Source organism: Nocardioides carbamazepini (assembly GCF_024614185.1).
Classification (GTDB): Bacteria; Actinomycetota; Actinomycetes; order Propionibacteriales; family Nocardioidaceae; genus Nocardioides; species Nocardioides carbamazepini.
On the sequence record NZ_JAHTLF010000025.1, the window covers coordinates 115,343 to 229,971 of the forward strand.

A 114,629-nucleotide genomic window follows, 5' to 3' on the forward strand; every position below is an offset into this window, starting at 1 on the left:
GGGATCTTCTGGCCGCGCCGCCCCGAGGTGGGGGAGCCGGCGCTCTCGGAGGGCCGTTCCTTCTGGCGTCGTGTCGGCGACGCCGTGGCGCGCCGGCCGGTCCTCTCCGCGTCCGCGGGACTGGTGGTGCTGGCCGTGATGGCGAGCGGCATCCTCGGCATCCGGAGCGGGCTCTCGGAGGCGGACCAGTTCATCGACACGCCCGAGTCGATCGTCGCCGCCCAGCGGCTGGCGGAGTCGTTCCCGGCAGGGAGCGCCGACCCTGCCGTCGTGCTCACCCGCGACGACGTCGCCGCCGTCGTCCGGGCGGCGGAGGCGGCCGACGGCGTCGACGCGGTGCGACCGGTCGGGGAGCACGACGGTCGGACCCGGGTCGACGTCGTACTGGCCCACGCGCCCGGTACGCCGGAGGCGCGGGCCGACGTCGCCTCGCTCCGCGCCGCCCTGGCGGACCTCCCGGACACGCTGGTGGGTGGCACCGACGCCGAGGACGTCGACACGGACGCCGCCACCGGTGACGACCGCGCGCTGCTGCTGCCGCTCATCCTGGTCGTGGTCCTGCTGGCGCTGGGCCTGCTCCTGCGCTCGGTGGTCGCGCCGGTCGTGCTGGTGCTCACCGTGGTCGCCACCTACCTGGCCGCCCTCGGTGCCGGATGGCTGCTGAGCAGCGGCCTGTTCGGATTCGACCGGCTCGACGTCGGCGTACCGCTCCAGGCGTTCCTGTTCCTGGTCGCGCTCGGCGTCGACTACAACATCTTCCTCGTCGCCCGGGCGGCCGAGGAGGCCCGCCGGCACGGCGCCCGCGAGGGCATGTTGCGCGCCCTGGCCTCGACGGGCGGCGTCATCACCAGCGCCGGCATCCTGCTCGCCGCCGTGTTCGCGGTCCTCGGCGTCCTCCCGCTCGTGGTCCTCGCCCAGCTCGGCATCGTGATCTGTGTCGGCGTGCTGCTCGACACCCTGCTGGTCCGCACCGTCCTCGTCCCGGCCGTCGCGATCCGGATGGGCGACCGGTTCTGGTGGCCACGCCGCGTCGACGCGGCGCGGGCTGGCGGGCACTCGGCCTGAACGACGAGACCCCCGCCGGTGTCCGGCGGGGGTCTCGGTGCTGGTGGGCAGGGGCGGGGTCGAACCGCCGACCTATCACTTTTCAGGCGATCGCTCGTACCAACTGAGCTACCTGCCCAAGCAGTCGCCCACCTTACCGGAGGGTGTGCCGACGTACGAAAGCGGCGGGGACATCGGGACGATCCAGGCCCCCGCCCGCGGTCGCGATGAGCGGGCGCGCCCCGCCGGGCACTATGCTGGCGCCCGCCACGGAGGACCTGTCCGCCGTGGCGGGCCCCCATCGTCTAGCGGCCTAGGACACCGCCCTTTCACGGCGGGTACGCCGGTTCGAATCCGGTTGGGGGTGCGCTCGCCGGCCGAGGTAGCTCCCGATTGGGACTCCCGACGGTCGATGGGTTAGAGTTCCATCCGCTTCACCACGCGAGAGCAACGTGAGCGAATGGCCCTGTAGCGCAGTTGGTTAGCGCGCCGCCCTGTCACGGCGGAGGTCGCGAGTTCGAGTCTCGTCAGGGTCGCCAGCAGTCCGGACCGCAAGGTCCGGGCTTCTTGCTTTTTCCGGGCCGCCGCTCAGGTACCGCCTTCTGCCGGCACATCGACCTACCATCATTGGTATGACCGCGGAGCGCGACGAGCTGATCCACCTGATCGAGGGCCTGCCCGACGATCAGGTCGTGGTCGTGCTCGAAGACGTGCGTCGGTTGACCACGACGAAACCCATGGGTGAGTGGCCACCGAGGTTCTTCGGCATCGGCGCATCCACGGACGGCCGCACCGACAACGCACGTCGGGCTGAGGAGATCCTTGCCGAGGGATTCGGCGCTCGCCGGTCGTGATCATCTGCGACACGGGCCCGATCTTCGCGGCGGCCGATCGCCAGGACGCCGACCATCACGCTTGTGTCGAGCTCTTCACCGGTCTACGGCTGGCAGGCAGGCGTCTGCTGTTGCCGCAGACCGTCTTGGCCGAGGTGGGTTACCTGCTCGAGGCCAAGGTGGGGACGTTCGCAGAGGTCGCCTTCCTCGAGTCAGTGGCAGACGGGAGTTTCGAGCTCGTGGATCTCACGCGATCGGATGCCGCTCGCATCGCCGAGTTGGTGGCGCGGTAGACGACCTCCCTCTCGGAACCACCGACGCCTCGGTCATCGCACTCGCCGAGCGCCTGGGTGTGGCCGACATTGCGACGCTGGACCATCGGCACTTCCGTGTCGTACGACCCAGACACGTGGACGTGTTCACGCTCCTGCCGGAGCTACATCCCTGAGACCAGTCGGTCCCCCCGGGGCCGCTGAGTCGACTCAGTCCCGCGATGGCTGCCCGCGTCGGACCGCCCAGAACGACGCGCGCCTGGATGAATCAGACCAGAGGATCCTCGGACAGGACCGGTGGGGCGGGCACTCGGATCAGCCACTAGCTCTCCTCTAGTTGTTGGAGCTCTACGGACGCTGAGTCGCCGGCCGCGGCGAGGCCGTCCACGATGCGGCGGTATCGCGCGATGGTGGGGCCAGTCACGGCACCGGACGCTCTTAGCTCCCCCAGCCAGTTGGTCACGAACCAGGCGCGGTTCGCGAACGTGCTGAACCTTCCGTCAAGTACGGTCTCCAGCCAGAGAAGTCCGGTTGTTGCCTGCCAATGGGTCGTGGCCGTCCGTGCGAACCCGGCCACGGCTTCGGCGCATTTCGGCTCGCCTTTTCCGATTGCCATCCATCGGTCGATCACGCCCTCGAAGGCGTCGGGCAGTGCCCACGAGTCTCTGCAGCTAGTCAGAGTTGCATCAGGGTCCAGGTCTTCGGACTTGATCTGCGGTACCGGAAGCAGTGCCGAAATGGCGTAGTCGTACCACGAGGTGGAGTCGTCGATGAGGCTCGCGCCTGCGTCGATCTCGTCGATAACCGTAGCCATCGCTGGCGGCCAGAAATCAGCCAGCAAGGGGCGCAGTTGGTCGTCGTAGCTAAACACCGTTGCGAAGCTGTGCAGGAACGAATGAAGGGCGTGTGCGTTCGACGCGAACAGGCTGAGGTGGGTGTCGAGCGCCTCTCTGTCGCCATCCGCCGCCAACTGGATGAACAGGCGGGCGATGAGTTCATGGTGGCGTTCGCCCAGGTGGTCGTAGTTCTCGCGCCAGGCGTGATCGAGACCTCGCAGGTGAGCGTCCCAAAGGGGGCCAGCGAGGAGTTCAGCGCGAGTAGCTGTGCATAGGGACGATAGTGCCGCGTAGTTGCAGACCACCGGCATCCGGAGACGGTTCACCAGAATCTCGTCGCTTGGGACGGCCAGCAACGTCTCTTCGAAGGGACCTTCGAGACGCAGGTGTTGCCGGCGCTGGGTTTCGTAGTCCCACGGCCCCAGCCGGACCGTCGCAATGCAGGCCTGGATGGCCTCCCAGAGTGGTTCGTGTCGCGTGCAAGCAGTCCCCTCGCTGATCTCGCAGTTTGCTTCCCAAACGGGCGCTGTCCCGTTCGCGAAGGCGGTGCGAACCTCGTCGTAAACGCTCGTTGCCAATGAGATCAGGGCTCGGTGAAGGCGTGCGGCGTCCACGCTCAGCGAGTCAAAGACTGGCAGGAGTAGAAGCGGCACCGCGATGGCCGCGGCGCGGTCCGAGCCCATGGAAAAGAGACTTGAGGCTCTGCTGAACCCGTCTATCCATGGCTCTTCAGCGGCAGTGAGCACGAGGTCGACGGCCCACTCCAAGTCCGTCTGTTCCAACGTCGCGAGCCCGAAAGCGTGCGCGCGCAATCCAGCGGCCGCGACAGCCACAACGGGATTCTCGTGCCGGTCGAGCATCGCCGACGAACTCTCATCCATGAGCTGTCGAGCCTCGGCAATGTCCGCAGCGATCGAGTCGACCGGCCATGCCTCAGGCGTCTCGTTCTTCAACGCGTACGCGACCTGCAGCCGCATGAACGCCTGCGTCGCGCTGATCTGGGCATTGCCTGGCGCCAGCACAGCTTCGAGCTCTGCCGGACGCTCGAACTGGATAATGACGCTGCCGTCGACGACGGAGGCCTCGTAGTTCTCGGCGCTGAACTCAGCAGCCCAACTGCCGATCATCGCTAGGTACTGCTTCGGTCCTTCTCTCGTTAGAGCCGCTTCGGCGGGGTCTGGCTCCGGCGCAGCCTGCTCGTCGTCGACGTTCCGTTGGGCCGACTCCAGTAGCCGTGAACCCACTGCTTCAAGTTGGTTGAGACGTCCATGATCGCCTGCCGCGCGCGCGTTGACGACCATCCAGCCGACCGTCTCGTGCGGCGAATGCCGGCGCTTGTCTCGGCCAACCAGCGTGTCGGCGTCGCGGTCGCGAACGGTGAACGCACCTTCAGTTGTTACGCGCCCAATCTCCAGGTGCCAGACGTCCACGTCGGCGAGAAACGGGTCGAGGAGGTCGCCTACTTCGTCGAGGTGGCGGGTCAGGAACCCGTGGAGCAGGCCAGGGATCGCGAGATTGTGGCAGTCCTCCAGCAGGAGGTCGACGATGTTGTCCAAGGGGATCCCAGCGTCCTTGTGCAAGTAGTCGATGAAGCGTTCGAGCGCAAGAAGAGCGCTCATGCACGCGTAGGGGCCGACAGTGGTGCCGCGGTACCAACTCCAGACGTGGGAGTCGCCGACGTAGTGCCGCGGCCCGCTCTTGGCAGTCAGGTGCAGCGACGCGCCCGGATAGCTGCTCCAGTCCACGTCGGCGGTCAGGGTCTGGGTCTCGTCGGTGACGCGATAGAACGCTGCCTGGTTGAGCATGCGGTTGATGAAAGCGATGGCCTTCAGCGGCGTTAGGTTCAGCAGTCTGAAGAACGGTCCGTAGTACCAGGCGGCGCTGGGTGGGCCGAACCCGAACTTGTTGCCGTGTTGGAAGTCGCGGATCCCGTCGTCGAGGTGTCTGCGGCCTCTCAGACCGGCCCACCCGAGTTCACTGTCTTCAGGGTCGGGTCGCTCGATGTAGTAGGCCTCGCTGAGTTCGAGGAGAAGCTCCGGGTCGATTGACGCTAACGCGAGCACCGAGGCCGGCGACTCGGGGATCTCATGAAGCGAGCTCGGCCGCTCCCGCGCGACTTTGCGCAGCCACGAGGCAGCGGCGTCGTTGAGATCTTCGCCCAGCGCGGCTAGAGCTTGGATTGCGAACTCGTCATACAGCGGCCGGTCCTGCCCAAGGATCGTTTCACGCACACGCTGACGGAGGGCGTCGGGCCCTGAGCTGGCGTGAGCCATGCCCCGTAGCCATGCAAGGACTAGTTCCTGGACACGTTCTTGCTGAGAGTCGCGCATGCCGGCCCGTGTACGGCCAAGGTCCCTACCTTCGCAGAAGGCAACCTCAACAATGGGTGCCAGCGCGAACCGGTCACCGAACACGCCGACATACCGCGATGCGGCAAGGCGCAACAGCGCATCGAGACCTTCGCCTTCCTGGAGTACGTCCCAGAGCTCGCTGATCGCCTCGCGTGCATCGCCGACAGCCAGGAGGGCTTCGACTGGGACCTCGGTCCATCGGACCCCCTCGCCGGCAGCTATGGCGTTGAACTCCTCGGCGAGCTCGTCCCAGATCTGGCGGCGCGTTCTGTGTCCCGGGTTCGCCAGACGAGCCTCGCACGCCAATCTGACTGCTCGAATCGTCCAGCGGGGAGCCGCGTTATCGGTGAGCGGCGCCCATCCGACTGACAGGAATAGCCTGCATAGCGCGAAGTCGCGGTACAGGTCTGTCGAGAAGTCAGGCCCTTGAGACAGAGCCGGGTTGGCGTCGGAACGGAAGACCCCGTCGGAACGCAGCTCCCTGACGGCGCCGGTGGTAGGAGCTGTCTCTTGCGACCCGAGACGGCGCCGAGCGACCGTTAGGGCTGCGTCTTCGCGCTCTTCCGGCGGCGCAGACCCCGATTGTTGTGACCCATCACGGAGCACAAGTCCGTTCCAAACGGCGACGTAGACGTCTGCCTCACAGAGGAGCTGATCGGGCTCGATGGGCCGGCCGGAACGTAGCAAGGCGTCGATCAGGCCGGGGCGTCCCAGCAACCAGTTGGATCTGGCGTCTTCGTTGACTCGCGTCAGTCCGGGTATGCGTTCGGCGAGGAACCTTCGTTCTTCCTGGGTGAGTTCCTGGACTACATGGGTCTGCAGTTTGTGCGCCGGATCAACCGCAGTGGCCGCGCGGTGCAGGACGGTCTCAACGAACTTCGCCCCATCGGACCGCGTCACGGCCACGACGCCGATGTATTGCTTCATTGCCGACGCAGCCAGTTCGGCGAAGAGCGACTCTTGGCCCTCCAAGACTGCTTCGCACCCGTCGATCACGAGCAGACGCATTATGGCGGTCGGCGCGCCGGCGAAGAGCTCCGTCACACTTACGCCGCCGAGTTGGCCCTCGAACTCGAGAACAGTGCCGCGAACGTCTCGGAGATTCATGCACGCGACGAACGCTCCGTCAGCGCGCAACAGGTCGCCGACTGCGACCGAGAGCGCAGACTTACCGACGTCTGGCTCGCCCGTCACCACAAGCGCCCCGCCCGCCTCCGCGCAGGACTCCATCGACCGTCGAAGCGCTTCGCCAGCAGCTTTGCGCTGAAGGTGAATCGACTCGTTCCCATCAGAAATGGTCGACCGGGACTGCCGCCGCAGGAGGTCACTGAGTCGTTCGACAGTCGCCCAGGCGCGTTCGTGAGGCCCAAAGCTCTTCAACGGAAGGGTCGCAAGGCGACGGCGCAACATCGCGCCTGTCGCCTGCGCACCAGCCGGGGCGTACTCGTCGGCGAGTTCAGCAAGGCTGTGCAGAACAATCTCCGCCGTTGCCGACGACCCATCGACGACGGCCTGCTGTAGGACGGCAACAGCAGACGACCGGTCAGCTGTGTCGGTTCCTTCAAGCCTCAAGGACCGAACAGACAGGCTCGACAGCAGTTTCCAAACAAGGTCGTCTACATCGAGGCCGGCTAGCTCGATACCCCCCTCCGCAGCAGAAACGACCAGATTCTTCAGGTGCACAAGGCGTTTTCGCGTCGGAGCGTTGGTCGCCCTGGGCCGATGCACCGCGGCGTCGAAAGCGGTGGCATCGGAAACTGACCGGGCGATGACCGAGAGAGTCGCTACCTGGCCAAAGGCTTGCCTCGACCCGGCTACCGCCAGGACCACGGCCCATCGCCCGGCCGAGACTTCGTCCCAGTGCTCGGTGACAACCTTCAGGAAGGCACGGATTAGCGGAACGGACGCCGTGTCGCTGGAGTTGAGGGCTGGATCGCGACGAACTCCGATGGAGGCTCGATGAACGGCTCCGTCGGGCGCCGTCCCCTCGAGAACGATGTCGTCGACTGCACTGAGGTCGCTCGCCTGAAGACGCACCCTTGTTAGTGCGATGTTGTCGCCGATCTCCCCGCAGGGCGCTCCCACAAGTAGGCGTGCGAGCAGGGTCGCGGCGTAGCGGTGCTCCAGGACGACGCCTCCGCCGCCCGTGGAGTAGGAACTCGCCGCACCTTCTGTCGTCATGCCTGAAGGATATTTGCCGCCAGGGACAAAGGGCAGGTAGCCAGCGATTGGGTCCTTGAGAAGGCCCGAAGCGACGGCCGCATATGCGGTTTCGTGAGAACAGGCTCCGCTGTTTGGGACCGGCCCGGAAACCTGACAAGCCCGCGTTTTAACGCCGCGTTCGGTCGCCGAGTTGCAGCGTCGATGGCGCGACGTCTGGTTGCATGCGGGCGATCGACTCTTTGGATCGGCTGGAGCTTCGTGCGGCAGGCCGTGGACCGAGGTGGGCTGCGTTCGGCCGAAAGGCGGCTGGGTGCCCCGGGCACAATGGCGTCGTGCCCGTCGAGATGAGCCCCGAGGACTTCGATGCCCTCGTCGACCGTGCCCTCGACGAGATCCCCGAGGAGCTGGCCGGCCTCGTGCACAACGTGGTCGTGCTCGTCGAGGACGAGCCGCCGGAGGGGGAGCCCGGCGACCTCCTCGGCCTGTACGACGGGGTGGCGCTCACCGAGCGCGGCGGAGGCCTGCTGCCGCAGCTGCCCGACCGGATCTTCCTGTTTCGGGGTCCGTTGCTGGACATGTGCCACGACGAGGAGGAACTCGCCGAGGAGGTCCGGATCACGGTGGTCCACGAGGTCGCCCACCACTTCGGGATCGACGACGCCCGCCTCCACGACCTCGGCTACGCCTGACCCCCGGCCACCCAGAACCCCGCCGCGCACGCAGCCAGCCCGAGCAGGATCGTGACGACGGCGTAGGCCGCCCCGCGGCGTGGCCCCAGGTCGCGCGCCTGCACCGCGAGCGAGGAGTAGGTCGACAGGCCGCCGCAGAAGCCCGTCCCGACCAGGGCGAGGGTGAAGCCGTCGACGGACCAGCCGACGCAGGCACCCAGCACCAGGCTCGCCAGCGTGTTCGCGGTGAGCGTGCCGCGGTGCCAGCCACCGTCGAGACGGCGGCCGAGGGCGTAGCGCAGGGGAGCGCCGACCGCGGCGCCGAGCGCGACGAGGAGGACGCTCATGGGGCGCTCACAGCTCGTCCTCCTCCGGCAGCGAGGGCGCGAGCAGGCCGACCAGGCTCACCGCGACCAGGCAGGCGGCGAGGGTGCCGGCGACGTAGGCGAGCGCGAGCCCGGCGCGGCCGTCGGCGAGGAGTGCCCGCGCCTGCTCGGAGGTGGCGGAGAAGGTCGTGTACCCGCCGAGCACGCCGGGACCCAGCGCCGCGGCCCAGGTCGGCGAGCGGCGGGCGAGGGGGAGGAGCAGCAGGGCGGCGAGCAGGGCCGACCCCGAGACGTTGACCGCGAACGTCGTCCACGGGAAGCCACGACCGTCGGCGACCAGCTCGGTCGCGGCGTACCGGGCCACCGCACCCACGGCGCCGCCCGCGGCCACGGCCAGGAGCAGCCGTGGAGGCGGGCCAGGCGTCATGCCTGCAGGCTAGGGCGTGCTCCGGAGCCGTTGCCGCTGCCCTGCCACGCGACCGGCGGCGCGCCCACGGCCTGCCGGCGGAACTCGCCGAGGAACCAGATCTGGAAGGACCGCTGCTCGGGGGTGCGCGGCGCCGTCAGCAGTCGCTGGGCGCGGGAGAACTCGTCGGCCGCGTCGAGGAGGTCGATCAGGCCGCCGATCTGCCGAGCGGCCTCCCGGGGCATCCGCAGGCGCAGGTCGATCGACTCCCGCCCGTCGGCGTACGCCTTGTCGACCTGCTCGCGACCCATGTTGGCGCGCAGCGGCCGCTCCAGGGCGTCGAAGTGCTCGGAGAGCACCTTGGCCAGGGGGTAGTCGTCCTCGTGGGCGAGGGCGAGCAGCCGGATCTCGCGACGCAGGTCGCGGTAGTGGCGCTGGAACCGGCCGAAGGCCCCGATCGGGACCCCGTTGATCTGGACGCCGACCTCGCCCACCCGGGTGTGGTCGGCCTGGAGGGACGGCATGCTGTGGGTCTGCTGGTACGGCGCGCCCTCGGTCTCGGACAGCTCGGGCGACGGCTCGAACCACACCGCCTTGCCGTCCTCGTCGATCTCGGCACCCCACGCGACCGAGGCCCGCGAGACGATGTCGAGGCCGCGGCCGACGGTCGTCAGCGTGGCCAGCTGCTCCTCGTCGAGGGAGTCGAACGCGTCGAGGTCGAAGGCGTCGATGTCGAAGCCGCCCGCCTGGGTCGACGGCTGCGGGGGGATGACGGAGGCGTCGTGCACCTCGAAGCGGGGGTGCTCGGTGGTGCCGTGCACCTGGAGCCGGATGGGGGAGGTGCCGTGCAGGACGGCGTTCGTGACCAGCTCGGACACGGCGAGCTCGGCGCAGTCGGCCAGGTCCGCGCGGCCCAGCTGAACGCAGGTCTGGACCACCCAGCGTCGTGCATCGTGCACGATCCGCGGCCCGGGGGCCAGGTCCAGTGTCTGCCGGTGCTGCACGGAGGAACCTTCCGGGGTCTCGTCCGGTCGATGGGGGTGGCGATCCCGGGTCCGATACCCCGCCCGGGTTGCCACTAAACCAACCGCCTCGATGATATTTGATCACGGGCCGCCCGGTGTGTGACCAACCAGACCTTGACGTCGGATTGGGGGTCGTGCGGCGGAGGCGGAAGAATGGGCGGCAAGGACGTCATCGTGTCGTCGACAGAGGTGCCCAGGAGGAAGCCATGGCAGCAGGCGATACTCAGCCCGACCTGACCGACCGCATCATCGTCCCCCGCTCCGACCGTCATCAGGTCGTCGTCATCGGCTCCGGCTTCGGTGGCCTCTTCGGCACCAAGCAGCTGCGCAAGGCCGACGTCGACGTGACCATGATCGCGAAGACCACGCACCACCTCTTCCAGCCCCTGCTCTACCAGGTGGCGACCGGCATCCTCTCCGAGGGCGAGATCGCCCCGCCGACCCGCGAGGTGCTCGCCAACCAGAAGAACGCCCAGGTCCTGCTCGGCGAGGTCACCACCATCGACCTGGAGCAGCGCCAGGTCACCTCCCACGTCCTGGGCCGCGAGATCGTGACGCCGTACGACTCCCTCATCGTGGCCGCCGGCGCGGGCCAGTCGTACTTCGGCAACGACCACTTCGCCGAGTTCGCCCCCGGCATGAAGAGCGTCGACGACGCCCTGGAGCTGCGCGGCCGGATCTTCGGCGCCTTCGAGATGGCCGAGCTCGGCGCCTCGCGCGGCGAGAACGTCGACCACCTGCTCACCTTCGTCGTCGTGGGCGCCGGTCCCACCGGGGTGGAGATGGCCGGCCAGATCGCCGAGCTCGCCCACCGCACGCTGACCCGCGACTTCCGGGCGATCAGCTCCCGCGAGGCGCGCGTCATCCTGGTCGACGCGGCGCCCCAGGTGCTGCCGCCGTTCGGCGCCAAGCTCGGCCGGTGGACCCAGGAGAAGCTGGAGCGGCTCGGCGTCGAGGTCATGCTCGGCGCGTTGGTGTCGCAGGTCGACGAGCGCGGCCTGACCGTGAAGTACAAGGACGGCAGCGAGAAGCGGATCGAGGCGGTCGCCAAGGTCTGGGCCGCCGGGGTCCAGGCGAACCCGCTCGGCAAGCAGCTCTCCGCCCAGACCGGCGCCCCGCTCGACCGTGCCGGCCGGATCTCGGTCAACCCCGACCTCACCCTCCCGGGCTACCCCGAGGTGTTCGTCGTCGGCGACATGATCTCGCTCGACAACCTCCCCGGCGTCGCGCAGGTCGCGATCCAGGGGGCGAAGTACGCCGCCAAGGAGATCGAGGGTCGCATCGACGGCAAGCCCGCGCAGCCGCCGTTCAAGTACTTCGACAAGGGCTCGATGGCCATCATCAGCCGCTTCCGCGCGGTCGCGATGGTCGGCAAGCTCCGGATCACCGGCATCCTCGCCTGGCTGATGTGGCTGGTGGTGCACCTCTTCTACCTCACCGGGTTCAAGAACCGCGTGACCGCGGTCCTGCGCTGGGCGGTCTCGTTCCTCGGCCGTGGCCGCTCGGAGCGGACGTCGACGGAACAGCAGATCTTCGCTCGGGTGGCGCTCCAGCGTCTCGCCCGCGGTGCGACGGACCTGGTCTCCCAGCCCGGCGAGCACGACGAGGCGCAGCGTCGTGCCGAGCTCGAAGCCCAGGCGGCCGAGGAGGCCCGCCTGAGCGACGAGAACAAGCGCGGCGTGAAGGTCCCTGGCTGAGCCCACGGGTGAGTGTCCGGAGCGGTCACGACAGCCGCTCCCGGATGTGCCGGGGCAGGATGAAGACCCCCTCGGCCTCGGCGGTGACGCCGTCCGGCCCGATCAGGTGTGCCCGGGCCCAGGTCTTGATGCCGTCCTCGCGGTCGATCCACGCCTCGGCGCGCAGGTCGCCGAGCGGGGTGCCCCGCCGGTAGACGATCGTCAGGGTCCCGGTCATCCCCGGCCGGCCCGCCGCACCGACGGCGTGGCCGAGGATCTGGTCGAGGATGAGCGACACCACGCCGCCGTGGACCAGCCCGGGCGGCCCCTCGTACGCCGGGCCGCACCGGAACTCCGTCGCGGCCCGGCCGGTGGCGTCGCTGGCGACCTCCAGCGGCGGTGCGATCGGGTTGCGCAGCCCGATGACCGGGTTGCCCCAGGGGCGGCGCCGCCCACCGGTGAGGTGCTCCTCGCCGAGGGTCCGAGCACGGCGCACCTTCCGCAGCCGGGCCACCGCCGCCTCGACGTCCGCCTGCGCGGCGCGGACCTCGTCCTCGTCGACGTCGGACATCACGCACAGGTCGACCAGCTCCCGCGTGGCCTCGGCGAGCGGACGCCAGGTGGCCGCCTGCCGCTCGATCTCGGCCGCCGGCGTCTCGTCGGAGTCGGGGAGGTGCCAGTTCATGTCCGCCAGAGTAGAACACGTTCTCGTTTCGGAGGCGAGGAAACCCGGTTGACCCGCGGTGATGGGATGGGCACATGACCGCGCTCGTCGCCCCCGACCTCTCCCGCTGGCAGCCCTGGGCCGCGATGGTCGAGGACTTCGGCGGCCCGGACGAGATGCACGGATCGGGCTACTGGCATCTCGACGGCGACCCGGTGCCCACCCGCACCGGCTGCGCCGCGTTCGTCACCATGACCGAGGCGACATCGACCGCCGACCTCGACGGAACCCGGGTCCCCTCGACGTACTTCTGGATCGCGGCCCAGGACGGTGCGCCCGGCGACGACCTGGTCGGGTTCCTGCACCTGCGGCACACGCTCAACGAGTGGCTGTTCGAGCAGGGGGGTCACATCGGGTACTCCGTGCGGCCCGCCGCGCGCCGCCGGGGGCACGCCTCGCGTGCGCTCGCGCTCGGCGTCAGCGCGGCGGCCCGGCTCGGGATCGACCGGGTGCTGGTCACCTGCGACGTGGGCAACGACGCCTCCCGGCGCACCATCGAGGCCGGTGGCGGGCGGTTCGAGGACGAGCGCCAGGGCAAGCTGCGCTTCTGGATCCCCTGCGACGGTCCTACGGCCGGTTGACCGGGGACTGGTCGACGGGGTCCTCCAGCTCCTGGGCCGGCGCCGGAGCGGGCGCGGGCCGCAACCCGGGGCGCAGCCGGTAGAGCACGGTCGTGAACCAGTGGGGGTCGACCATCGAGCGGGTGATCACCACGAGAGGAAGGCCCTCCCGCTCGATCAGCACCGTCCACCGCCGGTCGCTGGGCTCGCCCACGATCGCGATCGGGGTGTACGAGCTGGCCACGTCGACCACCTCGGTCTGCCCGTTGCGCCTGATGCTCAGCTGGCCGCGCCGGATGGCGAGCTCGGTGGTCGTGCCGCCGGCGCGCACCGCCCAGACGACCAGCAGCAGGAAGCCCAGGATGCCGGCCGCCCCGATGGTGGCGGACGTCGGCTCCCGCGCCGCGGCGTACGACGCCACGCCGGTCGCGACGAGGACGGCGAGCAGCACCCAGGAGAGACTGCGCCGGATCCCGCCGCGGGCCGGGAACTGCGCGTCGGTGCTGGCATTGAGCGCGGTCAGGTTGTCCTCGGGCTCGGTCCACCGGCCGCGCCGGACCTCGGGCTCGCTGGGCACCTGCGGCGGAGGGGCGGGGCGCTTCGGGGTGGACGGCTCCGGCGCGGCCGGTGCCGGAGCCGGCGCAGGTGCCGGTGCGGCCGCCCGCGACGTCGTCGGCTGCTTCGGCAGGTCGGCACGCAACGCCTCGACCACGGACCGGCCGACGTCGGTGCTGTCGAGGCCACCCGCCTGGGCGATCCGGGCCGGCGGCTCCGGCGGCGCCTCGACGCCGAGCGCCTCGAGGACCGAGCGGCCGGCCGACGTGGAGTCGACGCGGGGGCCCGCCGCCGGCGGGGAGGCCGCCCTGCGCGGCGCGGGGTCGGTGGTGAGGCCGCCGCTCCCGCGGGGTGCGCCGACCACCCGGGCGTCCCGGGCATAGGTGGCACGCTTGTTCAGCCAGGCACGGATGCTCTCCGTGTCCGGCCCGAACTCGTCATTGCTCCCCACGAGCGAGTCCCTCCCTGTCCCTCTCCCGGCGCTCAGGCTACTCCGCGCCGGTCCCACCCGTCGTCGGTTCGGTGGTCCTCCCGGATGGTCCCCAGGGACCAGGGGCGCCTGGCTCCCACCGCCCGGGCGGTAGATTGAGAGCGATTCCCAGTCCGATGGCAGTGTCCCCAGGAGGTTCGGTGTCCGACACCCGCCCCGCCGCGCTCCGGCCGACCCGGCAGCGCCGGGCGATCACCGATGCCCTGGCCCAGGCAGCCGACTTCCAGAGCGCGCAGGAGATCCACGACAGCCTGCGGCGTACCGGCGACAAGGTCGGCCTCGCCACCGTCTACCGGACCCTCCAGGCCATGGCCGAGGTCGGCGACGTCGACGTCCGCCACAACCCCGCCGGCGAGGCGACCTACCGTCGCTGCAGCGACTCGCACCACCACCATCTCGTCTGCCGCTCGTGCGGCCGCACGGTCGAGATCACCGGCTCCGCCGTGGAGAGGTGGGCGCAGGCGATTGCCGACGAGCACGGGTTCACCGAGGTCAGTCACATGGTGGAGCTCGTGGGTCTGTGCGCGGAGTGCGCCCAGCGCAAGGAGTAGGCCGTGCGGGGCTCGAACCCGCGACACTCGGATTAAAAGTCCGGTGCTCTACCAACTGAGCTAACGGCCCGGACTGAGCCTATCGAGCGCGCGCGGCGGCCCGCCGGGCGGCCGGGCGGCGGCCTGCCGGATCCGGGCGCCACCCACCGACCGGAATTGTCGTGGATCGACCGTGGGGACGACAGATTCGGTAGGTGCGTGGCATCGACGGACGGGTTTTCCGGAGCGTCACACGCGTGTTGCAGAACCTTCATGGTCGAACCGAATTTCGTGGCGGAGGAGAGGTTCCGCAGTCGGCCGAGATTGGTAGTGTCGACTTCGCAGCGACTGCAGTTCTCGAAGGTGAACGCCTGCGGAGTCTGTGGCCGACGGCGTATCTGGTTTGTGGTGTCGCCATCACGGTCGGAGCGACGTGTCATCCAGCCGCTGCGGGCCGTCGAGGTGGCGGCTCTCGCCCCGATACGAGGAGTAACGAGCAACATGGCTCAGGGCACCGTCAAGTGGTTCAGCGCCGAGAAGGGCTTCGGCTTCATCGAGCAGGAGGGTGGCGGCGACGACGTCTTCGTCCACTACTCGGCGATCCAGTCCCAGGGCTACAAGTCCCTGGAGGACAACCAGAAGGTCGAGTTCGACGTCACCCAGGGCCCCAAGGGCCCGCAGGCCGAGAACGTCCGTCCTCTCTGACCCGTTCCGAGAAGACCCCGTCTCCGTGGGGCCCCGCCGACCGGCGGGGCCCCCCGGCGGGTTTTTCGGCCACCGAACTTTTCCAGAACTTTTGGGTTTGTCAGCGTCGAGACGGGGGATCATGGTCTCGGAAGACCGCGCTGGACTCGGCTCGAGGAGGGGAAGGATGGCCGATCAGTTCGACGTCACCCTCGAGGACGGCGAGCTCCTCACGGAGGTCGAGCTGACCACCAACCTGATCATCGCCGCCAGCGCCAGCGACGACCGCCTCTCGGTCGAGGAGATCGACCGGATCCTCGGCGTCGCGCGCTGATCTTGTCGGCGCGAGCGTGTCGCAGATCGTGCTCGCCGCCCGGGACCTCGCAAGCTCGGCCCCACGGGCGTCGCACGATGCGGCTCCGCCGCCGTGCGACACGCTGCCGCGCTGGGCTTGTCGGCGCGGGCGTGTCGTCGATTGTGCTCGCCGCCCGGGGCCTCGCACGCTCGGCCCCACGGGCGTCGCACGATGCGGCTCCGCCGCCGTGCGACACGCTGCCGCGCGGGCTCCTTCTGCGCGAGGGGGTCGCAGATCGTGCTCGCCGCCCGGGGCCTCGCAAGCACGCGCTGTCAGCAGGTCGCGAACAGCACCGGACCGTGGCTGAGGTCGGAGACCACGTAGGTCCCCTCGACGGGGGTCATCGCCATCGTCAGGACCCGGCCCGAGGCCACCACCTCGCCGAGCTCGAACCGCTCCGGGAAGGTGCCGCCCTGACCGGGAGCGGGTCCGGCGGCGAGCTTCGAGCGGCTGTCGGCGTCCGCACGGGCCTGGTCGTCGGTCTCGAACGCCATCGCCACCCGTACGCCGCCGCCGGGCTGGGCCGCGATGGCGAACCCGGTCACCGGGTGGACGCCGCCGGCCTGCTCGACCAGCTCGCTCGCCCGGGTCCGGTCGGCCGGGTCGGCATCGGTCATCGCGAGCGACGAGCATGCCTGGTCGCCGGTCGCGACGGAGGCGCTCAGCGCCGGCCCGACGGCATCGACGACGTCACGCACGCCGTCCTCGTGGTCACCGCGCGCCAGGTCACCGCGCCGCTCGAGGAAGTCGGGGTCGTCGCTCCCGGCCAGGACCCCGGCGTCCTCGTCGATCACGAGCGCGGCGAGCTCGGGGGTGACCGGTCCGCCGAGTCCCTCGAGCAGGTCGACCCCGCCGCGCCATACGCCGTCGGCCTCGTCGGGCTCCGCGAAGCCGATCGAGCGCAGCCGGTCCCGCAGGCCGGCCACGTCGAAGTCCTCCGGCAGGCCCATCAGCACCAGCGCGCCGTCCGTGCCCTGGGTGAACAGCTCCCAGTCGAGGGTGGCGGGGGAGAAGCCGATCTCGTCCTGGATCGTCGGCGCCGACGCGTCCAGCGCCGTGGTCGATGACAGGTCGCGGTCGAAGGCGTCCTGCAGGAAGGCGCCGACGTCGTCGCCCGTGGAGGAGGACGACAGGTCGGCGTCCAGCTCGGCACGGACACCGGCCCAGTCGGTCCAGCTGAACCGTGAGGCCGAGGTCGGCGCGAGTCGGAGCGCCGCGGCGAACCGGGAGCGGTCGTCGGAGCGCAGCCGCCAGACCACGACGACGGCCGCCGACACGACGAGCGCCGCGGCGACGAGGAGCACGATCCAGCGGCGACGCATGTCCGTACCTTAGAGGTGGCGCCCGCAGGTGGCGTCTGCTCCGCGCGGCACGACGACGAGGCGTGGAATCACGAGGACACGCGTCGTTCGCGAGGCGGTGTCACTCGCTCGTGGCGAGAGCCGGCGAGCTCGGCTCGGTGCGGACGACCGATCCTCTCCGGCCGCGGGCCGGATGTGGCCGAGGCCGCGTTGTTCGCGACCGCCCGCATGCGGTCTCGACGCGTCAGGTCCGCAGCGGCCGCATGAAGAAGCACTACAGTCTGTGTCCGCACGCAATGAGAGTGTTCTAGAAAGTGGAGTGAGATGAAGGCTCGTTCGATCGTCTTCGACCTTTTCGGCGACTACCTGCGGTACCGAGGCGAGGAGGTGCGACTGCGCACCCTGGTCGGCCTGCTGGCGCACTTCGACGTCACCGAGAGCACCACCCGCGTGGTCATGGGGCGCCTCCGCAAGGAGGGGTGGTTCGAGGCGCGGACGATCGGGCGGGAGACGGCGTATGCGTTGACGGCGGAGAGTCGGGCGACGCTGGATGAGGGCCGGGCGCGGATCTTCGGGCGCAATGTGGAGCCGTGGGACGGGACGTGGCACATGGCGATCTACACGGTGCCGGAGTCGTCGCGGGAGCTCCGGGACACGTTGCGCAAGCAGCTGACGTGGCTGGGGTACGGGCCGTTGGCGAGCTCGACGTGGATCAGCTCGCGGGACCAGGAGAGTCATGTCCTGGAGCGGTTCGGGGATGACAAGGAGCTGCAGCTCGACTTCTTCACGTGCCAGTCCGGGAGCAGGGTGCGGGACCGGGAGCTGGTCGAGAGGTGCTGGGACCTGGAAGGGCTGGGGCGGGACTACGCCGACTTCCTCGCCCGGCACCGCACGACGGCCGCGGCCCTGCGCGCCGAACCGCTGAGCCCCGAGGCGGCGCTGGTGGCGCGGACGCGGTTGATCCACGAGTACCGCAAGTTCCCCTTCCGCGACCCCGACCTGCCGGGCGAGCTGTTGCCGGCGAGCTGGCCGGGAGCGGCGGCGTACGACCTCTTCATGGAGCTGCACGGGTCGTTGGGGGCGGGGGCGGAGGAGGCCGTCGACGCCACGATCTCGAGTACAACGAAGTAGCGCCGACCGTGGCCGGGGCGTGACCCGGATCACCGGAATCTCTTGCACCGGCAACGACAACGTAATACGCTCCTGCCACGACCGTCACTCACTCGTTGCGAATTGGAGATTGATCGTGGCTCTGGATCATGGAAATGCGGTGCCCGGCAGGTCGGTTCGGGCACGCCGGAAGCAGAGCGCGATCGGGGCGCTCGCTGGTCTGTGCACGATGGCCCTGCTGGCCGCGTGCGGGAGCAGCGGCGACGGCAAGGACAGCGGCGCGGGCGCCGATGCGGAGACGCTGACGAAGGCAGAGAGCCTCGTGGCGGCGGCCAAGGAGGGCGTGGTCAGCGCGGCGTCGGCCAAGGACCCGCTCGAGGTCATCACCGGGGTCTCGGACGCGCTGATCAAGACGTCCGACCCGGACCAGCCGAGCCTCTACAGCGTCGCGGCGTGCGAGGACCCCTGCGGGTACGTCGCCGAGAACGCCGGACAGCTCGCCAAGGACGTCGACGGCGCGAGCGTCACCTCGAAGGTCGGGCTCGACGGGCTGGCGTGGCAGCAGCTCATCACCAGCGCGGTCAACACCGACCCGGCGGCCATCATCATGCCGGGCGTCCCGGACGTGTCGGTGCTGGCCGAGATCGACAAGGCGCGCCAGGCCGACGTCAAGACCGTCGGGGTCGCCGTCGAGCAGAAGGCCCCCGAGGGCAAGGGGTACGACGCCTACGTCTCGGTCCGTCAGGACATCGGCTACCCCTTCATGCTGACGACCGCGCTGGCCGACTCCGGCGGCAAGGCCGACGTCGCGCTGTTCCTCCCCGGCGGTGACTCGAACATCCTCGGCTACGCCGAGGAGGCCGAGCGCCAGTTCAAGGAGCAGTGCCCGACCTGCAAGCTCATCATCAAGGTGACCGCGTTCGAGGACCTCGTCGACCCGACGGCGCTCGACCAGCTCACCACGTCGGTGCTCAACGCCAACCCGGACATCGACTACATGGCGTTCGCCGACGACTACTACCCGTTCTCGGTGGTCACCCAGGCGGCCAAGCGGCTCAACCGCGACGTCACGCTGATCTCGCAGGACGGCTCCACGCCGGGTCTGCAGGCGGTCAAGGCCGGTGACCTCAAGTACAACGTCGGGATGCCGCTCGACTGGATCGCCTACGCCTCCTACGACCAGGTACGACGGCTCCTCGCAGGCGAGCCCGCGCTCCCGGCCAACGGTTGGGGCGGCGGTCTGCACCTGTGGACCAAGGACAACCTGCCCTCCGACGTGTCGGACCAGACCGAGGCGACCAAGATCTGGCGCGACCTCATCCCGTACCCGGCGGCGTACGACGAGGTCTGGGGACCGTGACCTCCGACCCGGCCATCGATGCGCGCGACGTCGTACGCGTCTACGGCGCCACCACGGCGCTGGCCGGCGCCGACTTCAGCGTGCGGCGCGGCGAGATCCACGGGCTCCTCGGCGAGAACGGGGCCGGGAAGTCCACGCTGGTGCGGATCCTGTCGGGCATCGAGGCCCGGGACCGTGGGCAGGTTCGGATCCTCGGGACCGACCTCCCCCGGCACACCTCGCCGCGGGACGTGATGGACGCCGGAGCGGCGTTCATCCACCAGGACCTCGGCCTGGTCGAGGACATGTCGGTCGCGGAGAACATCGCGCTCGGGACGACGTACGTCACCACCCGCCGGCCGATCAGCTATGCACAGGTCCGCCGGCAGGCCGAGGACGCGCTGCGCGAGCTGGGCGTCGAGAACCCGGACGTGGACGTCATGGTCGGCCGGCTGCCGCTGGCCTCCCGGACGCTGGTCGCCATCGCGCGGGCCCTCGCGGGCCGCGCGCGGGTGCTCGTCCTCGACGAGCCGACCGCGGCCATGCAGGGCGGCGAGGTCGACACCCTGTTCCGGCACCTGCGGGCACTGGCCGACGCGGGAGTCGCGTGCGTGCTGATCTCGCACCGGATGGACGAGATCATGCGCCTGTGCGACCGGGTCACCGTGTTCCGCAACGGCGCCGACGTCGGCACCCGCGAGATGGGTCGTACCGACCGCGCCGAGTTGGTCTCCCTGATCATCGGTACGCCGGAGGCCGGTGCGCCCCCGCCCGAGACCGTCCCGGCGGACACCCGGTCCGCCGAGCCGGTCCTGACCCTGCGCGGGCTGAGTGGTGACGGCGTCGGCCCGATCGACCTCGACATCCGTCCCGGCGAGGTCACCGTGATCACCGGGCTGGCGGACTCGGGCCACCTCGCGGTGCCGAGCCTGGTGCTCGGCCTCGAGCCGATCGCCGGAGGGCGGATGACGCTCAGCGGCCGGCCGTTCGCGCCGCGCGGGATCAGCGACTGCCGGGCGGCGGGGATCGGCTACGTCCCACCCGACCGGCTGGCCGACGGCGTCGCCACCGGCCTGACGATCATGGAGAACCTGTACCTCAACCCGGCGCGGCCGTGGTGGAAGCCCGCCTCCATTGCCCGGGCCCGGCGTCAGTGTGCCGAGGACCTGAAGAGGTTCCGGGTGCATCCACCCGAGCCGATGCGTTCGATCGCGACGCTGAGCGGCGGCAACCAGCAGAAGGTGCTCCTCGGGCGGGCGCTGGTCGACGACCCCCGGGTCTTCATCTGCTGCGAGCCGACCGCCGGCATCGACGTCGGCGCCAAGCGGCAGATCCACGGGCTGCTGCGCTCGGTGTGCCGCTCGACCGGCATGGCGGTGGTCCTGGTGACCTCCGACTTCGAGGAGGCCGCGGACGTCGGCGACCGCGCCTACGTCCTCAACCGCGGGCGCCTGGTCGCCCAGCTGAGCAAGCACGAACTGTCGACGGCCGCAGTGACGGCCAAGTCCTTCGGATAGGTGAGCGAAACGTGTCCCATCAAGGCCCCACGCCCGTGTCCGTGCGTGAGCACGCCGGCGCGGATCCCGCGCCCGAGGTTGTCGTGACGACGTCCGCCCGGCGTCCCGGTCGGGAGAACCGGCAGCAGCTGTCGAACTTCCTGTGGAAGTACTCGGTGCCGATCCTGTTCCTGGTGATCCTGATCGGGGCGTCGCTGCTGCGGCCCGAGACCTTCGCGACGTATACGAACATCACGGCGGTGCTCAGCATCCAGGCGCTGGTGCTCATCATCGCGCTCGCCGGCATGCTGGAGATGCTCACCGGTGAGTTCGACCTGTCGCTCGCCAACAACACCGCACTGGTGGCGGCGCTGACCATCGGGCTCCAGGTGAAGCAGGACCTCTCCTGGCCGTTGGCGATCGGCCTCGCGCTCCTGGCCAGCATCGCGGTCGGGGCGTTGAACGCCTTCCTGGTCGTGGTGATGAAGGTGTCCTCCTTCGTCGCCACGCTCGGCACGTACACGCTGCTCTCGGGCGTGTGGATCTGGTACCTGGGCAACCAGGCGATCGTCCCCGAGGAGCCGCTGCCGACGGGCTTCACGAACCTGGGCCGGCACACGATCCTCGGGCTCACGGTCCCCTTCTGGGTCGCGATCGGGCTGGCGATCGTGATCTTCGCGGTGCTCAAGTGGCTCCCGCTCGGTCGCCGGATCCACGCGGTCGGCGCCAACCGGCGTGCGGCCGAGCTGGCCGGCGTACGGCCCCGGCACATCGTCGCGGGCACCCTCGTCGTGGCGGCGCTCATCGCGGGCATCGCCGGTGTCCTCCTCGCCGCGCAGTACGGCGGGGCCTCGCCCGGTGCCGGCTCGGCGCTGATCTTCCCGGCCTTCGCGGGCGTCTTCCTCGGCGCGACCACGATCGACCCCGGCCGGTTCAACGTCCTGGGCACGGTGCTGGCGGTCTACACGCTGGCGTTCATGGTCGCCGGCCTGCAGCAGCTCGGCGGGATCTGGAGCGAGGCGTGGGTGACCCCGACCTTCAACGGCCTGACCGTGATCGTCGCGGTGTCGCTGTCCGCGTGGGCGTTCTCCTTCCGCGAGAAGCGCGCGGGCAAGGACTCGCTGGCGCGGCTGAGCACCGAGGGAGAGGATGAGCGATGAGCACCGACTGGAAGGACGGGATCCCGGCGGCGATCCTGCAGCTGGGCCGCGGCTACGAGGCGTTGCTCCACGCCAACCGCTCGTTGCCCCGCACGGGCTACGCCGACCCCGACTACGCGCCCCGGCTGGAGGTCATCGACGCCGCGCTGCTCCTGCTGCTGCGCGCCCGTTGGCAGTACAACCGCGCCACCGGTGAGAACGCCGAGCGCTCGATCCGCACCTTCGCCGCTGCCGACGTCGAGGCCGCGCGCGTCGACGCCGAGGCGGCCACCGAGCTCGCCTCCGCCGTCGCCGGCACCACCGGAAGCGTCCCCACCGCCGTGCTCGACCGGGCCCGGGCGATCGCGGGCGAGCTGTGCAGCAACGGCACCGAGATCGGCTGGTTCGGGGACGTCCCGATCGTGCCGTCGATCGCGCCGGTCGTCGTCCTCGAGGGCTCCTCGCGCGCGATGGGCCGGCAGTACGCCACCCAGTCGCTGGAGATCTTCGGCCCCTTCGTCTTCGAGACGCTCGCGCAGCGCCCGATGCCTGACGACGTCGTCGAGGTGCTCGGGGGCTGGGCCGAGCAGCTGGAGCGGCACGCGCCCGAGATCCTGGAGTTCGCCCGCGGCATCGCCGAGGGCGTGACCGCGAGCGGCATGCCGATGAGCGACTGGCAGGCGATCTCGCTGGTCACCGACGTCAGCCCGCCCGCGACCGAGCCGCTCCCGATCGGCGTCCTGGACGCCGAGGGCGGCGGCATGATGGGCGCCTACTTCGGCACCTTCCTCGAGAGCGAGCTCGCCAGCCAGACCGAGGGTCCGTGCAGCGGTGCGGCCGCGTGGGGCAGCGCGACGGTCGACGGCCGGGCGCACTTCGCGTCGTCCACCGACCACGACTGCGACTTCCAGGTCACCATCGTCGCCTTCCCCGACGACGGGCACGCGTTCATCCACACGCCGTTCTCGGTCAACGGCTCGATCGCCGGCGTCGGCCGCTTCGGCCTGGCCGGGCACCCGGCGTTCAACGCGGCGGGGGTGGCCTACGTCCACCATGGTGGCGGCAACAGCTGCACCGAGCCGCGCGACACCTGGGGGTACGGCGTCACGCGCGGCGCCGCCGTCATGCACGTCATGAGGTACGCCGACTCCGCCGAGCAGGCGATCGAGATGGACCTCGCGCTGCCCGTCGGCAATGCCGGCCGCCTGCTCGGCAGCGGCGGCGGCTTCTACCTCGACGACCGCTCCGCGGGCGTGATCGAGGACCGCACCCCGGGAGCCGCGGTGGTCCGCACCCAGTCGGCGACGCTCACGGGGGAGCGCCACGACTTCCTCTACGCGACCAACAACCTGCAGAGCCCCGAGCACAGCGCCGACGTGTTCTGCGCGCCCGAGGGCGGCTACGACTACGGCGTCGAGACGGGTTGGTACACCGACCGGCCCGGCCTGCCCGAGGACGTCGGCGGCGGCGCCTCGACCCGTCAGCTCTGGGCGAGCTCGTCGGCCCCGCGCAACCGTGAGCTGCACCGACGGCTCGTCGCCGGTGCCGGCAAGCTCGACGCGGCGTCGCTGCGCGACCTCTTCAGCGTGCCCGGCGGGGACGGCGCGTCGACGACGCCGCCCGAGGCACCGGTGGGTCATCGCGGCAACGCGTTCGTCGCGTTCGGCACGCCGTCGCTGGGCCGCTACAGCGGCGCGGTCGGGATGCTGGCGCCGCGCTGGACCGGCTCCAACTTCGGCCACGGCTTCTACTACCACGGCGAGACCGGCACGCACTGGGACCTCGACCTCGGGCCCGACCCGGCAGCCGTCCTCGACGCGGCCCGGACGACGGCCGAGCGGGACGTCGAGCGCGCGGCCCGGTTGCTGGACGAGGCCCGTGACCGGGTCGACGCCGCCAGCCTCGGGCGGCTGCTCGACGTGGCGCGCTCCGCGCTGGCCGATGCCGCCGAGGGCCTCGACGCCGAGGCGCCCGCGATCGACGTGATCGCCCGCTCCTGCCGCGGGTTCACCCGGGCGCAGGTCCGGGCCCGCCAGGTCCTCGCGGCCGTGGCGAACCCGGAGGCGTCGTGACCGGCGGGCCGACTCCCGCCCCGGCGCTCATCGAGGGCGCCTTCGTCTGCACCGCCGACGCCGAGCACCGGGTCCTCCCGCACGCCTCGGTGCTGGTGGTCGACGGCCGGATCGCCGCGCTCGGCAGTGCCGGCGACGTCGCGCCGGCCGTGGCCGCGCTCCCCGATGAGCAGCGTGGCCGCCTGGCGCGGGTGGACGCCCGCGGCGCGATGGTGCTGCCCGGCTTCGTGAACCCGCACTTCCACGACGTGTTCGTCGACCGGGCGCGGCAGCTCCTGGCCGACGGCGGGTACGGCGACCCGCAGCCCGGCGTCTTCAGCCAGGGTGGCCACGTCACCGTGCTCTCCCAGGTGTTCGACGGCCTGCGCGGTCTCGTCGACCACCTGCGTCCCGACGAGGCCGAGGCGATCGCCCGCTACTCGCTGTGGACCCAGCTCCGCTGCGGGATCACCACCGTCGGTGAGGTCGGCTCGCTCAACCGGCCCGAGGCGACGACGGGCGCGCTGCGCTTCCTCGGCATGCGCGGTGCGGTCAACGGCTGGATCTCCGACGGCTACTGCGATCCCGCGACCGGCGCGTTCCAGCGCACCCGCAGCGTCGCCGACATCGTCGCGGAGCTCGACGAGGTGGCCACGGCCTGCGCGGCCCAGCCCGGCGACCAGGTCCGGTTCCTGGCCTCGGCGATCTACAGCCTCAACATGTCCGACGAGCTGGGCGCGGCGATGGCCGACCTCGTACGCCGCCACGACGCGCGGTTCGCGACCCACGTCGCCGCGATGGCCAACGAGTCGGCCGCGAGCGTCGCGGCGTTCGGCCGCTCGTCGGTACGCCGGTTCCACGACCTCGGGCTGCTCGACGACCGGCTGCTCGCCGTGCACTGCGCCTTCACCGATGCCGACGAGGAGCGGCTCGTCCGCGAGCACGGCGTCCACGTGTGCATGGCGCCGGCCAAGTACGGCACCACCGGCGAGAACACGATGAGCGGCAACGGCGGCCAGTTCCTGCGCTTCAAGCGGGCCGGCGTCAACCTGTCGGTGTCGACCGACGGCGAGGCGGCTGCCGTGGCCGGCCAGATCGAGGCCATGCGGATGGCCTGGCTCCCGCAGAACGAGCTCGCCGCCGACGACACCGCGGTGCTGCCGACCGAGGCGCTCGCGATGGGCACCCGCAACGCCGCCGCCGGCCTCGGCTGGGACGCCGAGATCGGCTCGCTCGAGGTGGGCAAGCAGGCCGACCTGGTGCTCGCGCCGATCGACGACTGGCGCTACCTGATGGTCAGCCGTCCGCTCGACGCCTTCCTCCAGATGGCGAGCTACACCGACGTCCGCTCGGTGATGGTCGGCGGGCAGTGGGTGATCCGCGACGGTCGGACCCTCGCCGCCGACGAGCGCGACCTCGAGGCGGCCGCCGTCGAGGCGACCCTCGCCGTGGTCGGGCGGATCGACGGCAACGCGGCCGAGCTGCGCGCCGCCTACGACCGCCGCTACGGCCACCGCGCGCGCGACTGACCGGTCGCGGCCCTTGCGGCGGCGTCCGGCATACCCGGGCATCCCCTTGCATCGATTTCCCAGATCCAGACAACACGAAAGCCCTGCTGGGCAGATGAAAACAGGTGAGTGAAGAGATGACCGACACGGCAGACGTCCTGTTCGTCAACGGCGCGGTGGGCGGTCCGGCGGACCCCCAGCCGCCGGGCACTGCGGTCGCGGTCCAGGGGGAGCGGATCCTCGCGGTCGGCCCCGAGGACCGGGTCCGCGAGCTGCGCGGGAGCCGCACGGAGGTCGTCGACCTCCGGGGCGCCACGCTGCTGCCAGGCTTCCAGGACGCCCACGTGCACCCGATCGCCGCCGGCGTCGAGTACGCCGTGCGCTGCAACCTGCGCGACAGCACATCGGTCAGCGGCTACGAGGACAGCACTGTGGCCGGCTACCAGGACCTCGTCCGCGCATACGCCGACCGGCACCCCTACCGCCCGTGGATCCTCGGCGGCGGCTGGTCGCTCGACGTGTTCCCAGGAGGCGTCGCGACCGCCGCGATGCTCGACGCCGTCGTCCCCGACCGGCCCGTCTACCTCCCCGCCCGCGACGGGCACAGCGCCTGGGTCAACAGCCGGGCGCTGGAGCTGGCCGGCGTCACCGCCGCCACCCCCGACCCGTACGACGGCCGCATCGAGCGCGATGCCGACGGCAACCCGAGCGGCCTGCTCAGCGACGGCGCGATGGAGCTGGTGCGCCGGCTGGTCCCGCTCATCACCGAGGACGAGCTCGACGAGGGCCTGCGCTACGCCCAGGACCACCTGCAGTCGCTGGGCATCACGGCCTGGCAGGACGCCCAGGTCCTCATCGCGCCCGGCGCCGACGGCCAGAGCACGCTGGAGGCCTACCGGCGCGCGGTCGAGAACGGCACGCTGACCACCCGCGTGATCGGCGGTCTGTGGTGGGACCGCAGCCGCGGCATCGAGCAGGTCGCCGACATCGTCGCGGCCCGCGACGCCTACTGGTCGCCGCTGTTCCAGCCGCGGGTCGTCAAGATCATGCTCGACGGGATGATCGAGTTCATGACGGCCTCGATGCTGAAGCCGTACTGCGGGCACCCGACCGTGCGGCCCGACTCGTTCATCTCGCCCGACCTGATGCGGGAGATCGGGATCGCGCTCGGTCGTGAGGGCTTCTCGCTGCACATCCACGCCGTCGGCGACCTGGCGGTGCGCGACGCGCTCGACGCGATCGCCGCGACCCAGAGCGCCGATGGCAACCGCGGCTACCGGCACCAGGTGGCCCACCTCGACATCGTCGAGCCCGCCGACATCGCCCGCTTCGGCGAGATCGGAGCGCTCGCCAACGTGCAGATGGTCTGGGCCTGCCACGAGCCGCAGCTCGACGAGCAGAAGGCGCCGCTCCTCGGTGACGAGCGGTTCGCCTGGAGCTTCCCGTTCGGCGACCTCGTCAACGCCGGCGCCCGGCTCGCGGCCGGCAGCGACTGGCCGGTCAGCAGCGCCAACCCGATGGACGCGATCCACGTCGCGGTCAACCGGACCCACCCGGGCCTCGGGGGACCGGCCTTCCTGCCGGAGCAGGCGATCAGCCTCGCGGAGGCCGTCACGTCGTACACGTCGGGGAGTGCGTGGGCCAACCACCTCGACGACACCGGCAAGATCCGGACCGGCTACCTGGCCGACCTGGTCACCCTCGACCGCGACCTGACGACGGTCCGGCACGAGGAGCTGTCCGCGGTGCAGGTGACGAGCACCTACGTCGGCGGCTCCCGCGTCTACGAGGCGAGCTGATGGCGCCGGTGACCACCGCTGGCCGGCGCGAGGTCGTCGCGCAGCAGTTCCCGATCACGCACGACCGCTCGTACTTCGACGTCGCCACCTACGGACCGATGCCGGTCGCCGGCATCGAGGCGCAGACCGCGTTCCTGAAGGAGGTCGCGTCGGGCGGCCACGGTCCGGGCGTCGGGCACTGGTGGACCGGTGTCGACCTGATGCGCGCCAAGGTCGGCGGGCTGATCAACGCCCGCCCGGGCGACATCTGCTTCCTCAAGAGCACCAGCGAGGGGCTGGGCCTCCCGGTCCTCGGCCTGGACTGGGCGCCCGGCGACGAGGTGATCACCTACGACTACGAGTTCCTCAGCGTGGTCGAGCCGTTGCGCGGGCTGCGCGACCAGGGCGTGAACGTCCGGTTCGTCGAGGACCGCGGCCGCCTCCGGTACGACGTCGAGGACGTCGCCGCGCTGATCGGCCCGCGCACCCGGGCGATCTTCCTGAGCCTGGTCAACTTCAGCACCGGCTTCCGCGCGCCGATCGAGGAGATCTCCCGGCTGTGCCGCGAGCGTGGCATCTGGCTGGTCGTGGACGCCGTCCAGGCGATCGGCGTCCTGCAGGTCGACGTCGAGGCGCTCGGGGCGGACCTGGTGTCGGCGCACGGCTACAAGGCGCTGTGCGCCGGCTACGGGATCTCGCTGTGCTACGTCTCCCCGCGGCTCCAGGAGGCGCTGACCGTCCCGGTCCCGGGGTGGAAGTCGATCGAGGACGTCATGGAGCTCAAGGACCTCACCCGCGGCCCGGACGACGTCCTGCGGCTCGCCCACGGCGCCCGCAGGTTCGAGTCCGGCGTGCCCAACCTCGGGGGGATGTACGCGATGGGCGCCAGCATCGACCTCTTCACCGACCTCGGGATCGCGGCGATCGAGGAGCACGTGCTGGCGGTGAGCGCCCGCGTCGCCGCGACGGTGGCGGAGCACGGCTACCGCGTGGCCAGCTCGACCACCGAGGGCGAGCGCTCCGGCATCGTGGCCTTCGAGTGCCCCGGCGACGACCCGGCGCGCGTCGTCGCCGCCCTGGCCGACGCGCGCGTGCACGCCGCCGTGCGCGAGGGCCGGGTCCGGTGCGCGGCCCACGTCCTCGTCGACGACGCGGACGTCGCGCGCCTCGACGACGCCCTGACCCGGATGGAGCGTGCGGCATGAGGCACAACCCTGTCTACGCGCTCACCGATCGGGCTGCCGTGCGGCAGCTCGTCGCGGAGCATCCGTTCGTGACGATCGTCAGCGCGACCTCGCGCGGGCTCGTCGCCTCGCACTACCCGGTCATCCTCGACGGGAGTGCGGCCGGAGGCGACGAGGAGATCGTGCTGCTCGGCCACGTCGGCCGGCCCGACGAGGAGCTGCACGAGCTCGGCGAGCACGAGGTGCTCGTCGTCGTCCACGGGGCGCAGGGCTACGTCTCGCCGAGCTGGTACGACCGCTCGGAGCCGGAGGTGCCGACCTGGAACTTCACGGTCGCCCACCTGCACGGCCGTCCGGAGATCCTCAGCGCCGAGGAGAACTACGCCGTGCTCGGCCGCTTCGTCGACCACTTCGAGGCCGGTCTCGCCCACCCGCGGCCGCTGGAGGGCACGCCCGAGGACGCCGCGCTCGCGCGCGAGATCCACCGCGGCACCGTCGGCTTCCGGATCCGGGTGACCCGGGTCGAGGCCAAGCGCAAGCTCAGCCAGGACAAGCCCGACGCGACCGTCGCGAACGTCATCGACGAGCTGGGCGCCGGCGGGCGCCACACCAACCCGTCGCTCGCCGCGGACATGCGCGCCCACGTCCAGGAGCAGCGATGACCGCGCTGGCGCACGGCGCGCGGGAGGTCGCCGCGCTGCGGGACATCGCCGACCGGGTGCGCTGGGTCGCCACCTCGATCGTCGACGCGGCCAACCGCGGCCGGCCCAACGAGTCGGGCGTCAAGGTCGGCGGCCACCAGGCGTCGAGCGCGTCGATGGTCGAGATCATGGTGTCGCTGTGGTTCTCCGAGCTGACCGCGCTCGACCGGGTCTCGGTCAAGCCACACGCCTCACCGGTGCTGCACGCGATCAACTACCTGCTCGGGGACCTCGACGCGGCGTACCTGACGACGCTGCGGGACAAGGGCGGCCTGCAGTCGTACCCCAGCCGGATCAAGGACCCGGGCACCGTCGACTTCTCGACCGGCTCGGTCGGCATCGGCGCGACGGCGGCGCTGTGGGCCGCGATGGCGCACCGCTATGCGCGCTCGCACTTCGCGACGACGCCCGCGGCGGGCCGGTTCGTCAGCCTGCTGGGTGACGCCGAGCTCGACGAGGGCGCGATCTGGGAGGCCGTGGCCGACCCGGCGGTGGCCGGGCTCGGCGAGCTGCTGTGGATCGTCGACCTCAACCGGCAGTCGCTGGACCGGGTCGTGCCCGACGTCCAGATCGACCGGCTGACGGGCATGTTCGCGGCGGCCGGATGGCAGGTGGTCGCCCTCAAGTGGGGGCGGGCGATCACCGAGCTCTTCGCACGGCCCGGGGGCGCCGAGCTGCGCCGGCGCCTGGAGGACATGCCCAACGAGGAGTACCAGCGGCTGCTGCGGGCCGACGCGAGCGAGACCGCCGACCGGATCGCCGGCCCGCAGGGGAGCGCCGAGCTGCGGGCGCTGCTCGCGTCGTTGTCGAGCGCCGATCTCGCCGCGGCGGTGCGCGACCTCGGGGGGCACGACATCGGGCTGCTGCTCGACACCTACCGGAACCTCGACCCGACCCGGCCGACGGTGGTCTTCGCCTACACGGTCAAGGGCCGCGGCCTGCCGACCGAGGGGCATCCCAACAACCACTCGGCGCTGCTCACGGGCGACCAGATGCTCGAGCTGGCCCGGGCCTGCGGTGCCGACCTGGACGACCCGTGGGCGCCGCTGCCCGTGGACTCGGCGGCCGCGCGGGTCTGCGCGGAGCGCCGGGACGTCATGGCCCGCCCGCCGGTGCCACGGCGCCGGTCGGACGCCGTACCGGTCCGGTTGGGGCGTGCGCACCGGGCGCCGATCTCGACGCAGGCCGCGCTCGGCCGGTTCCTGGGGGACCTCGCCCGGTCGGTGCCGCACATCGCCGAGCGGGTCGTCACGTGCAGCCCGGACGTCGCGTCGTCGACCAACCTCGGCGGCTGGATCAACAAGACCGGCGTGTGGTCGGTCGAGGACCGGCCGGACTGGTTCGCCGACGACGCCGAGCGGGTGCTCAAGTGGTCGGAGGTGACCCACGGCCAGCACATCGAGCTCGGCATCGCCGAGGTCAACCTGGTCTGCCTGCTCGGCGAGCTCGGCGCGACCTGGTCGCGCTGGGGGGAGCGGCTGATCCCGATCGCCACGCTCTACGACCCGTTCGTGCCGCGTGCGCTGGAGCCCTGGTCCTACGGCATCTACGCCGGCGGGCAGTCGATCATCGTCGGCACGCCCTCCGGCGTGACGCTGGCGCCCGAGGGCGGCGCCCACCAGTCGATCACCACCCCGTCGATCGGGCTGGAGCAGCCGGGGTGCATCGCATGGGAGCCGGCCTTCGCGCAGGACCTGGAGTGGTGCCTGCTCGCCGCGATGGACAAGGTCGGCGTCGAGGGCGGTACGTCGTCGTACTTCCGGCTGTCGACGCGGCCGATCGACCAGGCGCTCGCCGCGGTTCCCGAGGACGCGCTGCTGGTCGAGCGGCGCCGCAAGCAGGCCGTCGCCGGCGGCTACCGGCTCACCGACCACGAGCCGGGCACCGAGCAGGTCACGCTGGTCGGCGTCGGCGCGATCATGCCCGAGGTGCTCGCCGCCGCGGACGTCCTGGCGACCCAGGGCGTGCGGGCCGGCGTGGTCTGCCTGACCAGCCCCGACCTGGTGTTCCGCTCGTTCCACCAGCGCGGCCGGGTCGGCTCCGCGTCGGGAGACGACATCGCCGGTGCGCTGTTCCCGCCCGCGTCGGCGGCGCCCCTCGTGACGGTGCTCGACGGGCACCCGCACACGCTGTCCTTCCTGGCCGGCCTGCGGGGCGACCCGATCCGGTGCCTCGGGGTGTCGGACTTCGGTCAGTCCAGCAACCTCGCGGACGCCTATGCCCTGCACGGCATCGACCCGGGCTCGATCGTCAACGCCGCGCTCACGCTGGTCGGGCGATGAGACGGGGTTATGAAACAATCGGTTGACGTCCGTGATAGAACTGTTGGATGATTTGAGCACGCGAACCGAGGAGATCTGATGGCACTGCGCGTCGCCGTGATCGGCGGGGGCCCCGGCGGGCTCTTCCTGGCCAGCCAGCTGATGGCGGCCGACAAGGGTGCCGAGGTGACCGTCCTCGAACGGCACCAGCCCGACGACGCCTTCGGGTTCGGTGTCGTCTTCTCGGATGCGACGCTCGGCGCGATCTTCGAGGCCGACCCGGTCGTCCGGCAGGCGCTGGCCGACCACGGCCACCACTGGGACCCGGTCGAGGTCTGGCTCAAGGGTGAGCGCCGCTCGTTCGCGGGCAACGGCATGGCCGCGGTCCACCGCAAGAAGCTGCTGTCGGTGCTCCACGAGCGGGCCCGGGCGGCCGGCGTCGACCTGCGCTTCGGCGAGGACGTCGACGCGGAGCGCCTCGCCCGCCTCCGCGACGAGTACGACGTCGTGGTCGGCGCCGACGGCGCCAACTCCCTCGTCCGCGGGCTCCTCGGCGAGCAGGTCCTCGGGCACCACGTGGCCGAGGCGAGCGCCAAGTTCATCTGGTTCGGCACCCGGCACCTGTTCGACGGCCTCACCTTCGTCCACCAGCAGTCGGCGCACGGCAACTTCGCCGCCCACGCCTACCCGATCAGCGAGGACGTCAGCACCTTCATCGTCGAGACCGACGAGGCCTCGTGGCGCGCGGCCGGGCTCGACGAGTTCGACGTCACCCAGCCGGCCGGGCCGTCCGACGAGAAGACCCGTCGCTACCTGACCGACCTCTTCGAGGCCGACCTCGCCGGGGCCGAGATCCTCGCCAACAACTCCCGGTGGACCTCGTTCCGCACCCGCTCCACCGAGCGCTGGTACGACGGCAACGTCGTCCTGCTCGGCGACGCCGTGCACACCGCCCACTTCTCGGTGGGCTCGGGCACCAAGATGGCGATGGAGGACGGCATCGCGCTGGCCCGCGCGCTGGCGGCCGGCCATCCCGACCTCACGACGGCCTTCGCGGCGTACCAGGCCGAGCGGCAGCCGGACGTAGCCCGGATCCAGTCCGCGGCCCGGGGCGGGCTCGGCTGGTGGGAGCGCTTCGGCGAGTACTACGACGCCTTCGAGCCGACCCGGTTCGGCTTCCACTTCTTCTCGCGCTCGATCAACATCGACCGGATCGAGCGGCGCGATCCCGTGCTGGTCAAGGAGGTCCGCGACGCCTGGGTGGCCGCACACGGCAGCCCAGCCCTGGAGACGCCGCTCGTCTGCGGCTCGATGCGCACCTCCGGCCGGGTCCTCGGCTGGGACGGCACGGACCTGTACGACGGCGCCGTCCGGCTGCCGGGGGCCGCGGCGGTGGTCGTCGTCGTGGACGGCACCGACGGCTACGACAAGGTCTTCCGCAGCGAGGCGCTGCGCCTGCGCACCGGTACGCCGACGGTCGTCGTCCTCCGCGAGGGCGACCGGCTCGACGCCGAGACGCTGGTCCTGTCCGGTCGCGCCGACGCCGTGGCGGAGGTCCGATGAGCGCGCCCGGCTCGCTGGCGGCGCTGCTCGACCCGCGCGCCATCGCGGTGGTGGGCGCCTCGGACAAGCCGAACAAGCTCGGCCAGGCGATGATGCAGTCGCTCCGCGGCTACGCCGGCGCGGTCGTCGGCATCAACCCGGCGGGCAGCCGGGACATGTTCCCCGACCTCGCCGCCGCCCTCCGGGTCCACCCGGCCCTGGACCTCGCGGTCCTGTGCGTGCCGGCGCCCGCCGTCCCCGGCGCGCTGCGGGAGTGCGGTGCCTCGGGCGTCGCGGCCGCGGTGGTCTGCGCGGGAGGCTTCGCCGAGATCGGCGCGGCCGGGCAGGCCGTGCACGACGACCTGGTGGCCGCTGTCGCCGAGACCGGCGTGCGGCTGCTCGGGCCCAACACCTCGGGCTTCTTCCGGCCCGGCGCGCGGTTGTTCGCGAGCTTCGTGCCCGGGGTCGGCGAGCTCGGCTCGGGCTCGGTCGGCATCGTCGCGGCCAGCGGCGGCGTCAACCACGCGCTCGCCTTCCAGCTCGACCGGATCGGCGCCGGCGTGAGCACGGGCGTCGGTCTGGGAGCCGCGATCGACGTGACCGCGGTCGACGTCCTGCACCACCTGGCCGACGACCCCCAGACCCGCGCGGTGGCGCTGCACCTCGAGTCCGTCCCCGACGGGCCCGGCCTCCTCGCTGCCGTACGACGGGTGGTCGAGGTCAAGCCCGTCGTCGCGCTGGTCGTGGGCCAGAACGACATCAGCGAGTTCGCCCAGTCCCACACGGGATCGCTGGCGACGGCCTGGAGCACCACGCGCGCGCTGTTGCGCGAGGCCGGCGCGGTCGTGGTGGACTCGGAGATCGAGCTCGTCAACGCCGCCTCGGCGCTGACGGCCGTCCGGGCCGCGCCGCGGCCAAGGGCAGGGGTCGGCCTGGTGACCGGCCAGGCCGGACCGGGGCTGATCATCGCCGACGAGCTGAGCACCCGCGGGGTCGACGTGCCGCGCGTCGCGCCGGCGACCAAGCAGCGGCTCACCGAGCTGCTGCCGCCACTGACCTTCCTGGACAACCCCGTCGACACCGGCCGTCCTGGCCCGACCTTCGCCGACGTGCTCGCCACGGTGGGCGGGGACGAGAACGTCGACGTGCTGGGTGTTTACTCGATCGTCGAGCCGGTGGTCTCGCTGCCCGACGCCCTGGCCACGGCGGCGCTGACGATCCCGGTCGTGGTGGCCGTCGACGGGCACGGGCGCGCCGTCGAGGACGTGCGCACGGCCGCCGCCGGACAGGTGCCCGTGCTGGTCGGGCCGACCGCGCTGGCGCAGGGCCTGCACGCGATCACCGTCGACGCGCACGCTCGCAGCATGCGGAGTGCCGCGCCGGCGCAGACCGCCGGGCCACGCCTCCACGACGCCGCCGCGTGGGCGGGGAGCGCGTGGTCGGAGGCGCGGGCCAAGGACCTGCTCGACGCGCTCGGCGTACGGACGCCGCGGCGCGCGGTCTGCACCGACCTGGCCGAGGCGCGGGCGGCGCTCGAGAAGCTCGGTCCCTCGGTCGCGGTCAAGGTCCTCGACCCGGCGGTGCTCCACAAGTCGGACATCGGCGGTGTCCACCTCGGCGTGGCGAGCGACGCCGACCTCGGTACGGCGATCGCCGCGCTCGAGCGGATCGGCGCGCCCGCGTTCCTGGTCGAGGAGATGGCACCCGACGGCGTCGACCTGCTCCTGGGCGTCCGGATCGACCCGGTGTTCGGCCCGATCGCCGTCCTCGGTGTCGGCGGCATCGCGACCGAGCTGTGGGACGACACCGCGATCTGCTCCCTCCCGGCGCCGCCCCACGTGGTGCGCGCGCTCCCGGGACAGCTGCGTGCCGAGCCCCTGGTCGACGGTTACCGCGGCGGACCCGCACTCGACCGCGACGAGCTGGTGCGGGTGGTCGGCGCCCTCGCCGAGGCGTTGCTCTCGGATGCCGGGATCCAGGAGATCGAGATCAACCCCCTGCGCGTCGGTAGCGACGGGCTGGTGGCGCTGGACGCGGTGGTCGTCGCAGCGCGAGCCGAGCAGCGAGCAGAGGAGAAGGTGGAATGAGTGTGCACGCCGAGCCGATCGCCGCGACGTCGCAGGGCGTGGTGCCGTGGCCCGAGGACGTCGCCGAGCGCTACCGCGCCGAGGGACTGTGGGCCGGCCTGCACCTCTTCGAGATCTTCGCGCGGGCCGCGGCCGAGCGGCCCGACGCCGTCGCCCTGGTCGACGGCGACGTCCGGCTGACCTATGCCGAGGTGCTCGCCCGCGCCGATGCCGGCGCCCGCCGGCTCCGCGATGCCGGCCTCGCGGCCGACGACCGGATCATCGTCCAGCTCCCGAACACCTGGCAGTTCGTCGTCCTCACGCTCGCCTGCCTGCGCGCGGGCATCGTCCCGGTCTTCGCGCTGCCCGCCCACCGGGCGCTCGAGCTGACCTCCCTCGCGCAGGTCGCCCAGGCCCGCGCCCTCGTCGTCCCGAGCGTGCTGCGGGGGTTCGACCACCGCGAGCTCGCAGACACCGTCCGCGCCGACGTGCCGAGCCTCGTCGTCACGCTCGTGCTCGGCGACGCGCGCAGCACGGACCTCGACGTGGACGCCGTCGTCGCCCCCGGTCCTGAGCGGCTGGCCGAGCCGCCGGCACCGTCGGGCGCGGTCGCGCTGTTCCTGTTGTCGGGCGGCACCACCGGGCTGCCGAAGCTCATCGCCCGCACCCACGACGACTACGCCTACAACGCCCGTCAGTGCGGCGTGATCACCGGTCTCGACGCGTCGACGGTCTACCTGGTCACGTTGCCGGCCGGGCACAACTTCCCGCTCGCCTGCCCGGGCATCCTCGGCACCCTCTTCGTGGGCGGCCGGGTCGTGATGCTGGCGAGCCCGGAGCCTTCGCGGGCGCTGGAGGTCATCGCCGCCGAGGGCGTCACCGTGACCGCAGCGGTGCCCGCCGTCGCCCAGCGCTGGGTCGACCACGCCGCCGAGCACGGCCTCACCGCCGCGCCGCTGCAGGTGCTTCAGGTCGGCGGCTCGCGGATGCCCGACGAGGCGGCCCGCAAGGTCACCGCCGTGCTCGGCTGCACGCTGCAGCAGGTCTTCGGCATGGCTGAGGGACTGATCAACATGACCCGCCTCGACGATCCGGTCGAGGTGATCACCGGCACCCAGGGCCGGCCGATCTCCGCGGCCGACGAGATCCGGGTCGTCGACGAGGAAGGGGCCGATGTGCCCGCCGGTGAGAAGGGGCTCATCCTCACGCGGGGGCCCTACACGCCGCGCGGCTACTACCGGAGCCCCGAGGCGAACGCGCGTGCGTTCGTCGACGGCTGGTACGGCTCCGGCGACGTCGTCGAGCTCCGCGCCGACGGCAACCTCGTCGTCCACGGCCGGGCCCACGACCTGATCAACCGCGGGGGCGAGAAGATCTCGGCCGAGGAGGTCGAGAGCCTCGCCTACCGCGTCGCCGACGTCGAGCTGGCCGCGGCGGTGGCGATGCCGGACCCGCTCCTCGGTCAGCGGCTGTGCCTCTATGTCCAGGTCCGGCCCGGTGCGACGGTGGTGTTGGACGACGTCCGCGCCGCCATGACCGCTGCCGGTATCGCCGCCTTCAAGCTTCCTGAGCGCCTCGTCGTCATCGATGAGATCCCGACCACCAAGGTCGGCAAGACCGACAAGCGCGCCCTGCGCGACGACATCGCCCGCAGGCTGTCCCTGGAGGAGCCCGCCTGACTGGGGCCGAGCTCCTGCCCCCGCCCAGTGGTGCCGGCGACCTCGTCCCGGTCGCCCGCGACGGCGAACACCAGCGCGGACAGCATGCCGGAACACGTGCTGGTGCGGATCGGACCTGAAGCCGTCTGCCGTTGCGGAGTCCTCCGTGGCCCCGCACGTCCGAGTGCATCGAAAAAGTAGATCTAAATCGCCAAAAACATCTGTTGGACAGGCGCATCTCCTGTTGCCGAAGATCCCCAGTGTGCGAGCGTCGCGCAGCGGAGAGTGGCCTGCTCAACGGCAGGCAGTGGAGGCAGAGATGGTGGATGAAGCGGTTGAGGTCGTGGTGGTCGGGGCGGGCCAGGCCGGCATCGCGATGAGCGAGCACCTGGGACGGCACGGCGTATCCCATGTCGTGCTGGAGAGGCACGGGATCGCCGAGCGCTGGCGACGCGAGCGATGGGACTCCCTGGTCGCGAACGGGCCGTCCTGGCACGACCGCTTCCCCGGCCTCTCCTTCGCCGAGGTGGCCGACCTCGACGGGGCTGCCTTCGCGACGAAGGACCAGGTCGCCGACTACTTCGCCGCGTACGCCCGCAAGATCGAGGCGCCGGTCCGGACCGGCGTCGAGGTCACCTCGGTTCGCAGGAACGCGCGGCGCGCAGGCTTCCGCGTCGAGACGTCGCAGGGATCGATCGACGCCCGGTTCGTGGTCGCGGCGACGGGGCCGTTCCAGGTGCCTGTCATGCCCCGGGTCGTGCCCGACGACGCGGTCGCCCTGCAGCTCCACTCGAGCTCGTACCGCAACCCGTCGCAGCTGCCCGAGGGCGCGGTACTGGTCGTCGGAGCGGGATCGTCCGGTGCCCAGATCGCCGATGAGCTGCGCCGAGCCGGTCGGACGGTCTACCTGTCCGTCGGACCGCACGACCGTCCGCCCCGCTCCTACCGGGACCGCGACTTCTGCTGGTGGCTGGGCGTGTTGGGGCAGTGGGATCTCGCGGCGCCGACGGCTGGAGCCGAGCACGTGACGATCGCCGTGAGCGGGGCCCGGGCGGGTCACACGGTGGACTTCCGCGACCTGGAAGCGAACGGGGTGCACCTGGTGGGGCGCACGACCGCGTTCGAGGAGGGCAGGCTCCGCTTCGCGGACGACCTCGGGAAGAGCATCGCCGCTGGTGACGCGTCCTATCTCGCACTGCTCGAGGCTGCTGACGCCTACGTCGACCGCAATGGGATCGATCTCCCTGAGGAGGCCCGAGCGTGGGTCCTGGGGCCCTACCCCAGCGCCGTCGTGGACCCACTGCTCGAGCTCGACCTCGACGAGCAGGGCGTCGCCTCGATCGTCTGGGCGACCGGCTTTCGGACCGACTACGGCTGGCTCCAGGTGGACGCGTTCGATGCTGCCGGCGAGCCGGCCCATCACCGCGGGGTCTCGACGGAGCCCGGCGTCTACTTCGTCGGACTGCCCTGGCTGTCTCGGCGGGCCTCGAGCTTCATCTGGGGTGTGTGGCACGACGCCCGCTACATCGCGGATCAGATCGCCATCCAGCGTGGCTATCTCGCACACGGATCACCCCAGTAGCGCGTCACTGGCCTGGCTCAGGCGAGCGCCCCCAGTGCAAGTGCATCGGCCCGGGCGATCCCAAAGCCCCACGGCATCGGCACTGCCGATGGCCAACTAGGCTTCGTGCATCCCATGACCGCGGCGAGGCGGAGGATCGACATGGCGGGGACCTACACGCTGAGGCAGCTCGAGTACTTCGTCGCGGTCGCCGAGGCGGGCAGTGTGACCGCGGCGGCGCAGCAGATCCATCTCTCGCAGTCGGCGCTCTCGACGGCGCTGGCCGAGCTCGAGCGCGCCCTCGACGTCCAGCTCCTGCTGCGCCACCACGCCCGCGGCGTCTCGCTGACGCCCGCGGGGGAGCAGCTGCTCACCGGGAGCCGCCGCCTCCTGCGGGAGGCGGCCGAGCTCGCCGACGAGGCCCGCGGACTGGGCAAGGACGTGACAGGCACCTTCCACCTCGCCTGCTTCGGCGTCCTGGCGCCGTACGTCCTGCCCGAGGTGCTCGCCGCCGTCGCGGCCCGGCTGCCGATGCTCGAGGTGACCACGAGCGAGGTCGACCTGGCCGAGCTCGTCGAGGGGATCGGCAACGGCCGGTTCGAGCTGGCGATCGGCTACGACCTCACGTCCGACCCGCGCCTGGAGACCACGCGCCTGTACTCCCTGCGCCCCTACGTCCTCCTGCCGCGCACCCACCGGCTCGCCGGCCGGAAGCGGATCAAGCTGGCGGACCTGGCCGACGATCCTCTGGCGCTGCTGGACCTGCCCTACAGCCGGGAGTACTTCGCCGGCCTGTTCCAGGCCGTCGGGCTGCACCCCACGATCCGCTATCGATCGACCAGCACCGAGACCTGCCGCGCCCTGGTCGCCCGTGGCCTCGCGTACACGGTCCTCAACGCGCGCCCGCGCGACGACGGCAGTCTCGACCACCAGGCGGTGGTTCCGGTGGCGATCTCCCATGAGGCGGCGTCGCTCGACGTGGTGCTGATCAAGGCCGCCGGAGTGCGCCCCACCCGGCGCATGTCGGCCGTGCGCGAGATCGTCGACGACCTGGTTGCCACTGGATCGATTGCATCGATGTTCGGCGACAATTAGATCTGTTCGACAGTGGGTCGTGCCCTCCCTACGCTTCTGGACAGCGGGGTGACCGACGGGGCCGGCCACGCTGTCGCCAGAACTGCGCAGCCGGGCGGCTGCGCGCCGACACCGGCTCCCGGAGGAGGCGCAGCCCGTGGTCCAGCAGACAACGGCCGGCCGGTACGACGTCCTGTTCGAGCCGGTCGCGATCGGACCGCTCACGACGAGGAACCGCTTCTACCAGGTGCCCCACTGCAACGGCATGGGCTACCGCGATCCCAGTGCCCAGGCCGCGATGCGGCGGGTGAAGGCCGAGGGCGGCTGGGGCGTCGTCTGCACCGAGCAGGTCGAGATCCACCCGACCTCCGACATCGCGCCCTTCATCGAGCTGCGCATCTGGGACGACCAGGACCTGCCCGCGCTGGCCCGCATCGTCGAGGCGATCCACGCCGGCGGCTCGCTGGCCGGCATCGAGCTCGCGCACAACGGCCTCAACGCCCCGAACCTCTACAGCCGTGAGGCCCCGATCGGGCCCGCGCACCTGCCGGTCGCCACCTTCACCGCCGACCCGGTCCAGGCCCGGGCGATGTCGAAGGCGGACATCGCGGACCTGCGGCGGTGGCACCGCAACGCCGTACGCCGATCGATCGACACCGGGTACGACATCGTCTACGTGTACGCCGGGCACGCCCTCGGCGGCATCCACCACTTCCTGTCGCCGCGCTACAACCAGCGCACCGACGAGTACGGCGGCAGCGCCCGGAACCGGATGCGGCTGCTGCGCGAGATCCTCGAGGAGACCCAGGAGGAGGTGGCCGGCCGGGGTGCCGTCGCCTGCCGCCTGACGGTCGACGAGCTGCTCGGCCCGGCCGGCATCTCCCGGCCCGACATCGAGGAGGTGCTCGGCGAGCTGGGGGAGCATCCCGACCTGTGGGACTTCGTGATGGGCAGCTGGGAGGACGACAGCAACACCTCCCGGTTCGGGCCCGAGGGCGAGCAGGAGCGGTACGTCGCCGGCCTCAAGGAGCTCACCTCCAAGCCGGTCGTCGGGGTCGGTCGCTTCACCTCACCGGACCTCATGGTGCGCCAGGTGCGGTCGGGGATCCTCGACCTGATCGGCGCCGCCCGGCCGTCGATCGCCGACCCCTTCCTGCCCAACAAGATCCGCGCCGGCCAGCTCGAGCGGATCCGTGAGTGCATCGGCTGCAACCTCTGCGTGTCCGGCGACTTCACCATGTCGCCGATCAGGTGCACGCAGAACCCGAGCATGGGCGAGGAGTACCGCCGCGGCTGGCACCCCGAGTTCATCCGGCCGCGGGAGTCCGCGAAGCGGATCCTCGTCGTCGGCGCCGGACCGTCCGGCCTCGAGGCGACGCGGGCGCTGGGCGAGCGTGGCTACGAGGTGACCCTGGTCGAGGCGACACGCGACCTCGGTGGCCGCGTGGCCAAGGAGTCGCGCTTGCCCGGCCTCGCGGCCTGGATCCGGGTCCTGGACCACCGGCAGCAGGCGATCGACGCCCTGCCGCTGGTCGACGTCTACCGGGAGAGCCCGATGACCGCCGCGGACATCGCGGAGTTCGGCTTCGAGCACGTCGCGGTCGCCACCGGCGCCGTCTGGCGCCGCGACGGCGTCGCGCGCTGGCACACCCAGCCGGTCGCCGTCCACGACGCGGCCGAGGTGCTCACCCCCGACGACCTGATGGCGGGCATGCGTCCCCGCGGCCGACGTGTCGTGCTCTTCGACGACGACCACTACTACCTCGGCGGGGTGCTCGCGGAGCTGCTGAGCACCGAAGGGTACGACGTCCACCTCGTCACCCCGGCCTCCACCGTGTCCTCGTGGACCGTCAACACGATGGAGGTCGCCAAGATCCAGCGCCGGGTGCTCGAGGCCGGCGTCACGACCTGGTGCAACCACACCGTGACCGAGGTCGGTGCCGACCACGTCGTCACGATGAACGTCTTCACCGACCGGTGCGCGCCCCTGGCCGCCGACAGCGTGGTGATGGTGACCGCGCGCCTGCCGGAGGAGTCGCTGCTCAACGAGCTCCAGGCGTCGCTGGGCAGCACGCTCGCCAGCGTCCGTGGCATCGGCGACGCCTGGGCGCCCGGCACCATCGCCGCGGCGGTGTGGTCGGGCCGCCGCTTCGCCGAGGAGTTCGATGCCACGCTCCCCGCCTCCGACGAGGTGCCCTTCCGGCGCGAGGTCACCCGGCTCTCGCCCACCGTCTACCACCCCGCCTTCCCCCACCAGTGACCCCCGGTCGCCCAACGAGAGGAACACCCATGCCCGACGCCCGCCGTACCTATGCCGGTCCGCCGCCGGAGAGCGAGCTGACCCCTTGCAGCTACGTGTCCGCCGCCGCGCTCATCGACGGAGACCCCCAGGAGCGCGAGTATCTCTACCTGACCACGCCCGACGGCAGCTGCACCGTCGGCGTCTGGGAGGCGCAGCCCTACGCCGAGCGCTTCGACGACTACGTCGGCAACGAGTTCTGCACGGTGCTGCGGGGCCGGCTCACGCTGACCGCCGACGACGGGACGACGCAGACCTTCACCACCGGCGAGAGCTACGTGATGGAGAAGGGCTGGTCCGGCGTGTTCCGGGTCGAGGAGCCGTTCCTCAAGTCCTTCTGCCTCTCCGTCCCGCAGTCCTGACCCCGCCTGAGCCAGAAGGGCCGCATCCCATGTCGAAGTCCGTCGAGGAGTGGCGCGCGATCGCCGCCCGGATCGAGCCCCGGGACCGGCTCTGGATCGGCGGCAGGTTCGTCGACGGTGCGACGGGGTCCCGGGCGCCGACGGTCGACCCGGCGACCGGGGCGGTGCTGGCGCGGGTCGCCCAGGCCGACGCGGCGGACGTCGACGACGCTGTCGCGGCGGCCCGACGTGCCTTCGAGGACGGTCGCTGGCGCAAGCAGGCGCCCGGCGATCGCAAGGCCGTGCTGCTCCGGCTCGCCGACCTCGTGCGCGGGCACGCGGACGAGCTCGCGCTCCTCGACACCCTCGACGGCGGGAAGCCGATCGCCGACACGTCCACGGTCGACGTGCCGGGCACCGCCGCGATCCTGCAGTGGTACGCCGAAGCCGTCGACAAGGTCTACGGCGAGGTGGCCCCCACCGCGCCCGGCCACCTGGCCCTGGTGACCACCGAGCCGCTCGGCGTGATAGGCGTCGTGGTGCCGTGGAACTACCCGCTGGAGACGGCGATCTGGAAGCTCGCGCCGGCGCTCGTGACCGGCAACTCGGTGGTGCTCAAGCCGTCCGAGGAGACGCCGCTGTCCGTGCTCCGGCTCGCCGAGCTGGCGGCCGAGGCCGGGCTGCCCGACGGAGTGCTCAACGTCGTACCGGGAGCGGGGGAGGTCGCGGGACGCGCGCTGGGCCTGCACCCCGACGTGGACGCGATCGCGTTCACCGGGTCCACCGAGGTCGGCAAGCGCCTTCTGCAGTACAGCGGGGCGTCGAACATGAAGGCCGTCTGGCTCGAGTGCGGCGGCAAGAGCGCCAACCTCGTCCTGGCCGGGGTGTCCGACCTCGACGCGGTGGCGGACGGCGTCTGCGCCGGGATCTTCACCAACCAGGGCCAGGTGTGCTCGGCGAACTCCCGGCTGGTCGTCGACCGCACGGTCAGGGAGTCGCTGATGGAGAAGGTCCTCGAGCGCGCCGCCCGGATCATCCCCGGCGACCCGCTGGACCCCGCCACGACGATGGGACCGCTGGTCAGCGAGGCCCACGCCGACCGGGTACGCCGCTCCATCGGTCTCGCCGCCCGGGATGGCCGGGTCCTCCTCGGCGGGTCCACCCTCGCCAGTGCGCCCACGCGGGCGTTCGTCCCGCCCACGATCGTGGACCGGGTGGCTCCCTCGGCGACCTTGGCGCGGGAGGAGGTGTTCGGCCCGGTCCTCGCGGTGATCGAGGTGAGCGGTGAGGACGAGGCCGTCGCTGTCGCCAACGACTCGGTCTACGGCCTCGCGGCCTCGGTGTGGACCGACGACGTGCGCCGGGCCCACCGCGTCGCCGCGGCGCTGCGTGCGGGGACCGTCTCGGTCAACACCGTCGACGCCCTCGACGTCACCACCCCGTTCGGCGGCTTCAAGCAGTCCGGCATCGGCCGGGACCTCTCCCTCCACGCCCTCAGGAACTACACCGCGGTCAAGACGACCTGGTTCGACAACACCTGAGCCCACGCGGGCCGCACCCGGCCGGCCCCAGCAACGAGAGCAAGGAGCACCTGACGTGAACGAGCCCATCGTCGCGGGCGGCCACACCCGGATCCGCCCGTTCAACACGCGGGACACCTATCCCGAGCAGAGCCTCGACAACGACCTGTGCCAGGCGGTCGTCGCCGGCAACACGGTCTACGTGCGCGGGCAGATCGGACAGGACCTCGACACCAGCGCCTCCGTCGGCGTCGGCGACGTCGAGGCGCAGGCCGACCGGGCGATGGCGAACATCGCGATGCTGCTGGAGGAGGCCGGCTCCGAGGTCGCCCATCTGGTGAAGCTCACCGTCTACATCGTCGACCCGCGCTACCGCGAGGCGGTCTACCGTGCCATCGGCCGGTGGACGACGGGCGTGCACCCGATCTCGACCGGTCTGGTGGTGTCCGCGCTGGCACGACCGGAGTGGCTGGTCGAGGTCGATGCCATCGCCGTGATCCCGGAGGCGACCCGGTGACGTTCTCGGTCCTCGGCACCGACGGCCGCGGCGGCGTAGGCATCGCGGTCACCTCGTCGAGCCCGGCCGTGGCGGCCCGGTGCGTGCACCTGCGCCCAGGCGTCGGCGGCGCCGCGTCCCAGAACGTCACCGACCCGCGCCTGGGCGTCGCGCTGCTCGACGCACTCGAGTCGGGACAGGATCCGGCGGCCGCCCTGGCCGCGGTGACACGGGACCGCGATCTGGTGGAGCACCGGCAGCTCGCCGTCCTGGCCCCGGACGGCACGGGCGCCGCCTTCTCGGGATCGGGATCGCTCGGGGTCCACCACCACGTGGTGGGCAGCGGCGTCGTGGCCGCGGGCAACCTGCTGGCCGACAGGTCGGTGGTCGACGCGGTCGTCGTTGGCTTCGAGGCCGCGTCCGGCGATCTCGAGGAACGGCTGCTCGGCGCCCTCGCCGCCGGACTCGCCGCTGGTGGTGAGGCCGGACCGATCCACTCGGCCGGGCTCGCCGTGGTGCGCGATGTGGCCTGGCGGGTCACCGACCTCCGGGTGGACTGGAGCGAGGATCCCCTCGGCGAGCTGCGCTCCCTGCTCGACATGTGGCTGCCGCAGCGCGACGACTACGTCACCCGCGCCCTGGACCCGACCGCCGCGCCGTCGTACGGCGTGGCCGGGGACGAGTGATCCGGTGCGGGACCACGTCGCGGCCGCCGTGCGCGCCGATGCCGAGCTGCTGATCGATCTCTCCGAGCGACTCCACGCGCACCCGGAGACGGCCTGGGAGGAGCACCGGTCCGCGCGCTGGGTGGCCGCGATGCTCGACGACTCCGGCTTCACCGTGACGCCGGCGTACCTAGGGCTGGACACGGCCTTCCTCGCCACCTTCGGCAGCGGCCCCTTCCGGCTCGGTCTCTGCGCGGAGTACGACGCGCTCCCCGGCCTGGGTCACGCCTGCGGGCACAACCTGATCGCCGCCATCACGGTCGGCGCGGCACGTGCGCTCGCACCGCTGGCGGATGCCGCCGGTCTCACCATCGAGGTCTACGGCACCCCTGCCGAGGAGGGCGGCGGCGGCAAGATCGAGCTGCTGGACCGGGGCGCGTTCGCCGGCCTGGATCTCGCGATGATGGCGCACCCCGCACCGGTGGACGTCGCCGAGGCCGAGCCCTTCGCCGTCTCCCACTCGCATGTGTCCTACCGTGGCAAGGCGGCGCATGCCGCGGCCTACCCGGAGCAGGGGGTCAACGCTGCCGACGCCTTCACCATCGCCCAGGTCGCGATCGGCCTGCTCCGTCAGCAACTGCCGCCGAGCGCCCGGGTCCACGGCGTGATGACCAACGGCGGCGAGGCGCCCAACGCCATCCCCGCGCACACAGAGGGCCGCTGGTACGTGCGTGCCGACTCGCTCGCCGCTCTCGCGGAGACCGAGGACAGGGTCCGCCGCTGCTTCGAGGCCGGTGCTCTCGCCACCGGCGCCCACCTCGAGGTCACGCCGGAGAGCAAGCCCTACGCCGAGTTCCGCACCTACGTCCCGGCCCTGGCGGCGTACCGTCGCAACGCCGAGACCCTCGGCCGCACCTTCGACCCGGGCACCCCCGCGCGCCGGATGAACCGTGCCTCGACCGACATGGGCAATGTGTCCCAGGTCGTGCCGGCCATCCATCCCTACATCGGCATCGGCTCGCTCCCCGCGCTCAACCACCAGCCCGAGTTCGCCGCCCGCTGCATCGGCGCCGACGCCGAGCGGGCCCTGCTGGACGCCGCCACCGCACTTGCCTGGACCGCGCTGGACGTGTCCGGACAAGCAGGTCAAGTCGTTGGCTGAGCCCGCTGAGGACCGGCGCACCCGCATCACCACGGTCCTTGGCCGTGGATGCGACGACGCGGACGCAACATCGCAACCACCGGCGGGACCTCGGAGGCGGCAGGCCTCTACGCTGGGTCCGTGCCCGACATCCTCGCTGCCGGCGTGGTCGTGTTCCGTCCCGGACGCGAGGTGCTGCTCGTGCATCGCCCGAAGTACGGCGACTGGTCGTTCCCCAAGGGCAAGCTTGACCGCGGCGAGCACCCGACCGCGGCGGCGGTCCGTGAGGTCGCCGAGGAGACCGGTGTCCACGTCCGGCTGGGACCCCCGCTGGTGTCGCAGCGGTACCCGGTCGCCCGCCGGATGAAGACCGTCCACTACTGGACGGGCCGGGTCGTGGGCGACGACGACGTGTCGGCGTACCGGCCCAACGAGGAGATCGACGACGTCGCCTGGATGCCGGTCGACCAGGCACCGCAGCGGCTGACCTACGAGCGCGACCGGGAGACGCTCGCGGCGGCCCTGAAGGTGCGCCGCAGGACCCACGCCGTCGTCGTCCTCCGCCACGCCCGGGCCCGTTCGCGGAGCGCGTGGCGGGGCCCGGACGCCGGCCGCACGCTGCTCCGGGTCGGCGAGGTCGAGGCGGACCGCCTGGTGCCGCTCCTGGCGGCCTACGACGTCACCCGGGTCGTCACGTCGACGAGCACCCGGTGCGTGCAGACCGTGCGGCCCTACGCCGAGACCGCGGGCTTCCCGCTGGACCTGCGCCCGCGGCTGAGCGAGGAGAACGCCACGCCGAAGGCGGTCGCCAAGGTCGTCGACGACCTGCTCGCGACCGAGGCCGGCAGCGTCCTGTGCACCCACCGTCCGGTCCTGCCCCTCGTGTACGACGCCGCGGGGGTCGAGCTCGACCCCGAGTGCGGACTGGCACTTGCCGAGGCGCTCGTGCTGCACGTGCGCAAGAGCCGCGTGGTCGCTGTCGAGCGCCACCGTCCCTGGCCGTTGAGTCGTCAGTTCTGACCCGTTGAGTCGTCACCTCTGACCTGCTGAGCGGTCACCTCTGACCCGTTGACTCGTCGCCGGTGAGCTCTGCTCAACAAGTGACGGCTCAGCGAGTCAGAACCGACGACTCAGCGAGTCAGAACCGACGACTCAACGGGTCAGAACTGACGACTCAACACCGTGCGCCCCGCCCCGACCGCCACTGTTCACCGTTCGTTCAGATCGGTCGGGGAGTTGTGTTACCGACGCTGCCTAACTTCAAGCTCGTCCTACTACGTATCGAGGGGCGGGAACCGATGCCCCTCACCTCCGAGAGGCGAGTTCCTTGAAGCTCAAGTCCATCCGCCGCGCCGCTGTGCCCGGTATCGCTGCTCTGGCCCTGCTGATGAGCGCCTGCGGCGCGTCCAACGAGGACGGCGGCAGCGACGACGGTGACACCGGCAGCGGTCTCAGCGGCAACCTGAAGGGTGGCGGCGCGACGTCGCAGGAGAAGGCCCAGGAGGCCTGGAAGACCGCGTTCCAGGGCCAGAACGACGGCCTCACCATCGACTACGCGCTGCTCGGCTCGACCGACGGCCGCAGCCAGTTCACCAGCGGCGCCCTGTCCTTCGCCGGATCCGACTCCTACATCGCCGACGAGGAGCTCGAGGCGGCCAAGGAGCGCTGCGGCGGCAACGTCATCGAGGTCCCGGCGTACATCTCCTCGATCGCGGTCGCCTTCAACCTCCCGGGCGTCGACACCCTCAACCTCGACGCCGACACGATCGCGAAGATCTTCGACGGCAAGATCACCAACTGGAACGACCCGGCGATCGCGGACCAGAACCCCGACGCCACCCTGCCCGACCTCAAGATCGCGCCGGTCCACCGCGCCGACGACTCGGGCACCACCAAGAACTTCACCGACTATCTCGGCAAGGTCGCGCCGGAGGCGTGGGGCTACGAGGCCGAGGACGCGTTCCCGGTCTCGGGCGGCCTCTCCGCGGAGGGCACGTCGGGCGTCGTCAAGCAGATCGGCGACACCGAGGGGGCCATCGGCTACGCCGACGCCAGCCAGACCGGCGACCTGAACGTCGTCTCGGTCAAGGTCGGCGAGGAGTACGTCGCCCCGTCGCCGGAGGGCGCCGCCAAGACCGTCGCCGTCTCACCGGTGGTCGAGGGACGCGACGCGACCGACATCGCGGTCGACGTCGACCGCAACACCACGGAGGCCGGCGCCTACCCGGTCATCCTGCTGTCCTACCTCATCGCCTGCGAGACCTACGAGGACCAGGCCGAGGCGGACAACGTCAAGGGCTACCTGAGCTACATCGTCTCCGACGAGGGGCAGGCCGAGTCGGCCGACTTCGCCGGCTCCGCGAAGCTCGCGCCCGAGACCGCCGCCCAGGCGCAGGAGATCGTGGCGGGCATCGCCGCCCAGTGAGCTCTGTGAGGGGTGAGGACGGGCAGCCCTCCTCACCCCTCGCACCCACCCCCGAGCAGCACCCGAGCAGCACTCGATCAGCACTCGATCAGCACCCGAGCATGAGGTGAACCAGTGACAGCACCCACCGCCGAGGCCGAGGAGGCCTCCGCGAACTGGGCCAGCGCCCGAGCCGGAGTCGGCGACCGGATCTTCGCCGGCAGCGCCCTCGCGGCCGGCCTGACCATCCTGGCCGCCCTGGCCGGCGTCTTCGTGTTCCTCGCGGTCAAGGGCGCATCCGGCTTCACCAAGCCGGCGGAGGTCTACGGCCCGCACGCCGAGAGCTTCCTCGGGTACGTCGTCCCGCTGCTCGTCGGCACCTTCACCGCCTCGATCATCGCGCTGATCATCGCGGTACCACTCTCCTTCGGCATCGCGCTGGTCATCAGCCACTACGCGCCGCGGTGGATCGCCGCACCCGTCGCCTACGTGATCGACCTGCTCGCCGCCGTACCGTCGGTCGTCTACGGCCTGTGGGGCGCCTTCTTCCTCGCGAAGAAGCTCGTGCCGATGCACGAGTGGCTGCACGAGAACCTCGGCCCGATCCCGGTCGTCGGCAACCTGTTCGGCGAGCCGAACCCGGCCGGTCGCTCGGTGCTGACCGCCGGCATCGTGCTCGCGATCATGATCCTCCCGATCATCACCGCCATCACCCGCGAGGTGTTCTCGCGCACGCCGCGACTGCACGAGGAGGCCGCCCTGGCCCTCGGTGCCACGCGCTGGGAGATGGTGCGGATGACGGTCTTCCCGTACGCCCGCTCCGGCATGGTCTCGGCGGTCATGCTCGGCCTGGGCCGCGCGCTCGGCGAGACCATGGCCGTCACGATGGTGCTCTCGGTCGGCTTCGACCTCTCCTGGAACATCATCGCGACCTCGAGCCCGACCTCGATCGCGGCCAATATCGCGCTCAAGTACAAGGAGCGCAGCGCCGACCTCCTCAACGTCCTCGTCGCGACGGGTCTGGTGCTCTTCTTGATGACCTTCCTGGTCAACTTCCTCGCCCGCTGGATCGTGGGCCGCAGCGAGAGGCGGATGGCGAAGTGACCACCCTCGAAGAGGTGCAGACCCGGGTCCACGTCCCGCTCGTCCAGCCGCGGCTGCCGCAGCAGGCGCCTCTCGTCGTCGGCGGGATCGCCGCCGCCTTCGGCGCGCTGCTGCTCGTGCTCGGCCTCGGCATCGTCGGCGCCGTCATCCTCGGTGCCGTCGCCTACCTGGTCGCGCTGCCGGTCTGGTCGCTGGTGATCGAAGGACGCCGCGGCGCCACCGACCGGCTGATGACCGGCCTGATCTGGACGTCCTTCGCGATCGCCGTGGTCCCGCTGGTGTCGCTGATCTGGCGGGTCATCGCCAAGGGCGCCGGCCGGATCGACGGCACCTTCCTCAGCTACTCGTTCTTCAAGACGCAGATCGACCAGCCGGTCGGCGTCTACCACGCGATCATCGGCACGCTGCTGGTCACCCTCGGCGCCGCGGTCATCTCGGTGCCGGTGGGCGTGATGGCGGCGATCTACCTGATCGAGTACGGCAAGGGCAACAAGCTGGCCAAGGCGATCACCTTCCTGGTCGACGTCATGACCGGCATCCCCTCGATCGTCGCGGGCCTGTTCGCCTTCGCGCTGTTCACGCTGATCTTCGGCCCGGCCTATGTGTCCGGGGTCGGAGGATCGGTCGCGCTCTCGCTGCTGATGATCCCCATCGTGGTGCGGGCCACCGAGGAGATGCTGATGCTCGTGCCCGACGACCTGCGCGAGGCGTCGTACGCGCTGGGCACGCCGAAGTGGAAGACGATCGTGCGGATCGTGCTCCCCACGGCGCTGGGCGGCATCCTCACCGGCATCACGCTCGCGACCTCCCGGGTGATCGGCGAGACGGCCCCGCTGCTGCTCATCGCCGGCGCCACGGACCGCACCAACATGAACGTGTTCGACGGCGCGATGACGACCCTGCCGGTCCTCATCTACGGACAGAACCTGCGGGGCGACGCCCCCGCCGAGGCGATCGCCTGGGGGGCCGCCTTCATCCTCATCGTCATCGTGATGGTGCTCAACCTCGCAGCACGCATCGTCGGCAAGATCTTCGCGCCCCGGACCAAATGACCAGCAGGGTTCAGAAAGAAGCAGTCATGGCCAAGAGCATCGACGTCTCCGACGTCAACATCTACTACGGCGACTTCCTCGCCGTCGAGGGCGTCAACATGACGATCCGCGCCGGCGCCGTCACCGCGTTCATCGGCCCCTCGGGCTGCGGCAAGTCCACCTTCCTGCGCTCGCTCAACCGGATGCACGAGGTGATCCCGGGCGCGCGGGTCGAGGGCAAGATCGTCGTCGACGGGCAGGACCTCTACGAGCAGGACGTCGACCCGGTCGCCGTACGCCGCCAGGTGGGCATGGTCTTCCAGCGGCCGAACCCGTTCCCGACGATGTCGATCTACGACAACGTCCTCGCCGGCCTCAAGCTCAACGCCGGCAAGATGAAGAGGTCCGCGGCCGACGAGGTCGTCGAGAAGTCGCTGCGCGGCGCCAACCTGTGGACCGAGGTCAAGGATCGGCTCAACAAGCCGGGCATGGGTCTCTCCGGCGGCCAGCAGCAGCGCCTGTGCATCGCCCGCGCGATCGCGGTGGAGCCGCAGATCCTGCTCATGGACGAGCCCTGCTCCGCGCTCGACCCGATCTCGACCTCGGCGATCGAGGACCTGATCCACGAGCTCAAGGACGAGTTCACCATCGTGATCGTCACCCACAACATGCAGCAGGCGGCGCGGGTCTCCGACGACACCGGCTTCTTCAACCTCAAGGCGACCGGCGAGCCGGGTCACCTGGTCGAGTTCAACCCGACCAAGAAGATGTTCGCGAACCCGGACGACCCGTCGACGGAGGCCTACATCTCCGGTCGTTTCGGCTGAGCCGGGCCGCCACACAACCATGGGCACACGGGACGGGCGCCGAGACGTCCGTCGCCAGTCCGTGCGCGCCTACCTCCACCGCTGGGTCGAGTCCTCGGGAGCACAGCTCCTCGTGGTCGACCCCACCGACGACGGGGGTGCGCTCGCGGAGGCGATGGCCGGCCGTGGCGTGCACGTGACCTGGGTCGGGTCGACCCTCGACGCTCTCGTGGAGTTCGGGCGCACCGATCCCCACGCGGTCGTGGTGACCTCCGAGGCGCCGGGCATCCCGGCGGAGGAGTTCGTCGGCGTGATCCGGCAGCACGGGGCGCCGTACGTCATCGCGGGGACCTGCTCGATCGCGGGCACCGGAGCGGACGGGGTGGGGCCACTCATCCTGGCCGGCGCCTCGGCCGTCGTCGTGCGCCCCTACGTGCCGCAGCACCTGTGGGAGCTGCTCACCCACGCGCCGCGCTCGCTCGCCGAGCACGCCCGGCTCGAGATCGGCGCGCTCGCGCTCGACGCGACGGCGTACAGCGTGCGGGTGAACGGCGAGCGGATCGCCGACCTGCCGCTCAAGGAGTTCGAGCTGCTGCGGGCGCTCATGCTCGCCTCGCCCGGCGTGGTCACCGACGACGAGCTGCGGGACGCGCTGTGGGGCACCGACGGCAAGCGCCCGGGCGGCAACACGATCGCCATGCACGTCACCCGGCTGAGGACGCGGCTGGGAGCCGTCGCCGACGTACGCCGGATCCGGGGGAGGGGCTACTCGCTCACCGTCGGCTGAGCGACCGGCCACATGGCCGGCAGCGTGGCGACCGCGCGGAGCGCATCGGAGGCAAGCATGGGCCCGGAGGGTCCGTGCGCAGCCTTCGATAGGCGACACGCTCGGCCAGACTAGAGAAGCACGAGGCGGAGCAGCTCGTAGCAGCCCCACGCGGCGCCCGCCGCTGCCGGGAACGTCGAGACCCAGGCCAGCAGGATGGTGCGGGCCATGCCCCAGCGGACCGCGGAGAGCCGCTTCGTCGCGCCGGCACCCATCACCGCGGAGGTGATGGTGTGGGTGGTCGAGATCGGGGCGTGGAAGACGAACGCGGTCGTGTAGAGCACGCCCGCGCCGACCGACTCCGCCGCGAAGCCGCGCGGCGGGTCGAGGTGGATGATCTTGCGGCCCAGGGTGCGCATGATCCGCCACCCGCCGGCGTAGGTGCCAGCGGAGATGGCGCCCGCGGCGGCGAGCACGACCCAGATGGGGAGGTGGTCGATGCTGTAGTCGCCGGGGTAGGCGATCACCAGCGTCAGCAGGATGACGCCCATCGTCTTCTGGGCGTCCTGCAGGCCGTGACCGAGCGCGAGGGCCGCGGCGGAGATCGTCTGCATGCCACGGAAGCCGCGGTTGATCCGGTGCGGGTTGCCGCGGCGGAAGATCCACAAGATGGCGGTCATCACCGCGAAGGCCGCACAGAAGCCGAACAGCGGCGAGATGACCATCGGGATGAGCACCTTCTGCAGGATGGTGTCCCACTTGACGCTGACCCCGCCCGCGACCGCCGCGCCGACCAGGCCGCCGATGAGGGCGTGCGAGGAGGACGACGGGAGGCCGAAGTACCAGGTGATCATGTTCCAGATGATCGCTCCGAGCAGACCGGCCATGACGATGACCAGGCCGTGGTGCACGCCGACGAGCAGTGTTCCGCTCTTGTCCTCGATCGTGATCACGTCCGCGACCGTCTTGGCGACCTCCTGACCGAGGAGCGCGCCGATGAAGTTCATCAGCGCGGCCAGGGTGAGCGCGATCCGCGGCGTGAGGGCGCGGGTCGAGACCGAGGTCGCGATCGCGTTCGCGGCGTCGTGGAAGCCGTTGGTGTAGTCGAACGCCAACGCGATGACGACCACGGCGATGACGATCGCCAGGGTGAGGGTCATGGGAGGACCGGTCAGCCTTCCTTGACGGCGATCTGCTCGACGATGTTCGCGACCTTCTCGAACGCGTCGATGGCGCCCTCGAGGGACTCGACGATGTCCTTGAGCTTGAGCACCTCGATGGTCGCGTACTCACCGGAGAACAGCTTGGCGAGCGTGCGCCGGTGGTTGCGGTCGCCGGCGTTCTCGAGGCGGTTGATCTCGATCCAGTAGTCGTCGAGCGACTGCATCGACTGCAGACGCGGCATCGCGGCCGCGGTCAGCTCGGCGCAGCGCTGGAGCACCTCGACCTGCTCGGAGAGCTCGGCCGGGAACGCCACCTGCACCTCGTAGAGCAGGATCAGGTCGACCGCCTCGTCCATCATGTCCATGACGTCGTCGAGGCCCGACCCGAGGTCGTAGATGTCCTCGCGGTCGAAGGGCGTCACGAAGGTGCTGTTGACCTTCTTGACGATCGCGTGGGTCGTCTCGTCGGCGGCGTGCTCGGCGGCACGCATCCGTTCGGCGACGTTCGCTTTGTCCGAGGACTCGGACAGCATCTCCGCGAGGAGCTCGGCGCCGCCCACGAGGTGCTGGGCCGACTGGGTGAAGAGGTCGTAGAAGGATGTATCGACCGGACGCAGACGCAGACCCACATGGACTCCCGTTGAGGCGGTGGCGAACGGCCTCATGCTAGGGGACCACGAGCGCGTGAACGCAACTGCGGGCGATGTCGCGGTCTGTGGTGCGGAGCACCACGACCCGTTGTCGCAGGTCAGGGGCCGTTCAGGCGGTGGTACGACGCCTCCGCTGCTGCTCGATCAGTGTCTCCTGCAGGTGGACGGTGCCGGCGTTCCGCTTCCACTCGCCGTCGGCGCCCAGCTCCCACGCCTGGGTCGTCGGCGCGAACGCGAGATCCAGCAGGCGCCGTACCTCGTCGCGGCTGGCCCCGGGCAGGCGCACCAGGACCTCGACCCGACGGTCGAGGTTGCGGTGCATCAGGTCGGCCGAGCCGATCCAGGTGACGGGCTCGCCGCCGCCCTCGAAGGAGAAGATCCGGCTGTGCTCGAGGAAGCGGCCCAGGATGGAGCGGACCCGGACGTTCTCGCTGAGGCCGGGCACGGCGGGCCGCAGGGCGCAGATGCCGCGGACCAGCAGCTCGACGGGCACCCCCTCGCAGGAGGCGAGGTAGAGCGCGTCGATCGTCTCCTCGTCGACGACCGAGTTGGCCTTGAACCGGATCCCGGCGGGCCGCCCCGCCCGGTGGTGCTCGATCTCGGCATGGATCTGCTCGACCAGGCCGGCCCGGACCGAGTCGGGGGCGACCAGGAGCTCCTCATAGGTCGCCTTGCGGGACCAGCCGGACAGGTTGTTGAACAGGTGGGCGACGTCCTCGCCGATGGTGTCGTCGGTCGTGAGCAGGCCGAGGTCCTCGTACATCCGCGAGGTCTTGGGGTTGTAGTTGCCGGTGCCGATGTGGGTGTAGCGGCGGATGCCTCCCGCCTGCTCGCCCTCGTCACGGACCACCATCGCCAGCTTGCAGTGCGTCTTCAGGCCGACCAGCCCGTAGACCACGTGGCAGCCGGCCTGCTCGAGCTTGCGGGCCCAGCGGATGTTGGCCTGTTCGTCGAAGCGCGCCTTGATCTCGACCAGCACCAGCACCTGCTTGCCGGCCTCGGCCGCGTCGATCAGGGCGTCGATGATGGGCGAGTCGCCGGAGGTGCGGTAGAGCGTCTGCTTGATCGCCAGCACGTGCGGGTCCGCCGCCGCCTGCTCGATGAAGCGCTGCACCGACGTGGCGAACGAGTCGTAGGGGTGGTGCAGCAGCACGTCACGACGGCGCAGCGCCTTGAACACGTCGACCGGCGCGGCCGACTCGAAGTCGGCCAGGCGGGTGTGGGTGCTGGGCACGAAGGACGGGTACTTCAGGTCCTCGCGCGGCAGGTCCGCGATGGAGTGGAGGCCCCGCAGGTCGAGGGGCCCGGGCAGCCGGAACACCTCGTTCTCGCTGATGTCGAGCTCGGAGACGAGCAGCTCGAGCACCGACGGCGCGATCGACTCCTCCACCTCCAGCCGCACGGGCGGGCCGAACTTGCGACGCAGCAGCTCCTTCTCCAGGGCGGCGAGGAGGTTCTCGGCGTCGTCCTCCTCGACCTCCAGGTCCTCGTTGCGGGTGACCCGGAAGGTGTGCGCCTCCAGCACCTCCATCCCCGGGAAGAGGCGACGCAGGTGCGCGCCGATCACGTCCTCCAGCGGGACGAAGCGGGCGTTGCCGAGCGCGACGAAGCGGTCGAAGTTCGAGGGCACCTTGACGCGGGCGAACAGCTCCTTGCCCGACTTCGGGTTGCGCAGCACGACCGCGAGGTTGAGCGAGAGCCCGGAGATGTAGGGGAAGGGGTGCGCCGGGTCGACCGCCAGCGGGGTCAGCACCGGGAAGATCCGGTCCTTGAACAGCCGCTTGCACTCCTTCTGCTCGTCGCGGTCCAGGTCGGCCCAGCGGACCAGGTCGATGCCCTCGGCGCTGAGCGCCGGGATCACGTCGTCGTGGAACACCCGGGCGTGGCGCTGGCTCAGCTCGGCAGAGGCGCGCCAGATCGCCTCGAGCACCTCCAGGGGCATCAGGCCGCTGGCCGCGCGGACCGCGAGACCGGTGGCGATCCGGCGCTTGAGACCGGCCACGCGGACCATGAAGAACTCGTCGAGATTGCTGGTGAAGATCGCGAGGAACCGGGCCCGCTCCAGCAGTGGCAGCTCGGTGTCCTCGGCCAGCTCGAGCACCCGTTCGTTGAACCGCAGCCAGGACAGCTCCCGGTCCACGAACCGGTGGTCGGTCGCCCCGATCGCCTCGACCAGTGCGGGATCGGGGGTGTAGCCGTGCCCCTGGAGGCCGTCGGCGCGGTCGTCGGGAACGGCCGTCAGGGTGCCGGTGTCGGCGTCCGGGACGAGGGACGTCGGCTGCTGCTCGGTCGACATGCTCGCGAGTGTGGCACCTGCCGGTGAACGGCAGGTGTCGCCTGCGGGGACGGCCGTACCCGAAGTATGTTGGCTCCCGTGAGCATGCGAACCGCCGTCGAGGCCCGGGCGCTGACGACGCTGATGGGACTGCCGCCCCGGGTGCAGCGGCTGATGACGGGCGGCACCCTCGTCCTCGACGGGCAGACGCTGGCGGCCGACCTGCACCTGATGCTGACGATGCAGCGCCTGGCCCGCAGGGGAGACCTCGCCGGCGAGGGCGTCGTCCAGGGCCGGGCGGCGATGCGTGAGAACGCCGTCCTGGCCGGTGGGCGCCAGCCGATCGGCCGGATCCGGGATCTCGCGGTCGCCGACCTGCCGGCCCGCCTGTACGAGCCGTCGACACCCGCCGGGCGGGGACTGCTGCTGTTCTTCCACGGCGGCGGCTTCCTGTACGGCGACCTGGTCTCCCATGACGCGCCGTGCCGGGTGCTCGCCGAGAGGTCGGGCGTGCGGGTGCTGGCGATCGAGTACCGCGTCGGTCCGGAGGCCGCGTTCCCGGCCGCCTTCGACGACGCCGAGGCGGCACTGCGCTGGGTGCACGAGCACGCCGCCGAGCTCGGGGTGGACCCGGACCGGGTCGGCGTCGGCGGTGACTCCGCCGGAGGCAATCTCGCCGCCTACACCGCGATCGTCGCCGCCCGCGCCGGTCTCCCGCTGGCGTTCCAGCTGCTCGTCTACCCGTGCACCGACGCCGACCGCGCCACCGACAGCCTGCGCCTGTTCGGCGAGGGCCTCTACCTGACGGCGGAGTCGATCGCCTCCTTCAACCGCAGCTACCTGCCCCGCACCGAGGACCAGGACGACGAGCGGATGAACCTGCTCGACATCGACCTCCCCGAGGGGCTCGCGCCGGCGTACGTCGCCACCGCGGGCTTCGACCCGCTCCGGGACGAGGGTGAGGCGTATGCCCGCCGGATGGCCGACGCGGGTGCGGACGTCGAGCTGCGTCGGTACGTCGACCAGGTCCACGGTTTCCTGAACATCGTGGGTGTCGGCCGGAGCAGTCGTGCCGCCGTACGCGAGATCGCCGGACGGCTGCGCGCAGCGCTGGTGTAGCCGCTCCGGCCGGGTCAGCCGGCTCGTGAAGCACCGTCGGCGAACATCGTGCCCAGTGTCGCGATGACCCGCCCGGCTGCCGGTGAGGTCGACCTGTCGGGGACGGTGACGATCCCGAGAGTGCGGTCGACCTCGGGGGAGGCGAGCGGGGTGGCGGCGAGGTCGGCGAAGGCCATCAGGGGCAGGACGGTCGCCGGTGCCGCCGCGACGCCCAGCCCGGCAGCGACCAGGCCGGCGATGACCGCGATGTTCTGGGCCTCGATCGTGTCGGCGGGCCGGGCGTCCAGTGCGCCGAGGGTCGCATCGGTGAGGATGCGCAGGCTCGAGGACGGCCCGAACATCACCAGGGTCTCCTCCGCCAGCTCGCGCCAGGTCACGGTGTCGCCGTCGGCGAACCGGTGATCGTGGGGGTGCACCGCGTGGAACCGGTCGGACAGCAGCGGGGCGAAGGCCGTGCCGGCGGGAAGGCCGGCGTCGCCCGCGATCGCCAGGTCCGCCCGTCCGGCGACGAGGTCCTCGATCGCGTCGTGGGCGAGGACGTCGTGGATGTCGATCGTGACGTCGGGGGCGTCCACGCGCAGCCGCGCGACGAGTGAGGGCAGCAGGGTCGCCGCGACGGAGGGCAGCGCCGAGATCCGGACCAGTCCTCCCGCCCCGTCGCGGAACAGGGCGAACTCCCGCATGCCGCGTTCGTGGTCGGCGACGAGGCGGGTGGCGATGCGGACGAACTCGCGTCCGGCCGGGGTGGGCTCGACGGAGCGCGTCGTACGGTCGAACAGCCGGATGCCGAGGCGTCGCTCGGCGTCGTTCACGGCGCGACTCAGCGCACTCTGCGACAGGTGCGCCCGCTCCGCGGCCATCGTGAAGCTCCGCTGCCGGGCGACGTCCAGCACCAGGCGGAGGGTGCGCAGGTCGAGGTCGCGGGGGACGAGCATCCGGACATTATGCCGCTGTGCGCATCAATCAATGTGCATTGAGGCGTGCAGAGAAAATGCCCAGTGCATACGGTGACGGTCGTCATAGCGCCCGACGTGACCGGCGCCACCAGGCAGAGGCGACGCCCGACGTCGCCGAGAGAGTGAGAGATGACCCCCGTTCCCGTCCCCCCGGCTCCGTCGTCGGACGACTTCCGCCCCCTCGCCCACGTCCGCGTGCTCGACTTCACCCGCGTGCTCGCCGGCCCGTACGCCACGATGTCGCTCGCGGAGCTCGGCGCCGATGTCATCAAGGTCGAGATGCCGGGGTCCGGTGACGAGACCAGGGCCTGGGGCCCGCCGTTCGTCGGCGACTCGAGTGCCTACTTCCACGCCGTGAACCGCGGGAAGCGGAGCATCGCGATCGACCTCACGACCGCGGAGGGACGCCGTACGGTCGACCGCCTGCTCGCGACGGCCGACGTCGTCGTCGAGAACTTCCGGCCCGGGGTGGCCGAGCGGCTCGGTCTCGCCGCGGACGAGGTCATGGCCGCCCATCCTCGGCTGGTCTACGCCTCCATCACCGGCTTCGGTCGCACCGGCCCTCTCGCCTCCGACGCAGGGACCGAGGTCATCGTGGAGGCCGCCTCCGGTCTGATGAGCGTCACCGGGGTTCCCGGTGGGGAGCCGGTGCGCTTCGGTGTGGCCATGGTCGACCTGGCGACGGGGCTGACCATGATCAACGGCGTGCTCGCGGCGCTGCTCGAGCGGGGACGTACCGGTCGCGGACGCCGGGTCGACGTGTCGCTGTACGCCACCGCGGTCAGCGCGCTGGGAACGGTGATCGCGTCGTCGTCGGCCGGCGGAGGCGCGCCGCGTCCGTGGGGGAGCGCGCATCCCTCGATCGTCCCCTACCGGGCGTTCCGGGCCGGCGACGGTCACGTCGTCCTCGGGGCGACCAACGACGCGATGTTCCAACGACTCGTGACCGCGCTGGACCTGGCTGCCACGTCCGAGGCGGTGCAGTGGCGCACCAACGCCGACCGGGTCACCGATCGCGACCGGGTCGAGCTCGTCGTCCAGGAGGCGGTCGGCCGTCTCACGGTCGAGGAGGTGGTGGCCCGGCTGCGCCGGCACGGGGTGCTCGTCGCGGCGGTCCTCGATCCCGACCAGGCGGCGCGCAGCGAGCAGGCCCGGGCGCTCGGGCTGACCACGGAGCACGACGGCGTGGTGATGACACGGGGCCCGCTCGCCGCGGGCGGCGCCGATCGGCTCGGCCCGGCGCCGGCCCTCGGCCAGCACACCGACGAGATCCTCGCCGAGCTCGAGGCCGAGCCCGCGCGCGAGCATGGACGCGACGACTATCAGGAGGTGGCGAGATGAGCGCGACAGGACGCGCGGCGGTGCTGCGTGACTTCGGCCAGGACTTCACCGTCGAGACCTTCCCCCGGCCGAGGGCGGACGCCGGCGGCCTCGTTGTCGAGATCGAGACGGCGACGGTCTGCGGGTCCGACGTCCACGCCTGGAAGGGGCAGCTGTCCCTCGACGTCTCGCTGCCGATGATCCTCGGCCACGAGATGGCCGGGCGCATCGTCGAGATCGGGGACGGCGCCGACGTCGACAGCGTGGGGCAGCCCCTCGAGATCGGCGATCGGGTGGTCTGGGCGCACGCATCGTGCGGCCGGTGCCACGAGTGCACGGTCGAGCAGACCCCGGTCCTGTGCTCGAACCGCTACATCGGCTATCTCAACGACTGCTCCGTGCCGCCGCACTTCACGGGGACCTTCGCCGAGTACGGCGTGGTCCGCCCCGACGCGGGACGGGTACGGATCCCCGACGGCGTCGACTCGGCCTGGGCGTCGGCGGGAAGCTGTGCGCTCCGCACGGTGGTCAAGGCCCTCGACCTGGCCGGCTCGGTCGATCGCGACGACACCGTCGTCGTGCAGGGTGCCGGACCGCTCGGACTCTTCGCGACGGCACTGCTGTCGCTCGCCGACCCGCGCCGCCTCGTGGTGGTGGGCGGCCCCCAGGACCGTCTCGACCTGGCCGCGGAATGGGGGGCCACGCACACCGTCCTCGTCGACCCGAGCGCCGACCCAGCCGGGCGCATCGACGAGGTCATGTCGATCACCGGCCGCGGTGCATCCGTGGCGTTCGAGCTCGCCGGCGCGCCGGGCGTCGTCGGCGAGGGGGTGCGGATGATGGCGCGCAACGGCCGGTACGTCGTACTGGGCACGCTCGGCGGGGCGCCGCAGCCGGTCGACGTCGCGACGATCGTGACGCGCGGCCTCCGGGTCACCGGCTCGATGAGCGGCGCGATCGGCGACTACCACCGGGCGATGCTCGCGCTCGACCGCTACCAGGACCGCTTCGACTGGGACCGGATGCTCGGCTCCACCTACGACCTCGACACCCTCGGCGACGCGATGGAGGCGATGGTGGCGATGACCGAGATCAAGCCGATCGTCCGTCCCGCCGGCCGCTGACCAGATGAAGAAGGAGATCCCCATGGTCGCAACCGACCGCGCCGACCTCGACAGCCTGCGCCCCGCACTCGACGACCACCGCACGCCCCTGCCCGGAGCCTTCGGGCTGGACGTCGCGGGCGAGGTGCGCGAGCCGCACGGGTGGCACGACGACGTGGACCCGGCGACGGGCGACCGGCTCGCCACCGTCGCCAGTGCCACCGCCGAGGAGATCGCGGATGCCGTCGCGGCCGCCCGCGCCGCGGCGCCGGCCTGGGCCTCGCGGCCACCCGGCGAACGCGGCACCCTGCTGCGACGACTCGCAGACCTGGTGCGTCGTGACCAGGAGGTGCTCGCCCGGCTGGAGACGCGGGACACGGGCAAGCCGTTGGCGCAGGGGCGTGCCGACATCACCGCGGCCGCCCGCTACTTCGAGTTCTACGGATCGGTGGTGGAGGGCTTCCTCGGCGACTCGATCCCGCTCGGAGCCGGCTCTCTCGCCGTGGTGGAGCACGTCCCGCACGGGGTCACCGGCCACGTGGTCCCGTGGAACTACCCCGCACAGATCACGGCGCGGTCGGTCGGCGCAGCCCTGGCCGTCGGCAACGCGACGGTCGTCAAGCCCGCCGACGAGGCCCCCCTGGTCGCCCTGGCCTACGCGCGACTCGCGCGCGAGGCCGGCTTCCCCGCGGGTGTCGTGAACGTGCTGCCGGGCGGCGCCGAGGCCGGGTCCGCGCTCACCGCGCATCCCGAGGTCGACCACGTGTCGTTCACCGGCTCGGTCGTCACCGGTCGCTCGGTCGCCCGCGCGTGCGCGGATCGAGGACGCCCCGTCCTGCTCGAGCTCGGCGGGAAGTCCGCCCACCTCGTCCTGGAGGGCGCCGACATCGACCGCGCGGCTCCCGTGATCGCTCGCGCGCTGCTGCTCCACGCCGGTCAGACCTGCACCGCCGGCACCCGGGTCGTCGTCCACGAGTCGCTGCACCGCCGGCTGGTCGACGCCCTCGTCCCGTACTTCGCCGAGGCGACGCTCGGACCCGGGCTGACTGACCCGACCGTCGGCCCGGTCGTCTCGGGGGCGCAGGCCGATCGGGTCGCCGGCTTCCTGGACCGGGCCGCCGCGCAGGGCGCGGTGATCGCGGCGGCGGCGAAGCCGCCCGCCGAGGCGCTCGGTGGCTTCTTCGTGCCGCCGGTCCTCTTCGACCAGGTCGGCCAGGACACCGAGCTGTTCGCCGAGGAGGTCTTCGGGCCGCTGCTGGCCGTCACGCCGGTGGACTCCGACGCCGCCGCGGTCGCGGCCGCGCACAACAGCCGCTACGGACTCACCGCGGCGGTGTGGTGCCAGGACGTCGACCGGGCGCTACGGGTCGCGCGGACGCTCGACGTCGGCCAGACCTATGTCAACGGCTACGCGCCCGGTGGTGGCGTGGAGCTCCCGTTCGGCGGGACCCGGGACAGCGGCTACGGACGGGAGAAGGGCGCCGAGGCGCTCCGCGAGTACTCCCGGGCCCGCACGCTGTTCGTCGACATCGCGGGCGCCTGAGCGCCCCTATCGATCCACGGAAGGAATGGTCATGTCACAGGTAGGCGCCTCTGCTTCGCAGGGGCCGGAGGCGGGGCTCGTCGAGGTGTGGGGCGACACCGTCAACGAGACCCACGTGAAGATCTCGGTCCTGCTGGGGGCGGGACTCGCCGTGCCGACGTTCCTCGTCGCGCGCGAAGTGCTCTCCGCGACGATGGAGAACCAGGACCTCGCCAAGACCTACGCCATGCTCGCGGGCCTGTTCGCCTGCCTCGTCGCCGCGATCGTGTCGGCGCGCCTGTTCGAGCCGAAGCGGATCGTCAGCGAGCAGACCCTCGACCGGGAGCAGCAGATCGAGGCCGCGCTCGACATCGCGCGCCAGCCGCTCGGGATGGGGCGACTGTCCGATCTCGACGACGCCGGCCGCGAGGAGCTGCGCCGTCTCGGCCTCGAGGAGGTGTTCGAGGAGGCCGAGCGCCGCCTCGCCGCGCAGGCCGACCCCGACGGGCCGCACGTCGACGCCGCCGGGCCGGGAGCGGCGCGGTGAGCGCCGAGCTGCTCGACGGCATCACAGCCGCACTGCTCGCCGGCCTCGCCGGCGCCGTCATCTTCTCCCTGCTCGGACTCGTCTCGGGCACCGACGAGACGGCGACCCTCGCCCCGCTGACGCTGGCGGTGGTCCTGCTCGGCGTGCCCCCGGCCGGCGTACTGACGTTCTTCATCGCGGGCGCCGCGGCCAAGCACATGACCCACGCCGTTCCGACCACCCTGCTGGGCATCCCCGGCGACACGATGGCGATCGCGCTGATGGAGGAGGCCAACTCGCTGCGGCGTCTCGGCGTGCCGCACATCGCGCTGCGCAAGATGGTCTCGGCCGCCGTGCTGTCCGCGCTGATCGCGATCCCGGTGTCCGTGCTCGCCGCCAGCGCGCTCGCGACGATCGCCGACGACATCAAGCAGGTCATCCCGTACCTGTTCCCGGTCATCGCGATCGCGATCGCCTATCTGTCGAAGGGCCGCTGGGCGTCGGTGATCGCCCTGGTGCCGCTGACGGCGATGATCACGGGCCTGAACACCTTCGTCGCCGCCGAGACGGGCAAGACGCTGGCGATCAGCTTCTTCGTGGGACTCGCCGTCGGGCCGATGATCGTCGACCTGGTCGGCCTGGCCTCACCGCTGACCCGAGCGTCCCTGCTGCGCGATCGCCGGCCCACCTTCTGGCTGGCGCCCGAGGACGGAGCCGACGGCTCCGCCGCCGCCGCGCCGCGCAACCCGTTGCGGGTGCTGTCGCGCTCCGAGGCGACGACGACCGCGGCCGCGGCCGGTGTCACGAGCCTGACCTTCGTGGTCAGTCCGCTCGCGATGGCCATCCTGGTCGGCGACATCGTCGGCGCCCGCGTCAAGCACGCCTACCAGCGGCTCACCCGAGTGATCTCGGTGCGCAACGGCGTGACCGACTCGACCTATCTGGCGGAGACGCTGATCCCGCTCGTGGCCGTCGGCCTGCCGCTCAGCCCGATCGCCGCCGGCGCCGCGGCCCCGCTGTTCAACGCCCCGCCCGTCTTCACCGTCGGCGGCGACGGCGTCGAGCTCCACAACCTGCACACGCTCCTCAGCCCGACGCAGTTCCTGGTGTACGGCCTGATCGGCGTCCTCGCCGCCGCGCTGATCGCCTACCCGCTGACGGTGACCTATGCCCGCCGCGCGGCGCTCTTCGTGGCGCGCAACCTCAGCCACGAGGCGGTCGTCGGTGCCTTCGCGGGTCTGGTCCTCGTCGTCGCGATGTACGAGGGCGGTGTCTGGGGCGTCGTCGTGATGCTGACGGTGGGCCTGGTCGGTGGCGTCCTGAACAAGGTCATCGGCATGCACGTCGGGGTGCAGTGCATGGCGTACTACGTCTCCGTCCTGACCGTGCCGGTGCTGCTGTGACGGCACGCGCGGACACCCTCGGCCTGCCGGCTCCCCATCCGGGGGCCGGCCTGCCGGCCGAGGTGACGGTGTACGAGGTCGGAGCCCGCGACGGGCTGCAGGCCGAGAAGCGGACCGTCCCGACCACCGCCAAGGTCGAGCTGATCCACGCCCTGCTGGAGGCGGGCCTGCCGGTGGTCGAGGCGACGAGCTTCGTCTCGCCGCGTTGGGTCCCGCAGTTGGCGGACGCCGCCGAGGTGCTCGCCGGCCTGGGCCCGGACCTGACCCCGCACCCGGTGCTGGTCCCCAACGGCACGGGGCTGCAGCGCGCGCTCGACGCCGGCGCGCGCTGCGTCGCGGTCTTCGTCAGCGCCACCGAGACCTTCGCCCGCAGCAACCTGAACCGTTCGCTGGAGGAGGCGCTCGCGGCCGCTGTCGAGGTGGCGGCCGAGGCGAGGAGCCACGGACTGCGCGTGCGTGGCTACGTGTCGATGTGCTTCGGTGACCCGTGGGAGGGGCCGGTCGCGCCGACGCGGGTCGCGGCCGTCTCCCGTGCCCTCGTCGACGCCGGGTGCTACCAGGTGTCGTTGGGCGACACGATCGGCGTCGGGACGGCCGGACAGGTCCGCGCCGTCGTCGACGCGCACGGCGACGCCGGCGTCGTACCCGGAGACCTGGCCCTGCACTTCCACGACACCTACGGGCAGGCCCTCGCGAACGTGTACGCCGGACTGCAGGCGGGTGTCGCCTGCTTCGACAGCTCGGTCGCCGGCCTCGGCGGCTGCCCGTTCGCCGGTTCGGCGACCGGCAACCTGGCCACCGAGGACCTGCTGTGGATGCTGGCGGGCCTCGGGATCGGGACCGGGGTCGACCTGATGGCGGTCGTCCGGGCCGGTGCGGTGATGTCGGACCTCCTTGAGCGGCCACGCAGCCGGGTCGCCGCGGCCCTGCTGGGTTGACTCCGCCGCGGGCGGCTCGTCCGCCGGGCGTCGGGCGGGCCGGGGCCGGCGACTCAGAGCTCGGGGCGGTGCTCGCGCAGCTGCCGGACGAACTCCTCGGCATCGACCATCGAGCCGTCGACCACGAACGGGTCCATGCCCTTGCGTGGGAACCGCACCGCCCAGCCGGCATCGCCGGGGCGACCGACCATCTCGACCCGGGTCCCCGGCTTGCGGACGTCGAAGCGGTGCGTGGACTCGCCCTGCTCGACGTAGACGATGCCCCGGACGACACTGACCTCCACCGGGACGACGCGGGTGCGTGCCGCGGCCCAGGCGAGCCCGATCGCGATCAGCACCATCGCGATGCCGAACGGCGTGCCGAGCTTGCCGTTGATCAGCGTCAGCAGCGCCACCATGCCGGCCACGATCGCCGTCGCGCCGAGCACCATCGAGAGCACCCGGGGGTCACTGCCGTCGCCGGTCAGCCGGTCGCCGGTCAGCGGCTCGCCCTCGAACAGCGACAGTGAGTCTCCGCCCGGTTCCTCGAGCGCGCTGACCTGCGCCCGCGCGCTCGCCAGCTCCGTGGTCAGCCGCGCGACCTCCTCCTGGCTGGCCGTGAGCCGACGGACCAGTTCGTCACGCTCCTGTCGGAGCGCGACCACCGGGTCGACGTCGGGCTGCGTCATCGATCTCCGGTCACAGGTCGCGACGCCACTGGCGCAACGCTTCCAGGAAGGTGGGGGCATCGACCATCCGGGCGTCGATCACGACCGGCGACATGCTGCGCCGGAGGATGAGCACCCGCCAGGACTTCGACCCCGGCGTACCGGTCTGCTCGATCTTGGTGTTCGTGCTGGTCAGGTCGAATGTGCTGTTGATGTCGCCCTGGGTGACCTTGAGGACGCCCGTCTCGTCGATGCTGACGCTGCGCGAGGAGTTGCTCGCCTTGAGGGCGTAGCCGAGCAGGATCGCGGCCACGACCGTGAGGGTCGCGCTGAAGGCGATGTCGTCGGCCAGGGTGCCCTTGATGGCCATGCGGCCGACCATCGCGGCCAGGCCGATGGCGCCCAGGATCGCGAGCGGAGCGAGGCTGTCGCTGCCGCGCTTGGCGTGGAACGGGACCCGCTTCACCGTCGCCGCGCGCGCGGCCACGGCAGCCGCGACCGGCTCGGGCTCGTCGATCTCGGGCTCGTCGACCACGGGCTCGTCAGCGGCCGGCTGCGCCAGGGTCGCGGGTTCGGGTTCGGGCTCGGGTTCGGGCTCGGATTCGGGCTCGGGTTCGGGTTCGGGCTCGGGTTCGGGCTCGGGTTCCGGCTCGGCGTCGACCAGATCCGCGGCCGGTGCGTCGTCGTCCTCGGCCGCGACGTCCAGGGTCTCGACGTCGTCGAGGAACTCCTCGGTCTCGTCGGCCGCGGCGGACGCGCTCGCCGTCGCCCGCCACTGCTCCAGCAGCGAGGGGGCCCGCTCGGCCGGCGCGCTGACGTCGGCGACGTCAGCGGCCTCCGGCGCGTCGGGGACCTCCGGGCCGAGCTCCACCGCAGGGGAAGGGGCGGCCTCCGCGGCGAGCCGGGCGCGGATCTGGGCCATCTGGGCGGCCAGGTCGTCGACCGGCGGGACGTCCGATGCCGGCTCGGCGTCGACGAGTGCCTCGACGTCCGGCGTCGCGGCCTCCGGCTCGGCGACGGATACGGGTTCGGGCTCCGCCGCGAAGACCTCGGGCTCCGGCTCGGGTTCCGGCTCGGGCTGGGCCGTGACGACCTCCGGCTCCGGCTCGGGTTCCGGTTCGGGCTGGGCCGCGACGACCTTGGGCTCCGGCTCGGGCTCCGGCTCGGGCTGCGGCTCGGGCAGGGGAGCGGCTGCCTCCGGCTGCGGCTCGGCGGGGACCTCGGCCGGTGTCGCGATGTCGACGGGTTCCGCGGTCACCGGCGCGACCGGGGCCTCGGGCTCCGGGCGCAGCTGGGCGCGGATCTGCGCCACCTGCTGGGCGAGTGCGGCGGCGTCGGCGAGCGCACGTTCGCGCTCCTGGGCGAGCTCGGCGGCCCGGGCCTCGGCCTGCTCGCGGGCGCGGGCGTGCTCGAGAGCCCGTTCCTCGGCCTGGACGAGGTCGGAGCGCAGGCCCTCGACGGCGCTGGCGTGGGCCTCGGCGGCGAGCTCGAGCTGCTCTCGGGCGGCCTCCTCGGCGAGGCGACGCGCCTCGGAGGCGTCCAGGGCCCGGCGCTCCGCGGCCTCGGCGGTCTCGAGGGCGACGCGCGCCATCTCGGCCTGCTCGAGGGCGGCCTGCTCCGCGGCTCCGCGGGCCTGGTGTGCCTCCTGGGCGAGGCGCGCGTGGTCGGCCGCGGCCTGCTCGGCCACGGCCCGCTCCTCGACGGCCTGGCGGGCCAGGGCACCGTGCTCCTGCGCGCTCGCCGCCGCCTGCTCGGCGAGCAGGCGGGCCCGTTCCTCGGCAGCCTCGGCGGCACGGTGGGCGTCCTGCGCGAGGGCGGCCTGCTGGCGAGCGGCCTCCTCGGCGAGGGCACGTGCCTGGGCGATCTCCGCCGAGCTCCGCTCGGCGGCCTCCCGCTCCTCGAGCATGCGGCGGGCGAACTCGGCGTGCTCGGCCGCGCTGACCGCCGCAGCCTCGGCCATCACCCGGGCGTGAGCCTCGGCGGCCTCGCGTGCTTGGTGCGCCTCGGCCGCGAGCCGGGCCTGCTCGACCGCTCGCAGCTCGGCGGCCTCCCGCTGCGCGGAGGCGGCGTTGGCGAGCCGGTCGGCCTCGGCGCGGGCCTCGTGGGCGAGCTGGGCGGCCTCCTCGGCGGCCAGCCGCTCGGCCGCCTGCTCGGCGGCGGCCAGCTCGGCGTCGCGACGCAGCCGGGCGGCGAGTGCGGCGACGACCTCGGCGTTGTCGGGTACGACGGCGGCGTCCTCCGCCACCCCCCCGGCGGCCTCGGCCGGCGCGATCAGCTCGGCCTCGATCTCGGCGCGGGCGTGCGCGAGGACCTCTTCCGGGCGACGGGGCGCCTCGGCCCCATCGCTGATGTGGGGGATCGGCTCCTCGAGCAGGGGTGCCTCGACGAGGTCCGGCCGGGGTCGGGTCTGCGGCTTCGGCGCCGTGCTCGTCCCCGGCCGTCGCCGCAGCCGGGCCAGTCCCTTGGGTTGGGGGACGGGCGTCGGTTCCGCGAACCCGCCGTCGACGGCGGCCGCGATCACCCGCTGGCCGGCCTCCTCGTCGCTCAGCCGACGCGCGGGCGGGTTCGACTCGTCCACGACCTCCGGCTCGTGCTCCGCTTCGGGCTCGGGGTCCGCGTCGAGCTCTGCCTCCACCGGCGCCACGTCGTCGGCAGCCACGTCGTCGGTAGTTGCGGTGTCGTCGATCCACTCCGCCGTGAGCGGGTCGGTCAGCGGGTCGGTCAGCTGTTCGAACGCCTCCGCCGAGGCGTCCGGCTCCGGCTCGGTGGCATCCGTGCGAGCGCCGGCCTCCGCGGGCGCGGCCGCGGCGATCGAGTCGCCGAAGGGGCGCCGGGTGGCGCGCGCGATGATCTCCGACCAGTCGTCCGGCGCGGTCGCGCCATCGGCTTCCTGCCGTGCGTTCGCGTCCGCGTCGTCCTCGGACGATGGCCCGGTCGGCTCGGTCCGCCCGGGCGGTGCGGTCGACTCCTCGGCCGGATCCGCACCCGGCTCCGAGCGCATCCGCTCCAGCCGGTCGGTCAGGGTGCCCCGCAACGTCGGGTCGTCGGGGGTCGTGGCCGGCCCGGCCTCGAACTCCTGCGGGTCGATCTCCGTCAGCGGGCGGCCGAGGGACCGGTCGATGACACTGGCCCAGTCGGTGGCGGGGCCGGAAGTGGCCGGCCCACCCGAGGTGTCCCCGACGGGGGCGGAGGGCTCGACGAACGCGGTCCAGTCGATGTCCTCGATGTTCTCGGCGTCATCGGCGGTGCGCGGCCCGCCGGCCCGGTTGCCGACCCGCGCCACGAGGTCGTCGACGGACTCGTCCCCGACCACCGGGGCGGAGGACGCGATCTCGTCCTCGACCTCGTCCTCAGGTGGCACCGAGGTGTTGCTGCGGCGCAGCAGCTCCTGGATGTCATCCCGGTCGAGCTCGCCGACGACAGGTCCGTCGTCGGCGCGACGGCGCAGGAGCCCTCTGCGTCCCCGGCCGCGTCCGGGACGCGACTCAGCGAGCCGGGAGTCCTCGGGACCCGGCTCGTCGTCGGTGACAGAGCTCATGGTGGGTAAATCTACTCACCGGTCGCGGAGTTACGGGCAAGTTCCGGGCGCTGGTACTGCACGTGGGTGTCGGCCGCCGCGTGGTGGAAGCCGAGATCCTCGTAGAGCCGGCGGGCGGGCGCGTTGTCGGACTCGACGTACAGCAGCACCTCGGCGACACCGCGGGCGGCGAGGTGCTGCAGTCCGGCGACGGTGAGCACCCGGCCGAGCCCCCGGCCCTGGGCGGCGGGGGAGACGCCGACGACATAGACCTCGCCGAGCGACGCGTCGTGCTGCTTGGTCCAGTGGAAGCCGAGCAGCGTCTCGTCGTCGTCGACCGCGAGGAGCAGGCCGGCGGGGTCGAACCACGCCTCGGCCATCCGCTCGGCCAGGCCGTCGGCGTCCATCCCCCCCTGCTCGGGGTGGTGCGCGAAGGCGGCGGCGTTGACCGCGAGCAGCGCGTCGGCGTCGCTCGCGCCGTAGTCCCGGATCCGTACGCCGGCAGGAGGCTCCACCGCCGGCAGCGGTACGACGGCGGGCCGGCGCATCACCCACAGCTCTCGGGTGCGGGCGAACCCCCAGCGGGCGGCGAGCGCCGCGGCGGCGGGGTGGTCGCCGTGCGACCACGCAGTGAGCGCCCCCGGCTCGGCGACGGCGAGGGTGCCGAGGACCGTGCCCAGCCCTCCGCCCCGGGCCGACGGGGCGACGACGAGGTCGAGCTCCGTGCCGCGGCGCAGGGCGAATCCGTCGACGGTCACCCAGGCGTCGATGCCGGAGAGCCCATGGTGCTTGAGCCGGAGCGCCACGGCCTCGTCGACGGGATCGGTGCCGTCGACCTCCCGGCTGGCGTCGCGCACCCGGCCGATCGCGTCGAGGGCGGGTGCGTCGGTCAGCAGCGGGAGGTCCGAGGTCACCCCTCCGACGGTAGCGGGCGTCAGCCCTCGCGCACCGAGTCGGGCTGGCGCAGGTGCGGTTGGGTGCGCGTCCACTCCTGGATCCGGGCGGCGAGGGTGCGGCCGACCAGGTCGTGCGCGTCGGGGGAGAAGTGGAAGCCGTCCGGGACGGCGTCGTCGCGGACCGGGTACGCAGCGGAGACCACGTCGTTGGTGGGGAAGACCTGCACCTCGCGATCACCCTTCGCGGCGACGGCCTCGGCGAGGAGCCGGTTGAGCAGCTCGACGCGCCGCGGCATGCCGGGGAAGAGCTGCACGCCGTAGGTGCCCGGCAGCGGCGTCTCCATCAGGATCACGAGGGGACTCTGGATCTCACGCACCCGCGTGGTGGCGCGCATGATGTCCGCGACGGCGTTGCGGACCCGGCGCTCGCCGTACCGGGTGGGGAGCCGCCGGTCGAGCGCGGTCTGCGCGCGCACCAGGGAACGCCACAGGGGGCGCAGCACCCTCATCCGGTACGCCGTCGACAGTCGTCGTGGCAGCCAGGTGAACGCGTTCGCGTGGCGCTCGAGCCAGTTGGGCCAGAGCAGGTGCAGTGTCTCGTAGTGGCCGACCATGTAGATCACGACGTCGGGCGAGAAGCCGACGACATCGCGCTCCCACCGGCGCACGACCGTGGATGTCGGCATCCCGCCGACGGTGACCGTGCGAACCTCGGTGGGCTGTCCTGAGGCGAGCAGCTCGCGCTCGACCACCCGGGGGAAGCCGAGGTTGCTGCGCGGCCCGCTCATCGGGCTGGTCCAGCCGGCCGTCGATGCCCCCCGGATGAAGATCCGGGTCGGGAGCCATCCGGTCTCGTTCACGGGACGACCTTAGGGGATGTCTCCCGTGGATGGCGGGCGATCAGACGTGCCGGCCGGGTTCGCGCGGCGCCAAGACTCCGGCACGTTGAGTCGTCACTTCTGACCCGTTGAGTCGTCAGATTCGGCTCGCTCAGCCGTCACTTCTGGCTCTTGCCGGCGACAGCCGGTTCGACGACTCAAGGGGTTCAGATCCGACGACTCGACGGGTCAGAAGTGACGACTCGACAGGTCAGATCCGACGACTCAAGGGGTCAGATCCGACGACTCAAGCCTCCCAGTGGGCGGTCGATCAGACGCCGTGGCGCTCGACCTCGGACGCTGTCGCGGACTCCGTGTCCTTGGTGGGCAGCACGAACCGGTAGCCGACGTTGCGGACGGTGCCGATCAGCGTCTCGTTCTCGGGGCCGAGCTTGGCACGCAGCCGTCGGACGTGGACGTCGACGGTGCGGGTGCCGCCGAAGTAGTCGTAGCCCCAGACCTCCTGCAGCAGCTGCTGGCGGCTGAACACCCGGCCCGGGTGCTGGGCGAGGAACTTGAGGAGCTCGAACTCCTTGAAGGTGAGGTCGAGCGTGCGGCTGCCGACCTTCGCGGTGTAGGTGGCCTCGTCGACGACGACCTCGCCGGAGCGGATCAGGTGGGCGTCGGGGTCCGCGGCGTCGCGGACGGCGGTGAGCCGGCCGATCGCCAGTCGGATCCGGGCCTCGAGCTCGGCCGGTCCGCAGGTGTGCAGGACGACGTCGTCCATGCCCCAGTCGTGATGGACGACGGCGAGGCCGCCCTCGGTCACGACCAGGAGGACCGGGATGTCGGTGCCCGTGGTGCGGATCAGCCGGCACAGGTCGCGGGCGCCGGCGAGGTCCTGCCGTCCGTCGACGAGGAGGAGGTCCGCCGCGGGGGCGTCGAGGAGGGCGCTGCCCTCGGCGGGCAGGATGCGGACCTGGTGGCCGAGCAGTGCGAGCCCGGGCAGCACCTCCGCCGAGGGCTGCAGGGCGCTGGTCAACAGCAGGAGCGTGCTCATCTGGCCTCCTCGCCGGAACCGCCGTGGCAGCACCGAGTCGAGACCGAAACGCACCGTTGGGCCCCGGCCAGTTTTCTGATGGGGCACGATACCGACACAGGCACGTAATGGGGAAGGGGCGTCGGGGTGAGTGAGACGCAGGTCATCCGGGTCCGGTACTGGGCCGCCGCCCGCGCGGCGGCCGGGATCGCGGAGGAGGAGGTCGTCGTCGCCGGTCCGCTGACGCTCGCCGAGCTGCGGGCCGAGGTGGTCGGGCGCCATCCGGGAACCCGGCTGCCCGAGGTCGTCGGCATCTGCTCGGTGCTGGTGGGCGAGCGCCCCGTCTCCTCCGAGGATCCGGCCGCGGTGCTGGTCCGCCCGGGGGACACCGTCGAGTTCCTCCCCCCATTCGCCGGAGGGTGAGACCGCGGCGGTGAGGCGCACCTATACTCCCCGGGTGCTCGCCTCGCCCCGAAAGCCACGTCCGCCCGGGCGGGTCAGGGCCGACAGCGCGGTGGTGACCCTCTGCCTGGTGTCGCTGGCGGTGGTGCTCGCGGCCCTGGCGAGCCAGGGCACGATCGCGTTGATCGCGGCCGGTGCCGTCGCCGTCTACGTCCTGCTGCTGGCGCTCGTCGGTCGCGAGCGCACCGCGATCATCACCCTGATGGGCGCCTTCGCCACCGCGCCCATGTACAAGGGGTTGGCACCCTCGCCGAGCTCGCTGGCGACGGCCACCGACGGCCTGGTGGCACTCGGCGTGCTCCTGCTCGTCCCGTCGCTCTTCAACAAGCGGATCGAGGTCCCCGGCCTGTTCGCGCTCGGGGTCACGGTCGTGTTCGTGATGTCCTCGATCGCATCGGTGGCGTCCCCGGAGCCGGCGAAGAGCTATCTGACCATGATCTTGTGGTTGGGCGTGATGGCCGGACTGCCGGCGGTCTTCGCGATCTGGCGGCCCAGTGACTTCGTCATCGATCTGCTGTGCTGGTGCTACGTCTTCGGGCACATGGTCAGCTTCGGCTACGCGATGTACTACGGCCCGTCCAACCAGGGCAGGTACGGCGGCCTCGCGACCCACCCGAACTACTTCGCCCAGGGCGGGCTGATCACCTTCTGCGTGCTGCTCTACCTGCTCTACCGCCATCGCACCTGGATCGTGCGCACGGTGATCGTCGGCGCCGGCCTGGTGTGCGGCGCGACGATCTACCTCAGCGGGAGCCGGGCGGCGATGGTGGTGGCCGCCGTCCTGATCGTGATGATCCCGGTCGTCGAGCGCTCGGCGATCATGGGCTTCATCTACGCGCTCGGAGGGGCGCTGTTCGTCATCGCGATCCCCATCCTGGTCGACATCAGCGGGGAGACCTCCTCGCTGGGACGGCTGGTGGGGGGCAGCAGCTCGGGCTTCTCCGACCAGGCCCGCGAGCTCGGGCAGCAGAGCGGCATCGAACGGTTCCTTTCCCATCCGTTCATCGGGACCGGGCTGATCGACCTGTTCGAGATCCACAACATGTACCTGGAGATCGCCGCTGCCATCGGCGTTTTCGGCCTCGCCGGGTACCTCTGCGTGATTTTCGTGTTCGCGAGGCCATTGTTCAGTGACGTTCCGCATCGTCGGCTGTTGTATGTCGCGTGGGCCTTCATCGGGTTCGGCGCAACGGTGCCGGGCTTCTACGACCGCAGCATCTGGGTGCCCCTCGCCCTCGGTGCCGTGGCCGTGATGGAGTACCGCCGAACAACACCCTGGTTCCTGTCCGGACGACCGTCAGGAACGCCCCCCACGGCGCTCGCTCCGGGCGGTGCCGGCCCCCCGAAAGGCTGATCGATGACGCTCGTCCGCAGTGGCGCCCACCTGGCCAAGCGCGTACGCCAGACGCCCCAGCTGTTCCGCAACTTCCCGGAGGTGTTCTGGGACCTCGGGACGCACCGGACGCGCCTGCGCCGCCAGGAGATGACCTTCCGGATGCGCAACGGGTACGTCGTGACCTGCCCGAACGTCAACGGTGCCCGGTTCCCGCTCTACGAGATCTTCGCGGACGACGCCTACCACCTGCAGGAGCTCACCTCCGGCGTCGACGCCGACGCGGCCGTGCTGGACGTGGGCGGACAGATCGGCAGCTTCTCGCTGGCGCTGGCCGAGGTGCTGCCGAAGAGCCGGATCCACGTCTACGAGGCGTCACCGGTCTCGGCGTCGTACATCACCCGCAACGTCGAGGACAACGGCCTCGGTTCCACGATCACCGTGCACGGCGAGGCCATGGCCGGCGAGCCCGGTGAGTTCACCTTCGTCGACAGCGGGACCGCCAGCGGACACAACGGCCTCACCGCCCCGGGTTGGATGAAGGAGCAGGGTGCCACCGAGGTGACCGTGCCGGCGCAGTCCTTCGACCGTGCGGTCGCCGACATCGAGGCCGAGGGCCGCTCCGTGCAGATCGTGAAGATGGACGTGGAGGGCGCCGAGTACGACATCGTGCTGCGCAGCGCCCCGGCGTCGTGGGCCCAGGTGCGCAAGGTCGTCATGGAGTACCACCCGGTCGAGGGCCACACGCTCGACGAGCTGCTGGCCTTCTTCGCCGGCGTCGGCCTCGAGCCCGGCCGCCACGACCCGGGCCTGCGCCCCGGCCTGGGGGTCATCTGGCTCTCGAGGTCCTGAACCTCCGTGAGCCGACTGCCGTCACAGCTGCAGCCGCTCTGGCCGATCGTCAAGCGCGGGCATCGCTGGGGTGCCCGGGTGGTGGGTGCCGCCGGCCGCCGCACGGTCGGGCCCGCGCGCGGACTGCCGCGCACCGGCAGCGACCGGTCCCGGGAGACCGCGCTGCTGGAGCCTGCCACGACCCGGGTCCTCCCCGTGGGCGACGCCTTCACGGTGCGGCGGACCCCGCCCGCCGGTGAGCCGTCGGGGCACTGGTACTTCGCGGACCGCCTGGAGCAGCAGGTGCCCGAGCGCTTCGTCCTGGAGCTGACCGAGGGGCGGCTCCAGGGCCGACACGCCGCGGTCGTGACCTCCGGGGGTGTGCTCGACCTGGAGACCAGCCACTACTTCGACATCGCCGGCTGGCGTGAGCACCCGGTGTTCTGGAACCCACGGCCGCGCCCGGCCGAGCGGGTGGACGGCACCGTGGCGGTCCTCGCCGCCCGCGGCACGGGCCACAACTACTACCACTTCCTCATCGACGCGCTCCCGCGGCTGGCGATGCTCGATGCGGCCGACCCCGGCCTGCGGCCGGATCGGTGGGTGGTCGACACCGCCACGCGCTACCAGCGCGAGCTGATCGCGATGCTCGGGCTCGACGGCGACCGCCTGGTCGCGCCCGGCCCCGGCTTCTCGCTGCAGGCCCGTCGCCTCCTCGTGCCCTCCCTGCCCAACGTGAGCACCCTCGTCTCGCCCGAGACCAGCGCCTGGCTGCGGGACCGGCTGCCGCCGACCGGTGCCACGAGCGGCCTCCCGGAGCGCCTCTACGTCACCCGCGGCACGACTCCGAACACGCGACGGATGGTGCAGGAGGAGGCCGTCGTCGCGCTGCTGCGCCGACGCGGCTTCGCGGTCGTGGATCCCGGGAAGCTCAGCGTCCAGGAGCAGATCGACCACTTCGCCGCGGCGCGGGTCGTGGTGGCCCCCCACGGCGCGGCGCTGACCAACCTCGTGTTCGCGCGCGATGGTGTGCGGGTGCTCGAGTTCTTCGCGCCGACCTATCTCAACGGCGGCTACTGGTCGATCGTCGGCAACATCGCGGGGAGCCGCTACCGGTACGTCGTCGCCGACGGCCCCCGCGCGACGCGCGCGGGGCGTCCACAACGGGGCGTGATGGACGACATCGACCTCGGGCCCGCGCGGGTCGACGAGGCCTTGGAGCAGCTCCTCGCCGACTGATGGCGCCTCGCCCCATCGCTCGCCCGCTGGATCTCGCCGTGCCGATCGGCGCGGTCGAGGAGTGAACGGCGAGGAGTGAACGGCGAGGAGTCAGGCGACCTCGGTGTTGTCGGCGCGCGGGGAGGCGTGCTCGTCGAGGGCGACCACGGCGCGCGAGCCGCTGTTGCGGGCGATGAGGTCCATGACCTCCCCGTAGCTCAGCGACGGCTTGAGGTGGGCGACGATCAGGACCGTGCGGAGCAGGATCGTGAAGTCGAGCCGCAGCCGGTAGCCGTCGAGGACGGCGTGGCAGTAGGCGCCCTCGATGCGCAGCCGCTCCGAGTCGGTGAGGGCGTCGCGACCGACCAGCTGGGCCGGGCCGGTGAGGCCGGCCGCGGTGAGGAACCGGTCGCCGGCGTAGGAGTACTCGTCGAGCAGCGCGTTCATCACGTTGGTGGGCAGCGGCCGGTTGCCGACGATGCTCATCTTGCCGCTCAGCACGTGGACGAGTTGGGGGATCTCGGTCAGGCCGCACCGCTCGAGGAGCCGGCCGGCCCGGGTGTAGAGGGGCGAGTCCGGGGCGATGTTGAGGAAGCGGGTGTTGGTGACCGGCACGGTGTCGCGGTTGACCAGCTTGTCGGCGTTCTTGACCATCGTCCGGAACTTCACGACCTTGGTGGGATCGCCGCTCCCGACGAGGCGGTTGGACCGGTAGAACACCGGCCGCCCCGCGGTGAGCAGGATCAGCAGCGCGCCGCCCACCACGGCTGGCAGCCACACCACGGCAGCCAGGCTGACCACGACCACGTCGAACACCCGCTTGATGTGCATTCGCTACTCCCGTGCTCTTCCGGTCGACCCGCTGTCCCTAGCGCCCCCCAGCGCGCCGCGGTCTCGTCCCGATGAGAGACTCAACGAGCGGAATGCGAAAGAGATACTCCTCACGGCCAGCCAAATTCGTGCGTCCGCTCCGACCGTCCGTCCGGCGGGCCGTAGGCCGGGGTCGAGCGCGATCCGCGCCAGCCGTTCGTACGACGCGTGGAGGCGGTGCCACGGCGGTCCGCCCCGGCCCGGCCGCAGCCGCCCGGGATAGAGGACCGCGAGCCGGCCCCCGGTCCGCGTGACCCGTTGCTGGAGCAGCTCCTCGAGCAGGCACTTCCAGCCGCCGTAGTAGCGGCGGTCGTCTCCCGGGGCGAGCGCGATGACGGTCGAGACCAGCACCACCTCGACGGGACGGCCACAGGCCAGCACCTCGTCGACATAGCCGAGGTCGCGGCGCACCGTGGCGAGATCGGCGTCGAAGTCGGGCTCCAGCGGGTGGACCGGGCCGAGGGCCGCGACGACGAGGCGGACCGGCCCGTCCCCGAGGGCGCGGACCCGATCGGCGAGCTCGCCTGCCGAGGCGTCGACGATGTCGGCCGCCGCGAGCCCGGTCGCCGCGGCGACCGCTCCCACGTCCGCCGGGTCGCGCGCGACGGCGAGCAGGGGGGAGCCGCGGCGGTCGTCGACGACGGCCCGGCCCAGTCGGGTCTTCGGGCCGAGGAGGACGGTCGCACCGGTGAGCCGACTCACCGACCGGCCTGACCCAGGATGGTCTCGAACCGGTCGGCACACCCGGACAGGGCGAACTCCTGCTCCGCGAGGTCGCGTGACGCCTCGCCCAGCTCCTCGCGCAGTTCCGCATCGGCGACGACCCGGGCGACCCAGGCGGCTGCCTCCGGCAGGGACCGGGCGTCGGGAGCGACCACAGCGCCACCGGCCTTGGTGATCAGGGTGGAGGCGAGGTTCTCGCTGGGCATCATGCCCAGCACCGGGCGCCCCGCGCACAGGTAGGAGAGCGTCTTGGACGGCACCGAGAAGGCACCCGCCTGCTTGTCGAGCAGGACGACGAGGACGTCGCCGGAGCCGAGCACCTCGGACAGCCGCTCGTAGGGCTGGAAGGGGAGCAGGGTGACCGGTACGTCGAGGCGCCGGGCCTCCTGCCGGATCACCTCGATCGCCGGGCCCTCGTTGACGACCACGAGGCGCACCGGCCGGCCCGCGTCGATGACCTGGCGGGCCAGGCCGACCAGCAGGGTCGGGTCGTGCTTGAGCCCGAGGGTGCCGGAGTAGAGCAGCGTCGCCGTGTCGTCGAGCGCCTGCTCCGCGGCCCAGCTGTTGGCGCGCGGCACCGGCACGATCTCGTCGAGCGGTGCCCAGTTGGGGATCACGGTGACCTTGTCCGCCGTCCCCCACTCCTCGTGGACGGGGACGAACGACGGCGCGATCACCACGATCGCGGCTGCGCGGCGCGAGACCCATCGCTCGGCGACGCTGAAGGCGGTGGCGACGATCCGGAACAGCCCGCCCAGCTTGTCGCCGGCGAAGGACTTCACCGCGACGGCGTACACGTCCTGGTGCCACAGCACCCACGGCCGTCGCATCAGGGCCATGCCCAGCGCGAACACCACCAGCGTGGGGATCTGTGCGTTGGACAGCATCGCCGTCCGGGCACCCGTACGACGCACCTGGCGCAGCAGCTGCCAGCCGACGACCGCCTCGATCAGGACCCGCTTGGCGAACTTGTCCTTGGCGATCGGGGTGGTCGGGCCGACCGGGTCGAAGACCAGGGTCTCGCCCGGCTCGGCGCTCAGGTGCCCCTTGCCGGACACCCAGCCCGGGCAGAAAGAGTGGGTGACGGTGTGCCCCCGCCGGGCGAGCTCGCGGCTGAGCTCGACCTGGAACGGGTGGCCCGAGTAGTCGTGGACGAGGATGCGCACGTCGGGGGAGTGCTCAGCCCTGGGCGCGCTTGACCTGGTCGTAGACCCAGGCGTAGGTCTTGGCCAGGCCGTCGGCGAGGCTGATCGACGGCTCCCAGCCGAAGACCTCGTTGATCATCGTGTTGTCGGAGTTGCGGCCGCGCACCCCCTGTGGCGCGGAGAGGTCGTACTTCCGCTCGCACTTGATGCCGGCGATCTCCTCGACGATCGAGTAGAGCTGGTTGATCGAGACCAGCTCGGCCGAGCCCAGGTTGATCGGGTCCTCGAGGTCGCTCGCGAGGATCATCTGCGAGCCCCGCACGCAGTCGTCGATGTACATGAAGCTGCGGGTCTGCTCGCCGTCGCCCCAGATCTCGAGCTCGTGCCTGCCGGAGATGACCGCCTCGGCGATCTTGCGGCACACCGCGGCGGGCGCCTTCTCGCGGCCACCGGTCCAGGTGCCCTCGGGGCCGTAGACGTTGTGGTAGCGGGCGGTGCGGGTGATCAGGCCGAAGTCCTCGGTGAAGTGCCGGGCCATGCGCTCGCTGAAGAGCTTCTCCCAGCCGTAGCCGTCCTCCGGCATCGCCGGGTAGGCGTCGGCCTCCCGCAGGGCGGTGACCGCGGTGTCCGTCTGCTTGTCGGCCGCGTAGACGCAGGCCGAGGAGGAGTAGAAGTAGCGCTCGACGTCGTACTTCTTGGCGGCCTGGAGCATGTGCGTGCTGGTGAGCACCGTCAGCATGCACAGGGCCTTGTTGTTCTCGATGAAGCCCATGCCGCCCATGTCCGCAGCGAGCATGTAGACCTCGCGCGCACCGGCGGTCGCGGCCTCGGCGGCGTCGAGGAGGGAGAGGTCGGCCTCGAGGTTCTCGGCGTCGGGGTGGACCTGGTACCACTCGTCGGTCGGCTTCACGTCGACCACGCGCACGGACTTGCCCTGGGCCAGCAGGTCGGCTGCGAGGTGGCCCCCGATGAAGCCTCCACCGCCAGCGACCAGCACGTCTACAGGCCGAGCCGTCATGTTCCCTCACTCCTTTACGTTTCAGCCCCCCAGCTGCATGCGGATCTCAACGACCCAGGGGCTTCGACGTCACGGGACCTCAGTCCCGTTCGCCCTCGCTCTCGAGGACACCGAGAAGGAGGTCCGCGACGAGCTCCTGCTCCTCGGGATAGGGGTGGTAGGCGGCACCGTCGGTGCGCGGCGGCGTGGCTCCCGCGATCCACGGCTCGGCGGAGCAGATGTCGTGTCCCTCGCTGGCCCGCCCCACGTCGACGTACTCGGCCCCGGTCTTGCGTGCGGCGGACGCGACGGCGCTGTTCAGGGAGATCAGGGCGTCGTGGGCGAACGGGACATCGCCGTCGGCGAGCGGCAGCTGGTCGCATCCGGTGGAGGCGGGGAAGGGCTGCGGGTAGCCCACCAGGAGGACCCGCGCCTCCGGGGCCCGGTCGCGGACCGCGCCGACCACCTCGACGAGGCGATCGCGGATCTTGCCGACGTTGTCCAGGGCCTCGGGGTTCTCGGCGACCAGGTCGCTGCACGGCGACCCTGCCGGATCCTGCTGGGCGGCGAGGACGCAGCTCACGATCAGTACGCCGAACAGGTTGAAGTCGTTGCCCCCCAGCCCGATCGTGACGAGGGCGGTGTCCTCGCCGACGGCGTCGATCTGCGGTGGCACCGCGCTGCCGTGGGAGGGTGCCTGCACGGTGGTCACGTGCTCCGTGGTGGCGCCGCCGCAGCTGACGTCGGTGAGCTCGAGGTCGAGCGCGCGAGCGAGGCGCCGCGGATAGTTGTCGAGCGAGCGCAGGCAGCCGCCGGAGTCGGGATCGAGCGCGCCGGTCAGGTAGCCGGCGGTGTAGGAGTCGCCGAGCGCGACGTACCGGTCGCCCGCCGCGATCGGCCGGTCCCCGTTGCCCTCCGGGGCCCGCGGCTCGGCGGGACAGCCGGCGAGGAGCAGGGCGACCGAGGCGAGGACTGCCACGGCACCGGCGCGTCCGGTGATGCGTCGACGTCGTGCGTGACGATGCATGCCGGCCAACCTACGTCCGCGGCCCCAGGCGATCGGGAGGGACGGTCAGACGGGCTTGCGGGCGGTGACGTCGAGGACGATGCGGGGCGCCAGGCCGCGGTCGACGAACTGGTCCATCACCCGGCTGCCCGCCTTGAGCGCCCGGCCGCGCAGGCCGGCGAAGTAGAGGTAGAGCTCGGAGGAGAGGCTGTAGCGGGCCTTGGGCGTCGCCACGACGTCGGTGTAGCCGAGCCGGGTGAGCTGCAGCTCCATGCTGGCCGGGGTGTGCAGGATCCGGTGGTGCGTCGGCAGCCGACGGTCGGACACCTTCGTCACCCGGCCGTCGGTCGCCTTGGCCACGCCGAGCGCCGCCTTGTCGGCGAACGTCCGGTGTGGTGTCTGCAGGACCAGGCAGCCGCCCGGGCGCAGCATCGTCAGCGCGTCGGCGAGCAGGTGGTCGCCGTTGGGCACGTGGGCCAGCACGCACCACATGGTGACGATGTCGAACTCGTCGCGGTGCCTGAGCGTGCCGAGGTCACCGAGCTCCAGCTGCACGGCGTGCCGCTCCTCGGCCAGTCGTACGGCGGCCGCGGAGGTCTCGTTGCCGAAGACCTCGCAGCCGAACTCGTCACGGGCCAGCTGCAGGAAGCCGCCGTCGCCGGCGCCCACGTCGAAGACGCGGGTGCCGCGGCCCGTCCCGACCAGGCCCAGGCTGGCCCCGAGCATCTCGCGCCAGACCTCGGGACGGCCGCCGTCACGCTTCGCGGCGACGTAGGCGGCATACAGCTCCGGGGTGATCTGCTCCTCGTCGACCACCTGAGGCGGCGCGTCGTCGTACTCGCCGTGCGCGGACATCCCGCAGACCGGGCAGGTGACGATCGTGCGGCCGGTCGCGCGCGAGGCCGGCATCCTGCGAATCTGCTGGGATCGGCACGCCGGGCACTGCTGGACGTCGGGCATGGGGCTCCTTCGCGCGAATGTGCCGGGCGGGCACGGGCCTCGTCGGCGGGACGGATCCTAGGGCACGTCCTCGGGGCCCGCGCTCGCATTGCGCTCTTTGCGCGCATTGCGAGCGTCGCGCCGGGCGCGCCTCAGCCCAGCGCGTCGGCGAGGAGGTCGGCGACGGTCTGCTGCTCCTCCGGGAAGGGGTGGTAGGCGAAGCCGTCGCCCCGCTCGGGCTCGGCCCCGGCGATCCACGGGTCCTTTGCGCAGATGTCGTGCCCCTCGGTCGCCGACCACACGTCGACGTACTCGATGCCCATGGTGTCGGCCGCCGACCGCAGCGTCTCGGTCACCTCGCGGGCCGCGTCGTAGGCGAAGGCGACGTCGCCGGCGGCGATCGGGAGATCCGAGCAGGGCTCGTCCGGGGGGAAGGTCTGGGGGTAGCCGACGACGATCACCCGGGCCTTCGGCGCCTTGGCGGCGACCGTCCGGACGATCCGGGCGAGGGCGTCGCCGACCGCGGCCAGGTTGCGCTCGCCCTTGTCCTCGGCGCCCTCGGCGAGGTCGGTGCACGGCGAGCCGTCGGGGTCGCTCTCGGCGAGGCTGACGCAGGTGCCGATGACGATGCCGTACAGGTCGATGTCGTTGGCGCCGACGCTGATGGTCACCAGGTCGGTGTCCTCCGTGACCGCGCCGATCTGCGCGGGGACCTCCGTGCCGCCCTCCTTCTCCTGCGGGGACAGGACGTCGCGGCTGGTCGCGCCGCCGCAGCTCGCGTCGACGAGCTCGAGGCCGAGCCGCTCGGTGACCAGACGGGGATAGTTGGACAGCGACCGGAGACAGGCGCCCGACTCGGGATCGGTCTCACCGGTGAGATAGGCCGCCGTGTAGGAGTCGCCGAGCGCAACGTACCGGTCCCCGGCGGCGATGCTCCGGCCCTTGTTGGCGCCGGCGTCGTGCCTCGGCTCCTCGTCGGGATCGCCGCAGGCGCCCAGCAGGCCGCCGGCCATGACGAGGGCGGCGCAGACGGAAGCGGCTCGCCGACGACTCATGTGGCTGGATGATACGAGCCACGGCCCAGGCGAGCGCCATCTAGGCTCTCCAACGTGAAGCGCGCATTCATCACCGGCATCACCGGTCAGGACGGCTCCTACCTCGCTGAGCTGCTGCTCGACAAGGGATACGAGGTCCACGGCCTGGTGCGGCGTTCGTCGATGTTCAACCGCGGCCGGATCGACCACCTGAAGGACGACGCGCGGCTGAGCCTGCACTACGGCGACCTGACCGACGGGGTCAGCCTGGTCAACCTGGTGCGGATGATCGAGCCCCACGAGGTCTACAACCTCGGCGCGCAGAGCCATGTCAAGGTCTCCTTCGAGATGCCGGACCACACGGCGTCGACCAACGCCATCGGCACCCTGCGACTGCTCGAGGCCATCCGGGCCGCCGGGCTGGAGTGCCGCTTCTACCAGGCGTCGACCTCGGAGATGTTCGGCCTCACCCCGCCGCCGCAGGACGAGCTCTCGGTCTTCCACCCGCGTTCGCCGTACGGCGCCTCGAAGCTGCAGGCGCACTGGGTGACGGTCAACTACCGCGAGGCCTACAACCTGTTCGCCGTCTCGGGGATCCTCTTCAACCACGAGTCCCCGCGGCGGGGCGAGAACTTCGTGACCCGCAAGATCACCAAGGCGGTCGCCGCCATCGAGGCCGGGATCAGCGACCACGTCGAGCTCGGCAACCTCGACGCGGTCCGCGACTGGGGCTTCGCGCCGGAGTACGTCGAGGGCATGTGGCGGATGCTGCAGGCCGACGAGCCGGACGACTACGTCCTCGCCACGGGCGTGGGCTACACCGTCCGCGACTTCTGCGAGGCGGCGTTCAGCCATGCCGGACTCAACTGGTCGGACCACGTCAAGCACAACGACGCCTTCGAGCGCCCCTCCGAGGTCGATGCCCTCATCGGGAACGCGACCAAGGCCAGGGAGGCGCTCGGCTGGACGGCGTCGGTGCGGACGCCCGAGCTCGCGCGGATCATGGTCGATTCCGATCGCGAGGACCTGAACCGCCTGCTGCACGGCCGGTGACCGCTCTGCCGGAGCCGCGGCCGGTGCCGGAGCCGCTGCCGGTGCCGTGGCCCAGGCTGGGGCGGCACCGTGACGGATGCCCTCGGAACCTGGGCGGCGCCCGGACGTTGTCACTCTAGGATTCGCCGGACCCCCAGGAGGAAGTGGCACGTGGACATGGCCCCCGCAGAACCCGACGAGGTCGCCCAGTCGACCCCCGCCCAGCACGTCCAGGCGGAGGAGGCGGCGTGGCGCGCCATCGTCGCCGACGTCCTCGGCGACGGGGCCGAGCTGGTCTCCGTGAGTCGGTACATCACCGACAGCCGGACCTACCGTGCCGGCGACAGGCTGGCGAAGATCCGCCGGATCGACCCCGCGTGGCCGGCCGACGCCGGCATGGAGGTCGAGGCGGGGTTCCTGCGCTCGCTGGGCCGTGACGTCGACTACGCGCAGCGCGACGGCTGGGAGGTCTCCGTGCAGGACGTGCTGCCCGGCAGCACGTTCAGCAGCCACCTGTTCGACCAGCAGGAGACCTCGTTCACGACCAGGGACCGGATGCGGGTGCTGCGCTCACTGGTCCCCGAGCTGCGGGCGCTGCACCAGCAGGGCATCTCCCACGGCGACCTGCGCACCGACAACATCCTGGTCGAGGGCGAGGCCGTGCGCCTCGTCGACTTCGACCGGGCGGCCCGTACGTCGCCGCGCCGCGCCGCGCTGCGGGACTGGGTGGGGGTGGGCGGCAGTCCCACGCCGTTCTGGAAGCTCGCGGCGGTCTCCCTCGCGCCGAAGAGCCTCACCGCGGCCCGGCGGCTGCGCTACCAGCTGGTCAAGTCCCGCCCCGCGACCAAGGTCGCCGGCGAGCCCCGCGACGTGGCCCGGCTGCGCGACGCGTGGCACCTCGCCGAGCAGTCCGCCGCCAACGCGCGAGGTCAGGGCCTGGCCTACTACGCCCTGAGCTACCGCGGCAGGCACCTGTCGGGCGAGCGGGCCTGGCCGCTGCGCTGGGATCCGATCGCGGCCTCGGTCGACTTCACCGGCAAGCGGGTGCTCGAGCTCGGCTGCAACATGGGCCTGCTCTCGAACTTCGCGAGGATGCACGGCGCCGTCGAGACCCACGGGGTCGACCACGACCCCACGATCGTGGACGCGGCGCGCGCCGTCGCCGACGCCTTCGAGACCGGCTCCACCTTCGAGCAGCTCGACCTGATGGGCACCGAGAAGTGGGAGGAGCGGCTGTCCGGCTACGACCTGGTCACCGCCCTGTCCGTCGTGCACTGGCTGCCGGACCGCGACCGGGTGCTGCGCTTCCTCGCCCAGCACACCGAGCTGCTCTACGAGGGCCACGACGAGCTCCCGGACGAGATCGCGCTGCTCAACTCGCTCGGGTTCGACCAGGTCGACGTCGTCCTCCGCACGGAGCGGGACCGGCACGTCCTGTTCGCGCGACGCACGGGCGGCTGAGGTGGCGCTCGCCGTCGCGACGGCGCGCAGGGATGCCGAGCCCCTGCGTGTCGTCATGCTGGCCACCGGGCTGACGGGCTATCTCGACGCGAAGTTCCGCGCCCTGGTCGGGCGCGGGGTCGAGCTGTTCGTGATCACCCAGGCGAAGCGGGACAACGTGGCCTACGAGCGGTTCCCGCTCGAGGACGTCGCCCGGGTGCACCCCTGGCACGAGCTGCCGACCGGCGAGAAGCTCAACCGGCTGGTCGACGAGTTCGCGCCGCACGCGATCCTCGTGCACTCCTGGCACATCCCGCCCTACCGCGAGGTGCTCAAGGGCCGCGAGGGCCAGTGCCTGCGGGTCTGCTGGATGGACAACAACTGGCTGGGCACGCCCCGCCAGTGGGTCGGTCGCGCGACCTCGCGCTGGTTCCTGCAACCGATGTTCGACGCCGCGATGGTGCCGTGCGAGCGGACCGAGACCTTCGCCCGTCACCTGGGGTTCGGGGCGGACACGATCCTGCGCGGCAGCCTGTGCGCCGACACAGACCTGTACGGCGCCGGCCCCTGGCCGGGCTCGGAGCTCGAGAGCCGGGGTGCGTTCCTGTCCGCGCTGCGGATGGTGCACCACAAGGGCGCCGACGTCCTCGCCGACGCCTACCGGCGCTATCGCGACATCGTCGACGAGCCGTGGGACCTGCACCTGGCCGGAGTCGGACCGTTGGAGTCGGAGTTCGAGGGCGTTCCCGGCGCCATCCGGCACGGGTTCGTGCAACCGCGCGACCTGGCGGGCCTGTTCCACCGCAGCAGCGCCTACGTGAACCCGTCCCTGGCCGAGCCGTACGGCGTCGTCCTCCACGAGGCGGCCGCGGCCGGCCTGCCGGTGATCACCTCCGACATGGTCGGCGCCGCGCCGACGATGGTCCAAGACGGCGTCAACGGCTTCCTCTACGCGACCGGGGACGCCGCGGCGCTCGCCGACCGGATGGCGCGGACCAGCGCGGCCGGAGCCGCCCGGCTCGAGGAGATGTCGGCGGTCAGCAAGGCGCTGTCGATGCGCCTCTCGCCGGCCTCCTGGGCCCGCAACGTCGAGGAGTTCCTGCGCACCTGCTGAGCCGGATCAGCCGCCTGGCCGGTCAGGACTCCCGGAAGAAGGTGCCGTCGGCCTGGAGCACCGCGCCCGACGCCGCGGCGAAGCCCGGCTCCAGGCCGGTCAGGACGAAGCCGGTGTCGTACATCCTGCTGATCGCCTCGTCGACGAGCATGCCGCCCTCGTAGGTCGTCGTGAACGACAACTCCAGCTGGACGCCGACGCACTGCGTCAGGGTGCGGGCGGCGCCGTCGAGCACCTGGCGCTCGAAGCCCTGGGTGTCCACCTTCAGGAAGATCCGCTCCCCGCGGACGGGGAGCTCGTCGACGAGGTCGTCGAGCCGGGTCACGCGCACGGTCTCGGTGCCGACGTACCCGACGTGCGGGGCGGCGGCCGCGTGCCGCTCCCCCAGGGGGAGGAAGGAGCTGCTGTCGCTGTTGGAGGCGACGTGGATGTCGGCCGAGCCGCTCTCCGCGCCGAGCCCCACCTGCACGGTGTGCCAGTCCGGGTCGGTGGCCGCGGCTCGGGCCAAGGCGGCGTACGGCGCGCTCATCGGCTCGCAGGACACGATCGGTCCCCGGTAGCCGAAGTGGCGCAGCTCGGTGCCGTAGGTGCCCTTCGCGGCGCCGACGTCGAACACCAGGTCCACGTCGTGCGCGGTGAGCTGGGTCTGGAGGCGCACCACGGGGTGGCGGCGCACGACGAACCCGCGGTCCGCGACGATCTGGATCGCCGAGCGCAGGGCGCGCGAGGTGAGCTGCCTTCGGTCCATGGGTGCACACCGTAGCGGTGGTCCGGCGTCCTGCGTGCGGCTATGCTGCGGCCCCGTCGGGGATCGCGACTGCGTGGGTGTGGAGAGGTGTGATGACGACCGTTCTCGTCGAGCCGAGTCCGGTCGGGCACCGGTTCCAGGCCGTCGCCAATGTCGCCAGGGTCGCGCTGCGCAACGGGGACGCCGTCCTGCTGACGTCGCGGGGTGCCACCCAGCACGAGGCGTTCGCCGACTACCTCGGCGGCCTTGACGTGCGCGCCGAGGAGGTCTTCGACGGCGTCCTGCCGTCGACCCGCGCGATGGCGGCCGCGGCCGCCGAGGTGTGCCGACGCACGCCGGCCGCGGCGGGGGAGCGGCACACCATCGTGGTGATGGACGCCGACCAGGCGCTCAAGCGCTGGTGGTTCGAGGCGCCCCGCATCCTCCGCGGCATCGAGCCGCGCCCGCGCGTCGTGTTCATGCTGACCCGCTATCCGGCCAAGCTGGGCCTGAGCGACCTGACCGGCTGGCGGCTGCGGATCCCCAAGGCGACGCTGGCGGTCGCGGCGAGGGCCACCCGCACGCTCGACCGCACGGCGGGCTTCGCCGGCCGCGACGACCTGACGCCGGGCTGGATCGTCAAGCGCACCCGCGACCCCGACCTGTGTGACGCGCACTCCCGCGACCGCGCCCGGCACCGGGCCGAGCTCGACCTGCCGGCCGGGCGCCGGATCGCGGGCATCTTCGGGGTGGTGAACGAGCGCAAGAACGCCCGGCTGGTCTGGGAGGCGATGGGGGCTGCCGGCCTCGACGCCGACCTGCTGCTCGCCGGTCCGATCGCGCCCGAGGTGCTGGCCTGGGCCGAGGCGCTGCCGGAGCAGGAGCGGGGCCGGGTGATCGTGCGCGACGGCTTCCTGGCCGGCGACGTCCTCGACCGGCTCGTCGCGTCGGTCGACGTGGCGCCGATCATCCTGACCAACAACGGACCCTCCGGGATCATGGGCAAGGCGCTCGCCGCCGAGGTCCCGGTCGTCACCGCCGGCTCGCGGGTGCGGGCGCGCGAGCTCGTCGCGACCGACGCCGGTGAGGTCGCCGAGCTCGACGCGGCCAGCATCGGTGCCGCGATCGCCCGGGTGTTCGCCTATCCGCCCGACCGGAAGCGGGCCAACCTGGTCCCGCCGGCGACCGCCGAGGAATTCGCGGAGAACCTGTTGGGCGTCGACTCGTTGGGACGGGTACGTCGTCCTCGGTCGCGCCAGCGCGCCTGACCGAGCAACGGCCCCACGATCCCAGGAGGCGTTCCCCCATGAGGCTTCACCCGTCCGAGCACCCGCGGCTCTATGCGGCCGCCCGCGCGGCCGCGCACGCCGTCAACACCCCGATCGCCAAGCGCCGGATGGGGAAGGCCGCGGCGGCGGCCCAGCGCCCGATCAGGCTCGAGATCGGCGGCCTGTCCGACCGGCCCGGCTGGCTGGTCGTCAATGTCAACGCGCGCACCCGCAACTACCTCGACGCCACCGGGCGCTGGCCGTTCGAGGACGGCTCGCTCGACGTCGTCTACGCCGACAACATGATCGAGCACGTGCCGCTCGAGGCCGGCCGCCGGATGTTCGCCGAGGCCCACCGCTGCCTGCGCCCCGGCGGCGTGATCCGCCTGGTCACGCCGGACCTGGGCAAGCACGTCGAGCTCTACCTCGCCGGCAGTCGCTCGGTCGAGGACGAGGTCGGCGGCTTCTACCGCTCGCTCGGCCTGACCGTCGAGCACCCGACCGACCTGGTGCGGGTGCCGATCGCGTCCTTCGGCCACCACACCGGCTATCTGTACGACGTCGCGTCGCTCTGCGCCGAGCTCACCAAGGCGGGCTTCACCGACGCCCAGGAGTGGTCGCTGTCCGACAGCCGGCACGACGCGCTGCGCGGGCTCGACAAGCGCACCGGCGAGGGCGGCGCCCAGATGGCGATCGAGGCGGTCCGGTGAGCAGTCCGGCGGGCGAGCCGGTGGAGGGCCTCACCACCTCGGCGGGGCTGGGCTTCCGCGACCTCGTCTTCTCGGACCTGCTGCGCTACCGACCCGACGTCCGTCCGTCCTGGCCGGCGGTCGCGGTGAAGGCGGTGTCGAACCCGGGCCTCGTCGCCTCGGTCATCCTGCGGGCCCAGCAGATCGCCGTACGCCGGGGCCGGACCCGGCTGGCCTTCCTGCTCCGCTCGATCGGGATGGTGCTGGTGAGCGCCGACTTCGTGCCGGGCATGGACGTCGGCCCGGGCCTGCTGATGCCCCACCCCAACGGGGTCGTCATCGGCAACGGTCTGCGGGTCGGGGCGAACGTGACGTTCGGCGGTGGCGTCACCGCCGGCGTGAAGCAGCCGGACACACCGCCGGAGGAGGACGGCTTCCCGACGGTGTGCGACGGGGCGATCGTGCTCGCGCACGCCGTCCTGGTCGGCAAGGTGACGGTCGGCCGCTACGCCCAGATCGGCGCCAACTCGGTCCTGCTCTCGGACGCTCCGGAGCGGGCCGTGATGTTCGGGGTCCCGGCCCGCAAGGTCGCCGTCCGCGACGCCATCATCCCGGGGACGTACGAGCGGATCGAGTGACCGACCAGGCCGACCCAGGCCGGCAGCACGGCCGGCAGCGTGGCGCACGGCCGCGAAGCGGCACGGCGCGAAGCCCGCGGGGCGAGCGAAGCGAGACCCCGGGCGGCGAGCGCCGTCTGCGACACGCTCGGCCCAAGCAAGTCGGCCTCAGCGGCAGATCTCGCAGGAGGGCGGCCCGAGCTCCGGGTCGTGAGCGGCCACGAACTCCTCCACCCGCGGCGAGTGGATGATGCCCTTGTGGGCGGCGACCTTGTCGGTGTCCCAGTCCCACCACCTGATCCGCAGCAGCGCCTCGCGGATCGGCTGCTCGAAGCGGTACTTGATGTGCTTGGCGGGGTTGCCGCCGACGATCTCGTAGGGCTCGACGTCGCGCACCACCACGGCCCGGGTCGCCACGATCGCGCCGTCGCCGATGGTCACGCCCGAGGAGACGATGGCCTCGTAGGCGACGAACGCGTCGTGCCCGACGGTGATCGGTCCCTTGTTGTGGATGGCGTCCGGGGCCTGGACCCATTCGCCGTTCTCGACGTGGGCGTGGACGGTCGTGACCCAGTCGGCATGGTGCAGGCCGCCGGGCATGAAGATCGCCGTCGGGTTGACCCCGGCGTAGCTCTTCACGTGCACGGGCTGGCCGTCGTTCTCGACGGTCTCGACGATCTTCATCCACGGGTACGACGGGTACTCGAAGGTGAGCAGCCGCTCGTCGAGCTCGTCGAAGTGACGCAGCTGGGGGCCGTCCACCCAGCGCCGGACGCTTCGCCGGAGTCGGGCGGCGATCTTCTCGCGGGCGGTCCTGGGAGCAGGGACGCGCATGTCGGCGGTCATGAGAGAGCAGGCTACCGGTGGAACGGCGGTCGCGAGTGCCGAGTTGCGGCTATGGTTGGCCCGCCATTTCCGGGCGAGACGAGGAGCACGCTGGCATGCAGGATCGGGTCGAGCAGGTCGTTCGAGAGTTCGTCGCGCGGGTGAAGCCCGAGGCCGGTGAGGTCACGGTCGAGACGCCGCTGTACGCCGACGGCGTGGGCCTCGACTCGCTGGAGGCCGCCGAGCTCTCGGCGGTCCTCGAGGACGAGTTCGGCACGGACCCCTTCCAGGGCGACACGATGCCCGAGACGCTGAACGACATCGTGTCGTTCTACGTGACGGCCTGAGCCGGACTGCATGATCGAGTTCCTGCGCCGCGGCGCGCAGACCCGGCCGGAGCGGCCGGCGGTGGTCACCCACGATCTGACGGTCTCGTACGCCGAGCTGCTGGCGATGGCCGAAGGCGCCGCGACCGCGCTGAGCGAGCTCGGCGCCGACCGGATCGCCCTCGCGGACCACGAGGCCGCGCCGGTCATCGCGCTGATGGCCGCCGCCGCGGCGACCGGGGTGGAGGTCTGTCTGCTCCCGCCCGACGGCGCCGAGCAGGTGCTCGACCTGGTCGGGCGCTTCGACCACACGGTGGTCGTGACCGACCGGGACGACCTGCCGGAGTCCGCGCTGCCGGCCGGCGTACGCCGTGTCGGCCTCGCCGGTCTGCTCGCGACTCCCGCGCAGAGCGCTCCCGGCGACCTGCCCGCGCACCGGCCGCACCTGGTCCTCACCACCGGCACGACCGGCGCTCCCCGCGGTGTCCGCCACGACTGGGGCCGCCTGGTCCGCAGCACCGCACACGTACAGCCCGCCGGCGACGAGCACTGGCTGCTCTGCTTCGGCCTGCACCAGTTCGCCGGACTCCAGGTGCTGCTGCACGTGCTCGCAGCGGGCGCGACGCTCGTCGCTCCGGCGCCGCGCCGCCCGCGGGAGGGCCTCGCGGCCATGCGCGCGCTGGGGGTGACGCACGCGAGCGCCACGCCGACGTACTGGAGGTTCCTGCTCGCCGAGCTGCGCGCCGACGGCGGGCCGGTCCCGCAGCTGCGCCAGATCACGCTGGGCGGCGAGGCCGTTCCGGGCCCGCTGCTGGGCGAGCTCGCGACGACCTTCCCCGACGCCCACGTCTCGCAGGTCTACGCGGCGTCCGAGTTCGGCTCCACCGGCTCGATGCGTGACCGCCGGGCGGGCCTGTCGACGGCCGTGCTGGAGCGCGGCGAGGACGCGGACGTCGCGCTGAAGGTCGTCGACGGCGAGCTGTGGATCCGATCGCGCACCGGCATGGTCGGCTACTACGGGGAGCCCGACGTCGACGCCGAGGAGTGGCGCCCCACCGGCGACCTCGTCGCCGTCGAGGACGGTCGGCTCGTGTTCCTGGGCCGCTCCTCGGAGATCATCAACGTCGGCGGCGTGAAGGTGCACCCCCTCGTCATCGAGGAGCGGATCGGTGCCGTGGCGGGCGTCGACGTGGCCCGGGTCTACGGGAGGCGGAACCCGATGACGGGTCAGATCGTTGCGGTGGAGGTGGTGGCGTCCGCAGGCGCGGACACCACCGCGATCGACGCCGCCATCCGTGCGGCGTGCGCCGACCTGCCGTCGGCGTCCCGCCCCCGCAGCATCCGGTTCGTCGACGAGGTCAGCACGACCGGGAGCAAGATCGTCAGGAGAGAAGCACCGTGAGCGAGACCAGCACCGCTGAGCCGCGCGTCGTCGTCATCACCGGTGGCAGCCGGGGGCTCGGGGCCGGCATCGTGCAGGCCTATCTCGACGAGGGCGACGTCGTCGCGACCTGCGCCCGCAGCAGCACCCCCGAGGTGGAGAAGTGGCAGGGCGACGCCGCCGTCGCCGACCGCTTCCTGTTCCTGCCCGCCGACGTGTCGAGCTCCGCGGACTGCGCGGCGTTCGTCAACGCCGTGATCGAGCGGTTCGGCCGGATCGACGTGCTGATCAACAACGCGGGCGTCGCGCGCGACGGCGTGATCGGGCTGACCTCCGACGAGGACATCGACGTCGTGGTCGACCTCAACATCAAGGGCTCGCTCTACATGGCCCGCCAGGTCAGCCGCCGGATGATGGTCAGGCGCAGCGGCACGATCGTCAACATCTCCTCGGTCGTCGGCCGCTCCGGCTACCGCGGGCTCGCGGTCTACAGCGCCACCAAGGCCGCTCTGGAGGGCATGACCCGCGCCCTCGCGCGCGAGCTCGGCACCCGCGGGATCACGGTCAACGCGATCGCGCCCGGCTACCTGCGCACCGAGATGAGCCACGGGCTCGACGAGGAGCAGCTGCAGCAGATCGTCCGCCGTACGCCGGCCGGGCGGCTCGGCGACCCCGAGGACATCGCGCGCGCGTGCCAGTTCCTCACCGACCCGCGCAACACCTACCTGACCGGGCAGGTGCTCGTCGTCGACGGCGGCCTGACCGGCTGACGCCCCGGTTCCCGGGCGGTCTCAGTACCAGGGCCGGCGGAGCCCGCGGGCCGCCGCGTAGGTGCCGTACGCGAGCTCGGCAGCCCGGCGTACCGGTCGGGTCTCGTAGGGCGCGGTGAGCGCGGCGTCGTACCTCGTGAGTGCCTGCTCCCACGCGACCTCCAGCGTCTGCGCGGGATCGGAGTCGGGCCGGATCCGGCGGGCGACGTGGATCCACAACCGCTCGTCGAGGCGGGTATGACGGGCGAGCAGCTCCACGGTGCGACCGTCGAGCTCGGGCGCCAGGTCCGGACGGCGGCGGCGAGGGACCGAGACCCGCTCGTTGAGCCGGATGTCGGGCAGCGTCAGCCCGATCGCGGTGCCCAGGTGCTCCAGGAAGCGGGGGTCCTCGACCAGGCCGACGTGGTCGAAGCGGTCGAGCGAGTCGAGCGCGGCGCCGAGGATCTCCTCCTCCTGGCTCTCCTCGATGAAGGAGGTCGGCGACAGGAGCGGGTGCGGCCAGGCGAGGAAGCGCGCGATCGTGTTGTCGATGTTGGGCGCGATCATCGCGTGGTCGAGGTAGTCGCCGAGCCGGCCGCGGGCGACCCGGAAGGCGATCGAGCCCGCGTGCCCGAAGTGGCGCAGGTCGAAGTCGGACAGCGCCCGGCTGTGCACCCACTGCGAGAGCACCCGCAGCCGCGGGTGGCGCAGGATCGTGACCTCCTGCCGCTCGTCGTACCGGGCGCGGGTGGTGCCGGGCGCGACGTGCCCGGTGATGAAGTCCCCGTCGGCGGGCAGCTCCTCCGGCCCGCGTACGAAGGTCGCCGCGGCCTGCGGGCGGAGCGCGTCGATCCGGTCGTAGCCACCGACGAGGGAGACGTCGACCCGGTAGACGGTCGTCGCCTCCGGGGGCAGCGCCGCGACGATCGCGTTGCGCACGGAGGTGCCCGCGCACTTCGGGATGTGGTTGAAGATGAGAGGTCGCTGGACGAACGGCGCGCTCACGTAGCTCCTTTCGCGGACCCGGCGACGTTCGCCGCTCACCCATCGGGTCCGGGTTCTCCAACGACCGTCCAGGGGGCGGCGTTACCCGTATCCTGCACCCGTGTCGACGTCCTCCCCCGCCACGTCCGTGCCCGCGGCCGCCCGGCACCGGCCGGTCCCGTGGTGGCTGCTCGCCGGGGCGGGGGTGCTCACCCAGCTGCTCACCATGGCCAGCGGCATCATGGCCGCGCGGATGCTCGGCGTCGAGGGCCGCGGCCAGGTCCTCCTCGTGGCGACACTCGGCGCGGTCGCCGCCCAGCTGACCCTCGGCGGTGGGCTGCCCAACGCGATCACCAAGCAGCTCGCCGAGCGTGGGATCCCGGCCCGTGACGGTCTGCGTGGGCTGGCGCGCTCCTGGCTGATGATCGGCGTGGCCGCCGGCGCGGTCGCCGCGGCCTACTTCGTGTTCGTCGACCGTGACCGGCTCGGCGTCGACACGGCTCTGCTGGCCGTCGCGGTCGTGCTCACGGCTCTCAACGCGATGGCGGCGCGGATCCTGATGGGCGCGATGCTGGGCGAGGGGACCGCGCCGATCCGGATCGCACTGACCGGCGTGCTGCCCCAGGCGGCCGTGGTGTTCGCGTTCGGTGTCTGCCTGGCCCTCGGGTGGAACCTCGGGCCGGTCGGCGTCCCGTTCGTCATCCTCGCGTTCAGCGGCGGCGTGCTCCTGGCCCGGGTCCGGAGCCTGCGCCCGTCGCTGGGACCGGACGCGCCGCGCCTGGACCGCGACGAGCTGCGCAGCCTCGCGCGCCGCGGGCACGTGAGCAGCGTCGGGCCCATCGACGGGCTGCAGCTGGACCGCTTCCTGGTGGGCTCGCTGCTCGGCAACACCATGCTCGGCCTGTACGGCGTGGCCTCTGCCCTCTCCGCGCTGCACAACGTGCTGGGGATGTCGCTGGCGGGCGTGGCGCTGCCGCGGCTGGCGGTGCTGCAGACCGACCCCGTGGCCGAGCGGGAGTACGTCCGGCGCACGCTCGGCCTCACGGTCGTCCTGATGCTCGTGATCACCGTGCCGTTGGAGCTGGCGATGGAGCCGCTGGTCCGGCTGACGTTCGGTGCGGAGTTCCTCGGCGCCGTCGAGTGCGCCCGCTGGGTGGTGCTCGCCGCGGGCATGCTGGGCACGCGCCGCGTGCTGATCGCCGTGCTCCAGGCCCGGGACCACGCGCGATACGCCTCCGTCGTGGAGTTCGTCCTCGCCGCCGCGCTCGCCGCCGGCATCGTCGTCGCCGCGCTCAACGACAGCATCGTGCTGGTCGGCATCCTGCTGACCGCGGTGGCCGCCGCGGCCTGCCTGCTGCTGGGCTTCGGGGTGCTGGCCACCGCGGCGTCCGGGCAGCTTGCGGAGTCCGGGTCCTCGGACTCTGCCGCCGACGGTGTCGCCGATGCGTAGGATCCCGGCCATGTCGAGTGTCGAAACTGCTCCCGAGGTCGCCCCGACCGCGGCGGAGCGCACCACCCACGTGCCGTTCACCGGCCGGGTCAAGCGCCTCCTCGCCCGCTTCGCGCCGGGCTTCCTGATCACCTTCCTCGACCGCGTGGTGTTCCGGGCCCGCCGGGCCCGGATCCGCGGCGTCCGCAGGGTCTTCGGGTGGCTCGGCTACAACGTCGCCCACCGCGCCGACTACTACTCGACGCTGCCGGTGCTCGAGGAGATCGAGGAGACCCGGGCGCGCTGGGACCGGCCCTCGAGCCTGCCCGGCCTCGATGTCGATCTCGGCGCGATGCGCGAGCGGCTCGACGGCCTCGGCGCGCGGTGGGAGGCGGAGTTCCTCGCCGAGACCGGTGACTACCTCGCCAACACCCGCCGGGGATTCGGGCCGGGCTACCCCGAGTTCGACGCCCGCACGCTCTACTACATGCTGCGTGAGCACAAGCCGGCCCGCTATCTCGAGGTCGGGTCGGGGCTGTCCACCTACTACGCCTCGCTCGCCGGCCGGCGCAACGCCGCCGAGGGAGCGCCGCTGCAGATCACCTGCGTCGAGCCGTACCCCTTCGACGCGCTGCGCTCGCTGCCCAACTTCCAGCTCGTCGAGGGCTTCGTCCAGGACGTCCCGACCGAGCGGTTCGAGGAGCTGGAGGCGGGAGACCTCCTGTTCATCGACTCGTCGCACTCGCTCAAGATCGACAGCGACGTCGCCTATCTCTTCCTCGAGGTGCTGCCGCGGGTCAGGCCCGGCGTGATCGTCCACATCCATGACGTGCCGTTCCCGTTCAACACCCCGTACCCGGCCGACACCTGGCTGTTCGGCGAGCGGTGGCCGGTCTACTGGAACGAGGCGATGGTCGTGCAGACCTTCCTCGCGTTCAACAAGGAGTTCCCGATCGAGCTGTCGGTGCCGATGCTGCGTCACGACGACGAGGCGGCCCTGCGGCGCAGCCACCCGCGCTACGTCCCGGTGGGCGACGACCCCAACCCGCCGTCGTCGCTGTGGCTGCGCCGGGTCGGCTGACCCGGACCTGACGGTGCGGACATGACGGTCCGGACATGACACAGGCCCCGCCGTGGCGGGGCCCGTGTCAATGTCCGGGTGACGGTGCTCAGCGCGACGCGGCGCGCTTGCCCCCGGAAGCCGAGCCGTCCGAGCGGCCGGACTTGCCGCGCTCGGGGCTGGTCTCCTCGTAGTAGTAATAGTAGTAGGAGCCGATCGCGCGCTTGGCGACCATGTTGACCACGATGCCGTAGAGCCGGCCGCCGACCTGGTTGAGTCGCTTGACGGCCTCGGCCACCTGGTCGCGCGTGGTCTCGGCGTGGCGGACGACGAGGATGACGCCGTCGCCGATGGTGGCCAGGACCGACGTGTCCGCGACCGGAAGCAGCGGCGGCGCGTCGATGATCACGATGTCGTACGACGCCCGCAGCCGCTGCAGGAGGTCCTGGGTGATCCGGGACTGCAGGATCTCGGTCGGGTTCGGGGGCTTGGCGCCGGAGGCGAGCACGTGCAGGCCACTGGCCTCGTGGACCTGGATCGCGTCGTGGATCTCGGTGCGGCCGATCAGGGCCGTCGTGAGGCCGATCGCCGGGTCGAGGCCGAGGGTGGTCGCGACCCGGGGACGGCGCAGGTCGGCGTCGATGATCAGGGTGTTGCGGCCGGTCTGGGCGAGGGCGACGGCGAGGTTGGTGGCCGTCATGGTCTTGCCCTCGCCGGGCACGGCGCTGGTGATCACCAGGCAGCGCGGCTGGTTGTCGAGGTCGATGAACTGCAGGTTGGTGCGCAGCAGCCGGAACGCCTCGGTGCGCGCGGCGAACCCGCCGAGGTCGGTCAGCAGGGGAGCGTTGCGCATGTCGGTGTCGAACCCGACGCTCGCCAGGACGGGGGCCTCGGTGATCTCGCTGACGTGGTCGGCGGTCCGGATCGTCCGGTCCAACAGCTCGCGCACGAGGGCGAGGGCGATGCCGAGCAGCAGGCCGACCAGGCCGGCCACCACGAGGTAGAGGGCGGTGCGGGGGCTCACCTGGGACGGGTTGTAGCTCGCCTTGTCGGTGATCTGCGCGGTGATCTGGGGCGACTCGCCCGACGACGTCCCGCCCGGGGTCTCCAGCTCGGAGATGTAGCGGGTGAACTGGTCGGTGAGGACGTCGTTGATCGTCTGGGCCTGCCGGGCCGAGGTGTCGGTCACCTTGAGCTGGATCAGCGAGGTGGTCTCGACGACCTCGGCGGTGATCTCACCCGCGAGCTGTCCGGGGGTCATGTCGAGGTCGAGGGCGTCGATCACGCGCTGGGAGAGCTCCTGGCTGCGCGCCAGGTCGGCGTACGCCGTGGCCCGGGTCTGCGCGAAGTACAGCGCCGTGATCGCGTCGGTGCTCTCCCGCACGTCCACGCTGAGGAAGACGGTCGACTTCGACTCGTACTTCGGCGTGAGGACGACGAAGCTCAGCAGTGAGGCGACACCGACTCCGACTGCCATGAGCGCGACGACACTGAGCCACCGGCGTCGGAGCACTCCGACGAACTGTTTGAAGTCCAACGTGTCGACCCTCGTCCTCGCGTGTGCAGGGGCAGTGTGATCCGGCACGCAGCCGGCGGTCGAAAGTGTAGGCGGTCACCGCTCCTGGTGGCGCAGGACGCCACACGTCGGCGCGTGACCACCACTATGCTCAGCCCCATGTCGACCGAGCGGCGCCGCCGGCGCCGCAGCCGGCCGCGGACACCGATCGAGCGACTGCGGCGCCGGCTCGGTCACCTGGTCCGGAGCCGGCACCGTGGCCTCTTGCTCCTGGCCGCGGTCCTGCTCGTGGCGGGCACCTGGGTGAGCTGGACCCTGTGGTCCACCAGCCGGGCGCTCGCCGAGGTGGCGACCCGCGCCGAGGTGATGCGTGCCGCGCTCATCCGCGGGGACGCCGACGGCGCCCGCCGGGCGATGGCGGAGTACCGCGATGCCGCCGAGACCGCGGAGGCCCGCACCGGTGGCCTGACCTGGTCCACGCTCGAGCTGCTGCCGGTCCTCGGGGACGACCTCGACGGCATCGCCGTGGTCTCGGGGGTGCTCGCCGACCTCGGCAGGGACGGACTGCCGCCGCTGGCCGACGCCGCCGAGGAGGTCTCGGGCGAGGCCTTCCGGCCACAGGACCACGCCTTCCCGGTCGACGCGATCGCCGGGCTGGCCGACCCGGCCCAGCGCAGCGAGGCGGCCTTCGACAGCGCGGACGCCGCGCTCGCCGACGTCGACCCGACCTCCTTCGTCGGCCCCGTGCGGCATCGGTTCGACGAGCTGCGCGACCTCGTCGTCGACGCGCGGCAGACCCTCGACACCACCTACCGCGCCGCTCGGCTGATCCCCCGCCTCATCGGCGACGACCGGCCGCGCCACTTCCTGATGGTCCTGCAGAACAACGCGGAGGCACGCAGCAGCGGTGGCCTCCCGGGCGCACTGACCCTGGTGCGGGCCGACCGGGGCGAGGTCGAGGTCGTCGAGCAGGCCGACGCCGCCGATCTCGGAAGCTCCGACCAGCCCATCCTCCCGCTGAGCGCCGAGGAGCGGGAGGCCTTCGGCGAGCTCCTCGGCGTCTATCCCGTCGACGCCACCCTCACCCCGGACTTCGGGCGGGCCGCGCAGCTGCTCCGTACCCGTTGGCAGCAGGCCCGCGGCGGACGGGTGGACGGCGTCATCTTCGTCGACCCCGTCGCCGTGAGCTACCTGCTCGCCGGCACCGGCGCCGTGCCCGTCCCGGGCTATCCGGCGGTCACCTCGGACACGGTCGTCGCCGCCGTGGAGAACCAGATCTACCGCCTCAGCGAGGACCGGGACGTGCACAGCGACTACCAGCAGGCCGTCGCCGAGGCCGTGTTCGACGCGTTCGCCGACGGCTCGGGCAACTCGGTCGCCGTCCTCACCGGTCTGGTGCGCGGGGTCCAGGAGGGCCGGGTCCGGCTCGCCCTGACCGAGCCCGAGGCGCAGCAGGAGATCGCGGGCACCGCGATCGCGGGCGAGTTCACGCCCGAGGGGAGCGCCGGACCGCAGGTCGGCATCTATCTCAACGACGCCGGCCCCACGAAGATGCAGTACTACCTCGCGTACGACGCCCGCGTCTTCGCGCGCTCGTGCGTCGGCCGCCGGCAGTCGATCGCCGGCGAGGTGGAGCTCCACAGCGACACCCCGCCCGACGTCGGGCAGCTGCCGCCCGCGATCACCGGGGCGACCTACCCGGGTGTGCGGGTCGCCCCCGGCCACCAGCTGCTGGTGATCTATCTGACGACTCCGGTCGGCGGCGAGGTCGAGGAGGTCGAGGTCGACGGGCGTCCGCAGTCCATCGACGCGGTGCCGTTCGAGGGGCGCGACCTGGTCCGGGTCGCGGTCTCCCTCGCGCCCCAGGAGCGGCACCGCCTCTCCTTCGTCATGCGCGGCGGCCAGGCCCAGGACGGGGACATCGAGGTCGAGGTCAGCCCGGGGTCGCGCCCGGTGAGCTCCAACGCGACGGTGCCGTCGGCCTGCGCGATCCGCTGACCGCGGCCCGGCCCCAGTTCTTTACCTTCGGGTCACCGCGCCGCCACGGATCCACGGCACTGCCGTCACCCGGCGTCGTGAACATGACTGTCCGTGCCCCCCACCTCCCCGGTGGCGCGACTGGCCGATGCCCTTCTCGTCCCCTCCCTCGATGACCGCCTGGTCGACCTCGTCGGCGCGCCCGGCTTCGTGCCCGTGGCGTTCCTGCTCGCCTTCGCCGCCGGCGCGGCCCACGCCGTCGGCCCCGGGCACGGCAAGAGCCTCGCCGCGGCGTACCTCGTCGGCTCCGACGGCAAGGTCCGCGATGCCGCGTGGCTCGGGGTCTCGGTGGCGGTCATGCACACCGTCTCGGTCCTCGTCGTCGCTGTCGCGTGGACCTTCCTCTCGCTCTCGGACCTGCTCTCGCTCGAGCGGCTGACCAGCGCGCTCCAGCTGTTCGCGGGCGTGCTGGTGATCGGCGTGGGGGTCTGGCTGTTCCGCCGCCACCTCCGCGGCGGTCCTGGACACGGTCATGGGCACGGTCATGGGCACGGGCATGGTCATGGGCACGGCCACGGTCATGGGCACGGTCATGGGCACGGCCACGGCCACGGCCCCAGTCGCCCCGGGCTGGTCCTGCTCGGCATGTCCGGCGGCCTGACCCCGTCGCCGGCGGCGTTCCTGGTGCTGGTGACCGGCATCTTCACCGGCCGCTCCGGGTTCGCCCTGCTGCTGGTGATCACCTTCGGCCTGGGCCTGGCCACGGTGCTGTTCGGGGTCGGCCTGCTCGCGCTGGCCGGCCGCAACGTCGTGCTGCGAGCCGCCGAGTCGCGCGCCCTCGTCGCCGCGGCGACCCGGATCGCGCCGGTGCTCGCGGCCGCGAGCATCACGGTGATCGGTGGCGTGCTCACGACGACGGCGGTCGGACAGCTGGCGGGAGCGGCATGATCGCCGCGCATCCGTTCGGTGATCCGCAGACCGTCGAGATCGCGGCCGACGCCGACGACCCCGCCGTCGTCCATGTCACCTGGAAGGTCGGCGCGGCCGACGACCTCACGCTGCTCGGCATCCACCTCGGCGTGCTGCCCGAGGACCGGGTCATGCTCGACGGCGCCATCACCTACGACGACGGCGACGCCGCGCTCGTGGAGCAGGCCCCGGAGGTCGAGGAGTACCTCCTCGAGCACGTCACGGTGAGCGCCGCCGGCCAGGCGTGCGCCGGCCGGGTCGAGGCCACCGGCGACCTGATCGTCGACGGGGCCGACCTCGTCTTCGCCTGTGCCGAGGCACCGGGGCTCGCGACGGTCGCGGTCAGCACGCTGACCGACCTGCACCCGGCGTACCGCACCCTCGCCACCGGGCCCGACGGCCAGCACCAGGTCTACGGTGCGGACGCGCCCAGCCACGACTGGTCGCTCGGCGTCGCCGGCACCGGCGACGGCACGACCGGCGGTGCCCCGCGGGAGCAGTCCCTCGGCACCGGGTCCAGCGCCGCCCTCCAGATCGGCGGCGTCCTCGGCGCCGTGCTCCTCGTCGCCGTCGCCGGGGCCGTCGTGGCCCGGCGCAGGCGGCGGCTCCCTCCCACCCTCACCCCCTAAGGAGACATGTCGTGCCCGCACGACCGATGCGCAGGCTCCGGCTGCTCGCCACCTCGGTGGTCGCGGCGGCCGTCGCCTCGGGTGGCCTGCTGGCCATGCCGAGTCAGGCCGCACCCGCCGCAGCCCCGACGCTGCTGCCGCAGGCCGCCACCGCCACCGCCGCCGCCGAACCGGCGCCCACCCCGGACATCCTCGACGTCGGCTTCCCGGGCGGCGTGCCCACGGACGCCGCCCAGTCGCTGGCGCCGATCACCTATGGCACCCCGACGTACGGCACCGACGACCGGCAGGGCCCGGTGATGACGGTGGACGGCGTCGACGACGCGGTCGGCTTCGCCTTCGAGGAGCAGTGGCCCAAGCTGACGACCGGCGCCAGCATCGAGTGCGTGTTCCGGGTGGACACCGCGATGCCGGTGGTCCGGGAGATGGACCTGTGCTCCGACAAGGAGGCCGGCGGCCTGTCGATGTACGTCACCGGCGGCAACCTGGGCTTCATGGGCCACATCGGCGGCGGCTACAAGAGTGCTCTCACGCCGATCGAGGGGGACCGGTGGTACCACGCCGTCGCGACCTGGGACGGCAGCCAGATCAAGCTCTACGTCAACGGGCAGCTCGCCCAGACCACGCCGGCCGCCGGCGCCCTGACCGCCCCGGCGGCCGCGGCCCAGCGCTTCATCGTGGGTGCCGACGCCAGCCCGACCGGCATCGGTCAGCCCGCTCCGCCGAGCACCTTCGCGGCCTCCGGCGTCTTCTCCCGTGCCGTCACCGCCGACGAGGCGAAGGCCCTCGCGGCGGAGTGGGACACCGCCGTACCGACGCCCGCGGCGGACGTGCTCGACGTCGACTTCGCGGACGGTACGCCCAAGGAGCGGGTCCGCGACCTCGCGGTCAAGACCTTCGGCAGCCCGACGATCGCGCACGACAACGCGCTCGGGCGTGACGTCGTGACCTTCGACGGTGATGACGCCTACGGCTACGCGCTCACCCCGCACTGGGGCGAGATCAGCAATGCGGTCACCCTCGAGTGCACCTTCCGCTACCTGGGCACCTTGCCGCGGAGCACCGAGGCCGCGGTCTGCTCCGGCAAGGAGGCCGGCGGCCTCTCGATCTACATCAACGAGGACAAGATCGGCCTGATGGCGCACATCGGCGGTGGCTACAAGACCGCCCGCGCCACCTTCAGCGCCAACCGCTGGCACCACGTCGTCGGCCTGTGGACCGGCACCGAGATCCGGCTGTACGTCGACGGAGCACTCGCCGCGACGACGCCGGCCACCGGCGCCCTCACCCTGCCCAATGCCACGGCCCGCGCCTGGACTCTCGGCGCCGACTCCTCGCCCAACGCCGGCGCGCAGTTCTACGCCCCGGCCAAGCTGGCGAACGCCCGCATCTACAGCCGCGCGCTGAACGACACGGAGATCAAGGCGCTCGACATCGCCGCCTTCGGCGAGCACCCGGACGCGGGCGTCAGCCTGACCTCCTCGGTGCCGGCGGCCGGCGACCACCTCACCACGCCGGTCGAGCTCGACCTCGACATCGCGCACGAGGACAACGCCACCGGCTGGACCTACCTCCTCGACGGTGAGCCCGTCGCCGAGGGCGACCTGGTCGGCCCCGGCCTGCGGGCCGGCGCGCACACCATCACGGCGTCCGCGGTCGACGTGTTCGGCAAGGAGATCGCCTTCGAGGTCCCGTTCGAGTCCGACACCATCCCCACCGGCGGCGGCACCGGCTCCGGGGAGGGCAAGGGCGTCGTCCAGCTCTCCGCGATCGCGACCAGCCCCGACGGCGGCGAGGTCACCACGACCTTCCGCGAGGCGACCGCGACCGTCGCCGACGGCGGTGTGCAGGGTGTGGTGAAGAAGGTCCCGACGACCCTGGACTTCGCGCACGAGGACGAGCAGCCGATCGCGGGCGAGCTCACGCCCGACGACGGCGAGGCGAAGGCCAGCGCCACCAGCGGCGACATCCCGTTCCAGCGCTTCGACGTGGAGGTCGGCGCGGCCGTCACCGGCCAGCAGGTCGTCTGGAAGGGCGTCGTCGACCCGGAGCGGTCCGTCACCCTGCACGCCTGGAACACCGAGACCTCGCGGTGGGCCGAGCTCGCCACGGCCCGCGGCGTACGCGACGGGGACACCGTCCTCAACGCCGTCGTCCGCCCGGCGATGGTCGACCAGGGCACCGTGCACCTGCTGGTGCTCGGCACCGACCCGTTCGCCGACGACCTCGCCCCGCGTGACGAGGCGGCAGCCGTTCCGGTGGACAAGGACCGGTTCGAGGACCCGGAGGACTACGACTTCTCGCTGGCCCACTTCACCGACACCCAGTACCTCGCCGAGGGTGCCGCGGGCGGTACCTACGACGACTGGGACGGCAACGCCGAGCCGTCGGATGTGATGAAGGAGGCGGAGCGGGCGATCTGGGACCGGGCCTACCGCGCCACCACCGAATGGATCGCCGACCAGGCCGGTCCGCGCAAGATCAAGTGGGCCGGGCACACGGGCGACATCATCGAGAACGACTACTACAACCCGCTGGCGACCAACGGCAGCGGCGGGCTGCTCTACCCGGGTCTCGACGAGCAGGTCACCCGCGAGTTCGAGTTCACCTCCGACGCGCAGGAGACGCTGGACGGCTCCGGCATCCCGAACCAGGTCATCGCGGGCAACCACGACAACCAGCTCGGCAACGAGACCGGTCCGACGTCGCGGTTCAACCGGTACTACGGGCCCGACCGCTACTACGAGGTCGCGAAGGGTTGGCCGACCGGTGCGTCGTACCACGCCTGGGACGAGACGACCGACTCCGAGGGCAACGTCAGCACGCCGGGCCAGGACAACCAGAACAACTACATCCTGTTCTCCGCGGGTGGCCTGGACTTCGTCGCCGTGGGCCTGTCCTACGGCGTCACCCAGGAGGAGGCGGACTGGGCCAGCTCGGTCTTCGAGCGCTACCCCGACCGCAACGGCATCCTGCTGACGCACGCCTACATCGCTCCCTCCACCGCCAAGGACGGACGGGGCGCGAGCTTCTCCGGCGACGGCTCGAAGCTGTACGACGAGGTCGTCTCGGCGAACCCGAACGTCTTCTTGATCCTGGCCGGCCACGAGCACGGCGTCGGCACCAACCTGAAGACCGGCGTGGGCGCGACCGTGCAGCACAACGTGGTCGAGCTGCTCGCGGACTACCAGTTCTACAAGGTGTCCGCGCGTGAGCTGTGGCCCGACAAGGTCGACAGCAGCGGCAACATCGACCTCGACGGCGACGGCGTCACGGACCACAAGGCGACCGACCTGCTGCAGTTCGGCGCGAGCTGGCTCCGGCTGCTCCAGTTCGACGTCGACCGGTCCGAGGTCAGCATCGACACCTACTCGCCGCACTTCGACAACTTCGGTGCGACCGAGTACGACGACCGCAAGCGCTACAACGGCGCCGAGGACAACCTGGTGCTGCCGGTCGACCTCTCCAGCCGCACCACGACGTTCTCGACCGACGGGCTCACGGTGGTCACCCCGACCGCCGAGGTGATCGGCGTGCAGACCGCCACGTCGGGCTGGCCCGCCACCGTCGAGTGGAAGGAGCTGACGGAGGGCGAGGTCTACGCCTGGACGGCGGAGAGCCGCACGCAGTCGGGCGACCGGATCGGCTCGCTGCGCCAGTTCGGCACGGTGTTCCGAGCGACGGCCGCCGGCACGGACGTCACGGCGCCGACCATCTCGGTGCCGGAGGAGACGACGGTGACGGTCGGCGAGGCCTTCGACCCGATGGCGGGCGTCACGGCGACCGATGCCGTCGACGGTGACCTCCGGGACCAGGTCGACGTCATCGGGGACGTCGACATCGACCGGGCGGGCAGCTACGCGCTCAGCTATGTCGTCGCCGACACCAACGGCAACCAGGCGATCGCCCACCGCGTGGTCCAGGTCGTCGAGCCGGTCGACTCCCGTGCCGTCACGACGGTCACGGTGGCCAACACGACGGCCATCTTCGGCACCGGCCTGACGCTGACCGCGAAGGTCGGCCCGACCGGCGCCACGGGCCAGGTCCGCTTCCTCAACGGCGAGGACCAGCTGTGTGAGGCGGCCGTCTCCGGCGGCGTCGCGACCTGCACCGTGTCGGTGCTGCCGCCGCCCGGCGACTACGTGCTGACGGCGCTCTACGACGGCGACGACGAGCACCGTGAGTCGCAGCGCTCCTTCGTGCTGAAGGTGGCGGACGCGGCCAAGGCGGACCCGGGCCTGAAGGCCAAGGCCAAGAAGGCCTCGCTCGCGAAGGGCAAGCGGGTTCTGCTGCGGGCGAGCGTCGCCGCGGGAGCCACCGGGCAGGTGGTGTTCCGCAGCGGCGGGCGCACCCTGTGCGTGGCGACCATCGAGGACGGCGTCGCGAAGTGCGAGGCGCGGCTCAGGCCCGGCACCTGGAAGGTGAAGGCGAAGTACGCCGGCAGCGCGGCGTACGCCAAGGACAAGGCGGTGTTCACGGTCCGCAAGCGATGAGGTGGCGTTGAGTCGTCACATCTGACCCGTTGAGTCGTCACTTCTGCCCGTCGCTGAGGCGACGGTGTCAGGAGTGACGACTCAACGCGAGGATCCGCCGACTCAACGGGTCAGATCCGCCGACTCGACGGGTCAGATGGGCCGACTCGACGGGTCAGATCCGCCGACTCAACGGGGAACTCGAGCCGCGTATCTCAATATGTGGGCATGCGTCTCAGTATTCGGAAGGGCGAGTTCATGGATCCGGCAAAGCCGCCTAGGCTCTTCCTCATGTCGACGACCCTGCTGCTGACCAAGCGGCGCGCGGTGGACAACTGCCGCGTCAGCTCGGCGCTGTGTCGACCCTGCTGACGGGTCTCTGAGTTCCCGGCCAGTCGGCCGTCTCACCCGTCGTCTCCGCGGCGCGCTCGTGCGCCCAGGCGCTGTCCTGTGCGTTCGTCGTGCTGCCCCGCCAGTAGGACGTGCAGGAGCACCGTCCGTCGTACCGCACCATCGCAACCACCAGAAGGAATCATCATGAGCCGCGAGAATTCACTCGTCTCCACCCAGTGGGTCGAGGACAACCTCGGCACCGACAAGGTCGTCGTCATCGAGGTCGACGAGGACACCACGGCCTACGACAAGGGCCACATCAAGGGTGCCATCAAGCTCGACTGGACCACCGACCTGCAGGACCAGGTCCGCCGCGACTTCGTCAACAAGGCTCAGTTCGAGGCGCTGCTGTCCGAGCGCGGTGTCGCCAACGACGACACCGTCATCCTCTACGGAGGCAACAACAACTGGTTCGCGGCCTACGCCTACTGGTACTTCAAGCTGTACGGCCACCAGGACGTCAAGCTCATGGACGGCGGCCGCAAGAAGTGGGAGCTCGACAGCCGCGAGCTGACCGACGAGCTGCCCACGCGCGCCGCCACCACCTACACCGCGCAGGAGCAGGACAGCTCGATCCGCGCCTTCCGCGACGAGGTCGTGGCCGCGATCGGCACCCAGAACCTGGTCGACGTCCGCAGCCCCGACGAGTTCGCCGGACGCCTCCTCGCGCCGGCCCACCTCCCGCAGGAGCAGTCGCAGCGCGCCGGCCACATCCCGACCTCGGTCAACGTCCCGTGGAGCAAGAACGCCAACGACGACGGCACCTTCAAGTCCGACGCGGACCTGCAGGCGCTGTACGCCGAGGTCGGCTTCGACGAGACCAAGGACACCATCGCGCTGTGCCGCATCGGTGAGCGCTCCTCGCTCACCTGGTTCGTGCTGCAGGAGCTCCTCGGCAAGAAGAACGTCAAGAACTACGACGGCTCGTGGACCGAGTACGGCTCCCTCGTCGGCGTTCCGATCGCGCTCGGCGACGAGCCCGGTGACGCCTGATGTGCGGCGCGAAGGTCGGCGGCCTGTCGCTCGACGGCGTCAACGTCGCCAAGGAGGCCGTGATCCAGGGCCAGGTCGTCCGCGGCGACGGTGAGGACGCGGCGCCCGTGGCGAGCGCCTACGTCCGGCTGCTCGACCAGACCGGTGAGTTCACCGCGGAGGTCCCGACCTCCGCGACCGGCCACTTCCGGTTCTTCGCCGGCGACGGCCAGTGGACGCTGCGCACGCTGGCCCCCAAGGCCGACCCGGTCGACCGCGTCGTCCAGGCGCAGACCGGCTCGGTCGCCGAGGTCCTCATCTCCATCTGAGACCCCCGCACGCCGCAACGGCCCGGACGACCCGTGTTCACAGGTCGTCCGGGCCGTTGGCGTTCCCGGTCAGCCCGCGGGGACCGAGGAGATCGTGGCGAAGTGCGGGGTGTCGCCTCCGGGGATGCCGCGCAGTCCGCGGCCCGGGGTGCGCAGGGTGATCCGCACCCGGTCCGAGCGGAAGAGGTCGTGGGAGAACTCGAAGGGTGTTCCGGTCGTGTCGTACGTCGTCCGGGTGATCGAGACCAGCGGGTCGCCGACGGCGATGCCGAGAAGCGCCGCCTCCTCGTCGGTCGCGTGGACCACTTCGACGACCTCCTCGGCGTCGGCGATGGCGATGCCGTAGTCGTTCTCGATCAGCTCGTAGATCGAGCCGCCCAGCGGCTGCTCCAGCAGGCCGGGGAAGCGGTCGGCCGGCAGGCGGGCGTGGTCGAGCGAGAACGGCGTGCCGTCGGCCAGCCGCAGCCGGCGTACGTCGACCACGAGGTCGCCCTCACCCAGCTGGAGCGCGCGGCGGGTCGGCGCGTCGGCGACGCCCATCTTGGTCGCGACGACCCGGGTGCCGGCCGAGTAGCCCTGCCGGGCGAGGTAGGCGGGCACGCCGACCACCTTGGTCAGGTCGTGCTCGACCTTGGCGTGGTTGATGAAGGTGCCGCCGCCGCGGCCGGCGACACGGCGGACCAGTCCGGCCTCCTCGAGCGCGGCGAGCACCTGGCGCAGCGTGGCCCGGCTGACGCCGTAGTGCTCGGAGAGCTCGCGCTCGCTGCCCAGCCGGGCACCCGGGGGGAGGGTGCCGGAGCCGATGTCGGTCAGCATCCGGCGCCGCAGCGTCTCCGCGACGGCGTGCTCGTTGGCCATGCCTCGCTCCTCTCCGGTGCGTCCCGGCGAACCGCCCGATTGGTCTGACCAGGTGGACGAAACGGTACCCGACCATGTCCGGTCGGCCCGGATGCAGGCTCAGATCTCCTCGAGCGCCTGCAGCGACTCCGGGAGGATCTGCCCGCCGTCGACGACCAGGCTCTGACCGGTGACGTACCCGGCCTCCTCGGTGGCGAAGAACAGCGCCGCGTTGCCGATGTCGGCCACGCTGCCGAGGCGCTTCTGGGGCACGCTGGCGGCCATCGCGGCGAGGTAGTCCTCGCCGAGGCCGTCGAGCCCCTCCGTGGCGACGTTGCCGGGCAGCACCGCGTTGATGGTGATGCCGCGGGGCGCCAGCTCCAGGGCCGCCGTCCGGACGAAGCCGAGCTGGGCGGCCTTGCTGGCGCCGTAGTGGGACCAGCCCGGGTAGCCGGTGTAGGGCCCGGTGATCGACGAGGTCACCACGATCCGGCCGCGACCGCTGGCGGTCAGCGCGTCCAGGCAGGCCTGGACGGCGAACACGGTGCCGTCGAGGTTGGTGGCCATCACGGTGTGCAGGTCCGCGGCCGTCATCGCGTCGAGCCGGGCCGCGGGGAAGATGCCGGCGTTGGCGCACAGCACGTCGATCCCGCCGTGCCGCTCGACGGCGGTCGCGGCCATCCGGTCGCAGTCCTCGCGCGAGCTCACGTCCGTGACGACATACGACGTCGCGCCGCCGATCTCCGCGCACGCGGCCTGCAGCGACGCCTCGTCCCGCCCGGTGACGAGCACGCGAGCGTCGGCCCGGGCGAAGACCGTGGCGATGCCGCGGCCGATGCCCTTGCTGCCGCCGGTGACGACGACGGAGCGTCCAGCGAGTGAGGTGAACATGGGTCCTCCGATTCGGATGGGATCAGGCGAGCGTGGCGCCGTCGGACGCCACATAGCGATGGGCGAGCTCGACGGAGTCGGCGGTGTAGCCGGGGCCGAGCTCCTGGCACTCGCGAGAGTGGGCGTGCGAGCCCAGCCAGGCGACGAGCAGGAGCCGGCGCAGCATGACGAAGGTCGGCAGCATCGCCTCGTGCTCGGGCGCGAGTGCCGTCACGGAGCGGTATCCGCGCAGCCAGGCGTCCTGCCACTGCGCCAGCCGGGGGTCGTGCTCGATGAAGGACACGGCGGTGCCGAAGTCGTACATGAACCAGGACAGCCCGCAGTCGTCGAAGTCGATGACGGTGACCTGGTCGCCCTCGACGAGCAGGTTGGCGAGCCGCAGGTCGGCATGGACCAGGCCGAACCGGTCCGCTCCCATGCCGTACGACGCGAGCCGCTCCCGCACGATCGCAGCGGCCGCCCCCAGCGCCTCCTCCTCGGCCGGGCCGACGCCGATGCCGTCCTGCCAGCGGCCCCAGCGGGGCTGCTCGCCGAGGGAGTGCTCCCAGTCCCACCGGAACCGGTGGAAGCCGGGCGGTCTGCTCCAGGACCGGGCGTGCTCGTGCATCCGCGCGGTGATCGCGCCGAGCGTCTCGAAGTCGGACGTGCCGAGCGCGACGTCGTCCGGCTCGATGCCGGGCACCAGCTCGAAGAGGACGCAGTGCCGCTCCCGGCCGTCGGCGACCACGGTGGTGACCCGCTCGCCGCGCTCGTTGGGGATCTCCGCGGAGGTGGCGACACCGGACTCCTCGCGCAGCGCGGCGAGCCAGGCGAGCTCGCTCTCGATGTCGCCGCGCGAGTGGTAGCCGACCCGGTGCACGCGCAGGATGGCGCTGCGTCCGTCGTCCGGGTCCTCGACCAGGAACGTGGCGTTCTCGGAGAGGTTGATCATCCGCAGGGTCCGTGCCGGGCTGAAGCCGTACGACGGCAGGGCCAGCTCCGCGACCCGGGTGTCGACGGCCCCGGCGACGGTGTCCATCAGTGCTCCCGTCCCTCGATCGACTCCAGGACCTTGGTGATCCGGTCGCGGGCCACCTCGACGTCCTCGGTGGTGCCGCTGAGGTACAGCCGCCCCGCCGCCCCGATGAACTGGACGTCCACCATCGTGATGCCGGGCGCCGCCCGCTCCGCCTCGTTGGCGGCCACGGCCGCGAACAGGGCGGGCGTCATCTCGTAGACGAGGAGCGACTGTCCCGGCATCACCATCGACCCCGATCGGTTGCGGTTGAGGATCACCGCGTGCTGGTCGGTGATGTGCTCGATGATGTCGTGGTAGAGCACCCGCGGGCGGAGCTGGTCGCTGGCCGAGCTGCCGGTGCCGTCGAGCACCGCCTGGCCGGCGGCGGTGACGTCGGCCAGCGACGAGGCGTGCAGCTCCAGCACGCCGAACTGCCGCTCCACGAAGAGGATGCCCGGCTCGACCGCCGGCACGGCGCGCAGCGCCAGATCGATCACACGCTCGATGGCGAGCGCGGGGGCGACCTCGATGATGAGCGCGTGGTCCCCGGCGTAGGGCGGGTACCCGCGGGCGCGCGTGGGCGTGCCCAGGTAGGCGGCGAACTGCGGCTGCAGGTCCTCGACCATCAGGTTGACCCGCAGCTCCGTACGGGCGTGGGTGGCGGTCATCGGACCTCCTCTTCTCGGGTGGGGCGGGACGGCGGGCTACTTCGCGCTGAGGTCGAAGTGGGTGCCGATCTCGGCGTGGGGGCGGGGGATCACGTGGACGCTGACGAGCTCGCCGACCTGCGAGGCGGTCTCGGCCCCGGCCTCGGTGGCGGCCTTGACCGCGCCGACCTCGCCGCTGATGACGACGGCGACGAGCCCGTCGCCGACCTCCTGGCGGTCGGTGATGGTGACGTTGGCGGCCTTGACCATGGCGTCCGCGGCGGCGAGCGCGGCGACGAAGCCCTTGGTCTCGATCATGCCGATGGCGGTGCTGGACATGTGCTGCTCCTTGGGTGCTGGTGGTGCGGTGGGGCTGGTGGGTGGTTGACGGGGCCGGTGGCGCCCGACATCTGAGGGTGCCCTAGGCGGGCGTGGTGTCGACCGAGCCGATGATCAGCGCGTCGACGGGCGGGGGAGTCCCGGGGAACCAGGCGGCGGCGACGGAGCCCTGGGCGACCAGGACGTGCTCGCCGATCCCGCTGCCGAGGACGTCGAAGGCGACCAGGCGGCTGCCGCCGCCCTTGTCGTCGGGGACCTCGACCTCCAGGAAGGCGCCGTTGGGCAGGCCGTCGATCCTCTTGGTGGACCAGACGTTTCCGGTCACGACTGCTCTCAGCATCAGCGCTCCTTCTCGATGGGGACCCCCAGCGCGCGAGCCTTCTCGCGTGCCAGGGGAGTCAGCACGGCCCGTGGGCCGAGGATCAGCCGGCGGCCCGCCTCGGCGGCGGCCTTGACCTGGCGCTCGGTGACCGCGCCGCTGTCGATCCGCTGCGCGGGCCGGGTCTCCGGGACGGCGCTCGTGGCCCCTCCCTCGAGCCGGAACCGGAGCCGGCCGGCCCGCAGGTCCTGGCGGTTCTTGGGGTTCTCGAACAGCGCGAGCAGGTGCCGGGCGAACCCGTCCAGGTCGGCGTCGTCCCCGATCCGGACCGCCTCGACCCGCTCGCGTGGCCGCGGCGCCGTCACGTGCTCGGCACCCGCGACACCGGCGGGAGGTACCGGCGCCGCGGGCGGCGCAGGCGCGGCGGCCGCCGACGGTCCGGCGAGGTCGGCGACGACCTCGCGGACGACGTCCGCGATCAGTGCTCGCAGGTCGGGGGATGACGTCACGTGAGCCCTCGCAGGGCGTCCTCGGCCGCCTCGGCCGCCTGCCGGACGTCGGCCTCCTTGCCGGAGAGGTAGACCCGGCCGGTGGCACCGATCATCCGGTAGTCGACGACCTTGATGTCCGCGGCCTTCTCTGCCTCGTTGGTCGCCACGATCGCGTACGACGCGGGCTGCACCTCGAGCACGTACATCGACTCGCCCGGCAGCACCATCGACCCGATCTTGTTGCGGTTGATCAAGAAGGCGTGCTGGTGGTCGATCGAGCTGATGATCTTGCTGGCCAGGATCGTCGGGCGCACCGCGCTGCCGGCATCCGCGCCGAGCGCGTCGAGCACGCCCTCGGCGGCCGCCTTGACCGACCCGGTCTCGCCGTGGAACTCCAGGTAGCCGAACTGCCGCTCGACGACGAGGACGCCGGCGGCCACCTCGGCGTGCTTGAGCGCGACATCGGTGATCGGCTCGATGTCGATGCCGGGAGCCACCTCGATGATCTGCGCGGCCATGTGGGCGCGGGGGAGGGTGCCCTTGATCCAGGTGCCGAGGTAGCACAGGGTCTGCGGCTGGAGCCGGTCGATGAAGATGAAGGAACGCAGTTCAGCCATGGGTCAGCCCTTGATGAGGTGGGAGAGCTCTTCGACGACGAGGCGTCGTACCTGCTCACGGAAGGCGGCGTCGCCGGTGCCGGCGCCGCCCGAGGCGGTGCGGGCACCGATCCGGTCGATGAGGGCATCGACGTGCGCGGGCGCCTGCGCGCGGGGCGCGCGCTCGTCGTTCGACGGCCGCGGGTACGCCGGCACCGGCGTGTGGTGGTCGTGCCACGGGCTCCGCCCGGCATAGGCCGGCATCGCCTCGGCGGGGTCGCTGTTGTAGGCGATGCGGGTCCAGTCGACGAGGTGCTTCGGCTGGAGGTTCTCGCCGAGCGCGCTGCGGCCGACGAAGCCGGTGCCGATGGTCATGGTCGGGGCCAGGTTGGTGTCGAGTCCTGAGCTGCCCGTGCTGTTGCCGACGTTGACCGAGACCCGCAGGACGGGCACCTCGGCGGCGTAGCGCATGACCGTGCCGGGGTCGGTGGAGTGGATGGCCGCGCTGTGCCCGGCGCCGGCGATCCGGATGATCGCGCGGGCGGTCGCGATGCCCGCCGCCGCGTCGGGGACCCGGATCATGCCGAGCACCGGCGAGAGCTTCTCGTGGGTGAGGGGCTCCTCGGGCACGGCGGTGGCGAAGGGAGCGACGAGCACCTTCGTGCGCGCCCCGACGCGGATCCCGGCCTGCTGGGCGATCCAGGACGCGTCCTTGCCGACCACGCCGACGTTGAGCCGGCCGTCGGGGAACATGTAGTCCCGCAGCCGCTGCGCGTCGTCAGCGCCGAGCACGGCCGCGCCGGCCCGCTCCATCTCGCGCACGAGCTGGTCGGCGACCGCCTCCTCGGCGATGAGCACCGACTCGTTGGTGCAGAGCACGGAGTTGTCGAAGGCCTTGCTCTCGACCAGCCGCTGCGCGGCGGCCCGGACGTCGGCGGTCGCGTCGACCAGCACCGGCACGTTGCCGGGTCCGACGCCGATCGCCGGGTTGCCCGAGCTGTACGCCGCCCGGACCACGCCGGTGCCGCCGGTCGCGAGGATCACGTTGGTGCGCACGTCGGCCATCAGCGCCTCGACGAGCGGGATCGTCGGCTCGGCGATGCTCTGCACGATGCCGTCCGGGGCGCCTGCCTCGACCGCTGCCCGCGCCAGCAGCTGAGCAGCGTCGTGGCAGCACTCCTTGGCCATCGGGTGCGGACTGACGACCACGGCGTTGCGGGTCATCAGCGCCAGGATCACCTTGAAGAAGACCGTGGCGACCGGGTTGGTCGACGGCGTCAGGGCGAGCACGACGCCGGCGGGACGCGGTACCTCGACGATCTTGTCGTCGATGCGGACCCGGGGGGTCGTGAAGTCCTGGCCGGCGTAGGTGTCGACGATGCCGCGCGAGCAGGCCTGGTTCTTGCGGACCTTGTGCTCGACGACGCCGAAGCCGGTCTCGCGCACGGCCCACTCGGCGTACTTCTCGGCGTGGGCGTGGGCCACGTCGGCCACGGCGCGCACGATCCGGTCGACGTCGCTCGCGGAGTACGACGCGTACGCGCGCGCCGCCCAGCGCGCCCGCTCGAGCACGTGGCCGGCCGCGCCGGGCGCGGTGACGATCTGCTGGGGCTGGTCGGACATCAGCTGGCCCTCCGGCGCGAGAGTGCGGGATCGGCGGCCGCGCGGCCGATGGCCAGCGCGGTGCGGTCGAGGAGCTCCTCGACCAGGTCGGGCGTCATCAAGATGCCCGGCTTGTACTGCAGGACCCGGGGGTCGAGGGTCGAGAAGATCGCCCACACGCCCAGCTCGTAGAGCTGGCGCATGACGTACTTCGCTCCCTCCGGGTGGGCGAACTCCAGGCCGAGCACCACGCCGTTCTGCCGGATGCCGACGAACCAGTCGGGGTACTGCGCCTGGACCTGCCGCAGCCCCGCACCGACCTGGTCGGCGATGTAGTGGACCATCGAGCGGACCTCGGGGCGCTGGGTGATCTCCAGCGTCTTGAGCGCGGCGACGCAGCCGAGCTCGGCGCCGCCGAAGGTCGAGATGTGGCCGAAGCCGTCCTCGTAGAGCCAGGCGCCGGCGCGCTCGCTGAGGAGCACCGCCGCGATCGGGTAGATGCCGCCGGACAGGCCCTTGCCGCTGACCAGGATGTCCGGCTCGATGCCGTGCTTGGTGATGCCCCAGAGCTCGCCGGTGCGCATCAGGCCGGTCTGCACCTCGTCGGCGATGTAGAGCGCGTCGTACTTCTCGCAGAGCGCCTTGACCGCCTCCAGGTAGCCGGGCCGGGGGAGCGGGAAGCCGTACGTCGCCGGGATCGTCTCCATGATCACGGCCGCCAC

General features: G+C 71.8%; 102 protein-coding genes and 4 tRNA genes (2 of these 106 running past the window's edge). 67 read left to right on the forward strand and 39 right to left on the reverse strand.

All coding sequences use genetic code 11. From position 1 onward, the window contains the following. Positions 1 to 1,065, forward strand: partial view of an MMPL family transporter gene (locus KVF89_RS26605; RefSeq protein WP_257430154.1) — the 3' portion only. Its footprint begins 984 nt before the window's first position; the window shows 1,065 of its 2,049 coding nt (coding positions 985-2,049); the start codon falls outside the window, past its left edge; the stop codon is at positions 1,063 to 1,065. 41 nt (positions 1,066 to 1,106) lie between these two features. On the opposite strand, the gene KVF89_RS26610 is transcribed toward KVF89_RS26605, so the two are convergent. Continuing rightward, a tRNA-Phe gene (locus KVF89_RS26610) sits at positions 1,107 to 1,183 on the reverse strand. A gap of 155 nt (positions 1,184 to 1,338) precedes the next feature. Here KVF89_RS26610 and KVF89_RS26615 point away from each other — a divergent pair. From KVF89_RS26615 to KVF89_RS26630, 4 genes are all read left to right on the forward strand, one after another. Beyond that, a tRNA-Glu gene (locus KVF89_RS26615) sits at positions 1,339 to 1,411 on the forward strand. A 95-nt stretch (positions 1,412 to 1,506) separates the two neighbouring features. Beyond that, a tRNA-Asp gene (locus KVF89_RS26620) sits at positions 1,507 to 1,583 on the forward strand. A 93-nt stretch (positions 1,584 to 1,676) separates the two neighbouring features. Next, complete coding sequence (locus KVF89_RS26625) at positions 1,677 to 1,898, forward strand: hypothetical protein (RefSeq protein ID WP_257430155.1); 222 nt, start codon at positions 1,677 to 1,679, stop codon at positions 1,896 to 1,898. Continuing rightward, positions 1,895 to 2,170, forward strand: a complete 276-nt coding sequence (locus KVF89_RS26630) for a PIN domain-containing protein (protein WP_257430156.1) — start codon at positions 1,895 to 1,897, stop codon at positions 2,168 to 2,170. Before KVF89_RS26625 ends, KVF89_RS26630 begins: the two co-directional genes overlap by 4 nt. A 301-nt stretch (positions 2,171 to 2,471) precedes the next feature. Here KVF89_RS26630 and KVF89_RS26635 read toward each other — a convergent pair whose 3' ends face one another. Then, positions 2,472 to 7,517 (reverse strand): hypothetical protein, encoded by a 5,046-nt coding sequence (locus KVF89_RS26635; RefSeq protein WP_257430157.1) that lies wholly within the window; start codon positions 7,515 to 7,517, stop codon positions 2,472 to 2,474. 314 nt (positions 7,518 to 7,831) lie between these two features. On the opposite strand from KVF89_RS26635, the gene KVF89_RS26640 reads away from it, so the two are divergent. Beyond that, entirely contained in the window at positions 7,832 to 8,188 is a 357-nt protein-coding gene (locus tag KVF89_RS26640) for a metallopeptidase family protein (protein ID WP_257430158.1), read from the forward strand. Here KVF89_RS26640 and KVF89_RS26645 read toward each other — a convergent pair. From KVF89_RS26645 to KVF89_RS26655, 3 genes are read right to left on the reverse strand one after another with little or no spacing between them, the layout of a single operon-like run. Further along, positions 8,179 to 8,514 carry a fluoride efflux transporter FluC gene (locus KVF89_RS26645; RefSeq protein WP_257430159.1) on the reverse strand — a complete coding sequence of 112 codons (336 nt, stop codon included), beginning with the start codon at positions 8,512 to 8,514 and terminating at the stop codon, positions 8,179 to 8,181. The genes KVF89_RS26640 and KVF89_RS26645 overlap by 10 nt on opposite strands. A gap of 7 nt (positions 8,515 to 8,521) precedes the next feature. Further along, complete coding sequence (locus tag KVF89_RS26650; protein ID WP_257430160.1) at positions 8,522 to 8,920, reverse strand: fluoride efflux transporter FluC; 399 nt, start codon at positions 8,918 to 8,920, stop codon at positions 8,522 to 8,524. Further along, positions 8,917 to 9,903, reverse strand: coding sequence for an ATP-binding protein (locus KVF89_RS26655; RefSeq protein ID WP_257430161.1), 987 nt, complete (start codon positions 9,901 to 9,903; stop codon positions 8,917 to 8,919). The genes KVF89_RS26650 and KVF89_RS26655 overlap by 4 nt, the downstream gene beginning before the upstream one ends. A 227-nt stretch (positions 9,904 to 10,130) precedes the next feature. Between KVF89_RS26655 and KVF89_RS26660 the strand changes: the two genes are divergently transcribed. After that, positions 10,131 to 11,621, forward strand: a complete 1,491-nt coding sequence (locus tag KVF89_RS26660) for an NAD(P)/FAD-dependent oxidoreductase (RefSeq protein WP_257430162.1) — start codon at positions 10,131 to 10,133, stop codon at positions 11,619 to 11,621. A 25-nt stretch (positions 11,622 to 11,646) separates the two neighbouring features. Here KVF89_RS26660 and KVF89_RS26665 read toward each other — a convergent pair whose 3' ends face one another. After that, positions 11,647 to 12,285 carry a PaaI family thioesterase gene (locus tag KVF89_RS26665; protein WP_257430163.1) on the reverse strand — a complete coding sequence of 213 codons (639 nt, stop codon included), beginning with the start codon at positions 12,283 to 12,285 and terminating at the stop codon, positions 11,647 to 11,649. A gap of 74 nt (positions 12,286 to 12,359) precedes the next feature. Between KVF89_RS26665 and KVF89_RS26670 the strand changes: the two genes are divergently transcribed. Next, positions 12,360 to 12,905: a GNAT family N-acetyltransferase gene (locus tag KVF89_RS26670; protein WP_257430164.1), complete on the forward strand. Its 546-nt coding sequence runs from the start codon at positions 12,360 to 12,362 to the stop codon at positions 12,903 to 12,905. Here the strand turns inward: KVF89_RS26670 and KVF89_RS26675 are convergent. Then, a complete protein-coding gene (locus tag KVF89_RS26675) occupies positions 12,892 to 13,890 on the reverse strand; it encodes a hypothetical protein (RefSeq protein ID WP_257430165.1) in 999 nt (332 codons plus the stop codon). The genes KVF89_RS26670 and KVF89_RS26675 overlap by 14 nt on opposite strands. A gap of 179 nt (positions 13,891 to 14,069) precedes the next feature. On the opposite strand from KVF89_RS26675, the gene KVF89_RS26680 reads away from it, so the two are divergent. After that, positions 14,070 to 14,480, forward strand: a complete 411-nt coding sequence (locus tag KVF89_RS26680; protein ID WP_257430166.1) for a Fur family transcriptional regulator — start codon at positions 14,070 to 14,072, stop codon at positions 14,478 to 14,480. On the opposite strand, the gene KVF89_RS26685 is transcribed toward KVF89_RS26680, so the two are convergent. After that, a tRNA-Lys gene (locus KVF89_RS26685) sits at positions 14,478 to 14,550 on the reverse strand. The genes KVF89_RS26680 and KVF89_RS26685 overlap by 3 nt on opposite strands. Positions 14,551 to 14,960: 410 nt before the next feature. Between KVF89_RS26685 and KVF89_RS26690 the strand changes: the two genes are divergently transcribed. Together KVF89_RS26690 and KVF89_RS26695 are read left to right on the forward strand one after the other, a co-directional pair. Next, positions 14,961 to 15,164 (forward strand): cold-shock protein, encoded by a 204-nt coding sequence (locus KVF89_RS26690; RefSeq protein WP_141006089.1) that lies wholly within the window; start codon positions 14,961 to 14,963, stop codon positions 15,162 to 15,164. Between the two features lie 166 nt (positions 15,165 to 15,330). Beyond that, on the forward strand, positions 15,331 to 15,477 hold the full coding sequence (locus KVF89_RS26695) for a hypothetical protein (RefSeq protein WP_257430167.1): 147 nt from the start codon (positions 15,331 to 15,333) through the stop codon (positions 15,475 to 15,477). Between the two features lie 293 nt (positions 15,478 to 15,770). Here KVF89_RS26695 and KVF89_RS26700 read toward each other — a convergent pair whose 3' ends face one another. Next, positions 15,771 to 16,820: a hypothetical protein gene (locus tag KVF89_RS26700; RefSeq protein ID WP_257430168.1), complete on the reverse strand. Its 1,050-nt coding sequence runs from the start codon at positions 16,818 to 16,820 to the stop codon at positions 15,771 to 15,773. Positions 16,821 to 17,123: 303 nt separating this feature from the next. On the opposite strand from KVF89_RS26700, the gene KVF89_RS26705 reads away from it, so the two are divergent. The 27 genes from KVF89_RS26705 to KVF89_RS26835 all read left to right on the forward strand — a co-directional run bounded on the left by KVF89_RS26705 (position 17,124) and on the right by KVF89_RS26835 (position 51,861). Next, positions 17,124 to 17,930: a PaaX family transcriptional regulator gene (locus KVF89_RS26705; protein WP_257430169.1), complete on the forward strand. Its 807-nt coding sequence runs from the start codon at positions 17,124 to 17,126 to the stop codon at positions 17,928 to 17,930. Positions 17,931 to 18,138: 208 nt separating this feature from the next. After that, positions 18,139 to 19,269: a sugar ABC transporter substrate-binding protein gene (locus KVF89_RS26710; RefSeq protein ID WP_257430170.1), complete on the forward strand. Its 1,131-nt coding sequence runs from the start codon at positions 18,139 to 18,141 to the stop codon at positions 19,267 to 19,269. Beyond that, entirely contained in the window at positions 19,266 to 20,765 is a 1,500-nt protein-coding gene (locus tag KVF89_RS26715; protein ID WP_257430171.1) for a sugar ABC transporter ATP-binding protein, read from the forward strand. Before KVF89_RS26710 ends, KVF89_RS26715 begins: the two co-directional genes overlap by 4 nt. Before the next feature lie 11 nt (positions 20,766 to 20,776). Further along, positions 20,777 to 21,904, forward strand: a complete 1,128-nt coding sequence (locus KVF89_RS26720; protein WP_257430172.1) for an ABC transporter permease — start codon at positions 20,777 to 20,779, stop codon at positions 21,902 to 21,904. Next, complete coding sequence (locus KVF89_RS26725) at positions 21,901 to 23,955, forward strand: C45 family peptidase (protein WP_257430173.1); 2,055 nt, start codon at positions 21,901 to 21,903, stop codon at positions 23,953 to 23,955. Before KVF89_RS26720 ends, KVF89_RS26725 begins: the two co-directional genes overlap by 4 nt. After that, a complete protein-coding gene (locus KVF89_RS26730) occupies positions 23,952 to 25,463 on the forward strand; it encodes an amidohydrolase family protein (protein WP_257430174.1) in 1,512 nt (503 codons plus the stop codon). Before KVF89_RS26725 ends, KVF89_RS26730 begins: the two co-directional genes overlap by 4 nt. 116 nt (positions 25,464 to 25,579) lie before the next feature. Then, a complete protein-coding gene (locus tag KVF89_RS26735; protein ID WP_257430175.1) occupies positions 25,580 to 27,241 on the forward strand; it encodes an amidohydrolase in 1,662 nt (553 codons plus the stop codon). Beyond that, positions 27,241 to 28,425, forward strand: a complete 1,185-nt coding sequence (locus tag KVF89_RS26740; RefSeq protein WP_257430176.1) for an aminotransferase class V-fold PLP-dependent enzyme — start codon at positions 27,241 to 27,243, stop codon at positions 28,423 to 28,425. Before KVF89_RS26735 ends, KVF89_RS26740 begins: the two co-directional genes overlap by 1 nt. After that, on the forward strand, positions 28,422 to 29,066 hold the full coding sequence (locus KVF89_RS26745; protein WP_257430177.1) for an FMN-binding negative transcriptional regulator: 645 nt from the start codon (positions 28,422 to 28,424) through the stop codon (positions 29,064 to 29,066). Before KVF89_RS26740 ends, KVF89_RS26745 begins: the two co-directional genes overlap by 4 nt. Next, complete coding sequence (locus KVF89_RS26750) at positions 29,063 to 31,387, forward strand: thiamine pyrophosphate-binding protein (RefSeq protein ID WP_257430178.1); 2,325 nt, start codon at positions 29,063 to 29,065, stop codon at positions 31,385 to 31,387. The genes KVF89_RS26745 and KVF89_RS26750 overlap by 4 nt, the downstream gene beginning before the upstream one ends. A 78-nt stretch (positions 31,388 to 31,465) precedes the next feature. Further along, a complete protein-coding gene (locus KVF89_RS26755; protein ID WP_257430179.1) occupies positions 31,466 to 32,929 on the forward strand; it encodes an FAD-dependent monooxygenase in 1,464 nt (487 codons plus the stop codon). Then, positions 32,926 to 34,995 carry an acetate--CoA ligase family protein gene (locus KVF89_RS26760; protein ID WP_257430180.1) on the forward strand — a complete coding sequence of 690 codons (2,070 nt, stop codon included), beginning with the start codon at positions 32,926 to 32,928 and terminating at the stop codon, positions 34,993 to 34,995. The genes KVF89_RS26755 and KVF89_RS26760 overlap by 4 nt, the downstream gene beginning before the upstream one ends. Then, positions 34,992 to 36,653: a (2,3-dihydroxybenzoyl)adenylate synthase gene (locus KVF89_RS26765; RefSeq protein ID WP_257430181.1), complete on the forward strand. Its 1,662-nt coding sequence runs from the start codon at positions 34,992 to 34,994 to the stop codon at positions 36,651 to 36,653. Before KVF89_RS26760 ends, KVF89_RS26765 begins: the two co-directional genes overlap by 4 nt. A 298-nt stretch (positions 36,654 to 36,951) precedes the next feature. Continuing rightward, positions 36,952 to 38,214, forward strand: coding sequence for a flavin-containing monooxygenase (locus KVF89_RS26770; protein WP_257430182.1), 1,263 nt, complete (start codon positions 36,952 to 36,954; stop codon positions 38,212 to 38,214). Positions 38,215 to 38,355: 141 nt separating this feature from the next. Further along, a complete protein-coding gene (locus KVF89_RS26775; protein WP_257430183.1) occupies positions 38,356 to 39,288 on the forward strand; it encodes a LysR family transcriptional regulator in 933 nt (310 codons plus the stop codon). A 136-nt stretch (positions 39,289 to 39,424) separates the two neighbouring features. Further along, positions 39,425 to 41,527, forward strand: coding sequence for an oxidoreductase (locus KVF89_RS26780; protein WP_257430184.1), 2,103 nt, complete (start codon positions 39,425 to 39,427; stop codon positions 41,525 to 41,527). A gap of 29 nt (positions 41,528 to 41,556) precedes the next feature. Beyond that, on the forward strand, positions 41,557 to 41,928 hold the full coding sequence (locus KVF89_RS26785) for a cupin domain-containing protein (RefSeq protein WP_257430185.1): 372 nt from the start codon (positions 41,557 to 41,559) through the stop codon (positions 41,926 to 41,928). Between the two features lie 29 nt (positions 41,929 to 41,957). Further along, on the forward strand, positions 41,958 to 43,448 hold the full coding sequence (locus KVF89_RS26790; protein WP_257430186.1) for an aldehyde dehydrogenase: 1,491 nt from the start codon (positions 41,958 to 41,960) through the stop codon (positions 43,446 to 43,448). Between the two features lie 55 nt (positions 43,449 to 43,503). Continuing rightward, the gene (locus KVF89_RS26795; RefSeq protein ID WP_257430187.1) at positions 43,504 to 43,944 is read left to right on the forward strand and encodes a RidA family protein; all 441 of its coding nucleotides are present in this window, start codon (positions 43,504 to 43,506) and stop codon (positions 43,942 to 43,944) included. Beyond that, positions 43,941 to 44,609, forward strand: a complete 669-nt coding sequence (locus KVF89_RS26800) for a DUF1028 domain-containing protein (RefSeq protein ID WP_257430188.1) — start codon at positions 43,941 to 43,943, stop codon at positions 44,607 to 44,609. Before KVF89_RS26795 ends, KVF89_RS26800 begins: the two co-directional genes overlap by 4 nt. A 4-nt stretch (positions 44,610 to 44,613) precedes the next feature. Next, positions 44,614 to 45,750, forward strand: a complete 1,137-nt coding sequence (locus KVF89_RS26805; RefSeq protein ID WP_257430189.1) for a M20 family metallopeptidase — start codon at positions 44,614 to 44,616, stop codon at positions 45,748 to 45,750. Between the two features lie 120 nt (positions 45,751 to 45,870). Then, positions 45,871 to 46,749: an NUDIX hydrolase gene (locus tag KVF89_RS26810; RefSeq protein WP_257430190.1), complete on the forward strand. Its 879-nt coding sequence runs from the start codon at positions 45,871 to 45,873 to the stop codon at positions 46,747 to 46,749. Between the two features lie 307 nt (positions 46,750 to 47,056). Further along, on the forward strand, positions 47,057 to 48,154 hold the full coding sequence (gene pstS, locus KVF89_RS26815; protein WP_257430191.1) for a phosphate ABC transporter substrate-binding protein PstS: 1,098 nt from the start codon (positions 47,057 to 47,059) through the stop codon (positions 48,152 to 48,154). A gap of 114 nt (positions 48,155 to 48,268) precedes the next feature. Further along, positions 48,269 to 49,237, forward strand: coding sequence for a phosphate ABC transporter permease subunit PstC (gene pstC, locus KVF89_RS26820; protein WP_257430192.1), 969 nt, complete (start codon positions 48,269 to 48,271; stop codon positions 49,235 to 49,237). After that, on the forward strand, positions 49,234 to 50,289 hold the full coding sequence (gene pstA / locus KVF89_RS26825; protein WP_257430193.1) for a phosphate ABC transporter permease PstA: 1,056 nt from the start codon (positions 49,234 to 49,236) through the stop codon (positions 50,287 to 50,289). Before pstC ends, pstA begins: the two co-directional genes overlap by 4 nt. A 26-nt stretch (positions 50,290 to 50,315) precedes the next feature. Further along, positions 50,316 to 51,095, forward strand: a complete 780-nt coding sequence (gene pstB, locus KVF89_RS26830; protein ID WP_257430194.1) for a phosphate ABC transporter ATP-binding protein PstB — start codon at positions 50,316 to 50,318, stop codon at positions 51,093 to 51,095. A 19-nt stretch (positions 51,096 to 51,114) separates the two neighbouring features. Further along, positions 51,115 to 51,861, forward strand: coding sequence for a winged helix-turn-helix transcriptional regulator (locus KVF89_RS26835; protein WP_257430195.1), 747 nt, complete (start codon positions 51,115 to 51,117; stop codon positions 51,859 to 51,861). Positions 51,862 to 51,971: 110 nt separating this feature from the next. Here KVF89_RS26835 and KVF89_RS26840 read toward each other — a convergent pair whose 3' ends face one another. The 3 genes from KVF89_RS26840 to KVF89_RS26850 form a co-directional block, all read right to left on the reverse strand. Next, positions 51,972 to 53,000 carry an inorganic phosphate transporter gene (locus KVF89_RS26840; protein WP_257430196.1) on the reverse strand — a complete coding sequence of 343 codons (1,029 nt, stop codon included), beginning with the start codon at positions 52,998 to 53,000 and terminating at the stop codon, positions 51,972 to 51,974. Positions 53,001 to 53,011: 11 nt separating this feature from the next. Further along, entirely contained in the window at positions 53,012 to 53,632 is a 621-nt protein-coding gene (locus tag KVF89_RS26845; protein ID WP_257430197.1) for a DUF47 domain-containing protein, read from the reverse strand. 130 nt (positions 53,633 to 53,762) lie between these two features. Next, positions 53,763 to 55,949, reverse strand: coding sequence for an RNA degradosome polyphosphate kinase (locus KVF89_RS26850; RefSeq protein ID WP_257430198.1), 2,187 nt, complete (start codon positions 55,947 to 55,949; stop codon positions 53,763 to 53,765). 84 nt (positions 55,950 to 56,033) lie between these two features. On the opposite strand from KVF89_RS26850, the gene KVF89_RS26855 reads away from it, so the two are divergent. Beyond that, positions 56,034 to 57,047 carry an alpha/beta hydrolase gene (locus KVF89_RS26855; protein WP_257430860.1) on the forward strand — a complete coding sequence of 338 codons (1,014 nt, stop codon included), beginning with the start codon at positions 56,034 to 56,036 and terminating at the stop codon, positions 57,045 to 57,047. Between the two features lie 14 nt (positions 57,048 to 57,061). Here the strand turns inward: KVF89_RS26855 and KVF89_RS26860 are convergent, their stop codons facing one another. Next, positions 57,062 to 57,982, reverse strand: coding sequence for a LysR family transcriptional regulator (locus KVF89_RS26860; protein WP_257430199.1), 921 nt, complete (start codon positions 57,980 to 57,982; stop codon positions 57,062 to 57,064). Positions 57,983 to 58,132: 150 nt separating this feature from the next. Between KVF89_RS26860 and KVF89_RS26865 the strand changes: the two genes are divergently transcribed. The 6 genes from KVF89_RS26865 to KVF89_RS26890 are packed head-to-tail and all read left to right on the forward strand — an operon-like array spanning position 58,133 to position 64,815. After that, a complete protein-coding gene (locus tag KVF89_RS26865) occupies positions 58,133 to 59,344 on the forward strand; it encodes a CaiB/BaiF CoA transferase family protein (RefSeq protein WP_257430200.1) in 1,212 nt (403 codons plus the stop codon). After that, positions 59,341 to 60,447: a zinc-binding dehydrogenase gene (locus tag KVF89_RS26870; protein WP_257430201.1), complete on the forward strand. Its 1,107-nt coding sequence runs from the start codon at positions 59,341 to 59,343 to the stop codon at positions 60,445 to 60,447. Before KVF89_RS26865 ends, KVF89_RS26870 begins: the two co-directional genes overlap by 4 nt. A 22-nt stretch (positions 60,448 to 60,469) precedes the next feature. Continuing rightward, a complete protein-coding gene (locus KVF89_RS26875; RefSeq protein ID WP_257430202.1) occupies positions 60,470 to 61,969 on the forward strand; it encodes an aldehyde dehydrogenase family protein in 1,500 nt (499 codons plus the stop codon). Positions 61,970 to 62,000: 31 nt separating this feature from the next. After that, entirely contained in the window at positions 62,001 to 62,495 is a 495-nt protein-coding gene (locus KVF89_RS26880) for a hypothetical protein (RefSeq protein ID WP_257430203.1), read from the forward strand. Continuing rightward, a complete protein-coding gene (locus KVF89_RS26885) occupies positions 62,492 to 63,877 on the forward strand; it encodes a tripartite tricarboxylate transporter permease (RefSeq protein ID WP_257430204.1) in 1,386 nt (461 codons plus the stop codon). The genes KVF89_RS26880 and KVF89_RS26885 overlap by 4 nt, the downstream gene beginning before the upstream one ends. Further along, a complete protein-coding gene (locus KVF89_RS26890) occupies positions 63,874 to 64,815 on the forward strand; it encodes a hydroxymethylglutaryl-CoA lyase (RefSeq protein WP_257430205.1) in 942 nt (313 codons plus the stop codon). The genes KVF89_RS26885 and KVF89_RS26890 overlap by 4 nt, the downstream gene beginning before the upstream one ends. Positions 64,816 to 64,868: 53 nt before the next feature. On the opposite strand, the gene KVF89_RS26895 is transcribed toward KVF89_RS26890, so the two are convergent. The 5 genes from KVF89_RS26895 to KVF89_RS26915 all read right to left on the reverse strand — a co-directional run bounded on the left by KVF89_RS26895 (position 64,869) and on the right by KVF89_RS26915 (position 71,753). Next, the gene (locus tag KVF89_RS26895) at positions 64,869 to 65,483 is read right to left on the reverse strand and encodes a hypothetical protein (RefSeq protein WP_257430206.1); all 615 of its coding nucleotides are present in this window, start codon (positions 65,481 to 65,483) and stop codon (positions 64,869 to 64,871) included. A 10-nt stretch (positions 65,484 to 65,493) separates the two neighbouring features. Continuing rightward, complete coding sequence (locus tag KVF89_RS26900; protein ID WP_257430207.1) at positions 65,494 to 69,000, reverse strand: coiled-coil domain-containing protein; 3,507 nt, start codon at positions 68,998 to 69,000, stop codon at positions 65,494 to 65,496. A gap of 11 nt (positions 69,001 to 69,011) precedes the next feature. Further along, entirely contained in the window at positions 69,012 to 69,893 is an 882-nt protein-coding gene (mshD, locus tag KVF89_RS26905) for a mycothiol synthase (RefSeq protein WP_257430208.1), read from the reverse strand. 20 nt (positions 69,894 to 69,913) lie between these two features. Next, positions 69,914 to 70,735: an SGNH/GDSL hydrolase family protein gene (locus tag KVF89_RS26910; protein WP_257430209.1), complete on the reverse strand. Its 822-nt coding sequence runs from the start codon at positions 70,733 to 70,735 to the stop codon at positions 69,914 to 69,916. A gap of 289 nt (positions 70,736 to 71,024) precedes the next feature. Then, a complete protein-coding gene (locus KVF89_RS26915) occupies positions 71,025 to 71,753 on the reverse strand; it encodes a response regulator transcription factor (RefSeq protein WP_257430210.1) in 729 nt (242 codons plus the stop codon). A gap of 126 nt (positions 71,754 to 71,879) precedes the next feature. Between KVF89_RS26915 and KVF89_RS26920 the strand changes: the two genes are divergently transcribed. Genes KVF89_RS26920 through KVF89_RS26935 form a run of 4 tightly spaced genes read left to right on the forward strand, consistent with a single transcriptional unit; the run spans position 71,880 to position 75,597 of the window. Then, positions 71,880 to 72,155: a MoaD/ThiS family protein gene (locus KVF89_RS26920; RefSeq protein ID WP_257430211.1), complete on the forward strand. Its 276-nt coding sequence runs from the start codon at positions 71,880 to 71,882 to the stop codon at positions 72,153 to 72,155. A gap of 34 nt (positions 72,156 to 72,189) precedes the next feature. Continuing rightward, entirely contained in the window at positions 72,190 to 73,548 is a 1,359-nt protein-coding gene (locus tag KVF89_RS30515; protein WP_257430212.1) for an O-antigen ligase family protein, read from the forward strand. A 3-nt stretch (positions 73,549 to 73,551) separates the two neighbouring features. Next, complete coding sequence (locus KVF89_RS26930) at positions 73,552 to 74,379, forward strand: FkbM family methyltransferase (protein ID WP_257430213.1); 828 nt, start codon at positions 73,552 to 73,554, stop codon at positions 74,377 to 74,379. Positions 74,380 to 74,385: 6 nt separating this feature from the next. After that, complete coding sequence (locus KVF89_RS26935; protein WP_257430214.1) at positions 74,386 to 75,597, forward strand: glycosyltransferase family 61 protein; 1,212 nt, start codon at positions 74,386 to 74,388, stop codon at positions 75,595 to 75,597. 90 nt (positions 75,598 to 75,687) lie between these two features. Here the strand turns inward: KVF89_RS26935 and KVF89_RS26940 are convergent, their stop codons facing one another. The 7 genes from KVF89_RS26940 to KVF89_RS26970 form a co-directional block, all read right to left on the reverse strand. Beyond that, on the reverse strand, positions 75,688 to 76,407 hold the full coding sequence (locus KVF89_RS26940) for a sugar transferase (protein ID WP_257430215.1): 720 nt from the start codon (positions 76,405 to 76,407) through the stop codon (positions 75,688 to 75,690). Positions 76,408 to 76,410: 3 nt separating this feature from the next. Continuing rightward, a complete protein-coding gene (locus KVF89_RS26945) occupies positions 76,411 to 77,148 on the reverse strand; it encodes a hypothetical protein (RefSeq protein ID WP_257430216.1) in 738 nt (245 codons plus the stop codon). After that, positions 77,145 to 78,335: a glycosyltransferase family 4 protein gene (locus KVF89_RS26950; RefSeq protein ID WP_257430217.1), complete on the reverse strand. Its 1,191-nt coding sequence runs from the start codon at positions 78,333 to 78,335 to the stop codon at positions 77,145 to 77,147. The genes KVF89_RS26945 and KVF89_RS26950 overlap by 4 nt, the downstream gene beginning before the upstream one ends. Positions 78,336 to 78,348: 13 nt before the next feature. Then, positions 78,349 to 79,332: an NAD-dependent epimerase/dehydratase family protein gene (locus KVF89_RS26955; protein ID WP_257430218.1), complete on the reverse strand. Its 984-nt coding sequence runs from the start codon at positions 79,330 to 79,332 to the stop codon at positions 78,349 to 78,351. A 79-nt stretch (positions 79,333 to 79,411) separates the two neighbouring features. After that, entirely contained in the window at positions 79,412 to 80,338 is a 927-nt protein-coding gene (locus KVF89_RS26960; protein WP_257430219.1) for an SGNH/GDSL hydrolase family protein, read from the reverse strand. 45 nt (positions 80,339 to 80,383) lie between these two features. Continuing rightward, a complete protein-coding gene (locus tag KVF89_RS26965) occupies positions 80,384 to 81,226 on the reverse strand; it encodes a class I SAM-dependent methyltransferase (protein ID WP_257430220.1) in 843 nt (280 codons plus the stop codon). A gap of 182 nt (positions 81,227 to 81,408) precedes the next feature. Next, positions 81,409 to 82,311: an SGNH/GDSL hydrolase family protein gene (locus KVF89_RS26970; RefSeq protein ID WP_257430221.1), complete on the reverse strand. Its 903-nt coding sequence runs from the start codon at positions 82,309 to 82,311 to the stop codon at positions 81,409 to 81,411. Positions 82,312 to 82,365: 54 nt separating this feature from the next. Between KVF89_RS26970 and gmd the strand changes: the two genes are divergently transcribed. From gmd to KVF89_RS30520, 3 genes are all read left to right on the forward strand, one after another. Next, complete coding sequence (gene gmd / locus KVF89_RS26975; RefSeq protein ID WP_257430222.1) at positions 82,366 to 83,343, forward strand: GDP-mannose 4,6-dehydratase; 978 nt, start codon at positions 82,366 to 82,368, stop codon at positions 83,341 to 83,343. Between the two features lie 156 nt (positions 83,344 to 83,499). Next, positions 83,500 to 84,783 (forward strand): methyltransferase, encoded by a 1,284-nt coding sequence (locus KVF89_RS26980; RefSeq protein ID WP_257430223.1) that lies wholly within the window; start codon positions 83,500 to 83,502, stop codon positions 84,781 to 84,783. A gap of 1 nt (position 84,784) precedes the next feature. Continuing rightward, the gene (locus KVF89_RS30520) at positions 84,785 to 85,876 is read left to right on the forward strand and encodes a glycosyltransferase family 4 protein (RefSeq protein WP_257430224.1); all 1,092 of its coding nucleotides are present in this window, start codon (positions 84,785 to 84,787) and stop codon (positions 85,874 to 85,876) included. A gap of 22 nt (positions 85,877 to 85,898) precedes the next feature. On the opposite strand, the gene KVF89_RS26990 is transcribed toward KVF89_RS30520, so the two are convergent. Next, positions 85,899 to 86,624, reverse strand: a complete 726-nt coding sequence (locus KVF89_RS26990; RefSeq protein ID WP_257430225.1) for an FkbM family methyltransferase — start codon at positions 86,622 to 86,624, stop codon at positions 85,899 to 85,901. 92 nt (positions 86,625 to 86,716) lie between these two features. Here KVF89_RS26990 and KVF89_RS26995 point away from each other — a divergent pair, with 92 nt between their 5' ends. Genes KVF89_RS26995 through KVF89_RS27005 form a run of 3 tightly spaced genes read left to right on the forward strand, consistent with a single transcriptional unit; the run spans position 86,717 to position 89,198 of the window. Then, complete coding sequence (locus tag KVF89_RS26995; RefSeq protein ID WP_257430226.1) at positions 86,717 to 87,871, forward strand: glycosyltransferase family protein; 1,155 nt, start codon at positions 86,717 to 86,719, stop codon at positions 87,869 to 87,871. A 38-nt stretch (positions 87,872 to 87,909) separates the two neighbouring features. Continuing rightward, complete coding sequence (locus KVF89_RS27000; protein ID WP_257430227.1) at positions 87,910 to 88,581, forward strand: class I SAM-dependent methyltransferase; 672 nt, start codon at positions 87,910 to 87,912, stop codon at positions 88,579 to 88,581. Further along, the gene (locus tag KVF89_RS27005) at positions 88,578 to 89,198 is read left to right on the forward strand and encodes a serine O-acetyltransferase (protein WP_257430228.1); all 621 of its coding nucleotides are present in this window, start codon (positions 88,578 to 88,580) and stop codon (positions 89,196 to 89,198) included. The genes KVF89_RS27000 and KVF89_RS27005 overlap by 4 nt, the downstream gene beginning before the upstream one ends. Before the next feature lie 147 nt (positions 89,199 to 89,345). Here the strand turns inward: KVF89_RS27005 and KVF89_RS30670 are convergent, their stop codons facing one another. Continuing rightward, entirely contained in the window at positions 89,346 to 90,023 is a 678-nt protein-coding gene (locus tag KVF89_RS30670; RefSeq protein ID WP_257430229.1) for a CatB-related O-acetyltransferase, read from the reverse strand. 95 nt (positions 90,024 to 90,118) lie between these two features. On the opposite strand from KVF89_RS30670, the gene KVF89_RS27015 reads away from it, so the two are divergent. Genes KVF89_RS27015 through KVF89_RS27025 form a run of 3 tightly spaced genes read left to right on the forward strand, consistent with a single transcriptional unit; the run spans position 90,119 to position 92,479 of the window. Further along, complete coding sequence (locus tag KVF89_RS27015) at positions 90,119 to 90,349, forward strand: acyl carrier protein (protein WP_257430230.1); 231 nt, start codon at positions 90,119 to 90,121, stop codon at positions 90,347 to 90,349. A gap of 10 nt (positions 90,350 to 90,359) precedes the next feature. Beyond that, on the forward strand, positions 90,360 to 91,730 hold the full coding sequence (locus KVF89_RS27020) for a class I adenylate-forming enzyme family protein (RefSeq protein ID WP_257430231.1): 1,371 nt from the start codon (positions 90,360 to 90,362) through the stop codon (positions 91,728 to 91,730). After that, a complete protein-coding gene (locus tag KVF89_RS27025; RefSeq protein WP_257430232.1) occupies positions 91,727 to 92,479 on the forward strand; it encodes an SDR family NAD(P)-dependent oxidoreductase in 753 nt (250 codons plus the stop codon). The genes KVF89_RS27020 and KVF89_RS27025 overlap by 4 nt, the downstream gene beginning before the upstream one ends. A 21-nt stretch (positions 92,480 to 92,500) precedes the next feature. On the opposite strand, the gene KVF89_RS27030 is transcribed toward KVF89_RS27025, so the two are convergent. Continuing rightward, positions 92,501 to 93,463 (reverse strand): hypothetical protein, encoded by a 963-nt coding sequence (locus tag KVF89_RS27030; protein ID WP_257430233.1) that lies wholly within the window; start codon positions 93,461 to 93,463, stop codon positions 92,501 to 92,503. Between the two features lie 100 nt (positions 93,464 to 93,563). Between KVF89_RS27030 and KVF89_RS27035 the strand changes: the two genes are divergently transcribed. Together KVF89_RS27035 and KVF89_RS27040 are read left to right on the forward strand one after the other, a co-directional pair. Further along, the gene (locus KVF89_RS27035; protein ID WP_257430234.1) at positions 93,564 to 94,892 is read left to right on the forward strand and encodes a lipopolysaccharide biosynthesis protein; all 1,329 of its coding nucleotides are present in this window, start codon (positions 93,564 to 93,566) and stop codon (positions 94,890 to 94,892) included. A gap of 10 nt (positions 94,893 to 94,902) precedes the next feature. After that, positions 94,903 to 95,952, forward strand: coding sequence for a class I SAM-dependent methyltransferase (locus KVF89_RS27040; protein ID WP_257430235.1), 1,050 nt, complete (start codon positions 94,903 to 94,905; stop codon positions 95,950 to 95,952). Positions 95,953 to 96,040: 88 nt separating this feature from the next. Here the strand turns inward: KVF89_RS27040 and KVF89_RS27045 are convergent, their stop codons facing one another. After that, entirely contained in the window at positions 96,041 to 97,516 is a 1,476-nt protein-coding gene (locus KVF89_RS27045; protein WP_257430236.1) for a tyrosine-protein kinase domain-containing protein, read from the reverse strand. Positions 97,517 to 97,606: 90 nt separating this feature from the next. Here KVF89_RS27045 and KVF89_RS27050 point away from each other — a divergent pair, with 90 nt between their 5' ends. The 7 genes from KVF89_RS27050 to KVF89_RS27075 all read left to right on the forward strand — a co-directional run bounded on the left by KVF89_RS27050 (position 97,607) and on the right by KVF89_RS27075 (position 107,188). Then, positions 97,607 to 99,445, forward strand: coding sequence for a DUF4012 domain-containing protein (locus KVF89_RS27050; protein WP_257430237.1), 1,839 nt, complete (start codon positions 97,607 to 97,609; stop codon positions 99,443 to 99,445). A 93-nt stretch (positions 99,446 to 99,538) separates the two neighbouring features. After that, entirely contained in the window at positions 99,539 to 100,372 is an 834-nt protein-coding gene (locus KVF89_RS27055) for a HoxN/HupN/NixA family nickel/cobalt transporter (protein ID WP_257430238.1), read from the forward strand. Then, on the forward strand, positions 100,369 to 101,022 hold the full coding sequence (locus tag KVF89_RS27060) for a hypothetical protein (RefSeq protein WP_257430239.1): 654 nt from the start codon (positions 100,369 to 100,371) through the stop codon (positions 101,020 to 101,022). Before KVF89_RS27055 ends, KVF89_RS27060 begins: the two co-directional genes overlap by 4 nt. Before the next feature lie 11 nt (positions 101,023 to 101,033). Continuing rightward, entirely contained in the window at positions 101,034 to 105,515 is a 4,482-nt protein-coding gene (locus tag KVF89_RS27065) for a LamG-like jellyroll fold domain-containing protein (protein ID WP_257430240.1), read from the forward strand. Between the two features lie 270 nt (positions 105,516 to 105,785). Further along, positions 105,786 to 105,866 carry a putative leader peptide gene (locus KVF89_RS30675; protein WP_372449664.1) on the forward strand — a complete coding sequence of 27 codons (81 nt, stop codon included), beginning with the start codon at positions 105,786 to 105,788 and terminating at the stop codon, positions 105,864 to 105,866. 165 nt (positions 105,867 to 106,031) lie between these two features. Continuing rightward, positions 106,032 to 106,880, forward strand: a complete 849-nt coding sequence (locus KVF89_RS27070; protein ID WP_257430241.1) for a sulfurtransferase — start codon at positions 106,032 to 106,034, stop codon at positions 106,878 to 106,880. After that, the gene (locus KVF89_RS27075) at positions 106,880 to 107,188 is read left to right on the forward strand and encodes a DUF1416 domain-containing protein (RefSeq protein WP_257430242.1); all 309 of its coding nucleotides are present in this window, start codon (positions 106,880 to 106,882) and stop codon (positions 107,186 to 107,188) included. Before KVF89_RS27070 ends, KVF89_RS27075 begins: the two co-directional genes overlap by 1 nt. 69 nt (positions 107,189 to 107,257) lie before the next feature. On the opposite strand, the gene KVF89_RS27080 is transcribed toward KVF89_RS27075, so the two are convergent. The 10 genes from KVF89_RS27080 to KVF89_RS27125 form a co-directional block, all read right to left on the reverse strand. Beyond that, positions 107,258 to 108,046, reverse strand: a complete 789-nt coding sequence (locus KVF89_RS27080; RefSeq protein ID WP_257430243.1) for a GntR family transcriptional regulator — start codon at positions 108,044 to 108,046, stop codon at positions 107,258 to 107,260. Positions 108,047 to 108,145: 99 nt separating this feature from the next. Then, on the reverse strand, positions 108,146 to 108,916 hold the full coding sequence (gene fabG, locus KVF89_RS27085; protein ID WP_257430244.1) for a 3-oxoacyl-ACP reductase FabG: 771 nt from the start codon (positions 108,914 to 108,916) through the stop codon (positions 108,146 to 108,148). Between the two features lie 22 nt (positions 108,917 to 108,938). Beyond that, complete coding sequence (locus KVF89_RS27090) at positions 108,939 to 109,934, reverse strand: phosphotransferase enzyme family protein (RefSeq protein ID WP_257430245.1); 996 nt, start codon at positions 109,932 to 109,934, stop codon at positions 108,939 to 108,941. Then, the gene (locus tag KVF89_RS27095) at positions 109,934 to 110,581 is read right to left on the reverse strand and encodes a hypothetical protein (RefSeq protein WP_257430246.1); all 648 of its coding nucleotides are present in this window, start codon (positions 110,579 to 110,581) and stop codon (positions 109,934 to 109,936) included. The genes KVF89_RS27090 and KVF89_RS27095 overlap by 1 nt, the downstream gene beginning before the upstream one ends. A gap of 36 nt (positions 110,582 to 110,617) precedes the next feature. Next, on the reverse strand, positions 110,618 to 110,899 hold the full coding sequence (locus KVF89_RS27100) for a BMC domain-containing protein (protein WP_257430247.1): 282 nt from the start codon (positions 110,897 to 110,899) through the stop codon (positions 110,618 to 110,620). Positions 110,900 to 110,981: 82 nt separating this feature from the next. Further along, positions 110,982 to 111,239: a EutN/CcmL family microcompartment protein gene (locus KVF89_RS27105; RefSeq protein WP_257430248.1), complete on the reverse strand. Its 258-nt coding sequence runs from the start codon at positions 111,237 to 111,239 to the stop codon at positions 110,982 to 110,984. Then, on the reverse strand, positions 111,239 to 111,727 hold the full coding sequence (locus KVF89_RS27110) for a hypothetical protein (RefSeq protein WP_257430249.1): 489 nt from the start codon (positions 111,725 to 111,727) through the stop codon (positions 111,239 to 111,241). The genes KVF89_RS27105 and KVF89_RS27110 overlap by 1 nt, the downstream gene beginning before the upstream one ends. Then, the gene (locus tag KVF89_RS27115) at positions 111,724 to 112,326 is read right to left on the reverse strand and encodes a BMC domain-containing protein (protein WP_257430250.1); all 603 of its coding nucleotides are present in this window, start codon (positions 112,324 to 112,326) and stop codon (positions 111,724 to 111,726) included. The genes KVF89_RS27110 and KVF89_RS27115 overlap by 4 nt, the downstream gene beginning before the upstream one ends. A 3-nt stretch (positions 112,327 to 112,329) precedes the next feature. Continuing rightward, entirely contained in the window at positions 112,330 to 113,928 is a 1,599-nt protein-coding gene (locus tag KVF89_RS27120) for an aldehyde dehydrogenase family protein (RefSeq protein WP_257430251.1), read from the reverse strand. Then, positions 113,928 to 114,629: the 3' portion of a class-III pyridoxal-phosphate-dependent aminotransferase gene (locus KVF89_RS27125; protein WP_257430252.1), read on the reverse strand. The gene runs 585 nt beyond the window's last position; 702 of the gene's 1,287 nt are visible here — the last part of the coding sequence; its start codon lies off the right edge, out of view; it ends in the stop codon at positions 113,928 to 113,930. The genes KVF89_RS27120 and KVF89_RS27125 overlap by 1 nt, the downstream gene beginning before the upstream one ends.

Coding starts and splice junctions, on each gene's coding strand:
- KVF89_RS26690 (WP_141006089.1), top strand. CDS start 14,961: ATGGCTCAGGGCACCGTCAAGTGGTTCAGCGCCGAGAAGGGCTTCGGC.
- KVF89_RS27070 (WP_257430241.1), top strand. CDS start 106,032: ATGAGCCGCGAGAATTCACTCGTCTCCACCCAGTGGGTCGAGGACAAC.
- KVF89_RS26705 (WP_257430169.1), top strand. CDS start 17,124: ATGAAGGCTCGTTCGATCGTCTTCGACCTTTTCGGCGACTACCTGCGG.
- KVF89_RS26755 (WP_257430179.1), top strand. CDS start 31,466: ATGGCACTGCGCGTCGCCGTGATCGGCGGGGGCCCCGGCGGGCTCTTC.
- KVF89_RS27080 (WP_257430243.1), bottom strand. CDS start 108,046: ATGGCCAACGAGCACGCCGTCGCGGAGACGCTGCGGCGCCGGATGCTG.
- KVF89_RS26740 (WP_257430176.1), top strand. CDS start 27,241: ATGGCGCCGGTGACCACCGCTGGCCGGCGCGAGGTCGTCGCGCAGCAG.
- KVF89_RS26865 (WP_257430200.1), top strand. CDS start 58,133: ATGACCCCCGTTCCCGTCCCCCCGGCTCCGTCGTCGGACGACTTCCGC.
- KVF89_RS26650 (WP_257430160.1), bottom strand. CDS start 8,920: ATGACGCCTGGCCCGCCTCCACGGCTGCTCCTGGCCGTGGCCGCGGGC.
- KVF89_RS26970 (WP_257430221.1), bottom strand. CDS start 82,311: ATGAGTCGTCGGCGAGCCGCTTCCGTCTGCGCCGCCCTCGTCATGGCC.
- KVF89_RS27090 (WP_257430245.1), bottom strand. CDS start 109,934: ATGGACACCGTCGCCGGGGCCGTCGACACCCGGGTCGCGGAGCTGGCC.
- KVF89_RS26995 (WP_257430226.1), top strand. CDS start 86,717: ATGACGACCGTTCTCGTCGAGCCGAGTCCGGTCGGGCACCGGTTCCAG.
- KVF89_RS26900 (WP_257430207.1), bottom strand. CDS start 69,000: ATGAGCTCTGTCACCGACGACGAGCCGGGTCCCGAGGACTCCCGGCTC.
- fabG (WP_257430244.1), bottom strand. CDS start 108,916: ATGTTCACCTCACTCGCTGGACGCTCCGTCGTCGTCACCGGCGGCAGC.
- KVF89_RS26765 (WP_257430181.1), top strand. CDS start 34,992: ATGAGTGTGCACGCCGAGCCGATCGCCGCGACGTCGCAGGGCGTGGTG.
- KVF89_RS30670 (WP_257430229.1), bottom strand. CDS start 90,023: ATGACCGCCGACATGCGCGTCCCTGCTCCCAGGACCGCCCGCGAGAAG.
- KVF89_RS27015 (WP_257430230.1), top strand. CDS start 90,119: ATGCAGGATCGGGTCGAGCAGGTCGTTCGAGAGTTCGTCGCGCGGGTG.
- KVF89_RS26770 (WP_257430182.1), top strand. CDS start 36,952: ATGGTGGATGAAGCGGTTGAGGTCGTGGTGGTCGGGGCGGGCCAGGCC.
- KVF89_RS27100 (WP_257430247.1), bottom strand. CDS start 110,899: ATGTCCAGCACCGCCATCGGCATGATCGAGACCAAGGGCTTCGTCGCC.
- KVF89_RS27095 (WP_257430246.1), bottom strand. CDS start 110,581: ATGACCGCCACCCACGCCCGTACGGAGCTGCGGGTCAACCTGATGGTC.
- KVF89_RS26940 (WP_257430215.1), bottom strand. CDS start 76,407: ATGCACATCAAGCGGGTGTTCGACGTGGTCGTGGTCAGCCTGGCTGCC.
- KVF89_RS26840 (WP_257430196.1), bottom strand. CDS start 53,000: ATGACCCTCACCCTGGCGATCGTCATCGCCGTGGTCGTCATCGCGTTG.
- KVF89_RS27115 (WP_257430250.1), bottom strand. CDS start 112,326: ATGGCTGAACTGCGTTCCTTCATCTTCATCGACCGGCTCCAGCCGCAG.
- KVF89_RS26870 (WP_257430201.1), top strand. CDS start 59,341: ATGAGCGCGACAGGACGCGCGGCGGTGCTGCGTGACTTCGGCCAGGAC.
- KVF89_RS26955 (WP_257430218.1), bottom strand. CDS start 79,332: ATGACGGCTCGGCCTGTAGACGTGCTGGTCGCTGGCGGTGGAGGCTTC.
- KVF89_RS26850 (WP_257430198.1), bottom strand. CDS start 55,949: ATGTCGACCGAGCAGCAGCCGACGTCCCTCGTCCCGGACGCCGACACC.
- KVF89_RS26895 (WP_257430206.1), bottom strand. CDS start 65,483: ATGACGCAGCCCGACGTCGACCCGGTGGTCGCGCTCCGACAGGAGCGT.
- KVF89_RS26700 (WP_257430168.1), bottom strand. CDS start 16,820: ATGCGTCGCCGCTGGATCGTGCTCCTCGTCGCCGCGGCGCTCGTCGTG.
- KVF89_RS26670 (WP_257430164.1), top strand. CDS start 12,360: ATGACCGCGCTCGTCGCCCCCGACCTCTCCCGCTGGCAGCCCTGGGCC.
- KVF89_RS26725 (WP_257430173.1), top strand. CDS start 21,901: ATGAGCACCGACTGGAAGGACGGGATCCCGGCGGCGATCCTGCAGCTG.
- KVF89_RS26880 (WP_257430203.1), top strand. CDS start 62,001: ATGTCACAGGTAGGCGCCTCTGCTTCGCAGGGGCCGGAGGCGGGGCTC.
- KVF89_RS26750 (WP_257430178.1), top strand. CDS start 29,063: ATGACCGCGCTGGCGCACGGCGCGCGGGAGGTCGCCGCGCTGCGGGAC.
- KVF89_RS27050 (WP_257430237.1), top strand. CDS start 97,607: ATGTCGACCGAGCGGCGCCGCCGGCGCCGCAGCCGGCCGCGGACACCG.
- KVF89_RS26775 (WP_257430183.1), top strand. CDS start 38,356: ATGGCGGGGACCTACACGCTGAGGCAGCTCGAGTACTTCGTCGCGGTC.
- KVF89_RS26860 (WP_257430199.1), bottom strand. CDS start 57,982: ATGCTCGTCCCCCGCGACCTCGACCTGCGCACCCTCCGCCTGGTGCTG.
- KVF89_RS27060 (WP_257430239.1), top strand. CDS start 100,369: ATGATCGCCGCGCATCCGTTCGGTGATCCGCAGACCGTCGAGATCGCG.
- KVF89_RS26635 (WP_257430157.1), bottom strand. CDS start 7,517: ATGACGACAGAAGGTGCGGCGAGTTCCTACTCCACGGGCGGCGGAGGC.
- KVF89_RS26745 (WP_257430177.1), top strand. CDS start 28,422: ATGAGGCACAACCCTGTCTACGCGCTCACCGATCGGGCTGCCGTGCGG.
- KVF89_RS26980 (WP_257430223.1), top strand. CDS start 83,500: ATGGCCCCCGCAGAACCCGACGAGGTCGCCCAGTCGACCCCCGCCCAG.
- KVF89_RS27120 (WP_257430251.1), bottom strand. CDS start 113,928: ATGTCCGACCAGCCCCAGCAGATCGTCACCGCGCCCGGCGCGGCCGGC.
- KVF89_RS27075 (WP_257430242.1), top strand. CDS start 106,880: ATGTGCGGCGCGAAGGTCGGCGGCCTGTCGCTCGACGGCGTCAACGTC.
- KVF89_RS26660 (WP_257430162.1), top strand. CDS start 10,131: ATGGCAGCAGGCGATACTCAGCCCGACCTGACCGACCGCATCATCGTC.
- KVF89_RS26735 (WP_257430175.1), top strand. CDS start 25,580: ATGACCGACACGGCAGACGTCCTGTTCGTCAACGGCGCGGTGGGCGGT.
- pstB (WP_257430194.1), top strand. CDS start 50,316: ATGGCCAAGAGCATCGACGTCTCCGACGTCAACATCTACTACGGCGAC.
- KVF89_RS26760 (WP_257430180.1), top strand. CDS start 32,926: ATGAGCGCGCCCGGCTCGCTGGCGGCGCTGCTCGACCCGCGCGCCATC.
- KVF89_RS26790 (WP_257430186.1), top strand. CDS start 41,958: ATGTCGAAGTCCGTCGAGGAGTGGCGCGCGATCGCCGCCCGGATCGAG.
- KVF89_RS26695 (WP_257430167.1), top strand. CDS start 15,331: ATGGCCGATCAGTTCGACGTCACCCTCGAGGACGGCGAGCTCCTCACG.
- KVF89_RS27105 (WP_257430248.1), bottom strand. CDS start 111,239: ATGCTGAGAGCAGTCGTGACCGGAAACGTCTGGTCCACCAAGAGGATC.
- KVF89_RS26665 (WP_257430163.1), bottom strand. CDS start 12,285: ATGAACTGGCACCTCCCCGACTCCGACGAGACGCCGGCGGCCGAGATC.
- KVF89_RS26835 (WP_257430195.1), top strand. CDS start 51,115: ATGGGCACACGGGACGGGCGCCGAGACGTCCGTCGCCAGTCCGTGCGC.
- KVF89_RS26785 (WP_257430185.1), top strand. CDS start 41,557: ATGCCCGACGCCCGCCGTACCTATGCCGGTCCGCCGCCGGAGAGCGAG.
- KVF89_RS27020 (WP_257430231.1), top strand. CDS start 90,360: ATGATCGAGTTCCTGCGCCGCGGCGCGCAGACCCGGCCGGAGCGGCCG.
- KVF89_RS26965 (WP_257430220.1), bottom strand. CDS start 81,226: ATGCCGGCCTCGCGCGCGACCGGCCGCACGATCGTCACCTGCCCGGTC.
- KVF89_RS26990 (WP_257430225.1), bottom strand. CDS start 86,624: ATGGACCGAAGGCAGCTCACCTCGCGCGCCCTGCGCTCGGCGATCCAG.
- KVF89_RS26915 (WP_257430210.1), bottom strand. CDS start 71,753: ATGAGCACGCTCCTGCTGTTGACCAGCGCCCTGCAGCCCTCGGCGGAG.
- KVF89_RS26960 (WP_257430219.1), bottom strand. CDS start 80,338: ATGCATCGTCACGCACGACGTCGACGCATCACCGGACGCGCCGGTGCC.
- KVF89_RS30675 (WP_372449664.1), top strand. CDS start 105,786: ATGTCGACGACCCTGCTGCTGACCAAGCGGCGCGCGGTGGACAACTGC.
- KVF89_RS26855 (WP_257430860.1), top strand. CDS start 56,034: ATGCGAACCGCCGTCGAGGCCCGGGCGCTGACGACGCTGATGGGACTG.
- KVF89_RS26645 (WP_257430159.1), bottom strand. CDS start 8,514: ATGAGCGTCCTCCTCGTCGCGCTCGGCGCCGCGGTCGGCGCTCCCCTG.
- KVF89_RS26875 (WP_257430202.1), top strand. CDS start 60,470: ATGGTCGCAACCGACCGCGCCGACCTCGACAGCCTGCGCCCCGCACTC.
- KVF89_RS26625 (WP_257430155.1), top strand. CDS start 1,677: ATGACCGCGGAGCGCGACGAGCTGATCCACCTGATCGAGGGCCTGCCC.
- KVF89_RS27040 (WP_257430235.1), top strand. CDS start 94,903: ATGTCGAGTGTCGAAACTGCTCCCGAGGTCGCCCCGACCGCGGCGGAG.
- KVF89_RS26930 (WP_257430213.1), top strand. CDS start 73,552: ATGACGCTCGTCCGCAGTGGCGCCCACCTGGCCAAGCGCGTACGCCAG.
- KVF89_RS27000 (WP_257430227.1), top strand. CDS start 87,910: ATGAGGCTTCACCCGTCCGAGCACCCGCGGCTCTATGCGGCCGCCCGC.
- KVF89_RS26710 (WP_257430170.1), top strand. CDS start 18,139: ATGGCCCTGCTGGCCGCGTGCGGGAGCAGCGGCGACGGCAAGGACAGC.